Annotated in this window: 85 protein-coding genes and 1 riboswitch (1 of these 86 running past the window's edge); of the genes, 40 read left to right on the top strand and 45 right to left on the bottom strand. The window is 38.2% G+C overall.

Annotated features, from left to right (window positions below):
• From AC13EX_RS24495 to AC13EX_RS24485, 3 genes are all read right to left on the bottom strand, one after another.
• Positions 1–2572, bottom strand: the 5' portion of a protein-coding gene (locus tag AC13EX_RS24495) for a SusC/RagA family TonB-linked outer membrane protein (RefSeq protein WP_482894679.1). The gene continues 680 nt to the left of window position 1, outside the view; only the first 2572 of its 3252 coding nucleotides appear in the window; its start codon is at positions 2570–2572; its stop codon lies off the left edge, out of view.
• A 79-nt stretch (positions 2573–2651) separates the two neighbouring features.
• Positions 2652–3614 (bottom strand): FecR family protein, encoded by a 963-nt coding sequence (locus AC13EX_RS24490; RefSeq protein ID WP_482894678.1) that lies wholly within the window; start codon positions 3612–3614, stop codon positions 2652–2654.
• Positions 3615–3755: 141 nt separating this feature from the next.
• Positions 3756–4295 (bottom strand): RNA polymerase sigma factor, encoded by a 540-nt coding sequence (locus AC13EX_RS24485; protein WP_482894677.1) that lies wholly within the window; start codon positions 4293–4295, stop codon positions 3756–3758.
• Positions 4296–4843: 548 nt separating this feature from the next.
• Between AC13EX_RS24485 and AC13EX_RS24480 the strand changes: the two genes are divergently transcribed.
• Together AC13EX_RS24480 and AC13EX_RS24475 are read left to right on the top strand one after the other, a co-directional pair.
• Positions 4844–5665, top strand: a complete 822-nt coding sequence (locus tag AC13EX_RS24480; protein ID WP_482894676.1) for a helix-turn-helix domain-containing protein — start codon at positions 4844–4846, stop codon at positions 5663–5665.
• A 78-nt stretch (positions 5666–5743) separates the two neighbouring features.
• Positions 5744–8203, top strand: coding sequence for a TonB-dependent receptor (locus AC13EX_RS24475; protein ID WP_482894675.1), 2460 nt, complete (start codon positions 5744–5746; stop codon positions 8201–8203).
• 27 nt (positions 8204–8230) lie between these two features.
• Here the strand turns inward: AC13EX_RS24475 and AC13EX_RS24470 are convergent, their stop codons facing one another.
• Positions 8231–9631 carry an aminotransferase-like domain-containing protein gene (locus AC13EX_RS24470; protein ID WP_048643950.1) on the bottom strand — a complete coding sequence of 467 codons (1401 nt, stop codon included), beginning with the start codon at positions 9629–9631 and terminating at the stop codon, positions 8231–8233.
• Between the two features lie 308 nt (positions 9632–9939).
• Between AC13EX_RS24470 and AC13EX_RS24465 the strand changes: the two genes are divergently transcribed.
• Entirely contained in the window at positions 9940–10980 is a 1041-nt protein-coding gene (locus AC13EX_RS24465; protein ID WP_339712440.1) for a branched-chain amino acid aminotransferase, read from the top strand.
• A gap of 309 nt (positions 10981–11289) precedes the next feature.
• Here the strand turns inward: AC13EX_RS24465 and arfB are convergent, their stop codons facing one another.
• Both arfB and AC13EX_RS24455 read right to left on the bottom strand, forming a co-directional pair.
• A complete protein-coding gene (arfB, locus tag AC13EX_RS24460) occupies positions 11290–11706 on the bottom strand; it encodes an alternative ribosome rescue aminoacyl-tRNA hydrolase ArfB (RefSeq protein WP_482894674.1) in 417 nt (138 codons plus the stop codon).
• 182 nt (positions 11707–11888) lie between these two features.
• Entirely contained in the window at positions 11889–12356 is a 468-nt protein-coding gene (locus tag AC13EX_RS24455; RefSeq protein WP_482894673.1) for a DUF6428 family protein, read from the bottom strand.
• A gap of 437 nt (positions 12357–12793) precedes the next feature.
• Here AC13EX_RS24455 and AC13EX_RS24450 point away from each other — a divergent pair, with 437 nt between their 5' ends.
• Complete coding sequence (locus tag AC13EX_RS24450; protein ID WP_048643953.1) at positions 12794–14536, top strand: ABC transporter ATP-binding protein; 1743 nt, start codon at positions 12794–12796, stop codon at positions 14534–14536.
• On the opposite strand, the gene AC13EX_RS24445 is transcribed toward AC13EX_RS24450, so the two are convergent.
• From AC13EX_RS24445 to AC13EX_RS24340, 22 genes are all read right to left on the bottom strand, one after another.
• Positions 14533–15771, bottom strand: coding sequence for an NAD(P)/FAD-dependent oxidoreductase (locus AC13EX_RS24445; protein ID WP_482894672.1), 1239 nt, complete (start codon positions 15769–15771; stop codon positions 14533–14535). The two genes, AC13EX_RS24450 and AC13EX_RS24445, sit on opposite strands and share 4 nt — an antisense overlap.
• Positions 15772–15795: 24 nt before the next feature.
• Positions 15796–17148 carry a DEAD/DEAH box helicase gene (locus AC13EX_RS24440; RefSeq protein ID WP_482894671.1) on the bottom strand — a complete coding sequence of 451 codons (1353 nt, stop codon included), beginning with the start codon at positions 17146–17148 and terminating at the stop codon, positions 15796–15798.
• A gap of 12 nt (positions 17149–17160) precedes the next feature.
• Positions 17161–17505: a DoxX family protein gene (locus AC13EX_RS24435; protein ID WP_482894670.1), complete on the bottom strand. Its 345-nt coding sequence runs from the start codon at positions 17503–17505 to the stop codon at positions 17161–17163.
• Positions 17506–18672: 1167 nt separating this feature from the next.
• A complete protein-coding gene (locus AC13EX_RS24430; RefSeq protein WP_482894669.1) occupies positions 18673–19455 on the bottom strand; it encodes a M15 family metallopeptidase in 783 nt (260 codons plus the stop codon).
• A 130-nt stretch (positions 19456–19585) separates the two neighbouring features.
• Positions 19586–20890 carry an ATP-binding protein gene (locus AC13EX_RS24425; RefSeq protein WP_482894668.1) on the bottom strand — a complete coding sequence of 435 codons (1305 nt, stop codon included), beginning with the start codon at positions 20888–20890 and terminating at the stop codon, positions 19586–19588.
• Positions 20891–20920: 30 nt separating this feature from the next.
• The gene (locus AC13EX_RS24420) at positions 20921–21808 is read right to left on the bottom strand and encodes a tetratricopeptide repeat protein (protein ID WP_482894667.1); all 888 of its coding nucleotides are present in this window, start codon (positions 21806–21808) and stop codon (positions 20921–20923) included.
• Between the two features lie 9 nt (positions 21809–21817).
• Positions 21818–25285 carry an eCIS core domain-containing protein gene (locus AC13EX_RS24415; protein ID WP_482894666.1) on the bottom strand — a complete coding sequence of 1156 codons (3468 nt, stop codon included), beginning with the start codon at positions 25283–25285 and terminating at the stop codon, positions 21818–21820.
• A gap of 64 nt (positions 25286–25349) precedes the next feature.
• Positions 25350–27257, bottom strand: a complete 1908-nt coding sequence (locus tag AC13EX_RS24410; RefSeq protein WP_482894665.1) for an eCIS core domain-containing protein — start codon at positions 27255–27257, stop codon at positions 25350–25352.
• Positions 27258–27269: 12 nt separating this feature from the next.
• Positions 27270–28751, bottom strand: coding sequence for a contractile injection system tape measure protein (locus AC13EX_RS24405; RefSeq protein WP_482894664.1), 1482 nt, complete (start codon positions 28749–28751; stop codon positions 27270–27272).
• A 263-nt stretch (positions 28752–29014) separates the two neighbouring features.
• The gene (locus tag AC13EX_RS24400; RefSeq protein WP_482894663.1) at positions 29015–31651 is read right to left on the bottom strand and encodes a hypothetical protein; all 2637 of its coding nucleotides are present in this window, start codon (positions 31649–31651) and stop codon (positions 29015–29017) included.
• 11 nt (positions 31652–31662) lie between these two features.
• Positions 31663–34347 carry a hypothetical protein gene (locus tag AC13EX_RS24395; protein WP_482894662.1) on the bottom strand — a complete coding sequence of 895 codons (2685 nt, stop codon included), beginning with the start codon at positions 34345–34347 and terminating at the stop codon, positions 31663–31665.
• A gap of 3 nt (positions 34348–34350) precedes the next feature.
• The gene (locus tag AC13EX_RS24390; protein ID WP_482894661.1) at positions 34351–37536 is read right to left on the bottom strand and encodes a hypothetical protein; all 3186 of its coding nucleotides are present in this window, start codon (positions 37534–37536) and stop codon (positions 34351–34353) included.
• Between the two features lie 5 nt (positions 37537–37541).
• Positions 37542–37952 carry a GPW/gp25 family protein gene (locus AC13EX_RS24385; protein ID WP_339712397.1) on the bottom strand — a complete coding sequence of 137 codons (411 nt, stop codon included), beginning with the start codon at positions 37950–37952 and terminating at the stop codon, positions 37542–37544.
• An 11-nt stretch (positions 37953–37963) separates the two neighbouring features.
• Positions 37964–38257, bottom strand: coding sequence for a PAAR domain-containing protein (locus tag AC13EX_RS24380; protein ID WP_048643966.1), 294 nt, complete (start codon positions 38255–38257; stop codon positions 37964–37966).
• Positions 38258–38264: 7 nt separating this feature from the next.
• The gene (gene vgrG / locus AC13EX_RS24375) at positions 38265–39986 is read right to left on the bottom strand and encodes a type VI secretion system tip protein VgrG (protein WP_482894660.1); all 1722 of its coding nucleotides are present in this window, start codon (positions 39984–39986) and stop codon (positions 38265–38267) included.
• Positions 39987–39997: 11 nt separating this feature from the next.
• A complete protein-coding gene (locus AC13EX_RS24370; protein ID WP_482894659.1) occupies positions 39998–40690 on the bottom strand; it encodes a CIS tube protein in 693 nt (230 codons plus the stop codon).
• Positions 40691–40695: 5 nt separating this feature from the next.
• Positions 40696–40845, bottom strand: coding sequence for a DUF5908 family protein (locus AC13EX_RS24365; RefSeq protein WP_339712390.1), 150 nt, complete (start codon positions 40843–40845; stop codon positions 40696–40698).
• Entirely contained in the window at positions 40845–41285 is a 441-nt protein-coding gene (locus tag AC13EX_RS24360) for a phage tail protein (RefSeq protein WP_048643969.1), read from the bottom strand. Before AC13EX_RS24360 ends, AC13EX_RS24365 begins: the two co-directional genes overlap by 1 nt.
• Before the next feature lie 2 nt (positions 41286–41287).
• Positions 41288–41716, bottom strand: coding sequence for a phage tail protein (locus AC13EX_RS24355; RefSeq protein ID WP_020891016.1), 429 nt, complete (start codon positions 41714–41716; stop codon positions 41288–41290).
• 33 nt (positions 41717–41749) lie between these two features.
• Positions 41750–43723 carry a phage tail sheath family protein gene (locus AC13EX_RS24350; protein WP_339712379.1) on the bottom strand — a complete coding sequence of 658 codons (1974 nt, stop codon included), beginning with the start codon at positions 43721–43723 and terminating at the stop codon, positions 41750–41752.
• An 11-nt stretch (positions 43724–43734) separates the two neighbouring features.
• Positions 43735–44592 carry a hypothetical protein gene (locus AC13EX_RS24345; RefSeq protein ID WP_482894658.1) on the bottom strand — a complete coding sequence of 286 codons (858 nt, stop codon included), beginning with the start codon at positions 44590–44592 and terminating at the stop codon, positions 43735–43737.
• 2 nt (positions 44593–44594) lie between these two features.
• A complete protein-coding gene (locus tag AC13EX_RS24340; RefSeq protein WP_048643972.1) occupies positions 44595–45191 on the bottom strand; it encodes a Pvc16 family protein in 597 nt (198 codons plus the stop codon).
• Positions 45192–45957: 766 nt separating this feature from the next.
• Here AC13EX_RS24340 and kefF point away from each other — a divergent pair.
• The 4 genes from kefF to AC13EX_RS24320 all read left to right on the top strand — a co-directional run bounded on the left by kefF (position 45958) and on the right by AC13EX_RS24320 (position 51001).
• Entirely contained in the window at positions 45958–46542 is a 585-nt protein-coding gene (kefF, locus tag AC13EX_RS24335; protein WP_339712370.1) for a glutathione-regulated potassium-efflux system oxidoreductase KefF, read from the top strand.
• Positions 46543–46546: 4 nt separating this feature from the next.
• Positions 46547–48424, top strand: a complete 1878-nt coding sequence (locus AC13EX_RS24330) for a monovalent cation:proton antiporter-2 (CPA2) family protein (RefSeq protein WP_482894657.1) — start codon at positions 46547–46549, stop codon at positions 48422–48424.
• A 583-nt stretch (positions 48425–49007) separates the two neighbouring features.
• Positions 49008–50168, top strand: coding sequence for an exo-beta-N-acetylmuramidase NamZ family protein (locus AC13EX_RS24325; protein ID WP_482894656.1), 1161 nt, complete (start codon positions 49008–49010; stop codon positions 50166–50168).
• Between the two features lie 125 nt (positions 50169–50293).
• On the top strand, positions 50294–51001 hold the full coding sequence (locus tag AC13EX_RS24320; protein ID WP_048643975.1) for an SIMPL domain-containing protein: 708 nt from the start codon (positions 50294–50296) through the stop codon (positions 50999–51001).
• Here the strand turns inward: AC13EX_RS24320 and AC13EX_RS24315 are convergent.
• The 4 genes from AC13EX_RS24315 to AC13EX_RS24300 all read right to left on the bottom strand — a co-directional run bounded on the left by AC13EX_RS24315 (position 50998) and on the right by AC13EX_RS24300 (position 54697).
• The gene (locus AC13EX_RS24315) at positions 50998–52668 is read right to left on the bottom strand and encodes a DUF6909 family protein (RefSeq protein ID WP_339717825.1); all 1671 of its coding nucleotides are present in this window, start codon (positions 52666–52668) and stop codon (positions 50998–51000) included. The two genes, AC13EX_RS24320 and AC13EX_RS24315, sit on opposite strands and share 4 nt — an antisense overlap.
• A 128-nt stretch (positions 52669–52796) precedes the next feature.
• Complete coding sequence (locus tag AC13EX_RS24310) at positions 52797–53054, bottom strand: DUF3253 domain-containing protein (protein ID WP_482894655.1); 258 nt, start codon at positions 53052–53054, stop codon at positions 52797–52799.
• A 1-nt stretch (position 53055) separates the two neighbouring features.
• Complete coding sequence (locus tag AC13EX_RS24305; protein WP_482894654.1) at positions 53056–54114, bottom strand: PA0069 family radical SAM protein; 1059 nt, start codon at positions 54112–54114, stop codon at positions 53056–53058.
• A 37-nt stretch (positions 54115–54151) separates the two neighbouring features.
• Positions 54152–54697, bottom strand: a complete 546-nt coding sequence (locus AC13EX_RS24300; protein WP_482894653.1) for a class I SAM-dependent methyltransferase — start codon at positions 54695–54697, stop codon at positions 54152–54154.
• 270 nt (positions 54698–54967) lie between these two features.
• Here AC13EX_RS24300 and AC13EX_RS24295 point away from each other — a divergent pair, with 270 nt between their 5' ends.
• The 5 genes from AC13EX_RS24295 to AC13EX_RS24275 all read left to right on the top strand — a co-directional run bounded on the left by AC13EX_RS24295 (position 54968) and on the right by AC13EX_RS24275 (position 62694).
• On the top strand, positions 54968–56650 hold the full coding sequence (locus AC13EX_RS24295) for an amidohydrolase family protein (RefSeq protein WP_482894652.1): 1683 nt from the start codon (positions 54968–54970) through the stop codon (positions 56648–56650).
• The gene (locus tag AC13EX_RS24290) at positions 56643–58013 is read left to right on the top strand and encodes an amidohydrolase family protein (protein WP_482894651.1); all 1371 of its coding nucleotides are present in this window, start codon (positions 56643–56645) and stop codon (positions 58011–58013) included. Before AC13EX_RS24295 ends, AC13EX_RS24290 begins: the two co-directional genes overlap by 8 nt.
• 108 nt (positions 58014–58121) lie before the next feature.
• Positions 58122–59354: an amidohydrolase family protein gene (locus tag AC13EX_RS24285; protein WP_482894650.1), complete on the top strand. Its 1233-nt coding sequence runs from the start codon at positions 58122–58124 to the stop codon at positions 59352–59354.
• Positions 59355–59419: 65 nt separating this feature from the next.
• Positions 59420–60580: a C40 family peptidase gene (locus AC13EX_RS24280; protein ID WP_482894649.1), complete on the top strand. Its 1161-nt coding sequence runs from the start codon at positions 59420–59422 to the stop codon at positions 60578–60580.
• 11 nt (positions 60581–60591) lie between these two features.
• Positions 60592–62694 (top strand): M28 family peptidase, encoded by a 2103-nt coding sequence (locus AC13EX_RS24275; protein WP_482894648.1) that lies wholly within the window; start codon positions 60592–60594, stop codon positions 62692–62694.
• A gap of 179 nt (positions 62695–62873) precedes the next feature.
• On the opposite strand, the gene AC13EX_RS24270 is transcribed toward AC13EX_RS24275, so the two are convergent.
• From AC13EX_RS24270 to AC13EX_RS24250, 5 genes are all read right to left on the bottom strand, one after another.
• Positions 62874–64061 (bottom strand): THUMP domain-containing class I SAM-dependent RNA methyltransferase, encoded by a 1188-nt coding sequence (locus AC13EX_RS24270; RefSeq protein WP_482894647.1) that lies wholly within the window; start codon positions 64059–64061, stop codon positions 62874–62876.
• A 63-nt stretch (positions 64062–64124) separates the two neighbouring features.
• The gene (locus AC13EX_RS24265) at positions 64125–65297 is read right to left on the bottom strand and encodes an NTP transferase domain-containing protein (RefSeq protein WP_482894646.1); all 1173 of its coding nucleotides are present in this window, start codon (positions 65295–65297) and stop codon (positions 64125–64127) included.
• Positions 65281–65766, bottom strand: coding sequence for a cyclic pyranopterin monophosphate synthase MoaC (gene moaC / locus AC13EX_RS24260; protein WP_048643985.1), 486 nt, complete (start codon positions 65764–65766; stop codon positions 65281–65283). The genes AC13EX_RS24265 and moaC overlap by 17 nt, the downstream gene beginning before the upstream one ends.
• Before the next feature lie 14 nt (positions 65767–65780).
• Entirely contained in the window at positions 65781–66932 is a 1152-nt protein-coding gene (locus tag AC13EX_RS24255) for a cysteine desulfurase family protein (RefSeq protein WP_482894645.1), read from the bottom strand.
• A gap of 24 nt (positions 66933–66956) precedes the next feature.
• Entirely contained in the window at positions 66957–68609 is a 1653-nt protein-coding gene (locus AC13EX_RS24250) for a S8 family peptidase (protein WP_339714547.1), read from the bottom strand.
• Positions 68610–69185: 576 nt separating this feature from the next.
• A riboswitch (SAM riboswitch) is annotated at positions 69186–69295 on the top strand.
• Positions 69296–69486: 191 nt separating this feature from the next.
• On the opposite strand from AC13EX_RS24250, the gene AC13EX_RS24245 reads away from it, so the two are divergent.
• The 5 genes from AC13EX_RS24245 (at position 69487) to AC13EX_RS24225 (ending at position 74800) form a co-directional block, all read left to right on the top strand.
• Positions 69487–70791, top strand: a complete 1305-nt coding sequence (locus tag AC13EX_RS24245) for an O-acetylhomoserine aminocarboxypropyltransferase/cysteine synthase family protein (RefSeq protein ID WP_482894644.1) — start codon at positions 69487–69489, stop codon at positions 70789–70791.
• 10 nt (positions 70792–70801) lie between these two features.
• On the top strand, positions 70802–71857 hold the full coding sequence (locus AC13EX_RS24240; protein ID WP_048643988.1) for a homoserine O-acetyltransferase family protein: 1056 nt from the start codon (positions 70802–70804) through the stop codon (positions 71855–71857).
• A gap of 20 nt (positions 71858–71877) precedes the next feature.
• Positions 71878–72267, top strand: coding sequence for a VOC family protein (locus tag AC13EX_RS24235; RefSeq protein WP_482894681.1), 390 nt, complete (start codon positions 71878–71880; stop codon positions 72265–72267).
• A gap of 199 nt (positions 72268–72466) precedes the next feature.
• A complete protein-coding gene (locus AC13EX_RS24230; protein ID WP_240477875.1) occupies positions 72467–73177 on the top strand; it encodes a glycerophosphodiester phosphodiesterase in 711 nt (236 codons plus the stop codon).
• Positions 73178–73180: 3 nt separating this feature from the next.
• Positions 73181–74800, top strand: coding sequence for an alkaline phosphatase family protein (locus AC13EX_RS24225; protein WP_482894643.1), 1620 nt, complete (start codon positions 73181–73183; stop codon positions 74798–74800).
• Positions 74801–74858: 58 nt separating this feature from the next.
• Here the strand turns inward: AC13EX_RS24225 and alr are convergent, their stop codons facing one another.
• Genes alr through AC13EX_RS24210 form a run of 3 tightly spaced genes read right to left on the bottom strand, consistent with a single transcriptional unit; the run spans position 74859 to position 79243 of the window.
• A complete protein-coding gene (alr, locus tag AC13EX_RS24220; protein WP_482894642.1) occupies positions 74859–76016 on the bottom strand; it encodes an alanine racemase in 1158 nt (385 codons plus the stop codon).
• On the bottom strand, positions 76010–78004 hold the full coding sequence (locus AC13EX_RS24215; RefSeq protein ID WP_482894641.1) for a hypothetical protein: 1995 nt from the start codon (positions 78002–78004) through the stop codon (positions 76010–76012). The genes alr and AC13EX_RS24215 overlap by 7 nt, the downstream gene beginning before the upstream one ends.
• Positions 78005–78022: 18 nt before the next feature.
• Positions 78023–79243 (bottom strand): ATP-grasp domain-containing protein, encoded by a 1221-nt coding sequence (locus AC13EX_RS24210; protein WP_482894640.1) that lies wholly within the window; start codon positions 79241–79243, stop codon positions 78023–78025.
• A 557-nt stretch (positions 79244–79800) separates the two neighbouring features.
• Here AC13EX_RS24210 and AC13EX_RS24205 point away from each other — a divergent pair.
• From AC13EX_RS24205 to argH, 8 genes are all read left to right on the top strand, one after another.
• Positions 79801–80496, top strand: a complete 696-nt coding sequence (locus AC13EX_RS24205) for an N-acetyltransferase (protein ID WP_048644711.1) — start codon at positions 79801–79803, stop codon at positions 80494–80496.
• A 53-nt stretch (positions 80497–80549) separates the two neighbouring features.
• A complete protein-coding gene (gene argG / locus AC13EX_RS24200; protein ID WP_048643993.1) occupies positions 80550–81755 on the top strand; it encodes an argininosuccinate synthase in 1206 nt (401 codons plus the stop codon).
• Entirely contained in the window at positions 81742–82710 is a 969-nt protein-coding gene (gene argC / locus AC13EX_RS24195; protein WP_482894639.1) for an N-acetyl-gamma-glutamyl-phosphate reductase, read from the top strand. Before argG ends, argC begins: the two co-directional genes overlap by 14 nt.
• A gap of 53 nt (positions 82711–82763) precedes the next feature.
• Positions 82764–83912, top strand: a complete 1149-nt coding sequence (locus AC13EX_RS24190) for an aspartate aminotransferase family protein (protein ID WP_482894638.1) — start codon at positions 82764–82766, stop codon at positions 83910–83912.
• 5 nt (positions 83913–83917) lie between these two features.
• The gene (locus AC13EX_RS24185) at positions 83918–84859 is read left to right on the top strand and encodes a Rossmann-fold NAD(P)-binding domain-containing protein (protein ID WP_048643996.1); all 942 of its coding nucleotides are present in this window, start codon (positions 83918–83920) and stop codon (positions 84857–84859) included.
• Between the two features lie 9 nt (positions 84860–84868).
• The gene (gene argB / locus AC13EX_RS24180; protein WP_482894637.1) at positions 84869–85654 is read left to right on the top strand and encodes an acetylglutamate kinase; all 786 of its coding nucleotides are present in this window, start codon (positions 84869–84871) and stop codon (positions 85652–85654) included.
• 61 nt (positions 85655–85715) lie between these two features.
• Positions 85716–86801, top strand: a complete 1086-nt coding sequence (locus AC13EX_RS24175) for a M20 family metallo-hydrolase (protein WP_482894636.1) — start codon at positions 85716–85718, stop codon at positions 86799–86801.
• A complete protein-coding gene (gene argH / locus AC13EX_RS24170) occupies positions 86798–88132 on the top strand; it encodes an argininosuccinate lyase (RefSeq protein ID WP_482894635.1) in 1335 nt (444 codons plus the stop codon). The genes AC13EX_RS24175 and argH overlap by 4 nt, the downstream gene beginning before the upstream one ends.
• 255 nt (positions 88133–88387) lie before the next feature.
• Here argH and AC13EX_RS24165 read toward each other — a convergent pair whose 3' ends face one another.
• Positions 88388–89668 (bottom strand): MFS transporter, encoded by a 1281-nt coding sequence (locus tag AC13EX_RS24165; RefSeq protein ID WP_482894634.1) that lies wholly within the window; start codon positions 89666–89668, stop codon positions 88388–88390.
• 304 nt (positions 89669–89972) lie between these two features.
• Between AC13EX_RS24165 and AC13EX_RS24160 the strand changes: the two genes are divergently transcribed.
• From AC13EX_RS24160 to AC13EX_RS24145, 4 genes are all read left to right on the top strand, one after another.
• Positions 89973–90404, top strand: a complete 432-nt coding sequence (locus AC13EX_RS24160; RefSeq protein ID WP_482894633.1) for a hypothetical protein — start codon at positions 89973–89975, stop codon at positions 90402–90404.
• Positions 90405–90416: 12 nt separating this feature from the next.
• A complete protein-coding gene (locus tag AC13EX_RS24155; RefSeq protein WP_482894632.1) occupies positions 90417–90629 on the top strand; it encodes a DUF3820 family protein in 213 nt (70 codons plus the stop codon).
• Positions 90630–90727: 98 nt separating this feature from the next.
• Positions 90728–93106 (top strand): TonB-dependent receptor, encoded by a 2379-nt coding sequence (locus tag AC13EX_RS24150; RefSeq protein ID WP_482894631.1) that lies wholly within the window; start codon positions 90728–90730, stop codon positions 93104–93106.
• Between the two features lie 104 nt (positions 93107–93210).
• Complete coding sequence (locus AC13EX_RS24145) at positions 93211–94164, top strand: DUF4625 domain-containing protein (protein ID WP_482894630.1); 954 nt, start codon at positions 93211–93213, stop codon at positions 94162–94164.
• Between the two features lie 378 nt (positions 94165–94542).
• Here the strand turns inward: AC13EX_RS24145 and AC13EX_RS24140 are convergent, their stop codons facing one another.
• Positions 94543–94716, bottom strand: a complete 174-nt coding sequence (locus AC13EX_RS24140) for a hypothetical protein (protein ID WP_157470574.1) — start codon at positions 94714–94716, stop codon at positions 94543–94545.
• A gap of 254 nt (positions 94717–94970) precedes the next feature.
• Positions 94971–96857 (bottom strand): sulfatase-like hydrolase/transferase, encoded by a 1887-nt coding sequence (locus AC13EX_RS24135; RefSeq protein WP_482894629.1) that lies wholly within the window; start codon positions 96855–96857, stop codon positions 94971–94973.
• Positions 96858–97124: 267 nt separating this feature from the next.
• Here AC13EX_RS24135 and AC13EX_RS24130 point away from each other — a divergent pair, with 267 nt between their 5' ends.
• Both AC13EX_RS24130 and AC13EX_RS24125 read left to right on the top strand, forming a co-directional pair.
• Positions 97125–98099 (top strand): NAD(P)-dependent alcohol dehydrogenase, encoded by a 975-nt coding sequence (locus AC13EX_RS24130; protein ID WP_048644004.1) that lies wholly within the window; start codon positions 97125–97127, stop codon positions 98097–98099.
• Positions 98100–98462: 363 nt separating this feature from the next.
• Positions 98463–98861 carry a GlcG/HbpS family heme-binding protein gene (locus AC13EX_RS24125; RefSeq protein ID WP_482894628.1) on the top strand — a complete coding sequence of 133 codons (399 nt, stop codon included), beginning with the start codon at positions 98463–98465 and terminating at the stop codon, positions 98859–98861.
• Between the two features lie 139 nt (positions 98862–99000).
• Here the strand turns inward: AC13EX_RS24125 and AC13EX_RS24120 are convergent, their stop codons facing one another.
• Positions 99001–99876: an AraC family transcriptional regulator gene (locus tag AC13EX_RS24120; protein ID WP_048644006.1), complete on the bottom strand. Its 876-nt coding sequence runs from the start codon at positions 99874–99876 to the stop codon at positions 99001–99003.
• 154 nt (positions 99877–100030) lie between these two features.
• On the opposite strand from AC13EX_RS24120, the gene AC13EX_RS24115 reads away from it, so the two are divergent.
• The 6 genes from AC13EX_RS24115 (at position 100031) to AC13EX_RS24090 (ending at position 110417) form a co-directional block, all read left to right on the top strand.
• Positions 100031–103528 carry a PVC-type heme-binding CxxCH protein gene (locus AC13EX_RS24115; RefSeq protein ID WP_482894627.1) on the top strand — a complete coding sequence of 1166 codons (3498 nt, stop codon included), beginning with the start codon at positions 100031–100033 and terminating at the stop codon, positions 103526–103528.
• Between the two features lie 24 nt (positions 103529–103552).
• Complete coding sequence (locus tag AC13EX_RS24110; RefSeq protein WP_482894626.1) at positions 103553–104413, top strand: sugar phosphate isomerase/epimerase family protein; 861 nt, start codon at positions 103553–103555, stop codon at positions 104411–104413.
• A 36-nt stretch (positions 104414–104449) separates the two neighbouring features.
• A complete protein-coding gene (locus tag AC13EX_RS24105) occupies positions 104450–105562 on the top strand; it encodes a Gfo/Idh/MocA family protein (protein ID WP_339714608.1) in 1113 nt (370 codons plus the stop codon).
• Between the two features lie 602 nt (positions 105563–106164).
• Positions 106165–107652 carry a potassium/proton antiporter gene (locus AC13EX_RS24100; RefSeq protein ID WP_482894625.1) on the top strand — a complete coding sequence of 496 codons (1488 nt, stop codon included), beginning with the start codon at positions 106165–106167 and terminating at the stop codon, positions 107650–107652.
• A 394-nt stretch (positions 107653–108046) separates the two neighbouring features.
• Positions 108047–110044, top strand: a complete 1998-nt coding sequence (locus tag AC13EX_RS24095) for a sensor histidine kinase (protein WP_482894624.1) — start codon at positions 108047–108049, stop codon at positions 110042–110044.
• A complete protein-coding gene (locus AC13EX_RS24090; protein ID WP_482894623.1) occupies positions 110010–110417 on the top strand; it encodes a response regulator in 408 nt (135 codons plus the stop codon). The genes AC13EX_RS24095 and AC13EX_RS24090 overlap by 35 nt, the downstream gene beginning before the upstream one ends.
• Positions 110418–110543: 126 nt before the next feature.
• Here AC13EX_RS24090 and AC13EX_RS24085 read toward each other — a convergent pair whose 3' ends face one another.
• Entirely contained in the window at positions 110544–111965 is a 1422-nt protein-coding gene (locus AC13EX_RS24085; RefSeq protein ID WP_482894622.1) for a sulfatase family protein, read from the bottom strand.
• Positions 111966–112322: 357 nt separating this feature from the next.
• On the opposite strand from AC13EX_RS24085, the gene AC13EX_RS24080 reads away from it, so the two are divergent.
• Both AC13EX_RS24080 and AC13EX_RS24075 read left to right on the top strand, forming a co-directional pair.
• Positions 112323–114416 carry a sensor histidine kinase gene (locus tag AC13EX_RS24080; protein ID WP_482894621.1) on the top strand — a complete coding sequence of 698 codons (2094 nt, stop codon included), beginning with the start codon at positions 112323–112325 and terminating at the stop codon, positions 114414–114416.
• Positions 114382–114798: a response regulator gene (locus AC13EX_RS24075; protein WP_482894620.1), complete on the top strand. Its 417-nt coding sequence runs from the start codon at positions 114382–114384 to the stop codon at positions 114796–114798. The genes AC13EX_RS24080 and AC13EX_RS24075 overlap by 35 nt, the downstream gene beginning before the upstream one ends.
• Positions 114799–115343: the final 545 nt, after the last annotated feature.

Genomic DNA, 115343 nt, shown 5'->3' with positions numbered 1-115343 from the left:
CATATAATTCGGTAATTTCATTTCTATTTGCATGAAATACCAAGTCTGTAGTCCACCTAAAACCACCTGGTCTTTTGGCTTCTACATTGACAATAGAAACATTAAACTCAAAACCTCTGTTTCTTGTCGCACCAACGTTTTCTAAGGTACTTACAAAACCTGAAGTTGGAGGTAATTGTCTGTTCATAAGTAGGTCTATGGTTCTTTGCTCATAAATCCCTACAGTACCCATTACTCTACTGTTCCAAAGTGAGAAATCTACTCCTATATCAATTTGTCTCGTTCTTTCCCATCTCAATTCTGAATTGGCTAACTCTGCACTTTGAAATCCAAATACGGATTGATCGCCAAAGGCATATCCTACTCTTTGAACTCTACCTTGAGTTTGATAAGGGTCAATACCTGTATTACCTACATCACCGTAACTGGCACGTAATTTCAATTCGTCAAAAGTTGAGTTGTTAGACATAAAGTCCTCCTTATCCAACAACCAAGCTAAAGCCATGGAAGGGAAAAGACCATATTTGTTACCTTTTGCCAGTCTGGAAGAACCATCAACCCTACCTGTCATGGTCACAATATATTTGTCCTTCATTGAATAATTTAAACGAAGCATATAAGACTCCAATGCCCATTCATTCAAATAGGAACTTCTAGAAGTGGTTTCTTCAGCTGTACCAATATTATGGTAACGTTGTTGCTCAAAAGGCAATCCTCTAACGGAAACACCAGAACCTGTTTCTCTTAAAGTCTGCACACTATATAGACCAGTAGCTCGGATTTTATGATCAGTGCCAATGTCTTTTGAATAGTTGACAATGTTTTCATAAAGGATATTACTGGTTTTGCTATTGGCAACGCTAGCTGTAGAAGTCTGCCAAGTATGTGTTCCTCTATCGTAATAGGTAAGATCCGGTGCAAAATTGAACCTGTAACTCAAACCCTCTATAATATCAGCTTCTGCGTAAACATTAGTGATTATACGGGTTCTGTCTCTCCTGTCAATATACAAATCCCTATCCAAGGCCAAAGTAGGGAAACTCTCACCTACCGCAAATTCACTTGAAAGAGCTCCTTCCGCTCTAGCTGGCCAATCCAATGGACTTCTTAAGATTAGATCTCTGAAATTACCTCCCTGGTATTCTTCACTGGTAGTTACCTGCGCTGATACACCAGCTCTAAATCGATCGCTAACTTCCTGATCCAAATTTAATCTTCCCACAAAACGGGAGAAATCATTGTTAGATACAATTGACTTATGATCCAAATAAGTACCTGACAAGGCATATTTAGTATCTTCTGTTCCACCTCTTACACTCAATTGGTGATTTTGTTGAAAACCTGTTTTAAAGGCTTCTTTTTGCCAATCGGTATCTACACCATTTCTAATTCCTTCAAGTTCCCAATCTAAGAACAAGGCCTCATCGGTAGTGTAAGATCCTTGTTGTCTGGCAGCATCTCTTTGCATTTCAGTGAATGTCTCGGCATCCATCAAATCAACTCTGCTGGAAATATTTTGCACACCTGCAAAGGCACTATATTCTATTTGAGTACCTCCAGAATAACCTCTTCTGGTCGTAATCAATATTACACCATTCGATCCCCTCGAACCATAAATTGCTGTAGCTGAGGCATCTTTAAGGATTTCAATAGATTCAATATCGGATGGGTTAATATCCATAAGGTTTCCTGCAATTGGAATACCGTCCATTACTATCAGTGGATCATTTCCTGCTACCAATGATCTAGCACCACGAATCCTTACTGTAGCTCCTGCACCAGGTCTGTAACTATCTGCCACTACATCTACTCCGGCAGCTCTACCTTGAAGCAAGCTTTCAAATGAATAAGTAGGTTCACTAACAATGTCTTGCCTTCCAATAGAAGCAATTGATCCAGTAATTTCTCTTCTTTCAACTGAACCATAACCAACCACTACAAACTCATCTAGGGAAGATTCGTCCTCTGATAAAGTAATGCTTAGCTTGGTTTGATTACCTACATCGATTTTTACTGTCTCATAACCAATAAAGGAAACGACCAATGTAGCACCAGCAGGCGCGTCAATCGAGAAATTTCCATCAAGGTCTGTAGCAGTACCTATGCCTGTACCTTCTACCAATACCGTAGCACCGGGAATAGGGCTTCCACTTTCATCAACAATGGTTCCTGTGATCACTTTTAGATCCGCAGGAGGCGCATTTGATTTGGTAGCCTCGGTTTTCTTAGCAACAGTAATCGTATTATTGATCTGTTTGAATACCAGATTAGTTTTCCTTGAAATCTCCTCAAGAACTGTTTCTACATCTGATTTACTCAGACCTATTTCCAACACCAAATTTTTATCAAGCGCATTTTCATACACAAAATTAAAATCAGTCTGATTTTCAATCTGATTGAAAATTTCTACCAAAGTTTCAACCTCGCCATGGAGGCTGACCTTGGTCTCTTTCATTATCTGGGCATCTGAATTATATGCCCAACCTACCCCTAAGCCCAGGTAAAAAAGGCATCCAATGGAAAATATCCGCATAGTTATCCTCATAAAAAGGAGAAGTAAATTTTTTTTCATAATTTGTGATTGTTAAATGTAACTCGTTTTTAATGAATTGCTTTTATTTCGGTGGCGCTATTGGTACTAGCGCCACTTTTTAGCAATTACCTTTTTTTACTTTTAGGTGTTTTCCGTTTATCTCATAGGCAATTCCAGTAGCGTATTTAATTGATTCCATAATGTCTTCTAAGGTCATTCGAGTGTAACTACCCGTAACCAAGCATTTCATATTTTTATCACTCAGTTCTACAGATTCTAATCCGTACCAATTGGATAAAGTTAGGAATACTTCATTAATAGGCGTCTGATTGAATATTATCTTTCCATTAACCCAAGCAAACTTTAAATCGGGATTAATCTTCACTTTACTGCCTATACCTGATTCTGGTTTATAGGTCAATTGTTCGTTTGCAATTAAGAAATTATCGTCTTTTGAAGCTTGATCTGAAGCTTCTTTCACTTTCACCTTTCCTTCTTTTACGGCTACCGTTTGTGCCTTTCCTTTATAAGCACTAACCGTAAATGCAGTACCCAAAACACTGGTTTCTAATCCATCTGTAACTACTACAAAAGGATAATCTGGATCTTTCGCTACTTCAAAAAATGCCTCTCCCTCAAGAAACACTTTACGATTGGTAGAAAACTGCTTGTTTATTTTTACTTTACTACCACCATTCAAATGTATAATAGAACCATCCGCTAAAGTAAGCTTTCGCCTCACTCCCCGAGGGTTAATAAACTCTTCAAATCTCTCTTCAACCAAGGTTTCTTCTAAAGGTAAATCCTTGTTTTTAAAATTGTAAACCTCTAATACACCCAAAAAAATGACTAAAAACACTGCAGCCCATCCGATCCATCTAAAATCCATTTTAGGGTGGGGTTGGGGCTTTATTTTCGCTTTTAAAATATTTAAATTTTCTTCCTTCCTCGTGTCAAGAAGAGCTTCTTTGCTTACATCTAATCCTTCATACCAATGATTTAATATTACTCTTTCCTCAGGACTTAGCTTATCTTCTAATTCCTTCTTAATTAGATGCAAAATATGATTTGGGATATTCATAATTAACCTGCTATATATACTAAGTGTCAAATTTGATAAGACACTACCTAATAAATTTATTTTTTTTTTACATTTTTTTTAATCACCCACAGTTAACCTACTCAAAAACTGAGACTTAACTATAAAAATTAAATTGGAGTATTAACCGAAAAGGTAATTTTTTATTTCAGCTCGAATAAAAAGTAAGGAAAGGTGAATCTTATTGTGTACCGTCTGTGGGGCAATCTCAAGTTTGGTCGCAATTTCTTTAGTAGAGAGGTGATTGTAACGACTAAGTTTAAAGGTTTCTTTTTGACCTTCAGGCAATTTGTCTATGGCCACTTCTATTTTTGCATACAATTCTTCAAATTCCAGGATTTTTGATACATCTGTCTGCACCTGACTTTCATCAAGATTGGCTATATCACACAACACTTTCCTGCTATAAATAACCCGGTAGACTTTGTACTTTACTGCTGTTAACAGATAAACTTTAAGATTTTTCTGAACAGCCAAAGATTTCCTGTTGTTCCAAATGGTTAAAAAAATATCTTGAACCAAGTCCTCGGCCTCTGAAGCATCTCCTAATTTAGCGTATGCTTGCCGGACAAGCATCTCCCAATACTTATTGTAAATGGTCTCGAATGCTTTCACATTGTCTGCGGCCATTGCTTTTAACAATAGGATATCGGATTCTCTCATTTTATTTTAAGTAGGATTTGAAATGCTACACCCGACCAATTTATAGCAACATTTTCTAGTTTCCAATTAACCACACCGGAACTGGCCATAAATTTCAAGAAATTACGCGTTTTTATTCTAAAACACACCTAAATCCCCAATATTTCATTGAATTTCGCTACTAAATTTTCAATCGAATAACCTAAACCTAGTTAGAAATTTGCTCTAAATTCTTAAAATATCAATTAAAATTCAAAATCCACCTTAAAAATCAAACCCAGCGCAATGTTATTTTTAAAATGGATTAACACCTAATTACGCCTGATTAGGCTATAAAAATACTGATCTGTATTAAGTAGGATTCCCTTCCTATATAAGTTTTCTAAGGCTTATATTGGGTTCTAGGCCTCATTAATCTACACTACAGTCCTAAAACCTTGTTGAATTACAATTGGCTAAAATTCAACTTTTATCTAAATAAATACTTTGCTTATGGGGAAACCCTAATTTGGTTCTGTATTTTTGTTAATTGAAAATCATTTAAAAGAAAGGAAGTTTCTTAAAAGGGCATGGAAAAAGAAATCAGAGAAATAGGCAAAAAAAACAAAATTGAAAAAGAGCTTGTAATCAAGGTTTCAAAAATGAAACCAGTCATAAAACCTACCAAACCCCATCGCCACGAAGGATACCATGAATTGATCTTTTTAAATAAAGGATCTGGACACCATATTGTTGATGATAATAAACATGAGGTACGTCCTCCTGTTGGATTTTATTTGAACCTCGGCCAAGTCCATTGCTGGGACTTTTCTCAAATTCCAGAGGGGTATGTTGTCATGTTTAAAGAAGAAGCACTAACCAATTACCCTTCAGCTTTAAACAATCTTTTCCGGCTACATGACAAGTTTAATATGCCGCGTCAGGATTATAACTTAATGGAACAATTAGACGTTTTTTATAGAGATTTTAAAGCTAATGAACCTTTAGAGTTACTCTCTGCTCACCTCAATACATTAATTTTAAAAACCGTAAATCTACCAGCCCTCAAAGACAATATACATCCAAATTACATTAGTGAGTTTAGTCGCTTGAGAAGATTGCTCAATGAAAATTATTTAAACCTGAGAACTTCTGAAGAATATGCCAACCTTATGAAAATTAGCACCAGGAAACTCAATCAGATATGTCAAGCTGCCGCTGGATGTAATGCCATAGAAATAATTAAAGAACGCTTATTTATTGAATCCAAAAACCTACTTACGCATACCAACTTACCCGTCAACGAAGTGGCCTATAAATTGAATTTTTCAGACCCTTCTAATTTCATTAAGTTCTTTAAATCCCAATCCACCCTCACTCCTATGGAATACCGGTCTAGGTTATTGTCCTAAAATTACCATTATTGGTAATAATATACCGCAGTATTATCTGCTATGCTCGCTTATTTTGCATCTAAAGCGAGATAATTAATGAAAATAGCCCAACTACTCCTCATACATTTATTTGTTTTTAACTGCGTTTATGCCCAAACTGGGATCAAAGGCACCCTCAAAGATGCCCAAGAAAACACGCCCATAGAATATGGCAGTATTGGATTATTCTCCCTGAACGACTCAAGCCTTATAAATGGGGCAGTTACCCAACCCAATGGTACTTTTGAGTTAAAAGGAATCAAACCAGGGAGCTACTACCTAAGTATTCAATTTATGGGGTATAAAAGCCTTATTGTAAATCCCATTGAAATCAACAGAGGAAACGTTCTGGACCTTGGAACACTATTAATTTCCCCAGATGAGCAATTGCTAGAAATGGTAGAGGTTTCCGGCTCTAGATTTACAACGATGCATAAGGTAGATCGCCAGGTATTTGAATCTTCTGATTTTCTATCAGGTCAAGGTGGCAATGCGATTGATGTCCTAAGAAACCTTCCATCTGTATCCATTAATGCCGAAGGTCAACTTTCAGTTCGAGGAGCTACAGGCTTTGTTGTCATGTTAAATGGTAAACCCATTCAGTCTGATCCTTCTATTATCCTTAGCCAATTGCCTGCAAATTCAATTAAAAACATTGAGGTGGTTACGGCGCCTTCGGCAAAGTATGACCCTGAAGGAAAAGCTGGAATTATCAATATAACTACTGAGAAAGGGGCTACAGATGGCACTTTTATTCAAGTAAACACAAGGCTTGGTCTACCTAGTATCCAAGATTATAACAACAAGGAAAAACCGCAAAGGTATGGAGCAGACTTCACCATTAACCATAAAAAAGAAGCTTGGGACCTGTCTTTTGGTGCAAGTTACCTTAGAAATGACATAAATGGTCGTAGAGAAGGTGAAGTATACACCATAATCGACAATTCGACAACCTACTTTCCCTCAGATGGTGAAAGAGGTTTTGATGAAGAAGCCTATTCAGGAAGGCTTACACTTGGCTTTGTGCCTAATGAAAGAAATAACTTCAGTCTGGGTTTTTATGGAGGGATAAGAAGTAAGGATAGAACAGCTGATATTATCTATTATGACAACCATGCAGTCGTAAACGATCAGAGGTTGTATACCATGCAATATTACAATGAGAATTTACGTATCAGGACAAGTGATTTTGCCTTAGGTAGTTTTGACTATATCCATACATTTGAGAACAAGGCATCGATTTCCACCTCATTTTTATATGAGTACACCATGTTGGGAGGCCCGACCACCAACAGAAATCTGGGCTACCCAAATTCAGATTTCATTTACCAGGATGAATACAATACCAATGACAACCCACTGCACGGAATACGTTGGCAAATTGACTATAAATCCAAACCTCAGCCTTGGGGTGCCCTAGAAGCTGGCTACCAATTCAGGAGCCTAAATCACTTGGGGGATTTTGTATATGAAAGGAAAAACAGTGAGGGAAAGTTTGAATTGGTCCCTGATTTTTCTTCCAATGTGGACTTGACCAGATTGATACATTCTGGCTATGGCCAATTAAATGGGGTGAAAGGCAAATGGAATTACACTGCGGGGTTGAGACTGGAATTCATGGATAGGTCATTGCATCTGAAAGACAAAGCAAATACTATAGACAGTACCTATACTTATGAATTTGTTCAACCCTACCCATCTGCCAATATCCAATACAGCGCAAATGAAAGTTTAAAGCTAAAGGCAGCCTATAGCCGAAGGGTAGAACGAACCACTACCTTTAAAATGAACCCATTCCCTGAGAGAGAGCATTCTGAAACTTTGGAACAGGGAGATCCTAGTTTGTTACCTGAATTTATTGATTTGGTTGAGGCTGGAATTGTTAAAGATATTGGTGAAAACAGCTTTTACACCACGGCTTATTATCGAAAAGTGAAAAATTTGGTAAATAGAGTTAACACTATCTATAACGACACCATTTTAAATCGAATTTACTCAAACGTTGGAACTGGTAGATCTCTTGGTTTGGAAGCTGGCATTGAGTTGAATCCTACCTCCAATTGGAAGGTCTTTACCGGAGCAAATGTTTATCAATATGAAATTAAAGGTCAGTTTGACAACCGACCGATTGATACCTCTGCCTGGATATATTCTATCAATGCCAATACCAGCTACGCCTTTACTTCCACATTTAGCTTACAGTGGTCTCTCAACTACCTTTCCAAGAGAATCACAGCACAAGGAGAAGATTCAAGATTTCTATCTCCAAACCTAGTTGCCAAGAAAACCTTTTTTGGAGATCGTTTTAGTGCTACTCTTCAGTGGTTAAATATGGACATGGGATTGTTACCAACCAATGAACAAAGAATTAGCACATGGAGGGAGAATGAGTTTTACACTACCACAAATTATGTATTGGAAGTAGATATGATCATGTTAAACCTAAGCTATACCATCAACCCAGGCAAAAATAAATCGCGTTTTGTCAAAAGTGAATTTGGTGAAAAGGAATTTTAAAACCATTCTAGTCAGATCTTAAGGGTATTATTCCTTTAAGATCTGGCCCAATAGCTTTAATTCCTGCTCCAATTTATCAGTCCATGGAAGTCCGTAATTTAACCTGAGGCAATTGTGAAATTGACTCTGCAAGGTAAACATTCGACCTGGAGCTATACTGATACCTCTAGACAATACTTTATCAAATAGTTTTCCAGTATCCCATTTTTTATCCAGCTCCACCCACAATACAAAACCTCCCTGTGGTCTACTTATTTTGGTGCCTTTAGGAAAGTAATCTGCAATAGCTCGTATAAAATGTAGAGAGTTACTATATAAAGTAGCCCTTAGCTGCCTCAAATGTTTTTCATAATAATCGTTTTCCAGAAATAACCCAATTGCCTCCTGGGTCACAGTTGTGCTAGAAATGGAATGAAACAGTTTAAGTTTTAAAATAGATTTTATAAACTTACCCGGTGCCATCCAGCCGACCCTATAGCCAGGCGCTAAAGTTTTTGACACAGAGCCACACCACAAAACCATTCCCTCTGTATCAAAGGCTTTACAAGGTTTTGGTCGGCTAGCACCAAAATAAACATCACCATAAAGGTCATCTTCTATCAATGGCACATTGTACCTGGTCAATAATTCAACAACAGATTTTTTATTTTCATCAGGCATGCAACTGCCCAATGGGTTATTGAAATTACTAACCAGCAAGCAGATATCAATTTCCCCAATCAATTCTTCTAAATCTTGCGGCAAAACACCAAATTCAGGGTCTGTAGGTAGTTCTACTACTTTTAGGCCCATGTTTTTCGCCAATTGCAAAATACCAAAATACACTGGACTCTCCACTCCTATCCTATCACCCGGCTTGGTCAAAGCCATAAAAGCCAAAGAAATGGCATGCATGGCCCCTGAGGTAGTTACCAATTCATCCGCACCCAAATTACCTCCCCAAGTAAAAGACCATTTGGACACATTTTTGCGTAAGCGAAGATTTCCCTGAATATCATCATACCCTGTTCCTCCCGCAGCAAGTGTTTTAGTGGCTGTTTGTAGACATTTATTTAATCTAGCCACAGGAAAGAACGATTCATCAGGTACACTTAAGGACATTTGTGTAATGCTTTTATTTACAAAGTTTGAAAAAACTTTCCCTATTAAACCATCCTCTTTACCTGGAGCACCATTAATGCTAGGACTACTGGCTTGAGGCATAGGTAGTCTTTGATCCTCTTTTAAACAAACAAAAAATCCGACTTGAGGACGTGACACTATACATGACCTGCTCTCCAAGAGCAAATAGGCCTGAATCACAGTGTTCTTACTTACCCCATACTCTTTACTTACGGTACGTATAGAAGGCATTTTATCCCCTAATTTTAGGGTTCCTTTGGCAATGAGGTTTTCAAAATTTCCAGCAAGCTTCTCAAATAGGGTCATTGAAACAAAAATTTAAACTGTACCCTTCAAATTTAAATAAATTGTATCTGTAACCAATCGATGATTCTTATTTAATTTGCAATTACAAACAAATGATTTCGTGAATTAGACAAGAAACATCTTATTTAATAGGTCCGAAAAAAAGTGAAAAGATACAAGTCCTCCAATATTTAGATTGTAGGCCATTCCTTTTTTTGAACCTTAAGTATTTTGAATTGTTTAAAATTCACCAATAAGACATATTGACATTAGCTTTTCCCTTTGGTAAAAATGATTGTCAGGCAAATGCATTTTTAAAAGAATTACCCATGATGAACGAAACGATAACTGAAAAGCCGGATTTTGATTTTGAAAATTTCACTTTCGGGGTGCAAGCCACAGATCAAATGTTGGTAGCGAAGTATGAAAATGGCGCTTGGTCAAATTTCCAAATTGGTCCTGTCAAAAACATTTCCTTGTCCCCTTTGGCCATGTGCCTGCACTATGGTCAAACAGTATTTGAAGGGCTAAAAGCCTTTAAAACCACTGATGGAAAGATTAATATCTTCAGGTTAGAGTCTCATTTTAAAAGAATGAATCGTTCTCTTGAAAGGATGGCCATGCCTGCTTTGCCGGCATCGTGTTTTATTGATGGGATCCGTGAGCTTGTAAGCAAAGAAAGCCAATGGGTAATAGATGATCCTGAGTATGCACTTTATATTCGACCATTTGCTATTGCTACAGAGAACAAGCTTGGTGTAGATGCCTCCCATGATTATTTATTCATGGTAATCCTTTCCCCATTGAAAGCCTATTACAATAGGCCTTTGAGAGTGGTGGTAGAGACCAACTATATCCGTTCTGCAAAAGGAGGTGCTGGTGCAGCCAAAAATGGAGGAAATTATGGTGCTTCACTTCTACCCCAACAGAAAGCCAAAAAAGAGGGATTCGACCAAATCATTTGGCTAGATTCCAATGAAAAGAAATACATAGAAGAATCGGGTACAATGAATATCATGTTTATCCTAAATGGGAAAACATTACTTACCCCTGCACTGAGTGACAGCATATTGGACGGTATTACCAGGGATTCAATCATTAAACTTGCCCCAGAATTGAATTTGGAGGTAGAAGAAAGGTCCATTCAGATCTCGGAAATAATTGACCGCATAGCTTCAGGAGAACAAGTTGAGGCTTTTGGAGTTGGAACCGCAGCAGTTATTTCTCCGATTAAGGAAATATCCTATAAAGGTGATTCATTCGAAACCTACGTTCAGGAAGATGCTGGAATGTATCGCATAAAGGAAATGCTTTCTGAAATTAGAAGAGGCATCAGGCCTGATCCTTTTGGCTGGTCAGACCTAGTATGATACATAAAAAATGTGAAGCTATAAGGCTGACTTTGATCTAAATTTTGGTGGTATTGTTGCTTAAAAAAGGCGTCATTACCACCAAAAACAAACTTTACCTATAAGAGGAGTTAGATACTACTAAATGATAAAAACTGAAGAGCCTTTTCACTTTTAAGGCTAGTTACTTTACCTACAAAATTTGTTCTGTTATTTTTTTGGTGCCAAGAGTAAAATCCTTTCAATCAAAATAAAAAACCGGGATACTGTTAATTTCGAGTTTAGCTCGGAACTAGATAGTTGGCTTAACACCTATTTATTACTTCCCTGTTAAAAATTCTTGTTCCTCATCGCTTTTTTCTCAGAACGAACGCGTTTTGCTTTTAAACGTCTTTCTTTGGCAGCTTTGCCTGGTCGGGTAGCAATTCTTTTTTTCTTCCTTTTAAAAACCTTTTCCATTAGCTCATAAAATTTCCTAATGGCAATTTTCTTGTTTTCAATCTGGGAACGAGAAGTTTGTGCATCGATCTGTATGGTTCCATCCTTATCCAATCTATTCCCATACTTTTCAAAAACCTTGGTCTTTTCTTCTTCTGACAAGTATTGGGAATTGGGAACGTTAAAAAATAAAGTTACTCTTGAATTTACCTTATTCACGTTTTGTCCACCAGGCCCACTGCTTCTGGAAGCCAAAAACGTTAACTCGGTATTAAAAATTTCATTTTTAATTCTTTCTGTAATTGTCATGAATGAACCAATTGATGTATTACTTGTCATTAATAAAAAAAATGCATCAAAAAGTTCCCTTGACAATTTAGCAGGAGGCTGAGAAAGCTTAATTCTGTAATAACTGCACTTTCATTACCACCCCTTATCTAGGTAGACAATGAAAGTGCAGATTGAGCTCTAAAAATGACTTGTTTTATAAACTAACAGCAGCCCCCGCCAGGAGTACAGCTTCCACCCGAAGGAGTACTAACCATCTTCAATACAGGCTTCTTCTCAGGGACACCGCATTTCTCTTTTGCCAAGCAATCCGTTTGTTTACTGGTAAGTAAAAATCTTTCCCCGTTATAGGCCAATCCAAACCGCTGAATGGTTTCACCTTGAAATTCAACTTCGATAGGCGCATCACTCAATCCCAAAACTTTTTCTGACAGTTCGATAATGTGCAATAACTTCTCTGGATGTAAACGGTGGTTATAATCATCGGCATCCCAAAGTTGGAAATTAATCGCCTCCTCTTTACGTTCAGTACCACCACAATCAATATAATGTCTGATTACTTTTCCCACTTCTGTAACGTGAAAATGTTCAGGAACCAAAGTTCCATCAGGCAATTGAAAACTAAGTATTTCCTTGGCTTTTAATATTGGTTTTATTTCTGAAAGTTTCATATTTTTTTATTTTGAATGAACCATTTTATAATAAATTTGGCGTCCCCATTGAAACATACAGCCTATATAAACTGGTTATACCCAAAAGAGTAAAACAACTTTTAAATCAGGCCATTTCTTTATTCAAAGAAAGGACAAATTAAATACAAAAGCAGTTCCTTTTGGATTAACCTAGGGCTTAATCAATCGTTACATTGCAATATTACGATTAATAAATTTAAAGAAAAAGGATCTCTTCAACTTTTCAAATTTATTAGTGAAAATGGCGGCTATAAAAGACAGCCTTTTATAGTCCAGATTACAAAATATCCTATCCCTATCAATAGGGAAAATGTATCAATTACTTTAAAATCGAGCTTGGGGAAATTTGTTTTTGTCTAAAAGGAATGATTTTTATCAAAAATTGTTTTATACTTCTACCCCATTGAAAGCATTCTATGAAAGCAAATAAAAGTAAGGTCAGTTTAAAAAGTGTTTTTAAAACTATAATCTGGCCGAGAAGAAAATATATTTTTATTGGACTCTTTTTAATAATTATCAGTAGGTTATCTGGTTTAGTTTTACCCTGGGCTAGCAAGTACCTTGTTGATGATGTCATTCCCTCCAGTGATTTTGAATTATTAAAATGGCTCATAGTTGCTGTGGTTGTTTCGGTTACCATCCAATCAGTAACTTCATTTGGTTTAACACAAATTTTAAGTGTTGAGGCCCAGAATCTGATTGCTAAATTGAGGGTGGAAGTTCAGGCTCACATTATTCGCTTGCCAATACGATTTTTTGACAATGCCAAAACTGGGGAATTGGTATCCCGAGTAATGACTGATGTAGAAGGAGTACGAAACCTGGTAGGGACAGGACTTGCCCAAATGGTAGGTGGATTGTTGACATCCATGATCAGTTTGGTATTACTGATTTATATCAGTCCAAAAATGACTTTGTATGTCTTGGTCCCAGTAATAATTTTTGGCGTTATTTCTCTAAAAGCTTTTGGCCGGATTCGTCCAATATTCAGAGAAAGAGGAAAAATCAATGCTGAGGTAACAGGAAGACTGACTGAAACATTAGGAGGTATCCGGGTTATCAAAGGCTTTAATGCTGAAAATCAAGAAACAAAAATATTTGAATCAGGAGTAAACAAATTGTTTTTAAATGTTAAAAGTAGCTTAACTGCGACAAGCTTTGTTACCAGCGCGGCTACCTTTTTACTTGGACTCGCTTCTGCCGGAATAATGGGTATAGGAGGCTACATGATCATGGAAGACCAATTGACATTTGGTGATTTCCTTGCCTTTACCTTATTGTTAGGTTTTATGATTGCCCCTATTCTTCAAATGAGCAATATAGGAAGTCAATTGACCGAAGCTTTTGCAGGCTTGGACAGGACTCAGGAATTAATGAACATTCCATTAGAGGCGGACCCATTGACCAGAAATATTCTCTTGCCGGAGATAAAAGGTAGGGTGGCATTTGAAAATGTTCATTTTGAATATGAATCAGGTACTGAAATAATAAAGGGTGTAGATTTTATTGCTGAACCAGGAACAGTCACTGCCTTGGTTGGGAGTTCAGGGTCAGGAAAAACCACCATTTCAGGTCTTGTAGCTTCCTTTTTAAACCCAACCAAAGGAAGGGTAACCATAGATGGACAAGACCTTAGTAAAATAGATTTGGATTCATTTAGAAGACAATTGGGTGTGGTATTGCAGGATGATTTTCTTTTTGAAGGTACAATCCGAGAAAACATAATGTTTCCAAGACCAGACGCTTCAGAAGAGTTACTTCAGGATGCTGTAAAATCAGCTTATGTCCATCAGTTTACAGATCATTTCGAAAAAGGACTAGAAACGGTTATCGGTGAAAGGGGTGTAAAACTTTCAGGAGGGCAGAGACAAAGACTTGCCATCGCCAGGGCCATTCTCGCCAATCCAAGAATTCTTATCCTTGATGAAGCGACTAGTAATCTTGATGCTGAGAGTGAACATTTTATTCAGTCCAGTTTGAAAAGCTTAATGGAAGGAAGAACCACCTTTGTGATTGCCCACAGACTTAGTACTATTAGGCAAGCAGATCAGATTCTCGTCATTGAAAAAGGGCAGATTGTAGAACGTGGACACCACGATGAATTGATAAGCACAAATGGAAGGTACCATGATTTGTACACCTTTCAGGCTAGAATTTAGGCATTACTGAGCAATGCCTTTACAGCCAATCTACCTGAAGTCATTGCTGCATTGATAGAGCCATTTAATAATTGATCCCCTGCTAGAAAAACATTGTCGAATAATTTCACATGTTGCAGGGGGGCACTATTTTTCACATCTGTGAGCTTTGGCAATGCTTTCTCAATGCTATAAGTTTTAATGTGTTCAAAAAAATTGGCATCAATCCCTGTTAAAGCTTCTAATTCCTTTGTTACTAGTGTCTCCAGATTTTCTAATCCTTTGACATCCTTAATAATGGAAACAGACAATAAGGCCCTACCATCACTGGCATATTTTTTACTAACATCAGTCAAGAACACCAAATTGTTGATCATGAACTTATCATCTGGCACCAAACCAATCATAGGTTTAGCTATAAATGATTGCTGTAAGGTAAAATACAGATTGGTAACTTGATGATAGTCCAGGTTATCTTGTCCAATAAGCTTTCCAGGAGCTGTTGCAATGATAATCTGATCAGCAGTCAAAGAATTTCCGGAATCAAGGTGAATGGTATTGTTTTCAATTAATGAAACCTTGGTATTGAACCGGATTTGGGTATGTGCTAATTGTTCGAAAAGTTGCTGAGGAATTTGCCCCATGCCCTTTTCAGGAATGGCAGCATATCCCTGACCAAACATTTTAAAAACAAACTCAAACATTCTGGAAGATGTTGAAAGCTGATCTTCTAGGAAGATTCCACTAAAAAATGGCTTGAAGAAATTATGAATAATGCGATTTGAAAAACCAAAATTTTTTAAATAGGTTATAGTTGTACTTTGTGGACTAGTAAATATAGCCTCTATACTTTTTTCTTTTAACCTTTTGGTCAGCGCATACATTTTATACTTGTCCCAAAGTGTCCCGACTTTAGAAAATGCCATAGCAAAAACCTTAAGTGGGTTCCGAATCGGGTCATAAATGGCAAAAGATTGTCCACCAGCTTCGAGAATAATTGCCCCAGCCTTAAACTTTTTCAAATTTAGCTTATCCAAATCAAGGTAGCGACTTAATTCTGGATAAGCAGTTAGCAAAACTTGAAAACCATGATCGAGCAAATATCCGTATGTTTCATCAGTTTTCACTCTACCTCCAATGCTATCAGACCCTTCAAGAATTACTGGAAAATAACCCGCCCTTTCAAGCTCTATTGCTGCCACAAGGCCGGAAATTCCAGCTCCAATAATGTATACACTTTTTTCAGTTGAAAGCATTGTTATGGTTTTAATTAACTCCTTTTATTCACCCTCATTTTTTATATTTTTCCTCTCACGAAACTTCCCCTTATCCGAAGAGGCTTTTACCTTAGGTCTTGGCTCGGTTTTTACATTAGCCGTTTCACTTGATCTTTTTTTATCGTTCGGCCTAGACTGTTTCTTAAAGGAGTTTCCTTTTTTCTTATTTTTTGATGCGTTTCTATTCCCTGCATTGGACTTATTAGAATGGCTCTTAGATAAATCAGGTCCTTTCCCTATATCTTCTGGATTAGGCAATACCTCAATTTCCATGCCGATAAGGTTCTCAATATTTTTATATTTATACCTGTCTTTTTCATTGACAAAAGTAACAGCTTTCCCTTTCTTCTCTGCTCTAGCAGTACGCCCTACCCTATGCACATAATCTTCTGGATCATTAGGTGTATCAAAATTAATTACCATTTCGATATCCTCCACATCAATCCCTCTTGATAGTATATCTGTAGCAACAAGAATCTTTAATGATTTGTTTTTAAAGGAAGACATAATTAATTCCCTCTCATTCTGATCCAAGTCTGCATGAAAAGCTTCCACCATAAAGCTTTTTCTCAATACCTTATACAAAGACTTGACTTTATCCTTGGTCGAACAGAAAATTATAACCGCTTGAAAATCCTGGGATTTCAGTATATGGTTTACCAATGCCTCTTTTTGCCCATCATATACATGGTAAACATATTGACTGACCCCTTTAGCTGTTTTACCCAAAGCAATGGATATTTGTTCGGGATCATGCAAAATCTGTTGAGAGAATTTCCTGATTTTCGGAGGCATGGTAGCAGAAAATAACAAGGTCTGTCGTTTTTGAGGAAGGTATTTTACAATCGTCAGAATATCTTCTGAAAACCCCATATCCAACATTCTGTCAGCCTCATCCAATATTAAATTTTCAAGGGAATCAAAATTCACTTTACCCCCTGCAAGAAGGGCTATCAACCTACCAGGAGTAGCTACTACTATGTCAGCACCCATTTCCAAGGCTTTTCTTTGTTGCTCCCAGACTTTCCCGTCTCCTCCTCCATAAATTGGAATAGAACTAATTCCTAAAAAATAGGCAAGTCCCTGGATTTGCTGATCTATTTGGATGGCAAGCTCCCTTGTTGGGGCAATTATCAAGACTTTAACCCCATTTCTTTCCCCTTTACTTATTTCATTAAGCACTGGCAATATAAAAGCGGCAGTTTTTCCTGTCCCTGTCTGTGCAGTTGCTATCAGGTCTTTCCCTCCTAGTATTATTGGTATTGCTTGCTCTTGTATGGGAGTTGCTTTTTCAAAACCCATTGCGTCCAAACCTTCCTGAAGTTCGGGAACAAAATTAAATTCACTAAAAATCAATTTTTCTCTAGTTTAAGTGTACAAATATGCCCAGCCAATTAATGCCAATTGCATCGGAAGTCTAATCAACAACAACCACTTTGGAATCCCTAAATGCTTTCTTTGATACATGTATAGATTGGCTGGAAATACTGCAATTAACAAAAGGATGATTCCATAGGCAGCTACAATTCGAACCGGCTCAAAAATCAAACCAAATCCTAATCCTACCTCTATGCTCCCTACTAATTCGTTAACCAATTTGCGTTTAGGAATAAAAGGCGGGATAATACTTGTAAACAAGGCAGGTTTTACAAAATGTGCAACACCCACTGTCATATAAAAAATTGCCATCGCATAAAGAAATGCTTCATCCATAAAAATCAATTGCAGTAATTTCTTTATTCTTTAAAATTAGGACTTCAAACTTGCATATCAAAAATATTTAGGCTTATTAGCTAAAATAAATCCTTATTTTGGAGAAAGAATTTGATTTTTTCCTTTTAAACCTGTTTCTATCATTAATTATCAGTATGATTTGGCATTGAAGTGGATTGATTCTAAGCATTCAAAGCAAATAAGCACACTCTATAATGAGTAACATTAACCAGGCTTATGAATACCCCCACCCTCTTCAATAATGGATCGAATCTGTAATATTTGCTAATTAAAAATCCTTTTGAGCCATAATCCACTACTTTAAACCGGATTATGCAATAGTATTTCTCCGCTCTGACAATAGTCAGAAGTGAAGCCTGTCCCTTGTGTACGAGAAGAGTTGAATTCGCAAGAAAATCAGGCTGTTTGAAGATTTTAGCATAGCATCACTATGGTGAACCTGTTGATAGGAAGGCAGATTTGAAAACATGACTGAAGTGACTGATTTTGAAGTGATTTCAGCACATAATAGAAAGTCTATTTCATATTTTGGTTTCAACATCCCTTCCGTTTAAATTCAGGGATAAACATGACCAATTACTTTTAAATAACCACTGAATTTAACTCCTTAGGACCTCTCCAAACTCATGTAATTACAAATCTTCAAAATCTAGATCAAATTTGAGCATCAAATTACATTAATAATAATTATCTACCCATATTATTAATTATAGTGTAAACTTTAAACTATTTTATTGCTATATTTTAAATTAATCAATCTTTTCCTTACCTTTGAAATATCAAACAAAGACAAACGGTCTTTGGTCAATAAAAGACAAACTTTTTATTGATGATATATACTGTAGGATGATGAAACTGGCAGACATGCCCTCCTGTCTCGGGGGTGGGGATCACAGGATAAAAAAAAATAGCGAGCTCGTGTTTTTTCTAACTGCCCCGTGGAGGTTCGACTCCTTCTCCTACAGCAGGTTATTTTGGGTTTATTGTTAATTGACTAAAGCTATGAGATTTTGTTTCATAGCTTTTTTTTGTGCCAAAAACCCAATATAAATTAAACCCGAAACAGGTAATAGTAGGACAATTATCTATTTCGGGTCAATATAGGTAGGGATTAATTTCTCTTTTTTATCATAAAACAACCTGGCGTTACACTTCAGCAGCCTGAACGTGCATCCAATCGTAATTTTTTCTCCTGCCGAGACTTACCCAACCTTCTTCTTCCCAGCATCTCCACCAGTCATTGTACACAGGGTGTGCAAATGCGGCTTGGTTTCTTCCCCAGGTCAATTGGTTTCTAGCTGGGTCAAAATCAAGGGCAACTCCCCAAGAATGGGTTGACCATTGCGTTCCTCCTCGCATCAGTCTATTATTAAAACACCCTCCAAACCTGTTTAGCGCTAGTCTTTCAATTTCATTCTCCCCATAAATATTTCGCACATTTTCTAACACCAATAACAGACTCTCTGCAACCTTAGCATGGCAGGTGATTTTCTTTGCCCTATACCTCATGTCCCAAGCTATTTTCATTTCATAAGGCACTGTCACTGTCACAAGATTTTTTGCCCGAAGACCATAAAATTCGTGAAAAGCAGGTGAATTTTGCCTGGGCCAGCGATTCATAGGGTTGATCTCTTCAGGCCTCCATGGTTCCCTGACTTTACCATACTTTTGTAAATAAACCAATTCTTCAAAAGCATATTGGGTCTGAGGGCCCCACATCCCGTCTATAGCTCCAGAATTAAAACCTTTTTCTCTGGCTCCTATTTGAATCATGGTCGTAACCTTTCTCACATTTGGAAGATTGACGCTCATTCCTGGTACTCGATTGAGGCTTTTGAGTGTTTCCGGACCAAAAATACCATCAATTGCACCTCTGTACAATCCTTTTTCTGCCAGCAATTGTTGGACTACTTTGATTTTTTCTTTCATGCCTGGTTGTTAATTATTTGTAAAATATTTTATTAATTCAAATTAGCCAATAGACAGCTAGAAGCACTAAACCATTTTTCGATTATGCGCAGGGTTCCTATCTGTTTATTGAGATAATTTAAAAAAAGCACTAGTGAATTTTACCTTCTTTTTGAATTTCATACCTTATGCACTGAATCAATAGTTCTTCCTTAATTTCTTTATGTTTACCAGCCATAGTCTTTAAACCTACCTGCTGAATAATATTTACAATATTGGCACCGGTAAGGGGATATTTTCTAGCCAAATCTTCCAAGACCAACCTTGAGTCCAGAGCAATCTTTTTGGGCAAATACTGTTTCCATAATGCCAGCCTTTCACTAACACCCGGTGGTTCGAAATCAATAATTGTCTGAAACCTTCTGATAAAGGCTGTATCCAAATTGCTTTTATAATTGGAAGCCAAAATCACCATTTCAGGATAGGCTTCTATGCGCTGTAATAAATAGGCTACCTCTTGATTGGAATGTTTGTCTCTTGCGTCTTTGACATTTGTCCTTTTTCCAAAAAGTGCATCAGCCTCATCAAAAAATAAAATCCAGCTTTTACCTGAAGCCTTCTGAAAAAGCCTTGAGAGATTTTTTTCGGTTTCACCAATGTATTTAGACACCACAAGAGACAGGTCAACCCTATAAACATCCTTGCCTGTATATTTACCTAATAATCCTGCTGTTAGGGTTTTTCCTGTGCCCGGTGGACCAAAGAACATCACTCTATAACCCGGCTTCACGCTACGTTTTAATCCCCAATCTTCCATCAAGCGCTTATTGTAGGTCAACCAATCTTCCAGCGCTTTGATTTGTGAAAACGTTTTCTCGGACAGTATTAGATCTTCCCATTCAAGCTCTGTACGAATCAATTCGGCTGGAAAGTTCGGGCTAGGTTTGGGAGGCCTGATACTTTCCATCAATAACTTATCTGCAAATTCCTGATCTGGGTAAATAGGTGCGGCATAGAATGGCTCTTCTTCAGAAGCCTCGCCAATCAAAATATGCCCCTCTTTTAGTAAGCGAGAATCCTGAAAAATAGAAAAATACTTCTTTCTTGAAACCGGGTCACTTCCACCTAATAAATAAAGCAAGGTTTCACCTGTAGGAATGATCCCGCGATGGTATTTACTTTTGTACCCCCCAAATTCAGGAAGTGATGTACCTTCGGGAAAATACTCCTGCACTATCTTACTCAAAAAGCCAGGATTTATATAGGGCACCATTGCAAGTGCTAGCAATAACAATTCCTGGTTTTTGATATCAAGCTCTTTAATAATTTTTCCTAAAAATTCATTGGGGTCAAAATAAAGATCCAGATTAGGTTTGGTCAGGCTTGCTGTTTTTCCAATTTCATGGTCCATCCTGCTTTTGACCACCATCTCCAAAAAAATTAACAATTGTTTCATAGATCTATAGAAATGCCTTCCGGATTAAAATCAATTTTGTTCTTGTTTACCGGTATCGATTTGCTTCATTTTGGATTTATAATGTAAAGCTTTCTCAAAACCCGGATCCAAATCAAGGGCTTTATTCAACCAATTCTTTGCCAACTCAAATTCTCCTTTACTAAGATAAACAACAGCTAAATCTGTTAAAATTGCTGGATTATCTGGTTCCAAACGGGAATTTTTAATCAAATGATCCAAGCCTTCTGATACTTGACCTACTGCAAGGAAGGCCATAGCCAAATAATGTCGATAAGAAGTATTGTCAGGTTCCTCTGCAAGGGCTGATTTAAAAGATTTAATGGCAAGACCATAATTTTTTAAATGAAATTCACATTGCCCAGCCAAAAACCAGACAAGCCCTGTCCAGTAATTAGGAGGTATAGAAGTCAAAGTCTGTCTTGCCTCTTCCCAATGGTTCATCCTCATAAAAACCTTAACAAGTTGTATTAAATTTTGATCAGTGGGATGCTCTTCTATTATGCTTTTCCAGATCTGTACTGCCTTTTCCAACTCATTGATATGGGTGGCAAGCTTTGCCAAACTAATTTTTGCATTTTGGTGCTCAGGGAACCTTTCCACTGCTTCAGAAAACTTATCCCAAGCAATCGCATATTTACCTTTCATGGACAGCGCATTCCCTAAATTCACTAGAAAATGCGGCTTTATTTCAATTTGTATCGCTTTTTCAAAAAACAATATGGCCTTATCGTAGGCTTTTTGCTGTTGATAATAAAGGCCCATATTATTTAAGATGGATGTGTTTTTTGAATCTAACTTGTAGGCTTTTTCATAGCATTCTGCTGCCTTTTCAAAATTTTGCTTCAAAAAATACCTTGCACCTTCATTATTGAAAGAAATGGCCTTCTCCTTTTCCATTGTAGTCATTTAGTCAAATAAATCATTTTTGATGTCTCTCGCCAAGCCCTTACCCATATTCACAATATCCAGATCAGGATAGATCACTTCAATATCATCGAAAGACATATCAAAAGCCTCGCCCTCCTGATAATTGACTGGGAACACCAGACCAAATTGTATATCTGGCCCCCATTCAAAGCCAGCCAAATTGTGTCTCCAGGTTTCTGAAACAGAGAGGAAGCCTACTCCAAGGCTGGCCCTTGCAAATGCATTCACTTCAAATTCGAATTTGGGATTTACAGTGATTCTACCGAGAGCATCCAGGGACAAGCCTGTCTGAGGGGTCCAATTCAAATCTACTTCTGCAGCTGCTTCTCCTTCTAACCCTAATGCGCCAGTCAACTCTATTCCTCCTGTGAGGCTAGCAATGGCAACACTGACACCAAGGCTCAAGTCACCTCTTAAAGTAAGTCCAGCATCGGCAGGAATGGCAAATTCTCCATGACCACTTATTGTGGTTTCATCTTCTCTTTCAGGATTGTAGGTGATTTCAGCGGATATATCTCTCAATTCACCTGGACCAAAACCGGCTGTAAAATCCAGTCCACCTCCAATTTGAGCAACCAAACCAATACTTCGTGGCCCAATAGGAATCGCGAACAATGGAATCTCTATTGTTGGAGCCCTAAATAAATTCCTATTGAATTCCTTTCTTTGAAAAACCTCATAGCTCTCAGAGGCCAGTCTGGCAGTAACTTCTATTTCTCCATTAGGTAAAAGTTTAACTCCAGCCGTTGCAGCCAACCAAGGAGTTAATTGAAGGGTAAGCTCACCTCCACCATAGACTCGCATGGTTTCGTCCGGATCTCCAGAAGGCTGTCCATCTTCACCTATAGCGCGGTTGGTAGCGCCTACTTCTATGGTTCCACTTAACATTCCTCTGCTATAGGCTGCCGAACCTACAATTGTAAGTGCTCCATTCTCATAAGTAACTGTAAGTGATGTAGAAATCCCTGGAATATCAGGCTGGGCTGTGCCGGTTACCATGATTTCATAGTTCTCAGCCCCTGCAGGTTTAGCAACTCTAGCCGCTATATTACCTCCTGTAATCCCGGGAATATCACTGCTTAAGTCAAAATCACCACTGAATGAAAAACCATCTTCACCGAAATTGAAGGCCATATTCCCCCTTTCAATACCTGGAACATCCAGCTCAGCTTCACCTGTTGCAGAAAAATTATTTTCACTATAGGAGGCAGTTATGGTGGCGGATTTAATACCCCTCAACTTTCCTTCAGGAATGCCTATCTCTCCTCCTATGGTCCAGGTATTTTCCTTGTATTCCATATTGATCTCCGCCGGATCAAATAATTCAGAATCAAAATTAAATGCCCCTTCCAATTCAAAACCTGAAGCAGTGGAAGCGGTAGCACTTATATGCCCTTCTCCTACTTGGTTGATGGCAAAATTGGTTTCACCGGTCAGCCCCAATCCATTCCTGGAACTTGCAAAAATCGTTAAAGAACTATCGCTAATCTCAAACGGCGCGGGCACATTAATTTCTTCAATTCCAAAGGTTTTAGATACTCTTACTTCGCCATTGGAGATAAATAGTTCTATAGGACTGCCCTCGAAAATAGGAATACTGGGTAATATTTGGCCATAAGCCTCAATACCAGTTGGCATCAAGTCCAATTCAAGGATTTCTACCGGGCTTGCCTTTTTTATTCGCAGTCCATATAAACCGGACTTAATAGACTGCTTGGTAAGGTATCCTGCATATTTAGAACCCGGATAACGTTTTACAGGAAAGACTTTATCCTCTGCCCAAGGTGCCCATGTTTTGTCTGAAGAAGGTATGTTTACTGAAATACTGCCTAGGTTCTCTGTGTTTTCTACATTTTCACCTTCAGTAGCGAATTGTTTGGCGGTAATTCTGAAAGGATTGCCTAACCAAGTCTTTTCAGAACTACCTAACCTGCTACCCTCTCCTGTCCAAACAAACTTTTTACTTATTCCACCGGATTGATTGGGGAAAATACGAACCTCTCCTTCGCTTCCAATATCAGCTAAATTCCCCACTTCGATGGGTTCTAATTGATCTCCGCTTTCTATTTGAGTTTTGGTCCAAAATTCATTTTCGGTGGCATTACTATCTCCTCCAGCCAAAGCTTCTGCACTATTAAAAACCAAGGTATATTTGTTTTTAAATGTCGCATCTCCTCCAGGGTATTGAACCCCATGTCTTTCTCTAAAACCATTGAGTTTTTCCGTAATTTGACCTTTTATAACAGACCCACTTGAGGTGTTTTTACTGGCATCCAATAATTCCATGTTTTCAAGGGTATTGGGCCATGTTGCCATGCTCCAATTAGCCAATTGAAGTTCTACAATATGGTCTACGTGGAAGTTTCTGTAATTCTTATCTTTCCCCCAGCCAGGCGTCGTAAGCTCTTTCGAAATCACATCAATGGGGCCTATATAAGTGGGCTTTGCTCCCCTGCCATTTATATTGGCTTTAAACACATGCGTAGTATCAGCTGTTGGGGGAGTTCTATGGTGCTCCTCATACAAGTTGTTCAATCTTGTGGCAATATTGGTTGTACTTACCTCTTCTCTCCAGACGCCATCTCTTTGGTTGGTATTGCCTCTTAAATAATTGTTTTTTCTTTTGAGAGGGGCTTTGCTTGTAAATAGTGTTCCCCTATGATCCTGTAATTTAAATCCTGGAATGGGTATTTTACTAAAAGTTATGGTTTTAGCACTTTCATCCAAAACACCAGTTTCTTCCTCCATTTCAGGAGCTGATTCCTCTTCGCCTTCTTTTTGAATGGTACTGTTCTGTATGGCTGGACTACTTCCTTGTTGAATGGTATGGGTTAACTCATGCGCCAAAAGATGCTTTCCAGCGCTATCGCTGGGCTTGTATTGGTTTTCATTAAAATAAATATCATTCCCATGGGTGAAGGCATGTGCCCCAATACCTTGGCTCATCTGCACTGCCTGGCTATCAGTATGCACCCTTACATCTTTAAAATCAGCACCAAATGACTCCTCCATTCCTGAAAGTGTCTCCTGATCCATTGACTCTCCTCCTGATGTTTGATTGAGCTGCTGCTCGAAACCCGGAGGTGTGGATGTGGCAGTCTCTTGTTTCATTTGTACAGGAGCTTCCGCTTCACTATCCTGAGGCTCCATTGATAGCTGCCCTTCCTCTTCTGATTTTTCCTGAAAAACCGTTCTATTTACCTTTAACTGAACGAGAGGCGTAACCCCTTTGGCCAAGGATTGGGCTTGGATATTTTCATCTGTCTTTGATTGAACATTCTCTTCTTGAGACTTTTCTTGCACCACCTTATCTGCCATTGCATCAGCTTCTTGCTCATACTGATCACCAGGCTGTCCTACTGCCAATTTCGCCTGAAAAAAGGGATCAGACTGATTTTGGGAGGAGTGACCTCTGCTGGTTTTAGATTTAGAACTAAAATGGCTCATACAATTTATATCATCAATTCAGATTTATTGGACTTTTAATTAAAAACCCATTTGGGTATTTGAGCTACTTGTGGGCACAGGAAGACCATTTATTTGCTTTAGCATGGTTGCGAATTTTTCTAATCATAGGATTAACTATTTTTCTCTCTTCATGATAAGCAGGTCCAGTACCTATTGGCACCCCATGATCCTCTTTCACTAGGGCAAGAAAGGAGTCAATCCAATTCATTTCAGCTTCGAAAATTGCATCTTGAAATTTTGGATCCAACCTAATCATTGCCTCAGCTAAAATGTCATTTATCGTAAGGGCACTTTTTGGAAATGCCATTTCATTTACCGCCTTTTCCAAGGGTATCAAGACAGAAGTGTCAATTAATGCCGTACGCATTTTAGAGGCATGAAATCTTTCATGAGCTAAAACTGCATCCTCCATAAACCATTCTACATAAGAAGCCCCAAGATTACTTAAATCATTAACCTGATCGCAGTAATTCTCTTCACTAGTATTTCCCCCCGGCCCGGTTACTTCCTTCATTCCGGGAAGAAGGCGTGTTTGCACAGAATAATGACCTACCAATCCTGTAATGACTGGATGCCACATTACACCATCATCTATTAATTTTAATTTAACATCGATGGTTTCAGGGAAAACCCTTCCCATATCTGCAGGGCCCAAACTATTTGATGCAACAGCTCCAGCCTGGGCGATTACATTTTTCAAGTCAATCTTAGCATCAATGGTTACAGGCATTTCAGGTGCCGTTACCTCCACTCCTCTGTCAAGTCTATCAAGGTATTGGATTGTGTTTCTACCCACTACCCCATCCACAACCAAGCCCATATCCGCTTGGAAAGCTTTCACAGCTCTGCTCGTTTCCTCCCCAAAAGATCCATCTGCACCATACTTAGGCAAACGATAATCTAAACCAATTAAAGCGTATTGTATTAGGCTTACAGCTGTTCCATTGGAGCCAATTTTTAAAGTGGCATAATTGTCAAAAGTATCTTCAAGCAATTCATTTGTTGAAAATCTACTTGTTGGATGAAAATCATGGCCATCATTTAATTTCGACTGCACAGCTTTTTTTATAATCCCCTTTTGTTGAATTGTATGGGTGAGTTCATGAGCCAGTAGATGCTTTCCTGCTTTTGTTTCTGGTTGGTATTGTCCTTGATTAAAAAAGATATCAAATCCATGGGCAAATGCCTTGGACCTAATTTTCTTATTCATCATTTGAGCCTTTTGATCTGTATGAATTCTAACTTTGCTAAAGTCAGAGCCAAATTTTTTCTCCATAAATCTTTTCGTATCAGGAGACATTGGCATACCCTTCCCCTTTTCTTGAAAAAGGATGTGTTCTATACTGTTAACTTGGCTTTGGCGAGATGAATCCTTTCCACTTTTGCTTTCTTTGGTTTGAATACTGTCTTCCTCTTTTGCAGTTTGAACGGTATCCTCCTCGTTTTTGGATTGGACAGGTTCTTCCTCAGAACCTGCTGCACTGACTTTTTCTTCCTCTTCTGCTTTGGTGCTAACAGTTTCCTCTTCTTCAGCTTTAACCTGTACTGGCTCTTCTTCTTCAGCTTTTGTTTGTACAGGTTCCTCCTCTGAAGCTGCTGCGTTAACCTTTTCCTCCTCTTCTGCTTTGGCGCTTACTGCCTCCTCTTCATCCCCTGCTTTTTGGACAGCCTCTTCTTCATCAGCTTTAGCTTGTACTGGTTCTTCCTCCTCTGAAGCGGCCTGCAGTTTATCAGTGGTATCTTCCTTTTCTTTACTTTGTATTGCTATTCCAGTATCTTTTTCATCTGACACTTTTTGAATCATAGGATCAAAAAAATTATCATTGTCAAGAGAAGGTGTCAAACTATCACTTTGTTCCTTCTTATGGCGAAAAAAACTATTCCCCTCCTTGCTTTGAAATAAAGGATTGATCAAACCTACTGAGGACTTTCTAAAACCTTGTCTTTTCATAGTATCTTCAATTTACCACTCTACAAGCAAATGCCTTTTTTGCCAAGGAAGCTTTATTAGTGAAAGGTTCCAGGAAATACTTTCCAATAATACATCTTGTCCCTTTCTTTCCACAATTAAGCGGTCAGCATTTTCCTCAAAAACCAATTTGCCATTTCGATTTATAAACTCGTTACGAATAGTTTCTATTCCCGTGTTCCCCAATCTCTTCCAGTTTACCTTTAGTGCATTTAAAAGTTTCCCTGTCTTGTCTTTAATATCTTCGGAAAGAAACACCTCTCTATTAACTTCTTCATTAATAGCTACCCCTACTAAATACTTTTCAAAAACCAGCTCAAAATCAAAAGGTTGCTCTTTCCTGTTAGACAAATAATACAATGCATGAACAGCCGTTTCCGAATTATTAATATTTCCTTTTTCATCTATCAACCCGCAATCAAGAAAAAATGATTTCAAAAAAGGATGCAGTAAAATCAAGCCTGAATTGCTTATATAATAGCTCTCTTTTTTATCTATACTTTTTGGTTCTGACCGATCCCGAATATCATTTGGATTTTCATTTCCCGTTTGCACTTTATCATCGAGGATTCGAATAATCGATGGAACAATATCCTTTCTAGCTTTAATATCATCAAATTTTATGACTTCTCTGAAAATTTTCTCTACTATTTTCCTATCTGGTTTGCTAACTTTAGAAAAGTAAAGCTCTGCAATGAGCTGCCAATCGCCTTTCTTTTCCTCAAAAATACTTAAAGCGACTATTATCCTGTAAAAAACAAGCTTTTTGTCATCTTCCAACCTCTCATTTATCTGCTTAAATTGGAGTTTTTTAATAGGTGATTTGCTGCCTATAACTATCCAAATCAATTCACCTATTTCCTTCACTCTATATTGCCTAATCACTCGATCAAAGAACGGGGAATGCTGGAAGTATTTAAGCAAGTTCCCATCTCCTCCAAACTTCTCCATTATGGGTTTTAATTTTGCCCATTCAAAAGTATCTCTGGCTTTTTCTATAGGATACCACCAAGGCAAATGTCCATTTTCCAAAAAATAAATCCATGATTTCAACAGACTTATTACCGGATCCAGAACCAAAACTTCTTCATCTATTTCTTTTTTTGTTGAAAGTCCAATCGGATCCGAATTGAGCATAAGCTCATCACTATGTACCTTCTTAAAATTGAGCTTGCTATTTGAAGCTATTTCTTTAGAAATCACCTCCTTAAATTGATTCATGAATGCTTTTAGAATTATTTTAGGCTCTAAAAAATCTTCTTCCAAAAGATCCAAAGAAATATTTATCTGGGGAATCTGAATGAAATCATTTTGTAATTCTTTTTCCAATTCATCAAGATAGGAAGCAATTAAAGGCAGTAAAGAATCCTGAACAAAGGTGTTGATATTTCTTTCTATAGACTTGGCATTCTCGACCGATTTGGAATATATATCGATAGAAACTTTTTGTATAGAGTGCGTATCAATTTCCTTCATTTATTTTTATTCTTTCAAATTAATTCTTATATTTCTAAACGTTTGGTCACTAGACTGAACCTATTTTACTGGCAAATGAGTATGAAAGAGGAAGCAAGCAATTAAGTCAAAACGTCTTGAAGTTGCGTTCGTTACGTGTTGTTTACATCACTATTGAGTCGCTTATACTACTAGATCAGAGATTAAAGCAAGTGAAATTGGACAGAAGCCCCATAAGGACCAATCATCATCCGGAATTTGTATGATTGGTCCTTTTCCATGTCTTATAGTTGCAGTTTTTCTATAGAATCTATCCCTCTCGGCTGACCTCTTTTTGCTGGCACTTCGATATAAATATCAGCCTTTTCGGTAAATGGTTCCAAGGTTCTAGTCATTTCTCCCCTGTCAATTTCCCTATCCAAAACCACCACCAATGATGCTTTGCTTGCTTGGTCTTTACCATGAAGTGTGCTTCTTAATCGGAGAAATCTAAAGATCAAATCATTCGTGTCCGTAGCGTTTTTATAATCATTTATCATTTCAATACTTGCCCAGCTACCATTCACCCAATCTCCCGTTAAATAAAGTTTGTGCCCAATTTTAGAACTTGCCAAGGCTGACTGAACACTACGAATAATTCTTTGAACAGAACCAGGAAGATCACTAACTTTTTCAGGAATTCTTGGTTTAAAGTTGCCTATAAACCTTGAATCGGCTTTTAAATCTTCTATCAAATCGTTCCATTGCTTCCATTTACCTTTAAATTCTCCATAATCATCATCCTTATCCACAGGAGCAAATTCACTTTGCAATTGTAAATAGGTAGCCTCTCTGTATTTCCTAAGCTCTTCACAACGAATAGCCTCAAGCCTAAAGGTTTTGTCAGATTTCACCATTCCATCTTGAGTATAAGTATAAGATGGCTTGTTGATACTTATGGTGTTGTCTGAAAAACTAATGCTAAACTCATCATCATAAGGCCGGGTAATAACGAATCGCTTGTGAGATTCATCATAATCGAAGACCAATCCCTTAGGGAAACGCTCGTTTAATGCTTCAGTGATGGCATGCATCCGCCTATTATAGATTTCCTCAAAAGGTATTTCAAGCGTGACGGTCCCATTAATAATTTTTTGACCATTAATGGTATAATTGTTAATCGCCAATCGGTAACTTTTTGGCTGAACCCCAGACCTTCTTACCGAACCTTTGATACTTCTTGAAAGGTTATTAAGGTATTTTAAAGAACTGATCCAAGGGTAGCTGCAACTAGCAACCTTTACATGACTGGAACAAATAAGTCCCGTCTCGTCAACCACTCTATAGGAAAGGGAAAGGTCAGCTAAAACCTTGTTATCGTAGCTAAGTAAAATATAGGTTCCAGATTTAGGTACACCTCCAAGGCTCGAACAAGAAGGATGTTCCTTTAAGAGTTTTTTCAACTCCTTCTGATTGGATGCCAAATCAAAATGATACGCTTTAAACTCCAAGCCAAACTGACTAATCATTGAATTTATTGACTGGAAAGTGCTCTCTCCATCTGTTAGCAAATGTCCTCCTATGAGATAACTGTCATGCCCATCATATTCCAGCAATAATGGATTATTCCCCATCGAATAGTGAAAACTAATGCTTGGGCTGCCACCGTTCCATTCGGACAATAATTCTTCACTTTTTGAATAATAGAAAGGTATTGAAGGAAAATGCGAATTGTGCTGTTTTTTCCCATTCGGAATAATCCTCAAACCTTCTTCTGTTTGAATTTTATAGGAGGTTAATATAAAATACATTTTCCTAAAAAGGTCATGAATTTTATTTTTAGCTTGATCATAATCACCTAAGGCAGGAGATCTATAAAATTCGTGGCGAGAACCCGTATTTACCAACTTCCCGAGCAAAAGATGTTTTGGAAAAGAGGTAATGGCTGGGTTAGGCCAGTAGTCAAGCTCATTCAAGGCATCTATTAAAGCATTAAAAGTATTGATCAAATCTCGGGCAAGGAGGTAACGATACTGCTGAAAATTATACTCCTCTTCTTCCTGATTAAAAATTTTGTCGATCAATTCACTAAAACCATCTACCAAGCTTTGAAAATTTTCATCTTGATCGAATATAGATCCGAAGCCTTCTACTATCTGTTCTAAACCTTTAGACATTTCGTCCAAAGTATTGCCATTTTTGATCGCTGCAATATATAAATTATCAATCTGCTCAAATGAGGTGGAGTTTTGTGGAGTATGAACCACCTTCATCAATTGAAGTTTTGACAGTTCTTTTAAAGCCGCTGTAGTTTTAGTTTTTTGACGTAAAACGTTATCAAGGTCTACTAAATTTTGGATGGAAGCATCATCTAGCATTAAGAAACGCAATCTGGCAATTTGCTCAATACCTTGGTTGTCACAATTGATATCTCCACATATATCCTCTCGCTTAGGATAGCATTCCAAATAAGCCAAAAAGTTTTTATTGTCCCAATTGGCTAATTCAGATAATGGCTTTGCATCAGGGTCTCCCTCATTGCAAAGCTCCCACAGCTCTACTTGTTCTTCATCTATATAGAAATAGGGAGAATATCTTGCATTTTCATCAATAAACAGCCTGAAATGCGTGAAGGTTAACTCCTCAATAGAAATATTTTTCTCTTTGGGTTGTTCTTCTGACAAGGCTTTGTGCAAAATAATCAGGTCTCCATCTGTAGTGATTCCAACCCCTTGTTTTACCACAAATTGGTCTCCTCCTTCTGCCCCTCTTTTGGAAATGCTAAGGCCATGTACGATACCCACTCCTGTCAGTGCTATTCGACTTAACCTGTCCTGATCTTCGAAATAGGCAATCGTTTCATTTAGCTGCGTATGGGTAAGCACCTGATCAGCCTTATAGTTTCGGTATTGGTAGATTACGGAACTTAGTTTATTTGACATGGCCTACTGGATTAAATGGTTCCTAAATTTGATCTTCCTAATATGATGGTATCTCTCATTGCATTGCTTTCATCCTCATCCTCACAGTTGTATAAGGTACCAGTAGGATAAATCGAGTGCAATTCGGATAATATTTTTATAAATTGTTCATGGTATTGATAATCTCCCACTGTTAATCCCGAGAGGAAATTGGCATAAGCCTCCTCAAAAAGACTCATTTGGTCCTCTTCTTCAAGATCACCAGTATTGGCCCTACCTATCCAACAAATCTTGGCTAAAATATGGGCCGGCATTTCTTCTCTGATTAAGTTTTCTAGAAAATCTCGGAAATCTCTATCGGCAAACCTGAATGAGTTGCCCGGAAGTACAATCGTCACTCTAAAAGAATACGGATCTATACAATTCCCTTCGGCACAGTCATCCTTGCAAAATGGCAGGAAATGCTGATTGGAAAGCTCTGCTTCATTGAAATCTGGTCGCAAGAGGATGTTTTCAACAACAAACATTCCTTCATCATCCATTTTCTCATCCATAAAGGATTTGAAACTCAATAGTGCATTTTTAAAATTTGGGAAAGTAAAATACTTCTGCTGACTGGCAATCAGGTAATCAGGGCTTTCTGGATCTTTTATATCCAAATTAAACACACCAAAGGAGAACCTTCCTGTTGGAGAAATACTTACTTTAAAACAGTCAAAATCAAAACCTACTTCAGGCACTTCTCCGAATTGGTTCAGAGTCTCTTCTATGGTTTCATTGGAAACAGCCTTGACTTGCTGGATAACCAAGTAAATGTCCTTGTGCGCAGCAGTTCTCCCTTTATAGGATTTTATGGACTGTAAAAGGACATTTTTATCTTGATCATATATTCTCCATTTAAAAACTGCCTCACCCTCGGCATTGGTACTTGGGTAAATCTCTACAAATGAACGAGATAAGTTTTTTCTGAAATAATCTTTAATCCCAACCAATAAAGCAACTCGCTTTTCAAATCCAGAAGTATTCTCCGTATTCCAAAGATTTTTCAAAGGCTGCTTGTAATAGTTCATCGCGGTTGAACGCTCAGCACTTATTTTTCCATATTCCTCCAAAAAAAAGGATTTGGTTTTCAGCACTTGTTCATCAACACCTGATCCATAGATTTTTTTCATCAAAAATGCATAATCAGAAAATTTCTCTGCAAACCTTGCCAAAAGGTGGTCTTTCAACTTTTGACTCCTTTTATTTCGCTCATCAAATGGAGCCATGAGGTCCTCGTAAAGGGACCCGTCATCATAGAAACTTCCTAAAAATTCACCATGATCACCTATATCCGTTACGGTTTCTGTAAAATAAGACCTTTCATGTGTACTAAAGACTGATAACAGGTTTTTAACTTCAGTAAGGTGCTTAAAATAGCTCACCAAAATTTGATCGAAAAAAGTCAAATAAGCTTTTAATTGATCTGCTTTCTTTTCACGATCTACTCCTTTGGCACTTTCCGGAATACCCAAAGGCCCAACTCCATAAACCTCCGGAAAATCATGCCTTATACTTGAATACTCTCCTAAGGGATATAGATGAGGTACAGGAAGAGGAAATCCTTTTTCCTTTATTTCATATTGTTCTACTTGATTTTGAGTAACAATAGCATTTTTATGAGCGGCTACAGTTTTCTGATTTACATTTAGTGGCAACAATCCCTTGAAAAAGTTAAACTTGCTTTTATCACACAAAACAGGCTTTTTCCCTTCGGGAACTGCAATAACCCATCCACCCCCTGATGAGCCTTCCTCGCAATGATTGATACTTAAATCCCTTATGGCTTCAACACCATCAATATCCATTATCAATTGGATGATGTCTGATTGGCTTATTTTATCACGTAATTTTGCATTCCTTAATTCATCCGGATCCAAATACCCATGTTTCAAATAGGGGCCCTCCAAAATCTCTTCGGTTGTATACCCTTTATCAAGCATGTTCTCAAAAGAGTAAAAATGGATATTGGGAGAGAAATATTGTTCAATTTCCCATTCAATTTTTGCTGCTATTAACTCTTCATCAGCATCAGGACTCAAGTCCATTATTGCACAAACTTGAACGGGATGGCTTTCAACAGGAATTACTTCTACTACATCCTCACACAAATTTCTATTTTGATGATAAGCCGAAAGAACTTTCTTCTTGATTTGGGCAAAGGGAATATCATCGCTTGCATCTATTAAAATCTTATGAAGACCTTTCAGTTCAAATGACTTTTTGTCTTTCTCTGGTAAACCTTCCCAAATCGCAGGATCATAAGCCATTTTAAGGTTCTTACAATCCATATAAATTTGCTTAGAATAGGTTTCTATCCAGCTATTTTTAACTCCTTCGATATCCATCAGTAACATCCGATAGTCTAGACCTGTGAGTGCTTTACAGGGCAAGACATCACTTGCCATATGGAAATGCTTTTTAAGGTAATTGGCTTTATCATTTCCCAATAGGAGATCCTCGATTGGCAAGGAAAGCCTATACCCCAAATCAGTTATTGCATAAGCCAGAATTTCTAAAATAGTAACTCCGGGATCATGGGCATTGTAATCCGTCCAAATTTTATTCCCGATTCTCTGTATAACTTTTATTCCTTCATCTTTAAGAAATTGAAAGTCTAAATCATCACTTGTATGAACCTCCTTTGAAATCGGGCGATATGTTTTTTGATTCATCATCTATCAAGTAATAACTGGTGCGTACAGTGAGACATCATGAGACTTGGCTGAAACCAGAATGTGTTTAGGACTGCTTGGTAAAATATTATTCCCCATCTCAGTGCCATTCCTAAATATCCGAGGTTCCTGAATAAAGTCTACATAACCCAATTTCTCGAAAAAATAAACAAGACTACTCTTATTGAAATGATTATTAAAATCTATAGCAAGGTTATCACCAGAAGTCCATGGTGAAAGGTAACTAATGATGTCAGCATCTAACTTATTCATATAGAAAGACTTATCCAACCTTGGGTAAAACGTTACTTGAACGTTAATTCTAATTTCCTCATACAGAGGATTAACCGCTTTTATTTTAACCTGAGGTGCTGATTTCTCCTCAAGAAAACTAGTTATTTCATTTAGTTTGGCCGCACTGAAGGTTGGCTGATAGATATCGTAGACATTTTTATTTAAGGTGTCAGGTATTACCAAAACCATAACATGCCCTGGAGACAAAAATGATTCAGAACAGGTATGGTTGAGGCATTTAACCTTATACACTTCAGGGAATTCTTGTAGCACCAGGTGTTCAATATCCCAAAGAGAAACACTCCTGTTTTTGTGTCTCAGTCTTTCACTTGCTCTTATATAATAATTCTTATCTTGCTCAGGTGCTTTACCGCCAAAGGAATTGAAAGGTTGAAAAACCCCCTTAATCCCTGCTTTTCTTTCAATCATTTTAGCAATACTTTCAGCAGGCAATCCATCTTTCAAATGGCTTAAATCATTGCCATTATCGCTCAAGACTACCTTAATGGCTTGGGAAAAAATGCCCAGAACACGGCTTGTCGCATTGTATGTTTTACCTGAACTTACCCTTAACCAAACCAAATCACTTTCAAATCTATGGTGAAGATTGAAAACTTCTTCTGGTAAGGAAAATACGATTATCCCTGATTTGAGTAAGTTGTCGGTTTGGTCTGAAATAATATTTTCCCTTCCCAGGTCTTTCCAATAATTGCTTACCAAGACAGACCATTTCAACCCATCAGTTTCTTCAGTTTGGGAAGGATTTTCACTTCCTTCCAACACCTGAATTAACAAAGACAACTGCTCCAAAGGAGCTAGGCCTGAAATCCCAATGAATAATTCCCCGACCTTTTCAGGATAAGGAATGGCATAGATTTCATTGTCTAGGGTATGTGCTATTCCAATTTTATTTGCCTTGTTTTCTTCGTACCAGCCAAAATCATCCCTCACAAAAAATTTCAAACTCGGATCAGGTGTAGCGGTCCAGTCAAAGGATTCTTCTGTTTCGTAATCTATATTTAAGGTTTCCAATAATGGCGTATAGGGTTCATTTGGAATAGGCGTTTCTGGTTGGTCACTAGACATGGCCAAAGCATACAATCTGGGGTATAATTCAGATAGAAAAGATTGGAGCAGTGTAATTTTAATCCCCTCATTTATATCCAAATATTTTTTACCAGCACCTGGCAAAACGTCAAATGTTTTCTTAAACCCATCCCCATTAATTTCAAACAGCACCTCTTCTGAAATTTTAGTTGTCCATCCTTGACCGTCGTTCAATGAGAGGCTTGCTTTAAAGTGATTGTTGTTCTTGACAATCAAATTATCGGGATCGGGATTTACTGTAATTTTATTGGTCAACAAAGGCTCCCTAAAACCAGTAGGCTGCAATAAAAAGGATTTTATAGGCTGCGTCACACCCGGACCTGGCACAAAATGTTGGGAAAAATAATTGCCTCTGCTCAGGTATTGACTTCCCAAATCTCGATAACCATAATACCAATCTTTAAAATCTGTAGGGGTATTGGACCACTTACCCCGAATTGTCACTTTTGTTGGCTTTTTCTTTTTCCATTCGGGGTATTTTATATAAAAACTACTGCCTTTTTTAGGGATACTTCCAAAAGGTTGGAATGGCTTTTCTGGGTTAAGAATACCCAAATCGGACTCTACAATGGGGGTACTGATATTGCTATGAATGGACCGAATAGTCAGCTTTTGAAGTGCTGTTTCCCCAAGCCCTTTGATCCACTGAAATGCTTTCTGAGAATTACAGGATATGTCAAACCAAATTAAAGGAGCTCCCTCACCTTTGCTGTCCCCATGAATTTTTTCTTGTTGATCCACGATTGCTGCCTGTGACTTGTCAACAAAAAGAACAATAGTGAGTCGATTGCCTTCCACTTTACTTTGAAAGTCACTCTTAACCTGATGGTCAAAAGGTGAAATCTCCACCCAGCCTTTCTCACCACTGTATCGGGCGGTAAACAGTTGATGAACATCAGCGGCTGTACCAGAAAAAGGTAAGTTTTTCTTAAAGGTAAATTCAAAGCTGAAATATTTGTCCGATGCTGCCGTAGCCCACAATGAAGGAAGGGAAATACCAAAACCAAAACTGGCATTTTGCAAGGGAGGAAAAGTAGCCGTTGATAATGAATGTCCAAAGGGCCACCATCCTTGGTTTTCCTCCTTAAAAGGTTCCCCCATCCCATCTGAAGAATTGGCAACCAGGCTTACTTTAATTTTTCTTTGAATGGGATCCGTATACCTGTTCTTAATATGACTTACCTGTGCAAAATTTGGCGAGAACTCATTTTCTAAAATGTACGTCCGCTTTTTCCCCAAGACATCTACTCCACCATCAAATGAGGTCCCTTTGTTTAATAAAGGTTTAGGTCCTTTTCCACTCTCAATAATCAGAAAAGCTTCGTCGGGAACAGCAGGTTGCTTTGAAAAACCCAAGACATCACCATAATAAAAATCCAAATGCCTTTTGGTAATATTATTTAGTCTCCCTCGAGAATTTTCCAGAAGTTGTAAAAAAGCCACAAGAAGCGTAAGCTGAGGCTTTAAGGTACCTTCTTTGGAAAAATTCTCCAGCTTTGTAAGGATAGATTGCTTTAAGTGATCATAAGCAGGTGTCCCTTTTTGAGGTAAATCCTCAACGGCCAAAAGCTCCTCAAAAAAAAGCTGCCAGTTATCCAAAGTTACCTTTGAAGTGTTCGCAGGAAAAAAGGGGATATATTTCGCAAAATTATTAGCAAAAAGCAGCCAGTCTCCAAGCTCCAACTCCATCAACTCAAGGTTGCTAGGGTCAAGTCCCGGGTTTATTCTCATGGCTTGGGAAGTACCTTTCCTCCACAATACCTTCAAAATATTTAAATTATCTGGCTGCATAAATATTAAATCGATGTTCCTTCATTAATATAGTAAGGGTAAACCATATTCATTCTTGAGTTGGTACTTCTGACCAAATAGCTCAACTTTATCAATACTTTACCCGCAATTAATCCTTCTTCTTCTATTTCGATTTTTTCTACTTCAATCCTTGGTTCATGGTACAAAATGGCGGTACGAATTAATTCTGAGATATAGGTTATGGTTGTTCGGTTTAAATTTTCGAATTGCAATTCATCCAGCTGACATCCATACTTGGGTTGCATTACCCTTTCACCTAATCTGGTAGACAGCAGAATCCACAAGCTTTCTTGGATATCTACCAATCCTGATCGCATCTCCACCATTCCTGAATCCTTGTCAAAGGTTGGTGGAAAGCTCCAACCTTTACCTAGAAAATCTAATTCTTCTTCCATAACTGTATTTTTTAACCAATTAGAACAGTAGCCAATCCAGCCACAATAGATCCACCATGCGTGGTACTATCACCCATCCTGGCAGCTGGCATTCCTCCGATAAATACAGTAGAAGACCCTGCTACAATTGAATCAGGAGGGCCGGCACATGTGGCCATATCTCCCACTCTTGCTGCGGGCATCCCACCAATTAATACAGTGGCCTCCCCGGGTGGTAAAATTGGCCCTCCTACATGAGGTGCCCCTCCGGGATTTACCATAGGACAAACATGCATGTCTGTGATTCTTGCTGCTGGCATTCCCATTATTGTATCAATTTATTTGTATTAAAGATCCTTTTATTGTCGTCGAACCACTGCTTGACAATGTAGCTCCAGCACTTCCTTCTGCTTTGAGTTCTGCCTGAGATTTAATATTAATATTGGTTCCTTCAAGGTTTATGTCCCCGCTACTTTTTATATTCAAATCTGCCGAACTATCCATCACAATACCATCTCCATCCATGGTAATCGTATTGCCATGATCATCCGAAATCGTGATCGACTCTCCATCATCATCCATCACAATCTTCTTTCCTGCAGGAGTCTCAATTTCTAATTTACTCAACTCGTCGTCAATCAATACCTTTATTCCCGATCTTGAAACATACCCCTTCAGGTGATTATCATCTGAAAGTTCCAAAGGGCTGGGATGGCTACTACTAGGCAACATGCCCAATACCACTGCCTGATTGGGATCCTCATTAATAAACCCTACAATCACCTCATCATCAATTTCGGGTCTAAATACAAAACCCCGTTCACTTCCTGCATCCAATGAGCTCAACCTACACCATATCCCTTGTTCTTCAGGATTGATAACCGGTAATTTCACCATTATTCTGTCTTCTCCATCTGGATCACCTTCCAATTGAGACACCACACCAACTTGTAAACCTCTTATAGCAGCCAAAAGGCCGGATGAAGGTTGGGTATGTATGCTGAACTGATCCGTAAACCATTCTGGATCTAAACCGAATTGCACATCAAGCGTCCAATTGCCATCTGCAATCTGATGCATGACAGCAGAGACATATGCATCTCCCGAGAACCTATCACCTACCCCTTCCAGAGTAATAACTTGACCAGGTACAGGTTCAGAATTTCCTTGAATTTTTACCCTTCCTCTGGTTTTAGATAGTTGTTGAAACATCAATTTACTGTCTGCCCAGTCCTGCAAAAGCACGTCGGGTATCTTCCCTCCATTTTTAAGCTCAATAGGATCAAGGTTCATCAAATTGGCCAATTCGTCCGTAGATAAGTTTCCATTAAGACTAAAACCAGATTGTTTGGCATCTACTTTAATTATTTCCTGATCGGTCGGATTCCAACCAAATGAAGAAACCCCTGGAACCTGATTCCGGCCATCCATTTCGGCGTCAAATTCAAATATGCTTTCTCCAAACTTCACAGTCTGTACACTTCCTTGTTCTGGATCTGGCTTAGACACATGTACCTTACCATTTTCCACATTCACAACCATTCCATTGGCCTGTGCTCTAGTTACCAGGAAATCCCAATCAGTACATTGGTATTGTACCAACTCAGGATGAGTAAAATTGGTGGGCACTAAATCTGCCTCTAGCCCATTTCTGGTAATAAGCTCTTCCAACACGTCATTGTCTTTGGACTCATAGAAATAGCCCGATTTACGGCTATTGGCCATTTTAAAAGCCTTGTCCTTACAGTCTATCATTATTACAGAACTTCCATCCCTGATCTTTAATTGATGATTTACTATAATCCCTTTAAATATGGTGGCTGTTTCTGATCGATAACCCGCCAAAATTTCAACTTCATTTCCAGGCATTAGTGTTTGTTCATTACTAACTGGAAAATCACCTGTGGCTGCATCCCCATCTATTATTGTGATTTTTGCATAGGGTATTCTATTTAGCTCACGCTGAACAGTAACATTCATTACCTGAATTTTGTCAGGGAGTGCAGTGCCTGACACTAATATTTCTAAAGTGACAATATCACCTGTATCTATCATTTTTTCTAATTTTACGCCGACCCTTGTTTTGCTATGGGAGGGAAATATATAGCTTGTCCTGGCTTTAGGTTTCTGAAATTAATTAGCTTATTCACCCTGGCCACCTCTAAATAATACTTGGGGTCGCCATAGATTCTTTGCGTCATTAAGGGTAAATTATCTCCGGCCTTCACTATTCTGTAATGCGTTAAATCCGGAGAACTTCTGTTTTCTTTTGCAGCCCTTAAATCATCCTCTACAAAACCTTTGAATTTAGCCTTTGCTACAGCACGGAGAGGTGTACCATCTGGTCTAAACAACTTAAACTCCACAGTCATTTCTACCAAACTGCCTTTAAAAAGAAGGCTTCCCCAGGAGATCATCACATAATTGGGCTTATGCTGCTCCCCGTTATAGTTTAGAATTACTTTTTTAAAATGCTCGATATCATCAATAACCCCATCTTCAGTACTTCCTTTACCCTCAACAATTCCTGTCCTGTCAAATAAGAAGTCTAAATCGAGTTCTTCAGGAAGTTTTTTATTGAATTTGGTAGGAGCAGCACTCGTTCCGGGTGCCTGATCCTCATTTTGTTCAATTTTATATTGATAAGCGTATTTCTCAGGGTTAAGCAAAGTCGAAAACTCCCCATCAGCCACCTTTTCACTGAATTCAGGATCACTATAAGCGACAAGCTTCAGTTTCTCTAATTTTCCTTCGCTCATGACAATTACCTTTCTTTTTTAAGCTTAAGTATTTCCATAACCTGTTCTACACACTGAGCAACAACCTTTTCTTTGTCAATGCCTGCTCCTTGTTTCGCCTTTCCTGCCTCTTCGACATGAAATTTGATATGCATTTCCTTTATATTTATTGCCATTAATTAATCCTTGTAAAATATTGATAAGAAAATTCCATAGATTCTATTGCCAGCTTGCTTTCCATGGCGTTAAAAGAATCAATCGTCATTTTAACGGGGAAGGCATTTACCACATTCCATGTGATTAAAGGCTCATGTTCTTCATTCAATAAATCGATTGTAATGGATCTTGTTTCAAAATTGAAGTTTTCCATGGCTTCTTTAAACCAATCAGTTAACCCAGTTGAACCTGCAAGCCCTCTTTTTAAAATCAGGTTAGAATATTTGGTTTTCACAGGCAATTTATGCTTAAACCTGTTTTCTCCACCTTCAGCATATTCTTCAGTATCCATGCTTACATCCAAGCCTGATATCGATTGAAAATAATAGTCTTCCGTATCGTCCAATCCTGAAATGGAAACTTTAAAATGGAAACTTGCATAGGGGTAAACATCTTCCATTTTTAATCATTTTGAATACTAAGACCTTCATGGACCAATTCCATGGTTTGAATGGCCACTTCATTGCCATCCGCCTTCAAGTCTGTAGATTGAATTTTGGTAGGCCAGGCATTTTTTACTTTCCAGGTAACTACTGGTTCATGCTCTTCATTCAACAATTTAATGGTGATGTCCCTTCTTTCAATCTGATTTAGACTAACCGTATTCCACCATTCATAAAACTCATTGTCGCCAGCAAAAGTCCCGCTTTTCAGGGTAATATTGCTGAATTTTTGCATGCCTGGCATTTTGATTTTACTGTATTCGGGACTGGCCCCATGCCTGTATTCTATAACTTCCGTTTCCACATCAAGACCAGAAACTTCTGTAAAACCTATTATAGTTCCACCCCAATCAACTGAGAAATGAAACTTGGATAATGGATAACTCATGATTTTTTACATTTAAAGGGTTAAAACAAATAATCAGGATTCCTGCATTTTGTGAGAGAATTTAAGAATGATAAATTCAGCCGGCCTTACAACCGCCATGCCTATCTCAACATTCATTTTTCCTTCCAAAATATCCATTGCTGTCATGGTTTGTCCTAAACCAACACGGACGTAGAAAGCATGCTCAGGCTTGGCTCCTGCCAATGCACCAGCTCTCCATTGGAGAATAAGGAAATTTTCTATCATTGCCCGTACTTTCACCCATGTGTTAGCATCATTGGCGTCAAAAACAAATTGCTGGGTAGCATTTTTAACGGATTCTTCCACCATATTGAAAAACCTCCTAACGGATATAAAACGCCATTCATTGTCATTCCCAGCTAATGTTCTGGCTCCCCATATCAAGGTTCCTTTTCCGGTAAAAGACCGGATTGCATTAATGGATTTTCCGGCAATGGTATCTACATTCAACCTATCCTGCATGTCATTTGTGATCTTCACAGTAGGCTTGACAACATAGTTTAAGGATATATTTGCCGGTGCTTTCCATACACCAATATTTGAATCCACTTTGGCATAGATACCCGCTACAAGAGATGAAGGAGGCAGAACTACCTTGACCCTGTTAATTTCAGCTTTTATCTTATTGTAGGTAGCACTATCTATGGCTTCTACATCACTTAAGGCAAATCCATTGAGCACCCCTTCAGATTCCATATCCAATTCTTCAATATCCAACATCGCATCCAATATGGCTGGGTCGATTAAATCCAATACAGACTGAAGTAAAACATTAATATCCGTATTTGTCAAAGCAGTATTGGCATCCACTGAAGCTTGTTTCACAGCATCTCCGGTGATGTCTCCATTCAATATATCAAGGTGACCTTGAAGCGCGGCAATAAATGTGGGGACATCTCCACCTTCTTCTAGTTCATCATTCAATGCATTGGCGGCTTCGGTTGCAGCTGTAGCAAGCGTCTCGTTTTGCTCTTCAGCCATGGCAGCCACATTATTGGTATCTTCTACGATTTCAGCCATTAAGCCTACAAATTCATTCAAGGCATCGATAATGGCATTCAATGGGTCAACCACAGTGCCCTTATTCGTTACAGCTTCTTCATCTGTACCACCTTGGATAGCCGTATCTGCTCCTGACAAAGCGGACACTTCAGTAGGCAAGTCTGTAATGATACTTTCGGCCTCAACCAGAATATCATCCACTTCCTCTAGTATATCAGAAACAGGTGATGCATCTGTAATTAAATGAGTAACTTCTGTTTGTTCTGGGTCATAGCTGTAGTTCAGAATCGTTTCCAGGTAAGGAAAGTAAACCGCCCCATATTTCTTTTCTTCCAAATCAGAGGTTATTAATTCCCTAACGCCGGATTCCAAAGAAATCTCCGTTTCCATATTATTTGTATAGGTATCGATGATCGTAAACCTATCTCTCATTTTTCTACACAGTGCAAGTGCATTGTTGTAGATGGAGTAAAACTCAGCCGCTTCAGGAAGTGCTGTAGCATCTGGGAATAATATCAAGGTGGGCTCATCTTCTTTTTCCAACTCCTGCAAGCCTGTGTTTAATGCTGCCATCGTTACAGGAGTAACTGGGTCAGCGTCATCATATATACCTACCGAAATCACATAACAAGGCCCCCCACCATTTGCAAAATAAGCCTGTAAGGAATAAAACATTAAAAATGGAGACTTGTCTTCAGGATCAGGGGCTTCCACTAAGATCGCTTTTTCTCCAGCTTCCTCTGTTACCTGAACTTTGAGTCCAGTTTCAGGATCTGGCCCGCCAAAAAAGGTTTCATATTCTAGTAATGAAACGATTCGTTTGGGTTCGAGAAATAATGTTTCGCTTGTATCCGCTTCATTTTCTCTGGCCTTTTCTGTGTAGCCTATAAAAGCCGGAATTGCGGTTTCTACTTGGGCTACGGATGGAGGAAATTTTGATATTTCCTCAATGTATACACCTGGGGTTCTATAATTTGCTGCCATGGTTCAACCTGTTAAATATAAATTTCTGAATAATAATTGTTTGCCTCTATCTTGATACGCTCAACACTAGGGTTGGGAAATTGTAATTCACTCAAATCATCATTGGGCTCATCAAAATCTGAATCCGATAGGATCTGAACGAAACCGTTTTTGGTCAGTGGTTTGGGAGAGTTGGTCGTTACACTTGTATTATTCGCAATCTGGTGGTAGGTCCAAAAAGTACTTCTATTATTAAAATGAAGCTTAAAAACCGTGGGATTTAACTTTAGTGTACCATTTACATTGTTAACGTTAAGATTGCCATTTTCTCCCTGCATTCTAATAAGTAATAATCCTTTGGCTTGAGCCCCTGCCCTTTGGCTGAGCGGATCAGCAAAGTAAGAATCAATGCTTTCACTTGGCACAAGAAAATCATCAGTAAATAACCTGTCTTCACTTTCCAAGGGCAATAAATCGAAGTCTATCCCCTCAAAATGTGTTGGAACAAAGTTTGAAAGCAGCATTTTTTCCTCAGAAAGTGGATTGATAGCCGTATAATTCTCAAAATACGGGTCTTTATAATTTATAAGAAATGCCAATACCAAATCTTGGTCTAAAGGAATAAAACTTTCCTGAATATTCTGATCTGATACCCTAGTAAAAACAACCAAGCCTTCATTTGAATATTTAATCAGCAATTGAAATCGTTTTAGGATTTTATCGGTGGCCTTTGTAGGTATTATGTGAAGAAAATCCTGCCAATTGTATTTTCTTAAAGTCAACTGCCTGGCTTTTTCATCCAAGTTTTCATGCTCAATAGCCCCACTATTAAGGTGGTATGAGTGATGCACCTTAAGCGTGAATAGTTTTTTATATTGAGTAGATAACATTGTCAGTTCTTGTGTTTAACATCCGAATGGACACTTTCTATCAATGGCCCTTCACTATGCGTCATGTCCCTTTCCATAGGTAGAAGATTCAGTTGGTACAAGACAGAAGGCAATTGCTTACCACCAAGTGTGCCCCATATAAAATTCATCTCCTCAAAAGTGGGGGTATACAACTCTACGGTGAAATTAAAATTCCCTACATTCTCCATTGCCTCTAATTCTCTATTGAAAACAGTATTGGCTTGGGTAAAACGTTTTTTCCCCTGGAAAAAATTAATTACGGCTGATAGATCAATTAGTGAATTGCTGTATACATTCCTGTTTGCAGAAAAAAGGAGAAAAAGGTGAAGGTTAATTACCCTATTCCTGTACTGCACCTTATTGTCATTGACATAATGGTTTGAAAAATTCTTTAATGTTCCTTCTTCATGAAGGTTTACAAGTGTCAATACCATTTTGTCCCTCATCCCATCAGCGGCCTCAGCCGCTCCTTCAGCTAGGGCGATATTATCTATCACCAATTCGGAGTTTTCCAGCCCCACTTCCTCAAAATAATGGTTAATCTGCTCTTTTAATATTTGAAAAACTTCAAAAATCATAGGTCAGTTATACAGAAATTAAACATCAAAATAATAGGCATAGCAGCATATGCACCTGATCATAATCAAATAATATTGACTTAAAAGTAGTAATCAAGGTCCGGGAAAAATGATAAGTAAACCTATTTGAAGTTCGCTTATTACAGTTGGTTATCTCAAGACCTAAATTGTGAACTCTTTTTCAATTTGGGTGAAATTTATAATATTTCCAAACCTTTTAATGTAAAAATTTGATTTAAAAAATAAGTTTAATCACAACTAAAAGTATTGATTTGATTATAGACAAGTATAATAGGATTAAACCAATTAATTGCAATGCATTCACCATTGAATAGGGAAGTATATAAAAACATAATAACTTGGAAAACTACTACTTCGTAATAAAATTGACAAGTTTTGGATTAAACTAAAAATAGTAATGAAAAACATTTGCAATGTCCTTTTCTATAATCCTGACAAACATTTGTGAATTCCCCAACCCCAAAAATTCATGCCTATAATTGCCCCATTTTTATATACGAAAAAGCTCAACTCCTAATAGCGTGAAATAAACTAGCCAGGGGTGGCCAACTCATGAAATAAACAATGTTTACACCGAGATTTTGAGGGGTATGGTTATCACTTTTCTGCAACAATGCTTACAAAAAACCACCCGCATAAGCATGAACCCAAATGAAAGGCAGACCAATAATTTGGAAACTTTCACAAAATACTCTTTATTAAACAGCCAAAAAAATGGTTATTTGCCAAGCATATAGATAATGAAATGAAAAATATACTGGTCCTGATGGCCCACCCTAAATTGGAGCATTCAAAGGTGATTGCCAGATTAATGGCTTCCATTAATGGTCTGGAAAATGTCGAAATTACAGATCTTTACGAGCGCTATCCAGATTTTAATATTGATGTGCAACACGAGCAGGAAATGCTTATCAGTGCAGACATTGTGATATTGATGCACCCCCTATATTGGTATTCTGCACCTCCTTTGATGAAACAATGGATAGACCTGGTTCTGGAATACAACTGGGCCTATGGACACAAAGGCATTTACCTCAAAGGCAAGTACCTTTTCAATGCGATCAGCACGGGTGGTTCCATAGACGCTTACAGTACAAAAGGTCATCATGGTTTCCCCATAAAGGAATTCTTACTTCCCTTTAAACAAACAGCAAGGTTGTGTAATATGGTCTACCTACCCCCTTTCCATATTGCCGGCACCCATAATATTACATCAAAGAAGTTGCAGCAGGAGATCAATGACTTTAAAGCACTTATCTTACACCTGCGAGACAATCCTAATTATTATAAATTGGAACAGCTTCCTTTTTTAAATGATTTCAAGCAATAGCACTATGGAAAATGGGTTTTTATTTCAGGCAATCATCTACCTTTCAGCGGCTGTTATTTGCGTTCCCTTGGCAAAGAAAGTTGGAATGGGTTCCGTATTGGGCTATTTATTGGCAGGTATTGTAATTGGCCCTTACCTTATGGGTTTTATAGGTGAAGAAGGTGAGGACATCATGCATTTTGCAGAATTTGGAGTAGTCATGATGCTCTTCCTTATCGGTCTGGAATTGGAACCTTCCAAACTTTGGAAAATGCGACAGATGATCACTAAGGTTGGCCTTTCTCAGGTATTGGTAACCACCTTGATCTTCTTCGGAATACTCTATTTAACGGGTATAGGCTGGCGCCAATCTTTGGCCATAAGTACTTCTCTTGCCCTTTCCTCTACAGCCATCACCTTACAATCGCTCAAAGAAAAAAATCAAATGAATACGGCAGCAGGAAGAAATTCATTTGCTGTGTTACTGATGCAAGACATTGCCGTCATACCCATTTTGGCCATTTTGCCACTGATAGCCCTTGCTGCCACTTCTGAAGCTGATGTTGGCCATATGAGTCCCATTGCTCAATTCCCTGGCTGGTTACAAACATTACTGGTTTTTGGGGCAGTGATCCTGGTGGTGATATTGGGAAGGTACGTAATGGTACCCATGCTCAGTCTGGTAGCAAAGACCAGGTTGAGAGAGCTCTTTGTTGGGGGTGCACTATTGGTTGTACTGGGAATAGCCTTTTTAATGGAAATGGTGGGTTTAAGTCCGGCTTTAGGTACCTTCCTGGGCGGTGTGATATTGGCCAACTCTCAGTTCAAGCACGAACTGGAAAGTGATCTAGAACCCTTTAAAGGCTTACTATTGGGATTGTTTTTTATTGCGGTGGGCGCTTCTATTAATTTTGGCCTAATCAGTGAGAATGCATTGATGGTATTTGCCATCACCCTATCCGTGTTGTTAATAAAAAGCCTAGTCCTTTTTGGCATAGGTAAAGTGAATAAAATCAGCCTTGATCAAAACCTCATTTTTGCCCTGGGCCTAAGTCAGGTAGGTGAATTTGCCTTTGTTACTTTTTCATTTGCTACAGAACTACATATACTGAATGAAAAAACAACAGAAATACTCATGGCTGTGACGGCTTTAAGCATGACTTTCACCCCATTGCTTATGCTTTTCAATGAAAGGCTGCTACTAGCTAATATAGGCACTAAAAACAAAGAAGAGAAGCCCCATGATGAGATGGAAGAAACCAATAAGGTGATTCTTGCAGGATTTTCCCATTATGGCAGTACCGTGGGTAGATTTTTGAGGGCCAATGGCATCAAAGCCACCATATTGGATAGCGACTCTGATCGGGTGGAACTACTGCGGGAAATGGGCTTTGAGGTTTATTATGGAGATGTAACCAGAGCAGATCTGCTGGAGATGGCGGGAGCTAGGGAAGCTAGCATTTTGATTTCAGCAATCAGGGATCCGGACACCAATTACCGTTTGATAAGCATGGTTCAGAAGCACTTCCCGCACCTGGAACTTATGGTAAGGGCACAAAATCGAATGGATGCTTTCGAGTTTATGGAAATGAAAGTGCCCCATATTTACAGGCAAAACCTTGACAGTGCGGTGAGGATGGGCAAAGATGTATTGATCAAACTTGGCTTTAGGGCGCATACTGTACACCGACTTGCACAGAATTTTATCAAATACGATGAAGAAGGATTAACGGAATTGGCGAAGGTAAAAGATGACAAAAAAGCCTATATCAAATCAGTAAAAAAAGCCATAGAAATGCAGGAAAACTTACTTTCCTTTGAACTAAATCGACGCTTCAGCCTCAACGACCACGCCTGGGACTCAGAAACAATTAAAGAAGGAGAGGAAAAGAACAAGGAATAGCGTGGCTTCGAATAGCCCAGCAACCGGTATGGGCTGGTTTATGTTTAGCGAAGGGTAACTTAAACCTAAAATGAAGAAAGTTTTCAACTTTTTAAAAAAGCACTCTGAATCTGCAACGGTTTGTAGAATTGATTTCTCGCTAAGGCGCTAAGACGCAAAGGGGTTTGGTTACTTATTTGGAATGCCTATACCTTTAAATTGTTATTATAGATGCTCATTTTACTTGGAGGAAAAAAAATTCTTTGCGACTCCGCGGCTCTGCGTGCAACGGTTTGTAGGATTGATTTCTCGCTAAGACGCAAAGGGGGTTGATTGCTTTTTTTTGAATACCTATGCCTTTAACCAGTTAGTTAAGGATTTTAGCTATTTGTCTTGAACTAAGGACAAAATATTGTCCTTTGCGACTTTGCGGCTCTGCGTGAAACCGTTTGTAGATTTGTTTTTCTCGCTAAGGCGCTAAATACCTAAGGGGGTTAGAGTATTTATTTTGTGTTTTACTTATTATATTCATGCAAATATTCTACTTATGGCCTCCTTTATAAAATACTTTTGTTTTTGCATATGCATGCTTTCTATACCATTAATGGCTGCGCAAGCTCAAAGTTTAAGTAATAACAATCAAATCATCACTGGTGCTGATCGAACAGAGGAATACCTTCCCTATTTGAAAGGTAAAAGAATAGCCATTATGGCTAACCCTACTAGCATAATCGGGGAAAAGCACCTGGTAGACAGCCTTCAATCTCTAGGGGTGGAGATTGTCAAGGTGTTTGGTCCGGAACATGGCTTTCGTGGCAATGTGGGTGCAGGCGTGCATGTGAAGGATGAAATAGACAGTAAAACAGGTATTCCCATTGTTTCGCTTTACGGAGCCAAAAGAAAACCTTCCAAAGAAGATTTGGAAAACGTGGATCTTTTGATTTATGATTTACAGGATGTTGGCTGCCGCTTCTATACCAATATCAATGCGTTGGTACGCCTTATGGAAGCCTGTCATGAGAATAACCTGGAATTGCTAATTTTGGACAGACCAAATCCCAATGGCTACCTTATCGATGGCCCAGTTTTGGACATGAAATACAAATCAGGAATAGGCCAATTCCCGATTCCTATGTCTCATGGATTGACAGTTGCAGAATTTGCTATGATGGCCAATGGTGAGGGATGGCTGGAAGACAAGGTGCAGTGCAAATTGAAAATTATCCCGGTAGCCAATTACACGCATGATATGCCTTATACCCTCCCCGTCTCTCCTTCTCCCAATTTAAACACCCAACAGGCCGTTCTTCTATACCCTTCTACCTGCATGTTTGAAGGCACCTATGTCAATCATGGCCGGGGCACCTATTTCCCATTCACTGTCTTTGGAAGTCCTGCTTATAAAGGTATTTACTCCTTTTCATACACCCCAAAAAGCATAAAAGGAATGTCTACCAGCCCTTTATTTATGGATCAGGTATGTTATGGCCTTGACCTGAGGAATTACGATACGGATTTACTGAGAAAATCCAGACAAATAAATTTAAAGTGGATCAAGGAGCTTTACAAAAATAGCCCGGAGAAAGAAAAGTTTTTTGATGGAAGTCTAAGCAAACAAATGAACAATATCGAAATACAGATAGGTTCTGGATTGTTCAGGCAGCAAATCATCGACGGTGTTCCAGAAAGTGAAATTCGAGCAAGCTGGGAACCGGGCTTGAGTAACTATAAATTGATGAGGAAAAAATACCTGCTTTACCCTTGATGGGAAATAACTATTAATGATTTTATCAAGGTGGCATTGAAATTGAAGTACGATTTGATATAAAAACACAGCTGTACAAGTTTCGGCATTTGTGGAAATAAGAAATAGTTAAAAACGTAAGGAATATGAAGTTTGATTGGTTGAAAACCCTGGTTTTTAGTGCAGCAGTAATCGTTGCAGGATTTTTCATAGGTAACATGCACAAAATTGGCAAGCAATACGATCGGACAGTGCAAGTAAAAGGCTTGTCGGAACGAGAGGTAGATGCGGACCTGGCGGTTTGGCCCATTAATATTTCACTAACAGCCAATGACCTGAATGTACTGAGTGGTGATATAGAAAGACAAAATAAAGAGGTCTACAACTTTTTTATTGGCCAAGGCTTCAGTGAAGATGAATTGACCAAAGGAAGCACCAATATCAGTGATGTTCGGGCAGATCGCTACAATACCAATGCTCAGTACAGTGAGTTTCGATACTTGGCCAAGTCTGAATTCACCGTTAGGACCAAGGACCTTGGTAAACTTCAGAAAGCACTTTCAGAATCACTCACACTCATGTCAAAGGGCATCTTATTAGAATCGAAAAACACCTGGAGACCCATTGAATATATATTCACAGGCTTGAATGAGCTAAAACCCTCCATGATTGAAGAAGCAACAAAAAATGCACGCGAAGTAGCAGAAAAATTTGCCCGCGATTCGGATTCTAATGTTGGAGAAATCAGAACGGCAAGGCAAGGCTTATTCACGATTAACGACAGGGATGAAAACACACCCCAAATCAAAACCGTTAGGGTGGTCACCACCATTGACTTTCAATTGGAGGACTAAGCCTCCCCTATTTTCTCTAATATTTTATAAGTAATCAAATAGGCAGGCCTCACCCCATCCGTCCCAAGTGCTCCGGAGGCTAGGGTACTGCCTGTTTCCAAAGGATTGTCAGAAGCATAATAAGCATACATTACTTTAACATTTTTGCGTATGCTGTTTCTAATTTTACTTGCGGATTGAATGGCTTTCTGGTAATGCGCACCTTCCATTTCCAGTCCTGCAGCTTTCCATGAAGATTCCATAAAATAACCCAACACCTCCTTGTTTTGAAGAGATGTTCCTAAAACAGTAATCATTGGCCCGTCATATACTCCCAATCCGTATCCTTCAAAATCAGTGGCATCCAATTCGTTTTTGAAAGGATAATTGTCTGCAGTTCCTTCAAATACATGGGCATTTGGGATCATAATGTCCCCTTTCTTTCCTTCCAAAATCCCCGCTTTCCCCATAATAGAAATGGTGGTAATGTTCAATGGAATTTTTTTATCTCCAAGCTCATATGGTTTTAACAATTCATCCAAACATTCATAAGCCTGCTCACCAAAAGCATAATCCATCACTACCAATACTGGCCGTTTCTTTTTTCCTTCAGGCAGTTTTACTCCAGGAATCAAAAAGTCGGAAACCATCTTGTCTGTATCAATTATCTGAACACCAATATTGGTTCCTGAAGAGTCTGGCACTTGCGTCAATCCATGCTTCAAAGCATAGGCTAAAATCTCCTTTCCTTTACTTCCTTTGCCATTTACACTGATTTTCATGGCCATATCCTCAATGGAATCATAATCCGCCAAATCTAAGGCCTGGTACCCATATATGGTATTGATCACACTGTGAAGGTTAGCACTAATCACATGTATGGGCCTTGCCAACAAATCTTGCTCATCCAATACAGATTTGATCGTATTGGCCCAAGATTCACCATATACGTGATGTCCTACTCTTTCCCTCAGCGTTGCCGAAAAAGATATCTCTCTGTCTCTTTCTTCCAGCATTTCTTCCATTGACAACCTTCCCATATGGTAAATAATAGAAAACAGACTGTTGCTATTTATAGAATTCTCAAATTTCTGAACCGCATTCTTAGTTTCCTCAAAGGTTCTTCCGGTCAGGTGGCTAAGGTAGGAACAAGCAGCTTCCTTATTGTACTCCTCTCCTCTGATCTCCTTCTCCACAACCTCTTTCAATTTTTTCCAGTTGAGATTGATCCTTCCTTTGGGATCTGTGCTGTTCTTACGAATTTTCTCTGACTCTATATATAAGAAAGTAAGGTGAGTAAGTATATCATAAATATCACTCTTCCCTCGAGTCATCTCAACGTACATCTGTTCCTCATCCACACGATAGCAGTTTCTTTTTCTTTTTGAGGGAATTAAGGGAGGAAATCCAGAGTCTTCATAGCCTTCCCTACTGATCAGGCGTATGTACCTGCATTCTTCTATGCCTTGGGGAAGTCGCTCCATAACATATAACAATCCTTCCAATTCAAGTTTTTCTGAATCATTTACCAAACCGTAGATCTCCGGGCTTAAAGTAAGTAAAGCTTCAACCAAAGATTCTCCAGAAACCCCTGTGGGCTTATAATTCCCTCGCATAAAAAGATGACGCATGGTAATGTACAAGCGTTCAATGGCTGCCCTGGATTCTTGTGCTTTAGTTCTTTTCATATTGTTAAGGTTTAAAAATTAGGTAAAATTACAAAATTTTATTCTGTTTAGAGAAAAATAAAAGTTGATTTAACAAAAACACAATTTTATACAATATAAATCTGGGCCGAGAAGATTAGAAAACTTCATTAGGAAATTTTACCCAACTTAATTTTTATTACTCCGTCGGTATTCCCTACCTGAGGCGTTATCCCTTCATTCTCTAAAGTAATAAGCCCCTTTTCATGCAACCAAGCAACCGCCCTATTTTCATCATCCATAAAACTTTCCCAATTACTGGGAAAAATCCATTTAACAACTTCCGTGGGACAGAAAGACATTTCTTTTTTTCGTTTGGCCATTTCCATTGTTGCCAATACTAAGATACCCTTATCGAGATAGTTCATTTTAAAAAATTTTCAATTGTCCATTGCCTTTAAATTGACTGAAGTCGAGGGAAGGCATTTTTGACTCCTTAGGGAGGTATTTCCTAATAGAAAGCTGCACCAAATCCGAAATCGATTTTGCCAACACTCCTTCACCTTTAAGCCTTCTACCCCATTCTGTATCATTGGCTTTGCCACCATGAAATGCTTCTATTTGATGCATTACTTTATCAGTTCTATCAGGAAAATGCTCTTCCATCCAGTTTCTAAATAATTCTTTCACCTGACCATTCAACCTGACTACGGTATACCCCACTTTCCTAGCACCGGCTTCGGCCGCTAATTGGATAATTTGCGGAATAGCTTCAGTATTAATGCCAGGAATAATCGGCGCAACCATAATGCCAGAAGGTATTCTAAGCTCAGAAAATTTACGAATCAATGCAATTTTCTTTTGCGCTACGGCTGTTCTAGGCTCAAGAAGCAACTTCAGTTTATTGTCCAGGTGATTGATGGAAAAATAGACATGCAGCAGATTTTTTTCAGACAGTGCCTTTAAAATATCTGTGTCTCGTTCTATAAGGCTGTTTTTAGTAACCACACTTACAGGATGCTTGTATTCAAGACATGTTTCAAGGATTCTCCGTGTGAGTTTATACTTGCTTTCCGCAGGTTGGTAGCAATCTGTATTCCCTGAAAGCATGATGGTCTGTGGCTGATAATTCTTTTTTTCGAATTGTTTTTTCAGCTGGGTAGGAAGGCCAGTTTTTACCAGAATATTGGTTTCAAAACCTAATCCTGAATCATAACCCCAATTTTGATGTGAGTTTCTTGAGTAACAATAGATACAGCCGTCCTCGCATCCCTGGTAGGGATTTACAGAGTAATTCAGGGGCAAATCAGGACTATCATTGACACTAAGTGCTGATTTTGTGTTGACATTTATAAATTTGGTGGGAGGATTTTCCTCATATTCAGGAAGATCAATTCCTTCTATGTGCTCCTGTACCAGACTGGCTTTTTCATACTTATTACCCGGCTGATGTCCCGTACCTCTTCCCTTAAAATCCGCAGCTTTCATAGGGAGCAATGTATAAAAATAGCAGTAAAAAACCTTATCAGGTATTACAAACCATGATAAAAGCTGGAGGGAAATTCTTCAGCGTAAATGCCGTCTTTATGGTACTAAAATGCATTGCAAACTGAAAGCGCAATAAATAAGAGTAGCAAATCTGAATAAAGAAACCACTAGGTTTGAGCATCAAGCTGCTTTTCTCGTAAATGGCAGTTCTTGATTCTTTTGCAATAAGGCTAAAAGGTAGAGAAGATAAAATTAAATCTACCGGATTACCTCCAAGGTGCTGATCCATATTTTCTGCTGAGTCACAAATTATGACAACATTGCCTGAACCATATTGCTTTTTCAGATTTTCGCAAAAATGCTCACTAATCTCAAAAACATAAAGCACCGCATCTTTATCCATCCGTTCGATAATACCTTTGGTAATGCTTCCGTCTCCTCCTCCAAGCTCCACAATGACCTTCGCACCTTTGAAATCAGCAAAGGACAGCATCTTATTTACCAAAGACTTTGAACTAAATGTTACAGCGCCAGTAGTTTTAATATTGACAAACAATTCTTTAAAAAGCGAACTTTTATTCATTAGTTAATTGAATTAAACCAGGGTTGAGCTTTAAAACCTTCTGCAATTGAATTTTATAAATATTTAAATACCATCACAAATTTCAAAGTTACTAAAATCAACTTCATAAAATTCATTTTATTTCAAAAAAAGAAAAATTCATTTTGATAAAACGAAGTAAACTTGCCAAGAACCATTCTCGGGACAAATACCAACATTTAACAAATAACTATTCAAATATTGAGTATTAAACCTTAATTTTAGCTTTTAGTTACGCACAAAACACTAAAAATGAAGTCGAAAAAACAACTCATTTTATCTAATTTTGCTGTCTTTTTTGCTTGCATGCTTTTAATTCTAGGCCCTGCACGAGCTCAAAGCGACAGAAATGGAGACAGGAGGGTTACCTCTAGTTATTTCATTTCGAACGCCACAGTGATTCCTACAGCCGGTAAAATTCACCGCAATTATGATATTGTCTTCAAAGATGGTATCATCACTCAAATAGGAAAAAACCTAACGGTACCCAAAGATTCAAAAGAAATAAAAGGGGAATCCCTTTTCGTTTATCCCGGATTTATTGATTTGGGAAACCAATTAGGCGTTCAGCCACCTGAGCTTCCTGATAGGCCCGGTGATTTTGACACCTCTAACCCAATCCCGGAATTGGCAGGAATCCACCCTCAGTTTTCCTCAGCAGACCATTATAAGTTTTCCGAAAGTGATGAAAATGAAATGAGAAAACTCGGTTTCACCATTGCTCAAAAAATACCAGTAGGAAATGGAATGTTACCTGGAACGACTACTATAGTCATTTATGGGCATGAGAAAAATAATAACCTGCTTAAAGAAGATAAATCTCTGTATTTTCAATTCAATACTGTAGGCGGTGTTTACCCACATACCAAGTTAGCTGTAATGGCGAAGTGGAGAGATCTTTTCCAAAACGCAGTTCTTTATCAGGAACATACTGCTATATATGAGAAAAATAAATTAGTAAAGAGGGTCACAACAGATCCGGTATTAGAGGCATTGATCCCTGTAACTCAGAACCAGAAAACGCTCTTGGTAGCCGGTAGAAATGAATTGGATGTTCGAAGGGCCCTGAAAATGCAAGAAGATAATAACTTTAAACTTATTTTACTTGGAGTAAATGAGGGACCAGAACTTATCCCCATCCTTAAATCCAAACAAGTTGGGGTGATACTAAAACTTGCACTAACTGATGACAATTTCTTAGAAGGCCTGGAAGGTGAGGAACAAGGAAAGGATTACGAGGAAAGGCTTAAAAAAGGCCAAGAAGCCTATCTTGAATCCTTGCGTTTAGCTTCGAAGTACGAAAAAGAGGGAATCCCATTTGCATTTACCAGCTTGGATTTAGATAAAAAGGATTTTTTCAGTAACCTAAAACTAATGGTAAGCAATGGGCTTTCCAAAGATGTTGCCCTTGCAGCCTTGACCAGCAATCCTGCAAAACTTCTTGGTATCGAATCCATTAGCGGTAGCATTGCGCCGGGAAAAATGGCCAATATGGTAATTATGACAGACAGTCTCTTTTCTAAAGATGGAAAAGTATCAATGGTTGTTAGTGATGGTTACTTGTTTGATTACACTGAAGAAAACAGCCCGGAAAAACCCGGAAATCAGGTTTGGACCTATGCCGCGGAAACCCCTGTAGGCCAATCGAAAGGCCGCTGGGAATTTTTTAAGAAAAACGAGCAATGGAATGGCACTGTCTCCTATGACAGTCCTAAAGGAACTGGAATCAAAAAGACTAAAATGGAAAACCTGGAGCTTAAAGACGATTCTTTGTCTTTTTCCTTTAAAGTTGAAACCGAAGAGGCTGTTTTAGATGTAACGGTAACAGGCACTATTAATGAAAACAAGTTTGAAGGCAGTATGGACATTTCAGGTTATAACCAATTTACCGTACAGGCTACTAAAAAAGAAAAACCGAATAACAACCATGAATAAGAAAAGACAGTTAGTGGCTGGTTTATTAATTTGGTTGAGCGTGCAAGTCTCTGCGCAGGAGAATCAATCAGGAGATATATTGATAAAAAATGCCCAGGTTATTACCATAACCAACGGTACATTGGATAACACAGATGTTTTGGTTAAAAATGGCATCATCGCAGAAATCGGAACCAATCTAAAAGCATCAAAAAACACCAAGACAGTGGATGCTTCAGGACAATTTTTAATGCCTGGGATCATTGATGCGCATTCCCACCTTGCCCTTGAAATCATCAATGAAGCCAGCAGTCCGATCACTGCGGAAGTTCAAATGAGGGATGTTATCGACCCATATGATATTTCAATTTATAGGGCTTTGGCAGGAGGCACCACCATCTCTCATGCCATGCATGGATCTGCAAACGTAATTGGCGGACAAAATGTGACCTTAAAACATCGCTATGGAACCCATGATCCAGATAGGCTAATAATGAAAGAAGCTCCAAGAACAATTAAATTTGCCTTAGGAGAAAATCCAACACGGGTACATGGCATAGGGAAAAACCTTCAACCCCGATCCAGAATGGGTGTAGAGGCAGTCATAAGAAATGGTTTTGAAGAAGCCCTACAATACAAATCGGCTTGGGAAAAATGGAACAAGGAAAAGCAGAAAAAAGAAATAACTACTGCCCCGCCAAAATACAATACCAGACTGCAAACACTCGTGGATATATTGGATGGCAAAATTATCATTCATTGTCATTCTTACCGGGCAGATGAAATCTACATGCTGATCCAAGTATGTCAAGAATACGGTATTGACAAAATCGTGTTTTCACATGTCAATGAAGGGTTTAAAGTAGCCCCTGAACTGGCAAAATACACCATGGGAGCTTCGGTATTTTCTGATTGGTGGGCTTATAAGTTTGAGGTTTACTATTCCACTGCCTACAATGCAGCAATCCTAACCAAAAATGGCGTAGTGACCTCAATTAATTCAGACTCAGATGAACTCATCCGGCACCTTTACCATGAAGCAGCTAAAACACAGCGGTATGGAGGGCTTACCGATGAAGAAGCATTGTCTTTGATAACTATCAACCCTGCCAAACAATTGGGCATTGATAAATACGTAGGCTCTATAGAGGTAGGCAAACAGGCTGACCTGGTTTTATTTGACAAGCATCCGCTTTCTATTTACGCCATCCCGCAGATGACCTGGGTAGATGGAATTAAGTATTTTGATAGGAATACAGATCAAGCTGACCAAAGGTTAAAAATCAACCTTAAAAGATCTCTTGACCCATATCGTATAAGCAGCGGCACACATAACTGCATGCAAGACGCTCAAGCGTTGTTTACTGAAAACCACCACCATTAATAGTTGAAAATGAAAAGGCAAGTCAATTTCCTTTATTATAGAAGGGTTCAAATGAAAAAATTAAACCTATTAATTTGGTGTTGTTGTTTACTCCTTAGTCAAAGCCTTATGGCCCAGATAGAAGGAGAAGTAATAAAACCATACAAAGCTAACTTCCTTCTCACCAATGCTAAAATCTATACGGTCACCAAAGGTATTCTGGAAGACCATGATTTGCTCATTGAAGATGGTTTGATCAAGGCTATAGGTAAAAATATTCCTCAGCAAAACCACACCGTCATCGACTGCACTGGGAAGTCATTGTATCCTGGATTTATCGACAGTGGAACAAGCTTAGGGATTGTAGAGGTAAATTCATTAAAGGAAACCCAGGATTATATGGAACTGGGAAAAGTAACTCCTCAAATGCAAGCCTTAACGGCTGTTAATCCTAATGGAGTAGCCATACCTGTAACAAGGGTAAGCGGAGTTACCGCAGTGCTTACACAACCTAGAGGTGGACACTTCCCTGGAACTGCAGCATTAATCAATCTCAATGGTTATACACCTGCGCAGATGTTTGGCGGGTTTAAGGGAGTAATCATGAATTACCCTTCTGCAGTAAGATCAGGAAGTAACGACACTAGATCTTTAGAGGACTTGCAAAAAACAGCAACAAAAAACCTGGATGAAATAAACGAACTTTGGGAAAAAGCCGCTACCTACCTTGCTATTAAAACCAAAGGAGGGGAATTGGAATACTACCCCGAAATGGAGCAACTCTCTAAGGTTTTAAACAAAGAACTACCCCTTCTAATAGAAGTAAACGCTGCCAAAGACATTGTTTCAGCATTGGAATGGATCAAAGAAAAAGATGTAAATGTTGTACTTACTGGAGTGGCTGAAGGATGGAAAGTTGCAGATAAAATTGCAGCAGCAGGTGTTCCCGTAATCACAGGCCCAGTCTTGACCTTGCCTAGCAGAGACTCGGACAATTACGATGCCTCCTACAATAATCCGGCTTTGCTTCAAAAAGCTGGGGTCAAAGTAGCTTTGCGGACAATGGAAGCCGAAAACGTAAGAAACCTGCCTTTTAATGCTGGTTTTGCTGCGGCTTACGGAATGGGAATCACCGAGGCATTAAAAGCCATTACCATCATTCCTGCCGAAATATTTGGAGTTGATGACAGTTTGGGCTCTTTGGAAGAAGGCAAGAAAGCTAGCCTCTTTATCTCAGACGGAGATCCATTTGAACCAAAAACTCAAATCCATCAGGTATTTATTGATGGGTACAGAATACCCATGACCAATAGACATATCAGGCTATACCAGGAATTTCTTGAAAGAGAAATGCAGCCCTAGTTCCAGGGATTTTTCCGAACGCCAGGATCTGATCTATCTTATTTATCAAAAGTGAGCCTTGTTTCATGAAAAACACATTCTATTTATATTTATTGTTGTTGGGAATCTTGTTTGCCTGCCAAAAAGAAGACCAATCAGAAGAAATGACCAACCTCATCACTGAGGTCAAAGAGAAATATGCCCCGGATAAAAGGGTTGCCCTTTTCGATGTTCAATGGGAAAATGGTATCCTAAGCGGTGAAACCAATTTACCTGAAGCTTATAAGGAGTTGACAGACAAGTTAACTTCAAACAGTATTTCATTTACTGACTCCATCCAAATACTGCCCGATCCAGCTCTGGGAAGTAAGAATTTAGCTTTGGTGACCAATTCTGTGGCCAATATAAGAAGTGCCCCCAAGCACTCTGCTGAATTGGCTACACAAGCCCTGATGGGTACTCCATTAAATGTTTTGAAAGCAGAAGGTAGCTGGTACTTGGTACAAACCCCGGACGCATACTTATCATGGGTAGATGCCGCCGCCATAGTCCTGGTCGACCAAAACGCCATGGACGAATGGCTTCAAAAAGAAAAAATTGTCGTCACTGAAATGATCAGCTCGATTTATGAAAATGACAGTTTCGACCAGGTTGTAAGTGATATTACCGCAGGGAATGTACTGGAATTGCAGGGCTATGAAAATGAAAATTACCAGGTGATCCTTCCAGATCAACGCAGAGGAACTATAAAAGGAGATCAAGCCGTGACCTATGATACCTGGAAAAACAGTAGAAGTACAAGCGATGACAATCTCATTCAAACCGCCAAGAAAATGATGGGCGCCCCTTATTTATGGGGAGGAACTTCACCAAAAGGAGTAGACTGTAGTGGGTTTACCAAGACCATTTATTTTCTTAATGGCATGGTCATTCCTAGAGATGCTTCCCAGCAAGTCAATGAAGGAGAGCTCATTGACAATGATAAAAACTGGGACAATTTACAAGTAGGGGATTTGTTGTTTTTTGGGGTTCCCGCCACGGAAACAAGCAAAGAGCGTGTAGTACACGTAGGCATGTGGATTGGGGATGGACAATTCATTCACTCAAGAGGAAGAGTAAGAGTGAGTAGTTTTAACCCTGAAGATGAAAATTTTGACGCCCCTGAATTAGCCCGTTACTTAAGAACCAAACGAATTCGAAACCAACCAAGTGAGCACATTCTAACTGTAGATCAGGTATTACAATAAGTAAAACTACCATGAAAAAATTACTCTTTTTCTTTTTCACCATAGGCTTAGCTTCAAACTTGTTTGCACAAAAACAAATGAATGGCTATTCTGAAAGTGAAACCAAGCAACAGAATACCATCGAGGATTTATTTTTAGACATGGTGGATTTCCCTGGCTATAAAAACCATTTAATCACCATCACTGCCCATCCTCATACAGCGGGTTCTAAGGCCAATGAAGATGTAAGGGACTACCTGGTTAAAACAATGGAAGGGGCGGATCTAGAGACCACCTTATATCCCTACGATGTGTATATTCCAAAGGATCCTGGAACTTCTGTAGTAGAAATTGTTACGCCTAAGCGAAAACCTTTAAATCAAAAGGAAGACATCATTTCTGGAAATCCTTATTCTTCACACCCAGAACTTCCTAAAGGCTGGAATGCCTATTCGGGTTCTGGGGACGTAACTGCTGAGGTTGTATATGCCAACTATGGAACAAAGGAAGATTATGAAAAACTAGCAGAGCTAGGAATAGACATCCAAGGGAAAATAGTACTGGCAAGGTATGGTAAAAATTTTCGTGGGTTCAAAGCTAAGTATGCTGAACAATACGGTGCTGCAGGTGTATTGATCTATACGGACCCAAGAGATTATGGGTACAGCAAGGGATTGGTTTATCCTGAAGGCAATAATTACAATGAAAGTGCTATTCAAAGAGGGTCTGTATTGACAGAGTCATTTACAGGGGACCCTTTAACCCCTTTTGAACCAGCTCTTCCATTGGATGGAAAAACCAAAATCAAACGGTTGAATGTAAACGAAACAAGTTTACACACCATCCCAGTAACTCCTATTGGCTATGGTGCTGCGGGAGAAATAATGGCATGGATGAAAGGCAAACCAGTTCCAGGAGCATGGCAAGGTGGATTACCCTACACCTATAGATTTGAGGGAGGCCCAGATTTAAAAGTCAGACTCGGCGTATCACAACCCAAAGAGTTTGTTCGAATCAACAATATAGTAGGTACCGTAAAAGGAAGTTTGTATCCCGATGAATGGATAATCTTAGGTTGCCATTATGATGCATGGGCATTTGGAGCTACTGATCCAGGTAGCGGAACAGCCATGCTATTGACCTTGTCAGAAGCACTTGGCAAGCTTGTCAAAGAAGGCCATAGACCTAAGAGATCCATCATGATTGCACATTGGGATGGTGAGGAATACGGAGTAATTGGTTCTACTGAATGGGTAGAGCAAATGAAAAAAGAACTGGGAACAAATGCTGTAGCTTATTTGAATTTTGACGCCGGTGTTTCAGGCAGAAGTTTCGGCGGTGCAGCAGCACCTAGTCTAAAGAAGATCATGACTGATGCGGCAAAAAAAGTAATTTACCCGGATTCTACCAAGACTGTTTTCGAAATGTGGTCAAAAGATGGTAAAAGCCTACCTATTGGTAATCTTGGTGGTGGTTCAGATCATATCGCTTTTTATATGCATGCAGGTGTTCCATCCATGAGCGGAGGAACAGGCGGAAAAACGCTTTATCATACCAATTACGATGATTTCCTTTTCTATGAGAATTTTGTTGACCCAAGCTTAAAAATGGGAGGTGCAGTAGCACAATGGGCAGGAATCATGTCCTTGAAGCTGGCCAATGCCACTCTTATCCCTTACGACTTGCCGCGCTATGCGCAAGACCTGAGCATGCATTTCACAACGGCTACTAACAAAATTAAAACCTATTATCCAGAATTCTCAGGTTTCAAAAAATCCGAATCCGCCATCAATACATTGGAAAAAACCACCAACGAATTAAGTAAAGCACTTCCCAAAGCAATCAATGAAGGTCGATTAAATGCTAAAGAAATAAAGCAGCTCAACACTGATTTGATCCAACTTGAAAAGAGTTTTCTTTTTAAGGAAGGAATGCCCTTTGGCCCATGGTACCTGTCCTTGTATGCGTCAAATGACCCTTACAGTGGCTACGCATCTTGGATCCTACCAGCCATTGAATATCAAATCGCCAATTCAAAAAAAGACCAATTAAGCCATTGGGACACAGTTTATGAAAAAGCCATTTTAAACCTTAATGAAAAAGTTAAGGCCATTGGTGAAAAAATTGAACAGTAGATAATTACAGCCTTATTCCAAGACTTTAAAAAAAGGCAAGCTTAGTATACTCAAATCAAAGAATTTTTTAATACAAAACCCCGGGCAAAACCCGGGGTTATTTTGTTTTAAACCTTTTTCACTTTGTTGAAATACAAACTAGGAAGGTATTTCGCAATCGCGATTCTACCCTCTAGGATTTATTTCTCTTTAGGTTTATCGTAGTGAATGGTTTTGGTGCCTTTGTACAATTCAAATACCAAGAGTCTGCAATCGATGGTCCCATTATAAAATGGAATCCTTCTTTTGGGCTTGAGGCCAATTTTCTTACCCAAATCAAGGTTTCCGGTAAAAACCAATCCGGTATATCCGGCACAGCTCTTTTTCATAAAATCACCAATCTCCCTATAGATAAGTTCCAGTTCTTCTTCCTCCCCTAACCTTTCTCCATATTCAGGGTTAAAGAAGATCGCCCCTTTTTCGGCTTCTGGTATGGTGGCCTCTCTGAAGTCACAAATTTCAAATTGAATGAATTCCTCCACTCCAGCTTCTTTGGCATTTGCTTTACTAGCATTGACCGCCCTTTCACTGATATCTGAGGCAATGATTGGGAAATCAGGTTGTGGCTTAATCTTTTGAGTTAACTTTTTCTTTAACTCATAGTAAACCCCTGCATCATAACCATTGATGTACATAAAGGCATAATCATCCCTAAACAAGCCAGGGTATCGATCTGTTGCCATCATGACTGCTTCTATGGCCACGGTGCCGGCACCACACATAGGGTTAATAAATGGGCTATTAGAATCCCATCCGGATGCGATCAAGGAAGCCGAGGCAAGTGATTCCATCATTGGAGCACTTCCTGGGACTTTCCTATAACCATGCTTGATAAGCGTATCACCGGATGTATTAATATAGATAGTCGCTTGCTCCCCTTTCCAAAAGAATTGGAATACAGATTCATTAAGCTCTGAGCCAGAATCTGGTCTGGAACCAAATTTCTCTCTGAACCTATCTGCGATAGCGTCTTTAATTTTTACATTGACAAATAAGGGATTGTCTACTGTCTCATGTTTCACATTACTTATAACAGAAAAATAACCATCTTCGGCTATATAATCCTCCCAAGGTAAGGCCTTGATCACATCGTAAAGACCTTCAATATGGTCCAATGGGAAAGAATGAATTTCATAGAGAACATGGCTGGCAGTTCTCAAATGCATGTTTAAAAAAATACAGTCATTTAAGGTTCCTTGTAATGCCACGTGTGTTCGGAAAACACCTTCAATTTCAAAGCCCAGTGCAATCAACTCAGCTTCTAAAAAGGGTGCATTTCTGTCATAACAGGTTATGACTATTTTTCCTTCCTTATTAAAATCTATCATGATACAAATATACCGGAAAAAATTGGCATGAAACGAAAATATCCCATTGCCTGAAGACCAAATCTATTGCTTTTTCAAAACCTTTTGTACTGCTTCATAGGTAGCAGGGTCATTTACATTTTTAAACTCCTCCTTATCAGGGGCATGTAAAAGTGCCACATCCGAATTAATCAAAACCTTTCTTGGACAACTGTAGCCCTGACTTAAATATCTGAACAAAACAGGGTAGGCCCTGGGCTCCCAAATAGTAACCAAAGGTTCTGGGAATTTACTATCTGAATCCAAAAAGGAGGTTGCCAATTTGGAAGGGTTGCGATTGCTAATCAAGTAATCCAGTGTTTTTTGACTTAAAAAGGGCAAGTCGCAAGCAACACTCAACCATGCCACATCAGGTTTTTCCATAAATGCAGAAATAAGTCCCCCCATAGGCCCCATTCCTATTAGTTTGTCCTTAATTATAAACTGCTCATTGTCAAAACCTGCCTCCTGTTCAGCATTGCAGGAAAGAAAGACTTCTTTGCAATAAGTCTTCAACAATTCACTTACATGCTCTTTCTGACTTTTTTCATGATAGGTTAAGTTTGCTTTATCCCTATTCATTCTAGTACTCTTGCCACCAATCAATACCAATCCATTCAATTCTGGCTGATTTTCCTTCATAAAATCTTTTATAAAAGAAAGTATTTTATTGGTTTCGCCAATTTTAAAAACCTGGATCTCTTCCCAATTACTAACATGGCATTTAATACAATCCGGTATATCCGTCTGCCCCTCCTGTAATAGAAATAGCTTCACATTGGTAAGCTTGCCTAATTTCTTATCCATAGGCTTCTTAGGGTCTATGACCAATACTTGGTCTTTGGCCTTAAAATGATTGGCATTGATCAGTATAAGCTCTTGGTTGTTCAACCATTCCCGCTGCTCAAAAACAGAAATATTCTCCTGTCTCCTATCCAACCTTTTGAAAACAATCTTGTCTCTCAATTCAGTCACTTCAGGAAATTGCATAAGGCTGTCTTTGCCTCCCTCTCCGGCAAGTAATTGGTCTCCTTCTTTATGGTCAGCATCAACATAGGCCATTTTGTAATCGCTGGAAAGATTCAGAATAAGCTCATGGACCATTTTCTGAATAATACCACATGAAGTTCCCAAAAAGCCCAACTCTATCCTGCCATAATCCCCCAGAGATGGTCTGGCCAAAGAAACATGTTTTTGGTGCTTATCTTTTGAAATCACGTTTACCTCCTGTTTTCTCTTCTAATTTCATTTCCTTAATCAATATATCATGTGAAAATCCTTTGCACATGTCATAGATCGTCAATGCGGCTATGGACACCCCTGTCATGGCTTCCATTTCTACTCCAGTTTTTCCTGTAACACGGGTACTGCAGCTGATCAATATCTCTTCCTCCCCTGCTATTTCTATATTTACCTTACAATCATCCATTCCTATGGGATGGCATAAAGGAATCAAATCTGAAGTTCTTTTTGCGCCCATGGTCCCTGCAATAATGGCCGTTTGGAAAACAGGTCCTTTTTTAGTGACCAACTCAGAAACATCATTGAGTGATTGCATTATTTCCTTGCCCAATACCATCCTGCAGGAAGCCTTCGCAAAGCGTTGTGTAATTTGTTTCCCTCCTACATCAACCATCGCAGGGTTCCCTGTTTTATTGTCCAGATGTGTAAAGTCTTTTTTTGTCATTACAATGAATTAAATTAAGAAGCTGTTCGTAAATCATTAACTACTTTGCTTATATAACTAATGGCAAAATCTACATTTTCTTCAGTAGTGAACCTACCAAGAGAAAGCCTCAAAGTAGCCATTGCAGTGGGACCATCGAGGCCCATGGCTGTGAGTACATGTGAGGGCTTATCTGTCACACTGCTACAGGCAGCCCCAGAACTGACCGCCAATTTTTTATTAATTCTAATCAACAAAGGTTTACCTAAAATGCCTCGGAACGAAACATTACATACATGTGGCAATCGATTGGAAGAACCGTTTAACTGACTGTCTTCAATTTCAAGCAAGCCTGTTTCTAATTTATTTCTCAATTTAGAAAGCCTTTGGGCTTCATCCAACTGATTGGCTAGTCCTAAAGAAGAAGCCTTTCCTAACCCCACTATGCCGGGTACATTTAAGGTACCACTTCTCAAATCTCTTTCTTGACCTCCACCTGTGATTTGAGCTTTTAAAGTTAATTTGGGACTGCCTTTCCTTATGTACAAGGCGCCTACCCCTTTAGGTCCGTACATTTTATGTGCAGAAAGCGCCAACATATCCACTCCCAATTCTTTGACATTCAATGGGATTTTGCCAATGGCTTGAACAGCATCTGTTAAAAAGAGTACGCCATGCTCCCTGGCCAAGGCTGCCATTTCTTTGATGGGATGCAAATTACCTGTCTCATTATTGGCCGTCATGGCAACCAATAACAGGGTATTTTCTTTAAAGCTGGACTTCAATTGGTCCAAGGAGATTTCCCCATTGGCATTCACAGGAAGACAAGTCCATTCAAAACCCTGTCGAACCAAATCTTCCATGCTGTCAAGAACTGCCTTGTGTTCTGTAGCTATGGTAATGAGGTGTTTTTTGTTTTCATTTTTGGCCAAGGCAAGGCCTTTTATTGCCAGATTAATGGCTTCAGTCGCACCACTAGTAAATAGAATTTCTTTAGCGGCTGCTCCAATCAATTCGGCTACTTCCTCCCTTGCGGATTCTACCGCATCTGCAGCAAACCAACCATAGGGATGATGTCCACTAGAGGCATTGCCATAAGTAGAGGTAAAGTAGGGCAACATTGCCTCTACTACCTCTTGATGACATGGAGTGGTTGCATTGTAATCAAAATAAAGGGGTAAATCCATTCAATACGGTTTCAATTGATCCAATTATTTGGCCAACCTTTCAGCCATTTGAATTGCTTGGTAGGCATTCACTATACCTCCAGTTTGGCTCAGATCTCCAAAATTGACCATTTCCTCTTGTCCGGGAAGATTAACTTTTTCCCCTCCGGCTTTATAAACGGAGTTCTTTAGAATGCTTCGTACTTCCTTAGGCTTAAGTTCAGGATAATAGGCAAGCAATAATGCAGCAACCCCTGATACAGTTGGTGCAGCCATACTTGTACCACTATTGTTTTCGTATTCTGAGCCAGGAATGGTAGAATAAATATCTACCCCTGGAGCAAATAAATCTACACCTTCTTTACTAAAATTAGAAAAGGTAGCGGGTAAATCTTGATTATCCCTTGGGCCGGAAGCACCGACTTCAATCCAAGCATTAGATGTACCTCTCTTGGCAAACCACCTGTTTGGGAAATTATTTTCCGGCGTAACTTCCTTGGAACTATTTCCTGCTGCATGAATTAAAAGTACTCCTTTTTTTTCTGCATATTTGACGGCCTTGTCTACATATTTTTTTCCAGGAGAATAGGATTTACCAAAACTCATGTTAATGATTTTAGCACCATTGTCAACTGCATACCTAATTGAATTGGCAATATCCTTGTCTCTCTCATCCCCATTAGGCACAGCTCTTATCGGCATAATCAACACATGATCCGCTATCCCTTCAATCCCTAAGTCGTTACCACGATTAGCGGCGATGATTCCTGCTACATGGGTTCCATGAGATGGATCAGGACCTGTAGGGTCGTTATTTCCATAAAATTTTTCTTTGTAATCCTCAGGATCATCTCCTACAATATGTCTAGGATCAAAATCTGTATTGTAGGCATATTTGGCTTGTACTTCAAAATGCTCAACAGCTTTTTCAAGTTCCCCTAGTATGGTATTGATACTTGCATCTTCTATTCTGATCATTCCAAACATTTGCTTCAACATATCTATTGCAGCAGAGATTTTCTCGTCATCAGATTCGAAATCAGCCAAATCGCTTTCCTTAAAATCAGAAACATTGAATTCCTCTTTTACTATATCAGCCATATTAGAAAAACCTTCCATCATGTTGTTGTACATGTTGTAATTGCCTTCAGCCTCTTTTTTACTCTCTTCAAAGTTTGCATTGATTCGCTCCCAATAAGCAAACTCCTCTTTATTCTTACGTTTTACATCCTCTTCCTCAACATCAGCATATTTGGCTTTGAGTCTAATGTATTCTCTGGTCAGTTCATGTGAATCATTATCTACTTGAGACCCATCCTTACCTCCAATAAAATTCCAGCCATGCACATCATCTACATAACCATTTTTATCATCGTCTATTCCATTTCCAGCAATTTCATCCTCATTGGTCCATATTTTCCCCTGAAGGTCTTCATGGGTGATGTCTATTCCAGAATCAATTACAGCCACCACTATCATGGCTTTTGGTGATTTCCCCTGAAGCAATTTCTCATAGGCCTTCTCGGCCCCTGTTCCCATTATCCCATCATCTATGGGGTCAAGCAAAAACCAATTGTTTGGAGTTTCAATACTGTCTTTTACAAAACTAACTCCTGTAAAAGCGGAAACAGACCCGTACCCACTGAGAAAAATCCCCAGTAAAAAAGCATAAAAATAAGTTTTGAAATTTCTTTCCATAAAATTTGAAGTATAAATAAAATTTAACTGATTTTTTTATCGCTGTTATTACTGAACTATCAAACAGAAAGGTACCAACGATTAAGTTTGAAACAAATTTCCAAAACTTTTACGGTAAGATTATACTTTTTGTGGTTTAATTTAAAGACCACTGAATAAAAGCCCATCAAATTCGAGAGTTATTCGCTGATTGATTCATTTGAAGCTCCAATTTTAGGTGGGTACCTATAATTCAATAGATAGCCAACATATCTTCTTCAAGACTATTCTATTAAGTGTGAAATTGTCAAATGACCCAGTATTACTTAATGTACACTCTTCCTGTGAGAGCTGAATACCTTAACGTGGCAAAAATGGTTTAATTACCTTATGGAGCTATTTTTATCGGCTATATCTTCTCCTTGTAATTCCCATGAAATAATACTGGTGAAACCATTTCCATTGTTTAAAAATAATGTAACTTACTGATTAACTGACTAATTAACTTTTTAAAAGAAAAAATTACGGTCATCTATTGGAAAATTTGACAATGTAGGTTTATTTTGTACAATCCTTTTACTTTTTAGAAGTAGCTAGGATTTATATAGAAGAGGCAAGAGACAGGCTCGTTGACCCTCTGGCAACCTGGAAAATCCAAGGTGCCAATTCCTGCCAGATGAAAAAGTTTACATCTGGGAATATAAATTCAAAAACTATATGATTTTATTTTACAGAATAAAAAAGGACAAAGTTTCCAGGTATTTCTTCAATCATTTAATTTCTTTTCTAAAAGGATGGAAAAATTCTGCCCTATGTGCTTTTAGCCTCAGGTAGTTTTACACATTTTATACTTAATCAAGTTTATTAGAATTGATAACAAACCTAAAAAACAAATAACATGTCAAAAAATTATCGTTTCGAAACATTGCAAGTTCATGCCGGTCAAGAGGTGGATGCTACCACCAATTCCAGGGCTGTTCCAATTTACCAAACGTCTTCTTATGCCTTTAATTCTGCGGAACATGGTGCAAACCTTTTCGCATTAAAGGAGTTTGGTAATATTTACACAAGGATAATGAACCCTACCTCTGATGTTTTTGAGAAGAGGGTGGCAGCATTAGAAGGTGGTGTAGCTGCTGTAGCAACTGCTTCAGGTCAAGCTGCTCAGTTTTTGGCGCTAAATAACTTCCTTAGTGTTGGAGACAATTTTGTAACCTCTCCTTATTTATATGGAGGTACTTACAATCAGTTTAAGGTTTCTTTCAAAAGGTTAGGAATTGAAGCAAGGTTTGCAAAATCTGACAAAGCCGCAGATTTGGCAGAACAAATAGATGAAAACACCAAAGCCATCTATGTAGAAACTATCGGTAATCCAGAATTTAATGTTCCAGATTTTGAAGAAATAGCTGCACTTGCCAAAAAACATGACATCCCATTAGTAGTAGACAATACTTTTGGCGCAGGAGGATACCTTTGTCAGCCTATCAAACATGGAGCGAACGTTGTCACTTCTTCTGCTACCAAGTGGATTGGTGGTCATGGTACTTCTATAGGAGGTATAATTGTAGACGGTGGTAATTACAATTGGGGCAACGGTAAATTCCCTGAATTTTCTGAGCCATCTGAAGGTTATCATGGAATGAATTTCTGGGATACATTTGGAGACAACAATCCTTTGGGACTTCCAAATATTGCCTTTGCAATTAGAGCAAGAGTAGAAGGACTTAGAGATTTTGGACCTGCTATCAGCCCATTCAATTCATTTTTATTGTTGCAAGGGTTAGAAACATTATCACTACGTGTACAACGTACAGTTGACAATGCTTTGGAACTTGCAAAATGGCTAGAGCAACATCCTAAAGTGAAGTCAGTAAACTATCCAGGATTGCCGAATAGTCCTTATCACGAAACGGCTAAAAAATACCTTCCAAATGGATTTGGTGGCGTATTGAGTTTTGAAATTGAAGGAGACAAAGAAACTGCATCAAACTTCATTAACAATTTGGAATTAATTTCCCATTTGGCCAATGTAGGAGACGCAAAAACCTTGATCATTCAACCCGCCGCTACCACCCATCAGCAGCTTTCTGATGAAGCACAATTAGCCGCAGGTGTAACCCCTTCTATGTTAAGGATTTCATTAGGTATAGAACACATTGAAGATGTGAAAGCAGACCTTACTTCTGCCTTCGACAAAATATAAAACTATTAAAATGAACCTTCAATCGCCGCATTTGACTATTGAAATGACTCAAGAGATTTTCTATTGCCAAGAAGCATTACCTTTGGAATCCGGAGAATCTTTTCCGGAATTCCAATTGAATTTCACTACCCAAGGGCAGTTAAATGCCAATAAAGACAATGTGATATGGGTAATGCATGCATTAACAGGAGATGCCAACCCCCAGGAATGGTGGTCTGGACTGATTGGGGAGGACAAATTTTTTGACCCCTCCAAATATTTCATTGTTTGTGCTAATTTCCTTGGTTCCTGCTATGGTTCAACTCAACCTTTGAGTAATGATCCGCAAAATAGAAAACCTTATTACTATGACTTCCCTAATATTACAACCAGGGACATAGCGGCAGCGTTGGATAAATTGAGAATTCACCTGGGCTTGGGAAAAATCAACACGGTGATTGGAGGTTCTTTAGGTGGTCAGGTAGCATTGGAATGGGCTGTCACTTTAGGTGATAAACTAGAAAATGCTATCATCGTAGCCTCAAATGCAAAAGCCTCGCCATGGATAATTGGTTTTAATGAAACCCAAAGGATGGCAATCGAATCTGATGGAACTTGGGGTAAATTAGATCCCGAAGCAGGGAAAAAAGGCCTGGAAACAGCCAGGGCAATTGGCATGCTCAGCTACAGACATCCATTGACATTTCTTCAAAACCAAAGTGAGACTGAAGAGAAAAGAGATGGTTTTAAGATAAGCAGCTATTTAAGATACCAGGGCTTAAAATTAGCCAATAGATTCAATGCAATGTCTTATTGGACACTGTCTAAAGCCATGGATAGTCATGATATAGGTAGATCAAGAGGTGGCACACCCCTAGCCCTATCAAATATCAAATGCAAAGTGCTTTCTATAGGAGTAGATACCGACATTCTATTCACAAGCGAGGAATCCAGGTACATCAGTAAGCATGTACCCAAAGGGACCTATAGAGAAATTACATCCATTTATGGTCACGATGCTTTCTTAATTGAGTATGAACAATTGCAATACATACTAAAATCTTTTTATTTGGAGAATAACGGTTAATCAAACATTCATCTTGTATGATTCCATACACGAAGATAAAGGAAACTTGTTTGTACATCGATGATTTAGATTTAGCAGAAAAATTCTATCATCAAGTATTAGAAATGCCCTTGATTTCAAAGGTGGATAAAAGGCATGTGTTTTTCAGATGTGGGGAAAGCGTCTTGCTTTGCTTTCTCCCTGAAGTAACAAAAAATGAAACCAGTTTGCCTCCACACTTTGCCTATGGGAAGCAACACTTGGCCTTTGAGGTGAGAAAAGAGGATTACCTAGAGATTAGGGAAAAATTAAGTCAAAAAGGAATAGTGTTTACCCACACTCAAGAATGGAGAAATCAGTTAAGTAGTTTTTATTTTGAGGATCCATTTGGCAATGTACTAGAAATAGTACCTCAAGGGATTTGGGAGTAATTTTAATTCATTTTTTAAGGATTTGAAAAACTATTCAGCCTTCTTGCTATATTATTTTAACAATAATTTTTGAATATGAGTTGTGGATTGTGATTTCTTTTAGAATATTGCATCAAAACCAACCATAAGTTAAATGTCTTATCAATTTATTTTTACCTTGGGATTATGTGCATGTCTAATATCTTGCACCAGCCATAAAATGGAATTTCACAAAAACAAAGTAATCGCCCATAGAGGAGCTTGGAAAGCAAATCCATACCCTCAGAATTCCTTAGCTTCTTTACAAGCCGCAATTGAACTTGGCTGTGAAGGATCAGAGTTTGATGTTTGGATGACAGCAGATGGAGTTCTTGTAGCCAATCACGATGCCGACCATGAGGAAATGGTAATTGAAGAAGTTACTTATGCCCAACTACTTGAAAAGCCTTTGGCCAATGGTGAAAAAGTACCTACAGTTGAAGAATACCTTAAGCATGGTATGAAGCAAAGCAAAACAAAGCTTATTTTCGAAATCAAGCCATCAGGAGTATCTAAAGCAAAAGGAATTGAACTTGCCGAAAAGTCCGTTGCTATAGTAAAGGAATTAGGTGCAGAGCAATGGGTTGACTATATCACTTTCGACTATGACATAGCATTGAAGGTAATTGAACTGGACCCTAATGCCAATGTAGCTTACCTTCGGGGAGATAAAACTCCACAGGAATTAAAAGACGATGGATTCTTTGGTTTTGATTACAATATCAAAAAAGTTAAAGAAAACCCACATTGGATTAAGGAAGCACAAGACTTAAACATGACTGTTAATGTCTGGACTGTAAACAATGAAGAAGACATGAAATGGCTATTGGATCAAGATGTGGATTTTATCACTACCGACGAGCCTGAAAAGCTATTCTCAATTATTAAGTAAAAAATGAAATATCGCAGCATTTCCATTGGCATATTTTTAATAATTTCTGTAGCATTCACCTTTGGCATATCCTGCAATAAAGCAACAATTTCCGAAAGGAAAGTTAAACATACCATTCTGATAGGCCTTGATGCCTTCGGATCCAGAGGCTTCCAGAAAGCATCAACTCCTTATATGAATAAAATGATTGCAAATGGAGCAATAGCTCCATTTGCTCGATGCTTGTTACCTACCAATAGCTCCCCAAATTGGACCGCAATGCTAACAGGCGTTGGCCCTTTACAACACGGTGTCTATGACAATGATTGGGAAAGGGACAAAGTAAAATGGCCTCCAGTAGAGTCAACAGATGAAGGTGTTTATCCAAGTCTGATGAATTGGGTAAAAGAGCAAATTCCGTCTTCTAAGGTTAATTTTTTCTATGAATGGAAAGGTTTAGCCAGACTATTTGACTTAAGCCAGGTAGACAAGGTCTACTTAGGAGAAAAAGGAGATGTTATCTTCGAAAAAGCAGCAGATTCCTTCTTTGAGGACCTTCCTGATTTTTTATTTATTAATATTGATGAAATTGACCATTATGGGCATCAGGATGGCCATGATTCTGAAGCTTATTTCAATGCCATCTCCCACTATGACAGTATTATTGGCCATTTTATAGAAAGGCTGGAGGCAGCTGGCCTGATGGATGAAACCTTGCTAATGATCACTGGCGATCATGGAGGTATAGATAAAGGCCATGGCAGTACTTCATTAAATGAAATCGAGATCCCAATATTATTGTATGGAGCTGATGTAAAAAAAGGCTTGGTAATCGATAAACCCTGCTATATCTATGATGTTCCCGTAACGTTAGCCTTTGCTCTTGGCATCACTCCACCAGATGCCAGTATTGGTCGTCCAATCTTGGAAGCATTTGACCCAAATAGTATTTCAGCCCCTTATGTTCCCATGCCAAATATTTCACCAACAAAAGGTTTCTTTCCTAAGCCACCTGTAATGGTAGAAATAAAAGTGGATGATGCGGATGCAAAAATATATTATTCATTAGACGGTTCAGTCCCTACAAAAGAAAGTGGTATTGTTTATAATGCTTCCCTTCAGTTCAACAACAGTACTTTGCTTACTACTGTAAGCTACAAAAATGGCAAATACAGCAGACCTGAAGTCAATCAGTACCGAATCGGTAATGGAAAAGAAGGGAAAATTTCCTGGGATTACTATGAAGGTGATTTTTTACGGGTACCTGATTTTAAAAGCCTTCCCATTAAGAAATCAGGCATGAGTAATGAATTTAGCCTTAAAGAAATACCGCATCGTCCAGACCATTTTGCTGTAAAATTTGAGGCTACCTTGACTATACCTGAAAAAGGAAAGTATACTTTTTTCTCTAGATCTGATGACGGAAGCAAGGTTTTGCTAAATGGTAAGGTAATTGTTGACAATGATGGCTCCCATTCCAGTCAAATAAAAAGCAATCAAGTTGAGCTGTCGAAAGGAAATCATGCAATTGAGGTATGGTATTTTGATGATACCGATGGTGAGGGGCTTGAAATCCAAATTGCGGGCCCAGGCATTCCTAAGCAAATAATAACTGAAAAGTTTATCATAGAAAGTACTTTATAATCCCTGCCTAAATAATCGCCCTATTGTTTTCCTATCCTATTCTGAAATAAACAGCAGGCTATTTCACTACTGTCCTGGGTATGGCCGCTGGGAGGCGGCTTAGCATCTCATTGTTTAACAATTGAGTAGCATTGGTGAAGCTGGAAACATTAATAACATTGTTTTTTTGCCTACCAATCAAGACCACCTCATCGCCTACTGCTACTTCCCTAATGTGGGTAATGTCAACCATAAACAAATTCATGTTAATCAATCCCACTATAGGCGCCTTTTTTCCATGGATCAAAACCTGACCTCTGTTGGACAAGGCCCTAGGATAACCATTGGAATAGCCAAGAGGAATGACGGCAATTTTCATTTCCTGAGTAGCTTGGAATGCTGTTCCGTAACCAATAAATTCTCCCTGATCGACCGTCCTAATGTCCATTATATCTGTTTTCCAATTAAAAATCCGCTTCATTGTGGCATCAGACTTTTTATTGGTTTGATGTAAATGCGCATAATAGATGTCAGGACTTGGCCAAAACCCATACTGAGCAACCCCTATTCGCACCATATCATAAACGGTGTCCTTCATAGCCAAAGCAGCGGCAGAACAAGCTATATGTCTGATCTCAGGCAAGAATTTTCTTTCTTTGCATATTTTTAGGAAGGCCTTATATCTTTTGTGTTGCTGATCAATTTTAAACTGATTTGAAATGCTTTCAGCTCCCCCAAAATGGGTACACAAACCTTCGAATATCAGCCAATCCTGGTGTTGCTTTAGATAACTGAGTGCTTTAGGAAATTCATTGGCTTGCATGCCTGTTCTATTGGCTCCAGTTTCTACTTCCAGGTGAACCTTGGCTTTTTTATCTACTTTTTTTGCGGCCTCTAATACCTTAGCAAGTCGGTTGAAATTATATACAAAAAAGGCAATCCCATTGGAAATGGCCCAGCCCAGGTCCTCTTCATAAATAATACCCATAATCAGGATATGACTATCTGGTCTACATACACTCAAAACCTGTTCTGCCTCATAAGATGAAGCAACGGAAAAATGATTTATGCCACATTTTTCTGCCATAGGTACAAATACCTCAATGCCGTGGCCATAGGCATTGGCCTTGACCACGGATGAAAGTATGGGTTTTTCACCTATCTTTTTTCTAATAAAATTGATATTGCCTTTGTAGGCAATTTGGTTTAACTCTATTCTTGAAGAATGCTTTACCATTGTTTTTTTATTTCCAACCAAGTGTAGGATTTTCCCCAACTTTGCTTGGTCAACTCTTTTACGGTATCAATTTCTGTTTGAGGAATTTTATCCATCTTAGACGCTGCATCCAGATTATTGTAATGGAAGGCATAGATTCTGGCAGCAAATTGATGTATAGGAAGGGATGATTCACCATGGATCTCTCCATTTCCGTAAACGGACGGAGTGATTCCCTGCCCCCAATTCTGTCTTCCTTCATTATTGGGATTCAGAAAATAGGCCCTAACCTCACCTGACGGATCCTTTTCAACCCTTAGCAAGGAAATGGCATGAAAACCTAGCATTTCCCCTTTGGCTGAGGTGATAAAGATCCCAACAGGATTCGGATAAACCAAGCGATGGCCTCCGTTGTATTCAGGGTGACACATGCCATAAAATACCCTAAGAAAACCATCAAAATCTACAATAGCATTTGACAGGTAATCATAAGCAGAAGCAAATCCAATTTGTATCCATTGCCCATATAGCCCTGGATTCACCCATTTGTGAGGGTCTTCTCCTCTACCTGATGCTCTACGCATCATCTCGTTATAGATTTTGTCAAGCATTGGTACCAGAGTTACCGACACTGCATCTAACTGGTGGTCTAGCTTTTGTACCAGGCCTAAGGCAGACTCCGAATATTTGATCTCACTTCCTTCAAAACGAAAGCTTAAATCATCATGTACGGCAGCAGCTTGTACCATATGGATCAATTTGGCAGGTGCGTGTTGACTCCACATGCTTATTCCTCTCGCACTCTGACAGGTAGGATTATTTCCCTGCCCTACCCCTAATGGTTGACCTAGTATCCTCAATAGGGCTCCAATTAAATACTGCTTAGGACTTACTTCCCCAGTCGAACCCGTTATCGATTTATTGATTCTCTCCTCGACATTAGGATGAAGTGAAATGGTAAGTAAATTGTGCAACCCTGCCCTAACGGCGGTTCTGGAAAGCACTCCATTTTCTAAGGTCTTGGACAAACCGAAAATACACTGTGCATTGTATGGATGAATTACCTCAGCTATAATTGTGCAGACAAACGCTTGATGCTCATTAAATCTAGCCAAACCAGACTCATTTAATCCCAAGCATTGGGCTACCAATTCATAGTGTTCTTGCTTGACTAAAAACAACAACAGTGATGCATGATAAGTACTAACTAGTCCATAAGCAAGCATACTTTCACTCATTTGCTCTGCTTCATCAGCAAGTTGGTCTTCAGTCAATCCACCTAGGTAATCCTCATAAGCTTCAAAACTTCTATCTACAGTTCCCGAAGTGGGTCTATAAATAGATCGTTGAAAAGCCAACAAGTCCCTATCCGCAGGATCATTGGGATCAAGCTCAATCTTTTCCTTTACCAAAGCAATAATTCGCCGTTGTTTTTCAGTTACTACTGGTCTTTGCTCGCAAATCAGCATAAGCTCTTCAACGAGGGCAGCTTTCACCTTGGACAATTGTATCTGATCTGAAATAAAACCAAATAAGGAATGTACCTTGGTTAGCTCATGCTCACTCATTAATAGCCTTGTTTCTTCCTGAGGTTCTTTGAAAACAAACTCAAGATTTAGTACCAAGGCTTCTTGCAGGTAACTTTCTGCTTCCTCCTTCATACTCTCTGAGGCTTGAATTTCCCCTCGGGCCAAGGCCAACATTCTAAGTTCACTTAGCAACTCATAGGTTGAATTAGGATGACCACTTTTGTAGGTTCCATTTACCAATAGCGGAACTAACCTTGAGGGATTTTCCCATGGAGTCCCTTTAAATATCCCTGCCTCAACCAAGGCAGGGATACGTTCGTAAATTTGTTGAATCCCCTCTGATGTATCACACCAGGTATCCAATTGTCCTAATATTTTTTGTGCCTTTTCCCCTCTTGTCAGCACGGTGGCTGATTTATAGCTCTCAAATAACTCTTCAAAGGATTCTAAGTTACTTATTGAGATCACTCCTTCTTGCATATTAGTTATTACGGTTCATTAGTGATAAAAATCTACATTTTCATAATGTAGCAACAGTTCTGTCATTCGGTCAGGATTATCTCCTTTGAAATTAACCGTACCAAAATGATTGCCAAAACCTTCTCTGGAATTGACTTTTTGATTGGTAAGGGGAGGTATCAAATTATGGTCCAGAAAATAGGACTCTTCTTTAAGTTCTTCTGGAATAACCAATTGAGAAATCTGATTTTTGTGAGGATAAATCATCACATTCCCATAGAATGTACCAGGTCTGGCATCTAAAGGTGGTAACAATTCATTGAGTTCTTCTTCTGTGAGTTCAGGATCATGACAACAAACAAAGGCCGCCAAAGCATCAAAATCATAGGCCTGACCACAAAGCTCCAATATATGTCCTCCCGGTATTCGGCAAGCGACCTCACCGAAACTCAGCTCATCCTCTTCCGTAAGAAACCATTCTGGATGAATCATTCCATATTGTATTCCGAAGAGATCAACTAATTTTTGCATCTCTTTCATTATCCTATCCCTTTTGGTATGAAGGTAATTTCCTTCTGGAATAAAATTAGAATAACCGAGTTTTACATACTCAGTAATATTAAGGAATCTAATTTTACCTCCATGTACAAATGCCTCACATGAAAATTCTTTTCCGGATAAGTGACTTTCAGCCAAGCAAGGAAAATCATCATCCTGACATTTGTCTTCTATATCCTTCTTAGACCTTAAAAGTCGATGCCCTACAGTACCTGCGGAGGCAAATGGTTTTATATGTACCCAGCTATCCTCTTCTCCATCTACCTGTAAATTGGCCTGATTTAGTCTATTCATAAAATTGACCACACCTTCTTTGCTATGGACTTCTTCGAATAGCCCAACTCTCAGCCCCCCTATCAGTGCCTTTCTTTTCATCATGGCCTTGTTCCTAAAGAGGAATGCCCTATTTAAAACCTTTGGATCATCTCTATACAATGAATTCAATGCACCAGCCCATTCTACTGTTTCTTCAAACAAAGGTACAGCGACATCTACATTAAAGGCTTCCAATTTGTCTTTCAAGTCCAATGAGTTTGAAGAATCACTCCATTCATCAAATTGGTAAGGAACAAAGGGGATATTATTTTCTTTGGCGTAATTCTCAAAATCAGGGAAAGATACAACTACAAAAGGTTTATTGAGTTTTTGCATACTTTCTATAACGGGTAAACTCCAACCCATTAGCGCAAAACATTTTGCCATCTTTTATAAATTTTTGGTTCGTACCCAATAGACAACAAATAATAGGCTAAAGTCTATTTTTAAATAAAAATAAAAAAAATCTCCTATTATATTTAAGTTACATCTTCATATAATTAAGTTTTAACGGTAAAAAACAATTCTAAAACAATTAGTGAGGGATTTATTTGGTTGATAATGGGTAGGAAAAAGTGCAGTTACAATTGGTGTAATTATTGATAATTGGCTTTGGATGACATTTCCATCACATTATATCCTTATTAAATTTGTATTTTTGATGAAATAAATAAATATTTGCAAGGTTTAGCATGAAGAAAGAAGCAAACATATCAAATAAAAGTAATCTGGCTCAAAATAACCTTTTTGGGTATCCGATATTTGGTCCTATCAAAACCTACAGGACCTTATTTAGGGCCTAGTCCCTAAACTCTTTTAATATATCCTATGTGGATATTCCTATTACCGAAAGCATTTCAATCATTCATTTCAACTTATTTTCTTAGGGCTGACTGTCAATAGCGATTTGATGGGAGATGACGGTAAGCCAAAAAAATGCTACAATGTTTAAGCAAAAATTTATAATAAAACCTGCAGGAGAAGAGCATTGTCAATATGCGGAAACTATTACTGATGAAATGGAACGTTCTGCGCAGGCAAGAGGCACAGGTATAGCAAAGCGATCCCCCGAATACATTAAAACAAAAATGCGGGAAGGTAAAGCTGTAATAGCGCTTACCAAAACTGGCGATTGGGCAGGGTTTTGTTACATAGAAGCATGGGGACATGGAAAATTTGTGGCCAATTCCGGATTGATCGTTTCACCTGATTTCAGAAAATTCGGCCTAGCCAGAGAAATAAAGAAAGAAGTTTTCAAGCTTAGCAGAAAGAAATTTCCAGATTCCAAGATATTTGGGTTGACTACCGGAGCGGCGGTAATGAAAATCAATTCCGAGCTAGGTTACTATCCGGTTAGTTATTCTGACCTTACTACAGACGAGGATTTCTGGAAAGGATGTCAAAGCTGTGTCAATTACCCAATACTCATGAGCAAAAACAGATCGAATTGCTTGTGCACGGCAATGCTTTATGAACCAAAAAATGTAAAAAAAGCAGAGCAAAAGAAATTATCCTCTGAATTCAAAAAAAATCTTAGCCTTTTTGAACGATTGATCAACATCAAACGGGCCATGTTTCTTAATTTTGCCAAAGGGAAAGAAGCTTTGGTAAAAGTAAAAGATAAAGTAAACCAATCTTAAAAATATTTTTGTTGCCCTAGGGTAGCACTCTTAAATAAAAGGTAATTATTTGTATGAAAAAAGTAGTTTTAGCATATAGCGGAGGTCTGGATACAACCTTCTGTGCCATTCACCTTAGCAAAGAAAAAGGTTATGAAGTCCATGCAGTATTGGTCAATACAGGAGGATTTGAGCAGGAAGAATTGGATAGTATTGGTGAAAGGGCTAAAAAGTTAGGCGTTGCATCCTTCAAGGTTCTAGATGTAGTTTCTACCTACTATGATGAAGTTATAAAGTACTTAATTTTCGGTAACGTTTTAAAAAACCAAACTTATCCACTTTCTGTAAGTGCTGAAAGGATTTTACAAGCCAAAGCTTTGGCTGAGTATTCTAAAAGTATAGGCGCAACCTCTATTGCACATGGAAGTACAGGTGCTGGAAATGATCAGGTAAGGTTTGACATGATTTTTCAAACCATTTTACCAGATATAGAAATCATTACCCCAATCAGGGATTTGAAGCTAAGCAGGGAAGAAGAAATCACTTACCTAAAGAAACATGGAGTGACCATGAACTTCGAAAAAGCCACCTACTCTATCAACAAGGGGATTTGGGGAACTTCTGTAGGTGGTAAGGAAACCCTTACATCTGATCAGGCGCTTCCAGAAAGTGCATATCCTACGCAAGTTACGGTTACTGATCCAGCAACAATTTCCCTTACTTTTGACAAAGGAGAGCTAGTAGGTGTAAACGGAGAATCTTTCGATCATCCTGTTCAGGCCATTTTAAGGGTACAGGAACTCGCAAGTCCATACGGAATTGGGAGAGATATTCATGTTGGTGACACCATTATAGGAATAAAAGGTCGGGTAGGCTTTGAAGCCGCAGGACCATTGGTTATAATTAAAGCACACCAACTTTTAGAAAAGCATACACTGACCAAATGGCAAAGCTATTGGAAAAATCAGATATCTGAATTTTATGGCAACCATTTGCATGAAGGGCATTACCTGGATCCGGTTATGCGAAATTTAGAGGCTTTTATGTCAGATACACAAACCTATGTGAGCGGGGAAGTAAAAGTTCAACTTGCTCCATATAGGTTCAGCATGATCGGTGTCAATTCAGAACATGATCTAATGTCATCTAAGTTTGGCAGCTATGGTGAAATGAACAAAGGCTATACAGCTGAAGACGTCAAAGGCTTTACTAAGATCCTAGGCAATCAAACAGCTATTTTCCATAAAGTAAATAAAAGCTTAGACAATGAGAATCATTAAAACAGCCGTAGTTGGTGCAGCAGGATACACTGGAGGAGAATTGCTCCGGTTATTGGTTCACCATCCTAATGTGGACTTAAAATGGATTCATAGCAATAGTCAAAAAGGTAAAAATTTAGAGGATGTTCACCCTGATTTAATAGGTGATGCATCCCTTGTTTTTACAGACCAAATTGATAAAAACGATCTTGACCTTGTATTTCTCTGCCTTCCTCATGGTCAAGCAAAACCATTTTTGGAGGAGCACGCATTCGATACAGACACTAAAATAATAGACTTAAGTACAGATTTCAGAAATGAATCAAATGATTTTGTCTATGGTTTGCCTGAAGTTAATAGAGAACGGATAATCGGTGCAACGAAAATTGCCAATCCAGGCTGTTTCGCAACAGGTGTACAACTTGCTCTTGTTCCCGGTATCAATCAAGGATGGGTAAAGGACTCCCTACATGTAACTGGTCTAACAGGAAGTACTGGAGCAGGTAAGAAATTATCTGAAACCACCCATTTCAGTCATCGAAATCAAAACATATCTGTTTACAAGTTATTTACCCATCAGCACCTGAAAGAAATCAACCAGACTTTCAGTCAGCTAGATTCTAATTTTGACCAGCAGGTACTATTTGTACCATATAGGGGTAATTTCTCACGCGGTATTTGGATTACCGCCTACTTCCCTTTCGAAGGAAGTATAGAAGAAGCCTATGAAGTCTACTCCTCTTTTTACAAAGATGCTGCATTTACTCATGTCAGCAAAAATGACATTGAACTAAAGCAAGTAGTCAATACCAACAAATGTCTGGTTCACCTAAAAAAAGAAGCGGGACAATTGGTCATTTATTCAGCCATTGACAACCTGATAAAAGGCGCATCTGGACAGGCTGTTCAAAACATGAACCTTGCATTTGGACTAGATGAAAAGACAGGTTTAAGATTAAAAAGTACCGCTTTTTAAAAATCATTGACTATTGGGCAGTAACAAGTTACTGTCCCCAAACACCTATTTATATGCAATTGTTTGACGTCTATCCCTTAATGAATGTCACTCCTGAAATAGCGAGTGGAGTTTATCTTTGGGACAATAAAGGACAAAAATATCTTGACCTATACGGTGGCCATGCCGTTATTTCAATTGGCCATTCTCACCCTCACTATATTAAAAGGATTGGTGACCAGTTAAATAAAATTGGCTTTTATTCTAACTCTGTACAAATCCCCCTTCAAGGTGAAATGGCAGAAAAGTTAGGTAAACTATCTGGATATGAAGACTACCAATTATTTCTGTGTAACTCCGGGGCTGAAGCCAATGAAAACGCATTAAAACTGGCCTCTTTTGAGACAGGAAAACCAGGTGTTATCGCCTTTCATGGTGCTTTTCATGGAAGGACTTCCGGAGCAGTTGCCATTACTGACAATCCAAAAATTGTCGCCCCATTTAATAGCGGTCATAAAGTTTACTTCGAGGCCTTGGGCGATTTGGAAGCCGTTGAACAAAGGTTAAAAGAAGGTGAGATTGCAGCGGTTATCATTGAAGGGATACAAGGAGTTAATGGCATTCAGGTAGCCGAATCAGATTTTCTAATTGGTCTATCCACCCTCACCAAACAATATGGAGCCAAACTAATCCTGGATGAGGTTCAATCAGGCTATGGTCGAACTGGTAAGTTCTTCGCCCATCAATGGGCAAAAGACCTCTTGCCAGACCTCATCACCATTGCAAAAGGAATGGGCAATGGTTTCCCAATGGGGGGTGTACTGATACACCCAGAAATTGAAGCCAAATACGGTTTACTTGGAACCACCTTTGGCGGAAATCACCTGGCATGTGCTGCAGGACTTGCCGTTTTAGAAGTTTTAGAAGATGAAAAGCTTATCAGCCATTCGGATAGCATGGGTGAATTCTTGATACAAGCATTGAAACAAGAATTTCCGGAAATACCTTCGGTAAGGGGAAAGGGTTTAATGATAGGATTCGATCTCACAGAAGAAGCTGCCAGCTATCGTTCAGAACTGATCAGCAACCACAAAATATTTACAGGAAGTGCTGCCTCAAAGAACACCATTCGCCTTCTTCCTCCACTTTGCGTGAAGAAAGAAGAATTGCAGCTATTTCTTAATAGTTTAAGAGAAGTAATTAACAGCAGGAAGACCAAATAAAAGTCATGAAAAACTTTACTCAATTTGAAAACATTGACCTCGCAAATACCTTAATTGAAAAAGCGTTGGCCTTTAAAGGAAACCCTTTAGTCAATCGAAATAAAGGCAATGGAAAACGTATTGGTTTGATTTTCCTAAACCCTAGCTTGAGAACTAGGATGAGTACACAGCTGGCAGCCTCTAATCTTGGGGTGGAAAGTTTTGTCCTCAACATGGACAAAGAAAGCTGGGCGCTGGAAATGCAAGATGGTGTGGTGATGAACCAAAATAAAGTTGAGCATATAAAAGATGCTGCAGCAGTTTTGGGTGGCTATTTCGATATTCTAGCCATCAGGGCATTCCCCACCCTTACTAATAAAGATGAGGACGTTAGCGACTTTGTCATCAATCAATTTATCAAATACTCTGGAGTACCAGTGGTTAGCCTTGAAAGTGCCATAAGACATCCATTGCAAAGTCTGGCGGATATGGTGACAATCCGGGAGAACTTTAAGGAAAAAAGGAAACCAAAAGTAGTCCTTACCTGGGCCCCACATATCAAATCGATACCTCACGCAGTGGCCAATTCCTTTTCTGAATGGGCACTGGGTTGTGAACATGAATTGACAATAACGCATCCCCATGGATATGAATTGGATAAAAAATTCACCAATGGAGCAAAAATAGAATACGACCAAACTGCAGCCCTTGCAGATGCTGACTTTGTCTATGTCAAAAACTGGAGTGCCTTTACACCCTATGGCAAAATCCTTAGTGTTACAGGAGATTGGCTATTGAATGAAGAAAAGTTTGGGGACAATAAACAGGCCAAGGTAATGCACTGCTTACCTGTTAGAAGAAATCTTGAGTTAAGTGACGAAATATTAGATGGAGAAAGAAGCCTTGTACAAAATCAGGCTAAGAACAGAATTTTTGCTGCTCAAGCAGTAATTGACAGCATGCTTTAAAAGAATCTAATGGAAATCAGTGTAATAAAGATCGGCGGAAACGTTATAGACCACAAGGAAAACTGTACCCAGTTTCTAAAGTTATTTGCCAATTTCCCTGGAGTAAAAGTACTTGTTCATGGAGGGGGAGTTATGGCAAGTCGTATTGGCAGTTCTCTGGGGATTGTTCCCAATATGCACAATGGGAGAAGAATCACCGACAAAGAAACATTGGACGTGGTCACTATGGTTTATGCAGGTCTAATCAATAAAAACCTTGTCGCTGAACTGCAATCCTATGGCCAAAATGCCATTGGACTGACAGGTGCAGATGGAAATGCAATTACCTCTAAGAAACGCCCCGTAAAAGAAGTGAACTTTGGTTTTGTAGGAGATGTAGAAAAGGTGAACACTGTACTTTTGGAAACCCTTTTGCAGCAAGACATAGCCCCTGTATTTTCGGCGATAACCCATGACGGGCAGGGACAATTGTTAAATACAAATGCAGACACCATTGCTTCAGAAATTGCTACCTCATTGGCCAAAAAACACCAAGTGAAACTTTACTTCTGTTTTGACAAAAAGGGGGTTTTGATGGACGCTGATGATCCATCCACTTTGGTTCCTTTAATCGATGAAGACATATTTAAAAAACTGCTAAACGATCAAGTGATCCATTCTGGCATGATTCCAAAATTGGAAAATGCTTTTAATGCTCTTGACAAAGGGGTGTCAAATGTATGGATGGGGTTACCAGAAAACCTGCTACTTGCTTCAAAGGGAGAAAATGCAGGAACAATCATTGGATCGAAATAAAATATTTGTATTGAACAAAATACATTAAGGTGGCCTGTTGCTATCTAAAACTACAAGAAATTTGGAAGCACTAGAAAATTTGAAATTTGAGGCGATTGATCTTTTAAAAGCTTTAATCAGTACTCCTTCTCTTAGTAAAATGGAGGACAAGACGGCTGATTTAATTCAAGCTTTTTTTGAAGGAAAAGGCATCAAATCTCACAGAAAAGGTAACAATATATGGGCTTTCAACAGGCATTTTGATCCCTCATTACCTACCCTACTGCTCAATTCACATCATGACACCGTGAAGCCCAACCAAGGCTACACCCTCGATCCCTATTCCCCATTGGAAAAGGATGGCAAGCTTTTCGGACTTGGCTCCAATGATGCTGGAGGCTGCTTGGTAAGCCTGATGGCTACCTTTGTGTATTATTACGAAAAAGTCATGCCAGTCAACCTGCTCATTGTGGCTTCGGCAGAAGAAGAAATAAGTGGACGCGGTGGCATAGAATCTGTTCTTTCAGACCTACCGGTTCTTGATGCTGCAATAGTTGGAGAACCTACCCTTCTTAAAATGGCAGTAGCAGAAAAAGGTTTAATGGTCATAGATGCGGTCGTAAATGGCGTAGCAGGTCATGCAGCTAGAGAAGAGGGCACCAATGCCATATATGAAACCCTTACGGACCTATTGACGATCAAGGACTTTAAGTTTAAAAAAGAATCTCCTTTCCTAGGCCCTAATAAGGTTTCAGCTACCATAATTAATGCGGGTAGTCAACACAATGTAGTTCCTGATAAATGTACCTATACCCTTGACGTACGGGTAACTGATGCTTATACCCTAGAAGAGGCTTTTGAGGAATTAAAAATGAATTTAAAAGCAAAGCTTACGCCTAGATCACTAAGGTTAAAATCCTCTTTTATTGAGGATAATCATCCCATGGTATTAACGGCTAAAAAAATGGGTTTGGAAATGTACGGAAGCCCAACATTGTCAGACCAGGCTTTAATCCCCTACCCATCAGTTAAAATAGGCCCTGGCGATTCGGCAAGGTCTCATACCGCTGATGAATTCATTTATATAGATGAACTGAAGGAAGGAATCTCATTATATGTTACACTCTTGGAAAATTATTTTTCCATAACAAAAAGAACTACCCAATGAAGCTTTGGCAAAAAGATAAAACAAGTAAAAAAGAAGTAGAAGCTTTTACCATAGGAAGAGATCCGGAATTTGATCTTCTTCTAGCACCCTTTGACGTGACAGGATCCATGGCACATGCCATCATGCTGGAATCAATAGGCTTGTTAACCAAGGAAGAGTTAGATATCTTAAAAAAAGGCTTAAAAGAAATACGGGAGGAAATCAGCGAAGGAAAATTCAGCATAGCCCCGGGTGTAGAAGATGTGCATAGCCAGGTCGAATTTCTACTTACAGAGCGATATGGTGATGTAGGAAAAAAGCTTCACAGTGGGCGTTCCAGAAATGATCAGGTTTTGGTAGACCTGAAACTGTACTATAGAAAGGCCATCAAAGAAACCGTTACGGAAATTGAAAACCTTTTCCAATTGCTAACCCATTTGGCTGAAAAACACAAAGATGATTTGATGCCGGGCTATACCCACACTCAATTGGCCATGCCTTCATCCTTTGGCTTGTGGTTTGGCTCACTTGCGGAAGGATTGGCTGAAGACATGGATTTGTGGCAAACAGCGTACAATTTAGCCAATAGAAACCCTTTGGGTTCTGCAGCAGGATACGGAAGCTCATTTCCATTGAACAGGACTTTGACAACAGAATTGCTGGGCTTTGGAGACATGCACTATAATGTGATCAATGCTCAGAACAGTAGAGGTAAGACTGAAAAAATCCTTTCCTTTGCTATGGCAGGTACGGCCGGCACATTGAACAGGCTTGCTACAGATTCTATAATGTTTATGAACCAGCATTTTGGCTTTATTAGTTTTCCTGATGAATTGACTACTGGCTCTAGTATTATGCCTCATAAAAAGAATCCTGATGTTTTTGAATTGATTCGTGCCAAAACCAATCAAATACAAAGCTACCCGCAGCAAATTATGATGCTATTAACAAATATGAGCACAGGTTATCACCGTGACTTGCAATTGTTAAAAGAAACTACTTTCCCTGCATTCGATCAATTGAATGACAGCTTAAAAATTGCTCAGTTAATGCTTGAAAACATTAGCATAAAGCAAGACCTTTTAGATGATGGTTTTTATGCTTATTTATTTAGTGTAGAGGAAGTCAATAGGCTTGTATTGAATGGTGTTCCATTCAGGGATGCATACAAAAAAGTAGGCATGGACATAGAAAAAGGAGTCTTTACCCCTGGTAAAAAAATAAAACATACTCATGAAGGTAGTATTGGACAGCTTTGCTTGAAGGAGATTGACAATAAAATGGAACAATCAAAGATAAACTTTGCCGAAGCAGAAAAAGCAGAAGCAACCCTTTGGGGTACCAATGCTTAAATTAAATCTTCTATAAGCTTTCCCATTACTGCCATCAAGCTCCTGAGTAAATGGGAGAAAAAATAATAAGGCCATGCCCAACTATAATGTTTGACATGGCCTTTTTTTTTTAATGTTAATAGTTTTTAATGTTATTAGATGGTCTGTAGCCTTACTTATATATGAAACCCGAAATATGCAATAGACATTCTATTACATAATCTGGGTTAAACAGACACAAGAACATTGAGCACTATGGGATTCCACACCCAGAAATTACCGTTTTAAAGTGAAAATATTAAAAAAGTCGAATCTTCTATCTCGCTTTTTAAACTTATATTTCATTTTTGCATAGGTATAATTAGGGATAATTCTAAACGACAGCAAAATCGCTATGCCCATCAAAATAGCAGATCCAATAAAAAGATATTCAAAATTGTATCCTGCATCCACAATCAAACCGTAAATGGCTGGACCTATAGCTGAACTAAGCACCATTATGGATGCAAAAATACTTCGTACTTTACCTATATAGGCAGTACCGAATAGTTCCACTTGTAAAGCTGACATAATGGAATTACCCACCCCGGCTGAGGCTCCCATTAAAATCATGTAGGGGAAAATCACTAATGGATCACTGATCTGCCAAATGAAAATGATCGCAATTAAAAAAGGTATAAGGTAGTAAGGGAAAAATGTTCTCGCTGAATACTTGTCTATCAATGGCCCGGAGAACAAAATTGCTATTGATCCTGCAATCGCATAAAAGGTAAGTCCTACAGCCATCCATTCCAAACTCCATCCTTTGAAATCAGCTATTGCAAACTGGTAAAAAAACAAACCAGTAACGGTAAAGGCAAGAACAAAGAGGTTAGGTGCCAAGATCCAAAAACTTTTCGTTTTCATGATCTCCCATTGAGAAATTTCCTTTTTGGTACCTGTAGCTGAAGTATCAACATCCTCTTGATATACCACAAGTTTTTTCTCATCAATAAAAAAGTACAGGTACAAAGGCACCATGATAAGAACTATCAATGCATTGACCAGAAGCGATTCTCTCCAACCGAAAACATTGATCAAAGCCACCACCATTATTGGTAAAGCAGCCTGTCCAAAAGGATGCCCGAGTGAAGCCATACTAATTGCTTTCCCTCTACCCTTAATAAAATACTTTGACATGGAAGTAATGGCAATATGACTGAACAGACCTTGCCCGGCAATCCTCAAACCAAAAAAAGCAACGGGTAAAAAAAACCAATAATGGTTAAAGCTCATTAAGAGCATGGAAAGAATAAAAACAACTGTGGTAAGTAGGGTGTATTTTACCAAACTTACCTTATCAATGTATTTCCCAACCTGAGGTAATAAAAAGGCACTTGCGATAGTGGCAATCATGTAATAAACACTTATCTGGGCATTTTGAAGCGAAAATTCTTCAATCAAATAAGGCACATATAAGGCCAAAAGATACGTTTGTCCATAACCCGATAGACATGTCATTAACAAGCCAAAAATCAACAACTTCTTATTCTCAAATACAAAATTCCAATAACTCATCTTTGACAATTTATTTATACAGGGAAATAAATAAGGTTTTTTGGGTAAAGGAAATTATAATTTGCAAAATTAAGTAAATATTTAGGTTATTAACACCAATTAACCAAATGAAAAAAAGATATATGCAAAATATAAATTTATAGTAATTATTATCCTTGATTAAAAAAGCCTGGCCTACACTTTCCAAAAAGGCAATGCTAAAAACATCTAATCAATATAATTTTTACAAAGCACAACCATACTAATGGTATAGTCATTTATTTTTACTTATTTAGCCGTTTGTTAACAGAAAATCATAATTACCATGACTACCGGATTTCAACACCTACATTCATTTCTGGCCTATATCGTTTTGGCAGGAATTATATTTAGTTTTATTTCTGCCCTAATCGGTGCATTAAGTGGCAAAGAATTTAGTGAAAAAGACCGTAAATTTGGCTTGATCGGGATGATACTTGCCCACATCCAATTGTTAGTAGGTATTGGAGTTTACTTTTTAAGTCCAGTCGGACTGTCTAACCTTAGTGGTGAAACGATGGGAGATCCCATGAGCAGATTGTATGCCCTAGAGCATCCACTTATTAATATTATTGCCATCGCACTCATTACCATCGGATATAGCAGAGCCAAAAAATTAACAGAAAGCAAAAGCCGATTTAGAAGCATCTACATGTTCTACGGTGTTGCCTTTATCCTAATCTTAAGCCGAATTCCTTGGGATGCCTGGTTGAATTAATCAACAAGGGACATGGATAGAAATATACTTTTGGAGATTGTTTCAAAAAAAATGCCTTTTGGAAAGTACAAGGACAGGCTTATCTGTGATGTACCTGAACATTATTTGATCTGGTTAAAACGGGATGGCTTTCCTAAAGGTAAGTTGGGAATGTGGCTGGAAACCATGTATGAGATCCGTGTTAACGGTTTGGAATACTTATTAGACCCTTTAAAAAAAAAATAGGGTATATTATATCGTATTATTGCCATAGTGTTGCAATTATAAAGTGATAAGGATACCTTTGTTTTATAATAAGTATTCCAATCCTTCAATATACTACCGTGAGATTTACTTTTCTCCTAATATCCATTCTGCTAACCCTAAGCCATCATCAAATTTCCGCACAATCTACTCCTAATTATACAATTAATGGCATCGTATTAGATGAGTCAGGAGAACCATTGATGGCTACTATCCTAATTCATGAATTAGGGACAGGAACATCGGCAAACCTAGATGGACAATTCACTTTAAAAAACTTAAGGCCTGGAAATTACCATTTACATGTTTCCCACTTGGGATACAAGTCATTAACAGAAACAGTAATAATTGAGAACAGCGATATAAATCTCAAATGGCAGATGGAACCCTCTGCCATAACCCTTCAATCCCTTACCATTGAAGCCAATCCATTTAAAAACGGTCCCGTAGAACAATCACAGACCATTGATGTCATTGATAGGGATTTTATAGAAAGAAATAACTCAGGCACTTTTTCCAATGCCTTAGAAAAGCTCCCAGGAATCAGCACTATAAACACGGGGGTTGGCATAAGCAAACCGGTAATTCGTGGCATGAGTTCAAATAGAATTCAGGTCAATGACCGTGGAATAAAACAAGAAGGACAACAATGGGGTGCTGATCACGGATTAGAAATTGATCCATTTGATGTTGACCGTGTTGAAATTGTAAAAGGTCCAGCCTCACTAATTTACGGTTCTGATGGTATGTCAGGGGTGATCAATATCTCTCCTGCACCTTTGCCTATGAACGGTAACATTAACGGGCATTTGATTAATAGCTACCAGACGAACAATAACATGCGAAGTCATTCGGCGATGGTGGAAGGCAATCAAAATGGGTTTATTTTCAAGGGCAGACTCACCTTTCAAGATTACCAGGACTATCGCGTTCCTGCCGATGAATATACCTATGCAGGCTTCGTTTTACCTGTTTATGAAAACCGCCTGAAAAATACCGCTGGTAAAGAAAGGCATTTTTCAATTATGACAGGTATTAGGAAAAATTGGGGCAAATCAACGCTTACTGTAAGTAGGTTTGGGCAGCAAGCCGGAATTTTCACAGGAGCTGTGGGCATACCTAATAGCTATAACCTTCAGCACAATGGTGATTACAGCAATATAGAACTACCCAACCAAGACAATTCCCATTTAAAAGTAATTTCTAATACCACCATTCAATTGGGTAAAAATTGGCTGGAAATGGATTTGGCTTACCAACGCAATGAAAGGTTAGAAAAATCCCTTCCTCATGCACACGGTATAAATTCTAGCGATCAAGGCAATCTTGCATTGGCCCTTTATCTCAACACCTATACAGCCAACTTTAGATACAACCGCCAAATTAACAATAAACAACAAGCCATTATTGGTTTTCAGTCTAGTATAATGGACAATCAATTTGGTGGTTTCGAGTTTCTCTTACCAAAGTTTCAATCAAAATCTGCTGGTCTATTTTACTTTCACGAGTACCGCTTGCTAGACAATTTCATCATAAATGCTGGCCTAAGGATGGATATTGCAAAACACCAGATTGACGCCCACTCCCAGCCCGTTTACAGTAGTACTGGAGAACCTACAGGAAATGAAGTCCTTAGAAACCCTGACATTGACCGCAACTACGCCAATATGAGTGGTTCTACAGGTTTATCTTGGATCATAAGTAATAAGAGCAACATAAAATTCAACCTTGGAAGTAGTTACAGAATCCCTAGTCCAATAGAATTGTCAACCAATGGCATTCACCATGGAAACTTCAGACATGAACTGGGAAACTCATCCTTAAAAAGTGAGCGTAGTTTTCAGGGAGATTTAAACTTTACTTATTCGAAACATAACTTACTAATTGGCTTCAGTCCCTATCTGGCTTATTATTTGGGCTATATTTACCTGTCCCCAACCGCAAAATTCTCCACTTTGCCCGGAGCAGGGACCCTTTGGGAATACAGGCAAAACAATGCAATTTTCTCAGGAGGAGAGGCTAAAATTCATTGGGCGATAACACCTGAACTACAAACTAATTTGGTTGCGGAATATGTCTATAGCCATAATCTCGATACCAATTTACCACTTCCTTTAACTCCCCCAGCAAGTGTATTGGCCGGGGTAGAATGGGCCCTTCCTTACAAGAAAACTTGGCTACCAAATAGCAATTTCTTTATGGAGTACAGGCAAGTTGCCGCACAAAACAGTGTTGACAGAAATGAGCGAGTAACAAAAGGTTATGGACTACTTGAGGCAGGTATAGGAACAGAGTTCACTTTGGGCCAACAAATTTTGAAATTTAGAATTAGTGGGAAAAACTTATTAAATGCCTATTACTTTAATCATATGAGTAGATATAGGCTTTTAAATCTACCCGAACAAGGTCGAAATATTAATATTAGTCTGAAAATCCCCTTTGAAATAAAAAATCCATAGCAATCCCCTTCCCTTCTAGGAAATGTATTAAGTAATGTTTATAATTGCAACATAATTGCAATTGCAATACTACTGTATCTAACCATTAATGATTCATTTGAAAGATGAAAAAAGCCAACATTCTAGTAGTCGGAATAATAATTCTTAATCTATTCTCATGTGAGACCAATAGCGAAGATCCTCAAGACCTAATGGCTCCAGAGATAGATCATGCTGATTCAGGTGATGAGATAAGCCCTGAAAACGGAGATGTTTTTACTGAAACAATGGACCATATTCCTGTTAGCTTTTCAGTTGAAGATCCATCTGGCATAGGACAAGTTAAAGTAAATGTACATGCAAATTTTGATGGGCACAGCCATGCAAGAGTTCTTAGTGATTTTCAAAAGTTATCGATCGATGACATATATGCAGTAGATGCGAGTGACCAGAATTTTCAATTTCCTGCAAATTCTACCAGAGTCAATGTAAATTCAACAGCAACGGATATCTATTGGTCAGGAGCCAACTCTAGACTAAGTGCACCTGTATTGGCTGGTAAATACGACTTTTCTATATCAGCAACAGATATTCATGGCAATCAAACTAGCTTTGCAGACGGTTCAAGTTACTTGGCGACCATACATATAAGAACTCCCTATTCTCCAAGCATTTCAATAAATAACCTTGACGATGATCAACTGATAGGTACCAAAGGGCAGCCACTAACTGTGACAGGAGAAATCAGCAAAACCAGCCATGAGTTAAGTGCTCCGTTGGCTTTTGTGTGGATAAAACTAGGCGAGGAAGAAGATGATGATCATGACCATGATGCACACAATGCAAGGATCAGTAATGAGGAACATGTTTATGACAAAATGTGGGGAAATTCTCAATGGCTGTCAGAAGGACAGGGCCCCGATTTGCCAAACGATCAAACAATTAATTTGGCAACACTCCTTACAGGTGAAGATGCCATCATCCTTCCAGCAACTGGTGAACACCTGGATCTTACCATTAGAGCTGAAGATGTTAATGGTAATTTTACCGAAAAGACATTCCATGTGGATATGGATTAATTTGTAAAATCCATAGAGATCTCAAACAATAAAAGGCGTAGCTGCATTTGCTACGCCTTTTATTGTTTTCTATACCGAATTGAATCTTTTTAACCCGGATTATGTAATAGAATTTCTCCGTCCTGACAATAGTCAGGGGTGAAGCCTGTCCCGTGTTTACGGGAAGTGTTGCAATCGCAAGAAAATCAGGCTGTTTGGAGATTTCAGCATAGCACCGCTATGGTGAAATTTATGATGAAATTGAAAACAGCAACGAAGTGGCTGATTTTAAAGCGATTTCAGCACGTAATAGATTGTCTATTACATATTTCGAGTTTATAATCCAAAACTTAAAATAACCGAATTAGGATTTAAAAAATTTATTAAACATTTTCATCTTCAATTCAAATCTATTACCACTTGATTTAAAACGCTTTGACCTGAATCCACCAAGTATTGCTCTATTTTTTCAATTTTTATTTTATCTTTTGAGATTCTTCTCAAAATAGAATCGTTAAAGCTTAAAAAACAGAAAAATAAAATTACTGCGATATATTTTAAAGAGAGTTTCATTTTTTTTATGTTTAACAAATACCTAACAATGATTAAACAATATTGTTTTCATTATTACAAAAACAATGCAAAAAACCCCTGAAACCTGAAAAAAAATTACGATTTGAGTATTTGTGTCAATATTTACCTGCAATTGAGTCCATAATCCAGTAAAGGATCCACTTGGATACATTAAACATAGCGTTAAGTGCCAATATATAGGTTTACCTAAAAAAGGATAAACCCAATTCATTTAAGTTTGAAAACGGCAAAAATTATTCTACAATATTATTCCTGCCATTCAATTCATTCAATGTATGGTTAACTACACGCACTACATATTTATTATTATCTTTCATTACCTCCTGAAGCTTATCTTGTATTGTCCTGCTTTTTTCTCCTATCTCATCCAATACCAAAGCTGCATTTAATCGAACCCATTCATCGCTACTTTTTAATGATTGAGTCAAAGTGGGTAGTCCGATCTCTTCATAACCTAATTTACAAAGCCCCCTTGCCGCTGCGATTTGTACGGATGGAAACTCGTCTTCCAATAAAGCAGTCAATTGGGAATGCAATTGTGGATTCCCTTTAACAGAATAATTGCCTATACCCGTTGCTGCCCAATAGCGCACTACTTCGTTATTGTGTGTAAGGTTATTGGTAAAAAGCTCAACATCATTAGACAAAGCTGTTTTCTGGATTTCATCCACGGGGATACTATTGTCTCTCCAAATCGAATATATGGGTTTGCCATTACTTTCCTCCCAATCACGTAAAATTGGTTCTGGAATCAAGCCTGTATCCCCTACTCTAGTAGACCAGGCAAGGTGCGCCTTTCTCATTTCCTTTAGTTTCTTTGAATACTCTGGATCCTGAGCCAAATTATTAAGCTCCAATGGGTCATTGATAAGGTCAAACAATTCCTCTACAGGTTTATTTTCAGCCATTAATTTCACCCCAGCCTCAGGTAGGTTTCCTTCAGAATAAGCCCTGCGTATTTCCTGCATAATTTCTCCTTTTTCGGGAGTATTCATATACTGCACAAAGGGCTTAGTAAATTCGTAATAACGGATATATTTAAACTCCTTATCCCTCACGGCCCTTTGCATGTCATAGCGCTCATCCATGCGATCCCTTGAAGCATAGACATATTCTCTTTCAGGACTTAGATGATTACCTAAAAAAGCTCTGCCTTGCATATTCTCAGGCTTTGGAATGCCTGCAAGGTTTAAAGCGGTCGGCGCCAAATCTACAAAACTAACCAACTCATCTTCCTTATTCCCTGCACTTTGAGGAACCAAATGGCTATAGGCTTCAGGCGCATATACGATCAAAGGCACCTTCAAGCCTGTGTCATACAACCACCTTTTGTGCATAGGCACACCTGCACCATGGTCGGAATAAAACATGATAATGGTGTTTTCCGCCAATCCGTCCTCCTTTAATTGGGCAACTATATCTGACACATAATTATCTAAAGCCGTTATATTATTGTAATACCTGGCCCACAATTCATTGACAATTGGAGTGTTCGGAAAATACGGTGGAAGCCGAACCTCACCTGATTTTATTAATTGGTCTTGGTGAATATCCTTAACCACTCCTTGATGCTTTTCTTTCAAATTGGTCGCACTTTCATGAGTACCTGTAAAGTTAAAAACAGCAAAAAACGGTTGGTCCTTATTTTTTCTATTTCTCCAATGTGCCTTTTTTCCTGACTCATCCCAAATTTTGGCCGCATCATAAACCAGGTTGTAGTCCTCTTTGCTATTGTTTGTACAATAATAGCCGGCCTCTCTCAAATACTCAGGGTAATATTTAAATGCTTCAGGAAACTTACCTTTGCTTCGCATGTGTTGGGCACCAATGGAAGATTGGTGCATTCCTGTGGCAATGGACGAGCGGGCTGGAGCACATACTGGAGCCGATGCGATGGCATTGGTGTACATTACCCCATCTTTTGCCAATTGGTCTAAAAATGGGGTGCGGGCAAATTCATCCCCATAACAGCCCAAATTTGGACTGATATCTTCAGTGGTAATCCATAAAATATTGGGTTGCAACTTCTTAGGAGATTGGCCTTTACAGGGTAATACTAAACTTAATCCGCAGCCAAAAATTAAAGCAATGTAACCTATATTCTTAATTTGAGACCTCATGTATATGATATATTAAAAGTTAAAGTAAACCTAAGTATGTCCTTCCAAATATGTTTTAAAAAAGGACTCATCTAAAATAATGGAATAAAAAGCCATTGCAAATTATATTTTGATAAATCACAATAGATTCGATTTAAAAAGAAACAATTAAATGAGATTGTTTTTCAAAATATTCGTGTTTTGGCTATCTTACTTTATTATTGTTTTCTTGTCTATAAGAAAAGTTGGACATCCTATTTATCTCACTTAAAATACTCAAGCATAATCATGAAGGCACTCATTTTTGAAAGATATGGTTTACCTGAAAAGGTATTAAAATTAAGTGAGCAAGCTACTCCTGTGCCCGAAGACAATGAAGTTTTGGTGAAAATTCGATGTACAGCGATCAATGATTACGATTGGAGCTTGGTAAGGGGAAAGCCATATTTGTACCGGCTTATGTTTGGATTGACCAAGCCAAAATCGAAAATCATGGGAATGGAGTTGTCTGGAACAGTGGCTCAGGTTGGTGCTAAGGTAAAAGATTTCGTCCTCGGTGATGAAGTATTTGGAGACACTTCCAATCATGGGTTTGGAACATTTGCTGAATACATTTGTATCCATCAGGATGCATTGGCTCACAAGCCTAAATCTATGTCATTTGAATCAGCAGCTGCTCTGCCTCATGCTGCTTTATTGGCTCTACAGGGATTGAAAGCTATTGGCAAGATAAAAGAAGGCATGAAAGTGCTAATTAACGGCGCAGGTGGCGGTGTTGGAACTTTGGCTCTACAGCTAGCGAAAATGTATGCTTGTGAAGTGACCGGGGTAGACAATAAAGAAAAACTAACAATGCTTAAGGCCATGGGGTATGATCATGTAATAGATTACAATACAGAAGATTTTACTCAAAATGGCCTACAATATGATTTAATACTCGATTGCAAAACCAATAAATCTCCATTTGCTTACTATCGCGCCTTGAAACCTGAAGGCAAATATGTGAGTATTGGTGGAAACCTTAATGATTTGATATGGGTTTTGATTTGGGGTAAGCTACTTCTACCTTTCTCCAACAAAAAGCTAAATATTTTAAGCCTCAAGCCCAATGTTGGATTAGAAGAAATTGCAACTCTCTATGACAATAAACAGCTTAAACCTGTTATAGATGGCCCTTATCCCTTGGAATCTACCGCAGAAAAACTACAGCTTTTTGGCGAGGGAAAGCATAAAGGAAAGGTAATAATCGCCATTCAATCCTAGTTACATGTATTTTGGCAAAAATGATCTTCTCCCAAGCCATTTAAGAAAGTGGGAATTAAATTTAACCATAAGGTTAATACATAAACGCTTCGCTATAGGTTCAGCTTCATTATATCCATCATTCTTGCAGAATTTATTAGAGTTTGGTAATTGATTTTAACTCATTAATTCATTTGGTATCATTTCTAAAACTACCCTTTGGCTGAACCATTTACTTCAGACTAGAAAGAAGTCTTGTTAGAGCTATAGTCTCATTTGAACTCATTTCCGAATGATTTTTAAGTTTCATTTATAAATTATTCCTATATTTAATTTTATTTAACAAAGTCATTTATAATCAATTATTATTTAAACCCAAATTATATGAATATTTCATTAGCTAATGCTGAAAAGATTATTGCCGCTGCCAAGGAAAAATCCAAAGCTATTGATACTAAAATGAATATTGCAGTAGTAGATGCAGGAGCCAATCTTCTTGCCTTTGCACGCATGGATGGAGCTTGGTTAGGTTCATTGGACATCTCCATTAAAAAAGCCAAAACTGCTCGTTTCTTTGACATGAATACGGGGACAATAGGGGAATTGTCTCAGCCAGGTGGATCCTTGTACAATATTGAGCATTCCAACAATGGACTCATTACTTTCCCTGGTGGGGTGCCTTTAAAAAATAGTGCTGGTGATATAGTGGGGGCAATTGGCGTAAGCGGGAGTTCTGTGGAAAATGACCATGCTGTGGCTGAAGCTGGAGCAAAAGCTTTATAAATTTAAAAGCCCTATTTGCCGGGCAAATTTGTGATAATTTGCCCGGAATATTTTTTACTTTTACCTGGTTCTAATCAGTTTTTATTTACAGACCAATCTACCATTTACCTCTTCAAACAGGTAATTATAGGCTTCTAGCTTATTCAAATCTGGTTTGAAAATCTTGTTTATAGGTTTTTGGGGTCATTCCCATTCTTTCTTTGAATTGTCGGTTAAAATTTGAAAGCGTATTGAATCCGCTATCATAACTCACTTCGCTAATATTGAGGTTTTCGGAATGCAATAATTTACAAGCATGACTAATCCGAACTTCTGATAAAAAATCAGAAAAGGATTTATTCATTCTGGATTTAAAATAGCGGGAAAAAGAGCTGCTAGTCATGTTAATTAAGGCCGCAACCTCCTCCTGCTTGATGTCTTGCTGGAAATGATCCATAACAAATTCATGTACCCTACTCATTCTATCCTTTTCAGATTCCTTATTGGCATTGGTATATCCTGCCTGAACAATGGTCTTAACCTCATTGGATCTTGAAATAAGTAATAATATTTCCAGGAGTCCGATAATCCTTTCCAAACCCTTCTTTTGAACCAATTGGATCATACGCTCTCTGACCAAGGTATTGGTTTCTCCAGTTACTTCCAGACCCAAGGACGCTCTTTTCAACAGATTTTGAAGCTCTTCAAACTCGTCTTTCTCTCCCATGTCTTTTCCTAAAAATCCTTCTGGAAAATAAACGACAATTCCTCTAGTCATGAGTTGGCTATCCTTTTCAAAATATTCCTGATCATTTCTCCACAGGTGAGGTAAATTAGGACCTGTAAAAACCAGGTCATTTGGCTTAAATGAGCGCATATCATCCCCTACAAACCTGGTTCCTCTTCCCTCCATTACCAAGAAAAGTTGGTACTCTGGATGGAAGTGCCAGTTTTTGTCAAAATTAGGAGCTATTAGCTCTTTCACCACAAAAGCGCTTTGCTCTGGAATACGTGATTTTTGAAAAGCTTTCTTCAATAGTAATTATTTAATGCTATTTACTAGATCAAATTTAGATAAAAATGACAAAAAACAGTCGTAATTAGATAAAAAACAGTAAGCAATTCCTTATTAAAACGTCCAAATTAGTATTTTGAAATAGGAGAACAATATTACCCAAACAATAATTACCATGAAAAACCTAGGGATAATTGCCTTTGCCATGCTGATTTGGATGTCATGTGGCACCAAATCTAACAGGATTGAACTATCAGATGGGCCAAGGAGGGCAGAAATACTATTTCTCGGCCACGAAAGCACGCATCATGATTCTGAAAAATTAATGCCCATACTTGCCAGGCATTTATTCCAAAAAGGAATCAACCTAACTTACACTGCTGACCCTAACGACCTTAACGAAGAAAAATTAAGACTTTATGATGGGCTTATGATCTATGCCAATCATGAGGCTATTTCAGCAGAACAAGAAGTAGCGCTTAAAAATTATGTTGAGGGTGGTAAAGCTTTGATTCCTATTCACAGTGCCTCATTTTGTTTCCAAAATTCTGATTGGTTTATAAAAACTGTGGGAGGGCAATTTTCTTCTCATGGAACGGGTGAATTTAGTACTTCTATTACAGATCCCTCTCATCCTGTGATGGAGGGGATATCTTCTTTCACTACTTGGGATGAGACCTATGTGCACAGTCAATTAAACAAAGACATGACCATCTTGATGGAAAGGACTGAGGGAGATAGAAAAGAACCCTACACCTGGGTAAGAGAACAAGGAAAAGGACGTGTTTTTTATACAGCTTATGGTCATGACGAAAGAACGTGGAATCATCCTGAATTTCAAAAATTAGTTGCCAATGGTGTATTATGGGCTATCGGAGACAAGGTGGCTAAACAGGTGGCTGAGTTTGATATACCTCAACCTCAATTTGAGGATGCGGAAATTCCCAATTATGAAAACAATGACCCTGCCCCTAGGTACCAACTTCCACTTTCACCTGAAGAATCAATGAAATTGGTGCAGGTCCCTGTAGGTTTTGAATTGCAGCTTTTTGCTTCAGAACCAGACATTATCAACCCAATGGCCATTGCATGGGATGATAAGGGACGGCTTTATGTCATTGAAACATCAGACTATCCCAATGAAGTAAGAAAAAAAGGAGGCAATGATAAAATCAAAATCTTAGAAGATACAGATGGTGATGGAAAAGCCGATAAAATCACTGTTTTTGCAGATGGCCTAAATATTCCTACTAGCATGGTCTATGTCAATGGAGGTATATTGCTTTCCATGGCTCCAGATTTCCTGTTTCTAAAAGACACCAATGGGGACGATAAGGCAGATATTAGGGAAACCATCATTACAGGCTGGGGAAAAAGTGACACCCATGCTGGTCCTTCGAATTTAAAATATGGTTTTGACAATAAGATTTGGGGTGTTTTAGGTTACTCCGGTTTTAAAGGAGAAACAGAGGGCAGAGCCTTGTCCTTTAGTCAGGGAGTTTACCGATTTTCTCCTGACGGCAGCAACCTTGAGTTCCTCGGAAATACCAGCAACAATACCTGGGGTTTAGGTTTCACTGAAGAATTTAATACTTTTATTTCTACTGCAAATGGCCAGCACAGCGCTTATCTTGCTATGCCCAATAAATTTGTAAAACGACCTGTAAATGGAGGCTCGGTCAACGCTGTTCATGGTATAGACAGCCATTATGATATGCCACACCTTACCCCATTTTTACGTCAGGTAGATTGGCATGGCAGTTATACAGCTGCAGCCGGACACAATTTTTACACCGCTAGAAGTTTTCCCAAAAATTACTGGAACAAAGTCGCTTTTGTGGCAGAACCTACGGGTAGAGTTTTACACAATGCCATAATAAGCCCTGAAGGCTCAGGTTTTAAAGAAAAGAATGGCTTTAACTTATTAGCGAGTTCGGACGAATGGTTTTCTCCTGTTCATGCTGAAGTGGGACCTGATGGAGCACTTTGGGTAGCAGATTGGTACAATTTCATTATTCAACACAACCCAACTCCAAAGGGATTTGAAAACGGGGAAGGCAATGCCTATATCAATCCACTTCGAGACTCCAAACACGGTAGAATCTACCGACTGATCTATAAAGGAGGAGATTACAAAACGATGAACATCGATCCTTTGAATAACAAAGACCTTATAAGTGGCTTGAAAAGTGACAATATGTTCTGGAGGATGACCGCTCAGAAGCTTATTGTAGAAAACCAAAATACATCGATAATAGAAGATTTACTCCAACTTATAGCTGACCAATCTGTAGATGAAATCGGATTAAATTCTCCAGCCGTTCATGCCTTATGGGCCCTGCATGGAACAGGTGCTTTGGATGGCAGTAATGTAAAAGCTATGGAAGCAGCAACAAAGGCGCTGAAACACCCTGCTGCCGGAGTTAGAAAAAATGCCATTCGGGTATTGCCTAAAAGCGAAGAGGTATTAAAAGCAATTTTAGATGCTAATCTGATTAAGGATAAAGACCTTAACACCCGAAAAGAGGCATTGCTTGCCATTGCAGAAATGCCTTCTTCCCCAGATGTTTCAGATTTACTTTTAGCTGCCAGTCAAGATGATGAAAATGCTTCTGATGAATATATTCCTCAAGCCTTATTTGCAGCAACAATCACCCATCCTTCTGCTTTTGATGCTTCTTCAACTGCACTTCAGCAGATTGACAAAGCCGATTCATTATTGACTTTAGAAGAGCGAGTAGCCAAGAGCCTTATCGAAGAACAATACAGTTTAGATAGAAGATCTGGAGTTCCGTTTCCACCACAAATAGCTGGTAAGGAAATTAGAATTCAGGCCACCTTAAGCAAAACGGATAAACCTTTGGAAGGGATAATCGTGGCACAGGGTAACAAAACCAATGGTTATAGTTTGTATATTCAAAACAATACCATATACTGGTTGGTAAAACAAAATGGAAAAACCTACCAGGCTGTTTCAAGAGGAAAAATACCCAATCAACAATTTGTATTACAAGCAAGCCTAGAGAATAGTGGAAAAATGGAAATAAGCATTGATGACATTGCCCTTGCAAAAAGCAATGCCCAAGGCCTTTTCACTGAGAATTTTGACGAGGACAGGGTTAGAATAGGGCATGACAATATGGGTTCTTCTCAGGTAGGGGATTACAAGGATCGTTTTTACTTTAATGGAAGAATGAATTCAAGGGCATCTTACCTCAACCTTAAAGTACCAATATTAGGTGATGAACCTGAATCACTTGAATCAGAACAAGCTCAGTCTCCAACAAACAATGCAGGTGCAGTAACCATCAAAATGGGAGTCATTGCTCATGAAATGAAATTTGATAAAGCCAGCTTCAAGGTAAAAGCAGGGCAACAGGTAACCATTGATTTCGTAAACAATGACTTCATGCAACACAACCTGTTGGTAGGTAAATCAGGGAGTTTAGAAATCATCGGCAAAGCTGCGGACGAATTGGCTAGAGACCCCAATGGCATCGACATGAATTTTGTCCCAAAGATACCAGAGATAATTGCTGCTACTCCATTGGTAAATCCTGAAGGTAATGAAAGCTTGGTATTCACTGCTCCAAGTACCCCTGGAGAATACCCTTTTCTTTGTACAGTCCCAGGACATTGGAGAATTATGAATGGAATAATGATTGTAGAATAGGATTTAAAAAATAAATAATCAGTAATGGCTTTAGATATAAAATTGGGAGTTAGTACCTGGCTATGGACCTCTCCATTTAGCAGCGATACCATTTCCCTTTTTCCAAAAATAAAGAAAATGGGGTATGATGCTGTGGAAATCCCTGTAGAAGATCCTTCATTAATCGATCCTGCGATAGTTGACAGAGCATTAAAAGACAATGGCCTTGCTCCTATTATTTGTGCTGCTTTCGGTCCCAGTAGGGACCTAACCCATGACGACCCTTCATATCATCAAACAAGTTTTGATTATATTCAGGACTGTTTTGATATAAGTGCTGCCTTAGGTGCCGAGTTTGTGGCAGGGCCTATGTATTCGGCTGTGGGAAAGGCTCGCTTGGTTTCTCCAGAACAAAGGAAAATCGAATGGGATAGGGCAGTCACCAATTTGCAGAAAGTCTGTCAGATGGCCCAAAAATCAGGTCAAAAAATAGCTTTGGAGGCCTTAAATCGATTTGAAACGGACCTGATCAACTCAACCTCTGACTTAATGCAGTTAATTTCTGACATCAATCATCCAGCTGCCAGGGTATTATTGGATGGGTTTCATATGAATATAGAAGAACCAAGCATAGAAGCGGCTATTTTACAGGCGGGTGAAAAGCTAATTCATGTACAAGTGTCGGAAAATCACCGTGGAACTCCAGGAACAGGACAAACAAGGTGGGAAGACTTTAAATCAGGACTAGAAAAAGTGAAGTACAAAGGTACAGTCACAATTGAAAGCTTTACACCTGAAATAAAGGAATTGGCAGGTGCAGTTTGCATTTGGCGGCCCTTGGCAGAAAGTCAGGATAAGTTTGCTTCTGAAGGTTTCAATTTTTTAAAAAATTGGGCCACCAACTAATAAAATTCAATCTTTCAACCCAAATAATTTGTTAACATGAGTAAGAAATTGAATATAGCGATCATAGGACTGGGATTTGGTGCAGAGTTTATCCCTATCTATCAAAAACATCCTTCTGCCAATATTTATGCCATTTGCCAAAGAAATAAGGCGAAGTTGGATGAAATTGGCGATGCCTTTGGTATAGCCAAAAGATATACGGATTATGACGAGTTGCTAAAGGACCCAAATATTGATGCTGTTCATATAAACACCCCCATTCAAGCACATGCCGAACAATCTCTTAAAGCGCTAAGAGCTGGCAAACATGTAGCCTGTACAGTTCCAATGGCTACAACGGTAGAAGAATGTCGTCAAATAGTAGAAGAAACGGAGAGAACGGGACTTACCTATATGATGATGGAGACAGTGATTTACAGTAGGGAATTTCTTTTTGTGAAAGAAATGTATGAGAGTGGGGCTATGGGTAAATTGCAATTTTTAAGAGCAAGTCACCAGCAAGAGATGGCCGGTTGGCCTGGCTATTGGGAGGGCCTCCCTCCTATGCATTATGCCACCCATTGTGTAGGGCCGGTATTGGCTTTGCCAAAGGCCGAGGCTGAATACGTATCCTGTTTTGGGTCTGGTAGGATCGATGAAAACTTGATTGAAAAGTACGGTTCGCCATTTGCCATAGAAAGCTGTCATATCAAACTAAAAGACACAGACCTTTCCGCAGAAGTCACCCGATCTCTTTTCAATACTGCAAGACAGTACAGAGAGAGTTTTGATGCATATGGATCTGAGAAGTCCTTTGAATGGACACTGATTGAACATGAAGACAGTGTGGTGCATACTGGAGAAAAACCGGAAAAGGTGAAAATTCCGGATTATGCACATTTACTCCCAGAAGAAATAGCCCCATTTACTACCGAAGGTGTATATGATGACGATGATAACCAACACCTATCCTTTATTCAAGGAGCTGGCCATGGGGGTTCTCATCCACACCTGGTACATGAATTTGTTACTGCCTTACAAGAAGGCAGGGCACCCTATCCCAATGCCAGGCAATCTGCAAATATAACCTGTGTGGGGATTTTAGCACATGAATCCGCAATGAATGGAGGTGAAAAAATCAAGCTTCCGGATTTCACTTTTAATAAATAACAAACCTATTATTCCAAAACTACCCGGATTCCAGTCAATCCGGGTAGTGTTTTTTTATTTTGGGGCATAAAATTCAAATAGGAAACAAATCACCTTTCTCCTACCGTAACACTTCAACCCGAAATATCCAATAGACAATCTATTATGTGCTGAAATCGCTTCAAAATTTTAATTTTTGCATAACTATTTATTAAAGCAATTGAGGTAAACCTTCAAGGAATTCAGTATTTTTGCTAGTTAACGGGGCTATCTGGATAGACTTTCTAGTAAAGTCTTCAATTTCAAGCACAGAAATTTTAAAGCCCATAATAATACTGCATTAGAGAAACTGATAACAGCGAAAGATCATCGGTTTTGAAGTGAATTAATCAGGCAATTTTACGTTTGGAATCTCCTATTTGGAACTAAATCAACGAAACTTCTATGACAAAAAAGGTTAAAGGATAGCTAAATAATACGCATCCTATTTCATTTCAGGAACGTAATTAATTTCTACTATGGTTTTGAGAAGGATTTATAAAGAATAATCTCCAAGGCTTGTAGACTATCACTCTAGTAGTATTCTCAGATGATCATTTTTAATAAGTAAAAATTAAGGTTACATGAATATAACCATTGAAAATATAATACTAATAGGCTCTATCCTATTATTGATCAGTATTATTGTAGGAAAGCCAAGCTACCGCTTCGGAATTCCTACCTTATTGCTCTTCCTTACGATAGGTATGTTAGCGGGTTCAGAAGGCATAGGTGGCATCTATTTTGACAATCCTGAAATCGCACAGTTTATAGGTATTGTATCCCTTAACTTTATACTTTTTTCAGGTGGCTTAGATACCAGGTGGCCTTCGGTAAAACCAGTTTTGAAGGAAGGCATCGCCTTGTCTACAATGGGTGTTTTACTAACAGCTTTAGGTTTGGGCTATTTTGTCCATTTGATTACAGATTTTACCTTATTTGAGAGTCTACTTCTAGGTGCAATCGTTTCATCTACAGATGCTGCTGCTGTTTTTTCCATTCTTAGAGGTAAAAACCTTGCCTTAAAGAAAAACCTACGCCCCACTCTGGAATTAGAAAGTGGAAGTAATGATCCCATGGCCTATGTGCTAACCATTGCTTTTTTATCATTGGTACAAGAACCTGATAAAGGTGCTTTGTCAATAATTCCTTTGTTTTTACTACAAATGATAATTGGAGCAATTTCAGGTCTCCTATTTGGCAAACTTAGCAAGTGGATAATCAATAAAATTAAGCTTGATTTTGAGGGGCTTTACCCAGTACTTACCATTGCCCTTATGTTTATCACCTTTTCAGCTACCAACTCCCTATATGGCAATGGCTTCCTCGCCATTTATATATGCTCGGTCTATCTTGGAAACCAAAACATTATTCATAAAAACACTATTTTAAGAATGTTTGATGGGTTGGCCTGGTTGATGCAAATTGTTTTGTTTTTGACCTTGGGGTTGTTGGTATTCCCATCGCAAATAATTCCGTATATAGGTCTAGGCTTAATTATTTCGCTTTTCTTAATCCTTGTAGCCAGGCCCTTGGCGGTATTCATTTCCCTCATACCTTTTAAAATGAAACTAAGGCGGAGATTTTATATCTCATGGGTTGGTTTGAGAGGTGCTGTTCCCATTGTTTTTGCTACCTACCCTTTATTAGCAGGCATAGACAAGGCCAATATTATCTTTAATATCGTCTTTTTTGTTGCCATCAGTTCCGTATTGATTCAGGGAACAACCATCTCCTTGGTTGCCAAATGGCTTAAAGTGGGTTTGCCAGATAATGTAAAAAAACCTACCCCTAGTGAAGAATTTCTTGAGGAGCATCCTAAAACCATCTTAAGAGAAATTACCCTTAAAAAAGACACTGATGCGATCGGCAAACAAATAGTAAATTTAGATTTCCCGAAAAACGCCATCATTGCGATGATAGAAAGAGATGAGAATTATTTGATGCCCAACGGCTCAACCACTTTGGAGGTGAATGACAAATTGATTGTATTGACTGATAAACTGGAAAACATCAAGGAAGTATACAAATCGCTTAGAATTCAGGAGGAAGAACCAAGCTCTAAAAAATAATTTGTTTCACCAATTAGCTTATAGTTCTCAAAACCTAAATTAACAAAGGAAAAGTCATTTTTGACAGTAAATAGTAGCATTAAACCCAGATTATGCAATAGAAATTCTACGCCCTAATAATAGTTAAGAGTAAAGCCTGTCCCCTGATTACGAGAAGTACTGTAATCGAAAAAAATCTGACTATTTGAAGGCTCTAGCTAAACATCACTATGATGATCAGGAATTATTTATTGAAAATGTAGATTTTATTTTTTAGTCCTGTCAAATAGATTTTAAAAAATTGGGTAGATAAGTGATATTTGATTCAAATCAAAATTTCTTAAAAGTAAAACCATTATAATCAAAACATTTTAAAACTTCCGTTGTTACAATTATAATTCTATTTTTAAACCTTATGTTAAATGTTCTTCTTAAAAAAGTTACCCTAAAAACCTTTGAGAAAGCTGTAATTTCAATTTCGATTTCATTTAGTCTCTTGGTTATGATTGGTTGGTTTATTAAAATTTACGAGGTTTTAGGAATTCCTCCGGGAGATGCAACAATGAAGTTCAACACCGCCTTGGTATTTTTCATATCTGGAATCATCATGATTATCCAGCGAAAAAAAAGGAAAAAATACTTAACCTTAATCAAGATTTTAGCCTCCAGTTTAATTCTATTCGGTGGATTAACTTTGGTAGAGCAACTTGGTTGGGTTGCTTTTTCAATTGACAATATTATTGTAACAGATATTTATTCAACAAACAGTCCTGGCAGGATGTCTCCTGCAACAGTCATATGTTCAATTTTGGTAGGAATAGGCTTTTTAGGGAACTTGTCGCCAAAGTATTTTTTTGGGAAAATAGGCTTGTTTGCATTTAAATTAACTGCTCTTCTGTCTCTTGTATCCATAATTTCTTTTATATTATCCATCCCCTTATCCAGTAAAGCCTCCTTGTTCCAAACAATGGCCATTAATACCTCTGGCTTATTTTTAATTATTTCTATCTTACAATTATTTAAAAGCCCTAATTCTCCAATTTATAAAATAGTCACAGGAAATTTTGAAGGAAGTAAATTAACCCGTAGAATACTGCCAACGGTTGTCTTATTCCCTATCATTTTCAGCTACCTTTTAATTATTGGAATCGATGAAAACATTATTACGACAGAATTTGGAATGGTCGCTTATGCGGCGATATTTATTCCTATAAGCATAATTTACGTGGCTTATATTGCCATAGGCTTAAATAAAACGGATGCTGAAAAACAACAATTGGCAGAGGAATTGAATGAGAATAACCGCTACTATTTAAGGCGTTTTAAGGAAGGGGTAGATCAGGTTTCAATTGTCTCACTAATGGATCCAAATAGGCTGATTACCTATGTCAACGATTCATTTCGTAAAATTTCCCAATATTCAAGAAAGGAACTTATAGGGAGTCCTCATTCCATTTTACATTCTGGACACCACAGTAAAGAATTTTTCGATGATATGTGGGAAACAATTAGCTCTGGTGAAATCTGGGTAAATGAAATTAAAAACAAGGCAAAAGATGGTTCTTTTTATTGGACCTTAACGGCATTTATACCCTTTAAGAACGATAAAGAACAAATTACCGAGTACATGGTTTTAAGTCAAGACATAACCGAGAGAAAAGAAGCTGAGGCATTGAGGATGTCTTATGTTAAAAAACTTGAGTATAAAAACAAAGAGCTGGAACAATTTGCTTACGTGGCCAGCCATGACCTTCAAGAGCCATTACGTACAGTAATGAGCTTTACTGATCTTCTTGCAAAGAAACGGTCTGACTCTTTCGATGAATTGGGTTTAAGAAGTATTAAATATATTCAGGAAGCAACGCTAAGAATGAGCCAACTTATCAAGAGTTTATTGGATTACAATCAAATTGACAAAGGCAATGAGCTTAGCCTCGTGGATTGTAATGATTTAATTAAAGGAGTAGTAAACGATCTTGGTAAAAATTTAAAAGAAACCAATACCTCAATCAAAGTAGATAAATTACCTTTGATAAATGGTTATAAAACACCACTTAGGATGGTTTTTCAGAACCTAATCAACAATGCTATTAAATTTCGAAACAAAGACACGAAACCCCAAATAACAATAACAGCTTCTCAAAACGAATATGAATGGTTGTTTTCCGTTAAGGACAATGGCATAGGCATTTCTGATGAACACCAAGAGAAGATTTTTGAAATATTTCAAAGATTACACAATAAAAACAAGTATGAAGGCTCCGGAATTGGACTGGCCCACTGTAGGAAAATTGTAGATTTACATGGAGGAAAGATTTGGGTTGAATCAAAGCTAAATGAAGGGAGCACATTTAATTTTACCATAAGAACCAAAGATCATGAGAAAAAAAGTAAACTGTATACTGCTGATTGATGACGATGAACCGACGAACTTCTTGCACAAAATTATTATTGAAGACAGTAATTTAGCAGAAAAAGTAGTGGCTGTTCAAAGCGGATATGAAGCATTAGAGTATTTAGAAAAAAAAGAGGAGGGTAAATACCCTCAGCCTGACATTATTTTTCTTGACATCAATATGCCCGCAATGAATGGTTGGGAGTTTTTGGAAAGATACAAACAGCTTGACGAGGGTTTAAAAGGAAAAATATTGGTTGTAATGTTAACTACATCCATCAACCCTGATGACAAAAAGAAAGCCATGGGAAAAGGCTTTGTAAAAGGCTTTTTAAGCAAGCCCCTTACAACGGAAATGCTTGAAAAAATAATTGACGATGAACTTAAATAAGTCTATTTAGTAGCTTAGAGACCCTTATGTCTGCTACCTCTAACTTATTGCACAGTAATTCATCTTTTTTATTCTAAAAATAAGTGAATTACTGCATTGAACTAAATAATGTTGTAAAAAATTATTTTACTTATGGTAATCCAATTCAATTTTACTATTCTCAACAGAAGCCAACCAATCCCTCAATTCAGCCTCCAACTGCTTGGCTACCTCAGGGTACTCATCAATAATATTGTTAATTTCTGACTTATCGTTCAGCAAATCATAAAGTTCAAAACTTTCCAGCTTTTCATCAGTTATTAGTTTATACTGATTGGTTACCCATGACACATTTGGAGTACAAATAAACCCCATTGGCTTTGCTCTTTCTTCTATCCTTCCTTCGATTGCATCTAATATATTAGTACCATCCAATGGCCGCTCATCAGGATATTCTATTCCCATAATAGCGAGTAGAGTAGGTAAATAATCACTGGTAAAAGCTGGAAAATCAATTTTCCTGCCTCCTTCGAAATTATTCTTCCAGATCACAAAAGCCGGCACCCTTACGCCTCCCTCATACAAACTCCTCTTTCTTCCACGAAAATCCCCAGCGCTTCCCGGAGTTCGGTCTTCAGGCCCATTGTCACTGCAAAAGAAAATAATTGTTTCCTCTTCAATTCCTGCATTCTCCAACGTTTGCCATAATCGACCAATTTGCCTATCCATTGCTGTAATAGATCCATAATACAATTGCTCAGGCAAATCCATGTCAGCATATAAACTCCTGTCTAAGCTATCACTTACTACCGGTAAATGAGGGGTATGAAACCAAATGGTGGAGAAAAAGGCTTGTTCATTATTAATGGCATTATCTATAAATGGAATAACACGATCCATTATAACACGAGAATCATCTCCCTTCATATTGCTAGTATCCATTTGATTTTCACCATCCCAATAAACCGTGCCATAATTTATTATTGAATTCTTTCCTTCTACAGCCCTCCAGCCATATCTCAGACTTTCTCCCTCTTTAAATGATGCTGGATATACCATGGGGTCATAAGTAGGGACTTTTGACTCTGTGCTAAAAAATGTATCGTAACCATGCTTCGATGGAATGGAATAATCCTTAAGGTATATTTCTTTACCTCCCCTATTGGCATCTGGAATAGTTTTGGAGAAGGTACCTAGATGCCACTTTCCAAAGTGTCCGGTAGCAAAGCCTTCTTTTTGCAACAGTTCTGAAATGGTAATTTCCTCCGCCTTCATATGTCCATTATTGGCATAAGGAATATCCATCCTAAGTGGGTTTCTGCCTGTGATCAAACTGGCCCGAGTAGGTGAACAAACCGCAGAAGCAGAATAGAATCGATTGAAAACCACGCCTTTTGAAGCTAGGTCATCTAAAAAAGGCGTTTTTATCTCTGTATTCCCATTAAATCCAACATCATACCAGCCTTGATCATCTGTCATGATTAAGATAATATTTGGTTTTTTTACAGGGGTTTTACAAGAACTGGCAAAGATTCCCAACACAAAAAAGAATATTAAAAGTCTACGCATTTTATTAGCTATCGAATCAATTGGTATAGAATTTAACCATTCAATATACTTACTTTTAGCCAAATTTGGCAGTAAGACTACCTTTTAGGCATGAGTATTAATTAAAATAAAACAGCTTGTAGAATTTAAAACCAAACAAGAAATTACTTTTATTGAGTACAATCTCTTTTAAACTTAAACACTTTGAAATTGTCTTAACTTTTTAAAAAAACATCCTCCTTTATCAAGGTTTCGATAAATACTTGGGTAATCCAGCAAGCATAAAAGTCATTAATATTCAAAATCCTGAGAAAAAATTTATTTAAATATTTCAATCATTGAGAAAATAGAATTAGTTGAAAATTTTATAGATTAAATTTGAAAAACAAAAATAATAGCTATTTTTACCTATATCAACAAAATTTTAATTATTCCTATTATGTTTCTTACTATTTGGTAAAAATTTTAACAAGTTCTAGGTTGGAAAAACATTTTGAGAAAAGTAAAATTATTCATCTTGAAAAAGCAATAGTTTCTATTTGTATTCTCACAGGATTAGTGGTGATTATTGGGTGGTATACTGGAATAAATGAGGTCTTAAGTATTGTTCCTAAGAGTGCAACAATGAAGATCAACACTGCTATTGTGTTCTTATTATCAGGAATTATTTTAATTACAGATAAATTTTATAGTAAAAATTCAATTTTTCTATATAAAATTCTATCAATAGCAATTATCACTATTGGCCTAATGACTTTAGCCGAACATATTGGATGGCTTTACCTACCTATTGATAACTTTTTTATAGAAGACAATATATCTACAAGTAATCCGGGAAGAATGTCTCCAGCAAGTGCAATATGTTCAACCCTAATTGGTATTGGTTTCCTAGCAGAAAAGTTGACCAACAGTATTTTTAAAAAAATAGGATTTTACGCCTTAATTATAACAGCAGTAATGGCAATGGTTGCAATAATTGCTTATGTATTATTGATCCCAATTGAAAGTAAGGCAATCTTTTTTAAATCCATGGCCATACACACTTCAGTTTTATTTTTATTGATTGCAGTTCTAAATTTATTAAAAAATACCAATACTGAATTTTTTAGACTAATCTTAGGAAATTACACTGGTAGCAAACTTATTCGTAAAGTCCTTCCCCTTGCAATTGTTTTTCCAATTATTTTCAATTATTTTCTAATATTAGGAATTAACAAGCAAATTGTCTCTTTGGAATTTGGGCTAGTAATTTTCTCTACTTTTTTTATCCCAATTAGTATCATTTACATCACTTACATTTCTTTAAGACTGAATAGGTCAGACATAAAGAAAGCTGAAGTTGAAAATTCAATTCGACAAAGTAATCGATACCTTAAACAATTTAAGGATGGCCTAGACCAAGCTTCTATAGTTGCAATCACAGACAAGCGGGGAGTAATAACTGAAGTTAATGAATCTTTTTGTAAAATATCTCAATACACAAAAGATGAACTCATAGGCAATACGCATTCAATCGTAAATTCTGGATACCATGATAAAGAGTTTTTCATAAATATGTGGAAGACCATCGGTTCAGGTAATATCTGGGTTGACGAAATACAAAACAAAGCAAAAGATGGATCACTATATTGGGTTTTAACAGCCATCGTTCCTTTTAAAAACGAGAAAGACGAAATTACGGAGTACATGGCCCTAAGGCAGGATATAACTGAGCGAAAAAAAGCAGAAGAATTGAAGTCTGATTATGTGAAAAAATTAGAATATAAAAATAAAGAATTAGAACAATTTGCCTATGTGGCCAGCCATGACCTGCAAGAACCATTAAGAACCGTAATAAATTTTACAGATCTTCTAGAAAGAAAACAAAGAGAACATTTTGATGAAATAGGATTAACAAGTTTACATTTTATCCAAGAGGCTACAGTCCGAATGAGTCAGCTTGTAAAGAGTCTATTGGACTATAATCGAATTGATAAGAATAACAAAATTTCACTTGTAGATTGCAATCAACTAATTAATGAAATAAAAAAGGACCTTAGTAAAAACATACTTGAGGTAAAAGCTACCATTATTGTAAATCAATTACCAAAAATTTACGGTTATGAAACTCCTTTAAGACTGCTCTTTCAAAATTTAATAAGTAACAGCATCAAATTTAGGAAATTAGAACAAAATCCTTACATCGAAATAACTGCAAGATCAAATCATGATGAATATTTATTTACGGTAAAGGACAACGGTATTGGCATTCCTGAACACCAACAAGATAAAATTTTTGAAATCTTCAAAAGGCTTCATAGTAGAGATGAATATGAGGGTTCAGGGATCGGCCTTTCACATTGCCGGAAAATCGTAGACTTACATGGTGGAAGAATATGGGTTGATTCAAAATTAGGTAGCGGTAGCACTTTTAACTTTACAATAAAATCAAATGAACATGAGAAAAATAATCAATTGCATATTGTTAATTGACGATGATAAATCAACGAATTTTTTACATAAAATTATCATCGAAGAAACAGGTGTTTCCGAAAAAGTTGAGGCTGTTCAAAGCGGCCAAGAAGCACTAGATTATTTAGAAAGAAAAAAGGAAGGCGTCTACCCAAAGCCTGATCTCATTTTTCTTGACATAAATATGCCTGGAATGAATGGATGGGAATTTTTGGAAGAATATGAAAAGTTAGATGACAATCTTAAGGGAGAGATAATGATAATGATGTTAACTACCTCCATTAATCCAGATGATGAAGAGAAAGCCAAAAATACCAAATTTATAAACGGATTTCTAAATAAACCTCTTACTACTGAGGTACTAGAAAAAATAATAGACGATCATTTTCAAAAAAAGGAGTAAATTATTTATAAGGATTGTCTATTTCGCTAATATTCTATAAAAACAAACCTACAACTAAAATTTCTCAATACCATTAAATAACCTAAGACAAATAATATTAACTCCTTAATCCTTATCCGTAATATTAAATATATAATTTTTAAATATAAAAAGATTTCTTCCTCTTTATTATATTTTAAATCCAGACTATGTAATAAGATTTCTTCGCCCTGACAATAGTCAGAGGTAAAGGTTGTCATGTATTTACAGGAAATCTTGAAATTTTAAGAAAATCTGGCTTTTTCGAGATTTTCTATTACATATTTCCCATTTAATACATTAGAGTCGTACTTTATGGCCTAATCATAAGAAGAGCCATCGTAGCTCTCAAAACCTAGTCCAAGGTAAAATTTAGCCAAGTAATGGTATCCATCCGACAAACTACATCTTTTGCAAAAGCTAATCTGTTGCTAAACTTGTGTCATGAAAAGACAGACAGAAAGCAATATGCGTAAACTTTATCAAGAATGGTTATCCTCAGGGGTTAGCAGATCAGAATTTTCCGA

Source organism: Cyclobacterium sp. L-R (assembly GCF_056859355.1).
Note: the sequence above shows the minus strand (reverse complement) of the source record. Positions and strands in the feature narration are given on the sequence as shown.

What these genes read in the sequence shown, in the direction of transcription:
- AC13EX_RS24320 (WP_048643975.1), top strand. Translation starts at nt 50,294, where the DNA reads ATGAAGTTTGATTGGTTGAAAACCCTGGTTTTTAGTGCAGCAGTAATC.
- AC13EX_RS24290 (WP_482894651.1), top strand. Translation starts at nt 56,643, where the DNA reads ATGAATAAGAAAAGACAGTTAGTGGCTGGTTTATTAATTTGGTTGAGC.
- AC13EX_RS24425 (WP_482894668.1), bottom strand. Translation starts at nt 20,890, where the DNA reads ATGAAACAATTGTTAATTTTTTTGGAGATGGTGGTCAAAAGCAGGATG.
- AC13EX_RS24185 (WP_048643996.1), top strand. Translation starts at nt 83,918, where the DNA reads ATGAAAAACTTTACTCAATTTGAAAACATTGACCTCGCAAATACCTTA.
- AC13EX_RS24230 (WP_240477875.1), top strand. Translation starts at nt 72,467, where the DNA reads ATGGAATTTCACAAAAACAAAGTAATCGCCCATAGAGGAGCTTGGAAA.
- argG (WP_048643993.1), top strand. Translation starts at nt 80,550, where the DNA reads ATGAAAAAAGTAGTTTTAGCATATAGCGGAGGTCTGGATACAACCTTC.
- AC13EX_RS24340 (WP_048643972.1), bottom strand. Translation starts at nt 45,191, where the DNA reads ATGATTTTTGAAGTTTTTCAAATATTAAAAGAGCAGATTAACCATTAT.
- AC13EX_RS24355 (WP_020891016.1), bottom strand. Translation starts at nt 41,716, where the DNA reads ATGAGTTATCCATTATCCAAGTTTCATTTCTCAGTTGATTGGGGTGGA.
- AC13EX_RS24485 (WP_482894677.1), bottom strand. Translation starts at nt 4,295, where the DNA reads ATGAGAGAATCCGATATCCTATTGTTAAAAGCAATGGCCGCAGACAAT.
- AC13EX_RS24270 (WP_482894647.1), bottom strand. Translation starts at nt 64,061, where the DNA reads ATGATAGATTTTAATAAGGAAGGAAAAATAGTCATAACCTGTTATGAC.
- AC13EX_RS24115 (WP_482894627.1), top strand. Translation starts at nt 100,031, where the DNA reads ATGAAAAACCTAGGGATAATTGCCTTTGCCATGCTGATTTGGATGTCA.
- AC13EX_RS24315 (WP_339717825.1), bottom strand. Translation starts at nt 52,668, where the DNA reads ATGAAAAGAACTAAAGCACAAGAATCCAGGGCAGCCATTGAACGCTTG.
- AC13EX_RS24480 (WP_482894676.1), top strand. Translation starts at nt 4,844, where the DNA reads ATGGAAAAAGAAATCAGAGAAATAGGCAAAAAAAACAAAATTGAAAAA.
- alr (WP_482894642.1), bottom strand. Translation starts at nt 76,016, where the DNA reads ATGGTAAAGCATTCTTCAAGAATAGAGTTAAACCAAATTGCCTACAAA.
- argC (WP_482894639.1), top strand. Translation starts at nt 81,742, where the DNA reads ATGAGAATCATTAAAACAGCCGTAGTTGGTGCAGCAGGATACACTGGA.
- AC13EX_RS24160 (WP_482894633.1), top strand. Translation starts at nt 89,973, where the DNA reads ATGACTACCGGATTTCAACACCTACATTCATTTCTGGCCTATATCGTT.
- AC13EX_RS24310 (WP_482894655.1), bottom strand. Translation starts at nt 53,054, where the DNA reads ATGAACTATCTCGATAAGGGTATCTTAGTATTGGCAACAATGGAAATG.
- AC13EX_RS24245 (WP_482894644.1), top strand. Translation starts at nt 69,487, where the DNA reads ATGTCAAAAAATTATCGTTTCGAAACATTGCAAGTTCATGCCGGTCAA.
- AC13EX_RS24145 (WP_482894630.1), top strand. Translation starts at nt 93,211, where the DNA reads ATGAAAAAAGCCAACATTCTAGTAGTCGGAATAATAATTCTTAATCTA.
- AC13EX_RS24205 (WP_048644711.1), top strand. Translation starts at nt 79,801, where the DNA reads ATGTTTAAGCAAAAATTTATAATAAAACCTGCAGGAGAAGAGCATTGT.
- AC13EX_RS24370 (WP_482894659.1), bottom strand. Translation starts at nt 40,690, where the DNA reads ATGAGCGAAGGAAAATTAGAGAAACTGAAGCTTGTCGCTTATAGTGAT.
- AC13EX_RS24215 (WP_482894641.1), bottom strand. Translation starts at nt 78,004, where the DNA reads ATGCAAGAAGGAGTGATCTCAATAAGTAACTTAGAATCCTTTGAAGAG.
- AC13EX_RS24455 (WP_482894673.1), bottom strand. Translation starts at nt 12,356, where the DNA reads ATGAAACTTTCAGAAATAAAACCAATATTAAAAGCCAAGGAAATACTT.
- AC13EX_RS24165 (WP_482894634.1), bottom strand. Translation starts at nt 89,668, where the DNA reads ATGAGTTATTGGAATTTTGTATTTGAGAATAAGAAGTTGTTGATTTTT.
- AC13EX_RS24385 (WP_339712397.1), bottom strand. Translation starts at nt 37,952, where the DNA reads ATGGAAGAAGAATTAGATTTTCTAGGTAAAGGTTGGAGCTTTCCACCA.
- AC13EX_RS24470 (WP_048643950.1), bottom strand. Translation starts at nt 9,631, where the DNA reads ATGACCCTATTTGAGAAGCTTGCTGGAAATTTTGAAAACCTCATTGCC.
- AC13EX_RS24390 (WP_482894661.1), bottom strand. Translation starts at nt 37,536, where the DNA reads ATGCAGCCAGATAATTTAAATATTTTGAAGGTATTGTGGAGGAAAGGT.
- AC13EX_RS24380 (WP_048643966.1), bottom strand. Translation starts at nt 38,257, where the DNA reads ATGGGAATGCCAGCAGCAAGAATCACAGACATGCATGTTTGTCCTATG.
- AC13EX_RS24465 (WP_339712440.1), top strand. Translation starts at nt 9,940, where the DNA reads ATGATGAACGAAACGATAACTGAAAAGCCGGATTTTGATTTTGAAAAT.
- AC13EX_RS24445 (WP_482894672.1), bottom strand. Translation starts at nt 15,771, where the DNA reads ATGCTTTCAACTGAAAAAAGTGTATACATTATTGGAGCTGGAATTTCC.
- AC13EX_RS24490 (WP_482894678.1), bottom strand. Translation starts at nt 3,614, where the DNA reads ATGAATATCCCAAATCATATTTTGCATCTAATTAAGAAGGAATTAGAA.
- AC13EX_RS24365 (WP_339712390.1), bottom strand. Translation starts at nt 40,845, where the DNA reads ATGGCAATAAATATAAAGGAAATGCATATCAAATTTCATGTCGAAGAG.
- AC13EX_RS24295 (WP_482894652.1), top strand. Translation starts at nt 54,968, where the DNA reads ATGAAGTCGAAAAAACAACTCATTTTATCTAATTTTGCTGTCTTTTTT.
- AC13EX_RS24475 (WP_482894675.1), top strand. Translation starts at nt 5,744, where the DNA reads ATGAAAATAGCCCAACTACTCCTCATACATTTATTTGTTTTTAACTGC.
- AC13EX_RS24225 (WP_482894643.1), top strand. Translation starts at nt 73,181, where the DNA reads ATGAAATATCGCAGCATTTCCATTGGCATATTTTTAATAATTTCTGTA.
- AC13EX_RS24330 (WP_482894657.1), top strand. Translation starts at nt 46,547, where the DNA reads ATGGAAAATGGGTTTTTATTTCAGGCAATCATCTACCTTTCAGCGGCT.
- AC13EX_RS24075 (WP_482894620.1), top strand. Translation starts at nt 114,382, where the DNA reads ATGAGAAAAATAATCAATTGCATATTGTTAATTGACGATGATAAATCA.
- AC13EX_RS24095 (WP_482894624.1), top strand. Translation starts at nt 108,047, where the DNA reads ATGTTAAATGTTCTTCTTAAAAAAGTTACCCTAAAAACCTTTGAGAAA.
- AC13EX_RS24210 (WP_482894640.1), bottom strand. Translation starts at nt 79,243, where the DNA reads ATGGCAAAATGTTTTGCGCTAATGGGTTGGAGTTTACCCGTTATAGAA.
- moaC (WP_048643985.1), bottom strand. Translation starts at nt 65,766, where the DNA reads ATGACAAAAAAAGACTTTACACATCTGGACAATAAAACAGGGAACCCT.
- AC13EX_RS24090 (WP_482894623.1), top strand. Translation starts at nt 110,010, where the DNA reads ATGAGAAAAAAAGTAAACTGTATACTGCTGATTGATGACGATGAACCG.
- AC13EX_RS24285 (WP_482894650.1), top strand. Translation starts at nt 58,122, where the DNA reads ATGGCCCAGATAGAAGGAGAAGTAATAAAACCATACAAAGCTAACTTC.
- argH (WP_482894635.1), top strand. Translation starts at nt 86,798, where the DNA reads ATGAAGCTTTGGCAAAAAGATAAAACAAGTAAAAAAGAAGTAGAAGCT.
- AC13EX_RS24135 (WP_482894629.1), bottom strand. Translation starts at nt 96,857, where the DNA reads ATGAGGTCTCAAATTAAGAATATAGGTTACATTGCTTTAATTTTTGGC.
- arfB (WP_482894674.1), bottom strand. Translation starts at nt 11,706, where the DNA reads ATGACAATTACAGAAAGAATTAAAAATGAAATTTTTAATACCGAGTTA.
- vgrG (WP_482894660.1), bottom strand. Translation starts at nt 39,986, where the DNA reads ATGATAGATACAGGTGATATTGTCACTTTAGAAATATTAGTGTCAGGC.
- AC13EX_RS24420 (WP_482894667.1), bottom strand. Translation starts at nt 21,808, where the DNA reads ATGGAAAAGGAGAAGGCCATTTCTTTCAATAATGAAGGTGCAAGGTAT.
- AC13EX_RS24130 (WP_048644004.1), top strand. Translation starts at nt 97,125, where the DNA reads ATGAAGGCACTCATTTTTGAAAGATATGGTTTACCTGAAAAGGTATTA.
- AC13EX_RS24110 (WP_482894626.1), top strand. Translation starts at nt 103,553, where the DNA reads ATGGCTTTAGATATAAAATTGGGAGTTAGTACCTGGCTATGGACCTCT.
- AC13EX_RS24360 (WP_048643969.1), bottom strand. Translation starts at nt 41,285, where the DNA reads ATGGAAGATGTTTACCCCTATGCAAGTTTCCATTTTAAAGTTTCCATT.
- AC13EX_RS24395 (WP_482894662.1), bottom strand. Translation starts at nt 34,347, where the DNA reads ATGATGAATCAAAAAACATATCGCCCGATTTCAAAGGAGGTTCATACA.
- AC13EX_RS24140 (WP_157470574.1), bottom strand. Translation starts at nt 94,716, where the DNA reads ATGAAACTCTCTTTAAAATATATCGCAGTAATTTTATTTTTCTGTTTT.
- AC13EX_RS24410 (WP_482894665.1), bottom strand. Translation starts at nt 27,257, where the DNA reads ATGAAAAGACAAGGTTTTAGAAAGTCCTCAGTAGGTTTGATCAATCCT.
- AC13EX_RS24280 (WP_482894649.1), top strand. Translation starts at nt 59,420, where the DNA reads ATGAAAAACACATTCTATTTATATTTATTGTTGTTGGGAATCTTGTTT.
- AC13EX_RS24255 (WP_482894645.1), bottom strand. Translation starts at nt 66,932, where the DNA reads ATGGATTTACCCCTTTATTTTGATTACAATGCAACCACTCCATGTCAT.
- AC13EX_RS24190 (WP_482894638.1), top strand. Translation starts at nt 82,764, where the DNA reads ATGCAATTGTTTGACGTCTATCCCTTAATGAATGTCACTCCTGAAATA.
- AC13EX_RS24305 (WP_482894654.1), bottom strand. Translation starts at nt 54,114, where the DNA reads ATGAAAGCTGCGGATTTTAAGGGAAGAGGTACGGGACATCAGCCGGGT.
- AC13EX_RS24415 (WP_482894666.1), bottom strand. Translation starts at nt 25,285, where the DNA reads ATGAGCCATTTTAGTTCTAAATCTAAAACCAGCAGAGGTCACTCCTCC.
- kefF (WP_339712370.1), top strand. Translation starts at nt 45,958, where the DNA reads ATGAAAAATATACTGGTCCTGATGGCCCACCCTAAATTGGAGCATTCA.
- AC13EX_RS24405 (WP_482894664.1), bottom strand. Translation starts at nt 28,751, where the DNA reads ATGAAGGAAATTGATACGCACTCTATACAAAAAGTTTCTATCGATATA.
- AC13EX_RS24240 (WP_048643988.1), top strand. Translation starts at nt 70,802, where the DNA reads ATGAACCTTCAATCGCCGCATTTGACTATTGAAATGACTCAAGAGATT.
- AC13EX_RS24350 (WP_339712379.1), bottom strand. Translation starts at nt 43,723, where the DNA reads ATGGCAGCAAATTATAGAACCCCAGGTGTATACATTGAGGAAATATCA.
- AC13EX_RS24400 (WP_482894663.1), bottom strand. Translation starts at nt 31,651, where the DNA reads ATGTCAAATAAACTAAGTTCCGTAATCTACCAATACCGAAACTATAAG.
- AC13EX_RS24435 (WP_482894670.1), bottom strand. Translation starts at nt 17,505, where the DNA reads ATGGATGAAGCATTTCTTTATGCGATGGCAATTTTTTATATGACAGTG.
- AC13EX_RS24325 (WP_482894656.1), top strand. Translation starts at nt 49,008, where the DNA reads ATGGCTGCGCAAGCTCAAAGTTTAAGTAATAACAATCAAATCATCACT.
- AC13EX_RS24100 (WP_482894625.1), top strand. Translation starts at nt 106,165, where the DNA reads ATGAATATAACCATTGAAAATATAATACTAATAGGCTCTATCCTATTA.
- AC13EX_RS24085 (WP_482894622.1), bottom strand. Translation starts at nt 111,965, where the DNA reads ATGCGTAGACTTTTAATATTCTTTTTTGTGTTGGGAATCTTTGCCAGT.
- AC13EX_RS24300 (WP_482894653.1), bottom strand. Translation starts at nt 54,697, where the DNA reads ATGAATAAAAGTTCGCTTTTTAAAGAATTGTTTGTCAATATTAAAACT.
- AC13EX_RS24275 (WP_482894648.1), top strand. Translation starts at nt 60,592, where the DNA reads ATGAAAAAATTACTCTTTTTCTTTTTCACCATAGGCTTAGCTTCAAAC.
- AC13EX_RS24105 (WP_339714608.1), top strand. Translation starts at nt 104,450, where the DNA reads ATGAGTAAGAAATTGAATATAGCGATCATAGGACTGGGATTTGGTGCA.
- AC13EX_RS24125 (WP_482894628.1), top strand. Translation starts at nt 98,463, where the DNA reads ATGAATATTTCATTAGCTAATGCTGAAAAGATTATTGCCGCTGCCAAG.
- argB (WP_482894637.1), top strand. Translation starts at nt 84,869, where the DNA reads ATGGAAATCAGTGTAATAAAGATCGGCGGAAACGTTATAGACCACAAG.
- AC13EX_RS24155 (WP_482894632.1), top strand. Translation starts at nt 90,417, where the DNA reads ATGGATAGAAATATACTTTTGGAGATTGTTTCAAAAAAAATGCCTTTT.
- AC13EX_RS24250 (WP_339714547.1), bottom strand. Translation starts at nt 68,609, where the DNA reads ATGGAAAGAAATTTCAAAACTTATTTTTATGCTTTTTTACTGGGGATT.
- AC13EX_RS24450 (WP_048643953.1), top strand. Translation starts at nt 12,794, where the DNA reads ATGAAAGCAAATAAAAGTAAGGTCAGTTTAAAAAGTGTTTTTAAAACT.
- AC13EX_RS24345 (WP_482894658.1), bottom strand. Translation starts at nt 44,592, where the DNA reads ATGTTATCTACTCAATATAAAAAACTATTCACGCTTAAGGTGCATCAC.
- AC13EX_RS24430 (WP_482894669.1), bottom strand. Translation starts at nt 19,455, where the DNA reads ATGAAAGAAAAAATCAAAGTAGTCCAACAATTGCTGGCAGAAAAAGGA.